General features: G+C 64.3%; 108 protein-coding genes, 1 tRNA gene, 5 pseudogenes and 1 riboswitch (2 of these 115 cut by a window edge). Of the genes and pseudogenes, 58 read left to right on the top strand and 56 right to left on the bottom strand.

Annotation, left to right across the window (positions count from 1 at the left end; genetic code table 11):
* Nucleotides 1-39 carry the 3' end of a PE family protein gene (locus ACZY1I_RS08750; RefSeq protein WP_463753958.1) on the top strand. 1,278 nt of this gene lie to the left of the window's left edge, so 39 of the gene's 1,317 nt are visible here — the last part of the coding sequence; the start codon falls outside the window, past its left edge; the stop codon is at nt 37-39.
* An 81-nt stretch (nt 40-120) separates the two neighbouring features.
* Here the strand turns inward: ACZY1I_RS08750 and sucD are convergent, their stop codons facing one another.
* Nucleotides 121-1,023 (bottom strand): succinate--CoA ligase subunit alpha, encoded by a 903-nt coding sequence (sucD, locus tag ACZY1I_RS08745; RefSeq protein WP_463753957.1) that lies wholly within the window; start codon nt 1,021-1,023, stop codon nt 121-123.
* Nucleotides 1,024-1,036: 13 nt separating this feature from the next.
* Nucleotides 1,037-2,200, bottom strand: a complete 1,164-nt coding sequence (gene sucC / locus ACZY1I_RS08740; protein WP_463753956.1) for an ADP-forming succinate--CoA ligase subunit beta — start codon at nt 2,198-2,200, stop codon at nt 1,037-1,039.
* Nucleotides 2,201-2,453: 253 nt separating this feature from the next.
* On the opposite strand from sucC, the gene ACZY1I_RS08735 reads away from it, so the two are divergent.
* Nucleotides 2,454-3,578 (top strand): M23 family metallopeptidase, encoded by a 1,125-nt coding sequence (locus ACZY1I_RS08735; protein ID WP_463753955.1) that lies wholly within the window; start codon nt 2,454-2,456, stop codon nt 3,576-3,578.
* A gap of 3 nt (nt 3,579-3,581) precedes the next feature.
* Nucleotides 3,582-4,160, top strand: a complete 579-nt coding sequence (locus ACZY1I_RS08730; protein WP_463753954.1) for a hypothetical protein — start codon at nt 3,582-3,584, stop codon at nt 4,158-4,160.
* 171 nt (nt 4,161-4,331) lie between these two features.
* Here ACZY1I_RS08730 and pcrA read toward each other — a convergent pair whose 3' ends face one another.
* On the bottom strand, nt 4,332-6,671 hold the full coding sequence (pcrA, locus tag ACZY1I_RS08725; protein WP_463753953.1) for a DNA helicase PcrA: 2,340 nt from the start codon (nt 6,669-6,671) through the stop codon (nt 4,332-4,334).
* A gap of 131 nt (nt 6,672-6,802) precedes the next feature.
* Here pcrA and ACZY1I_RS08720 point away from each other — a divergent pair, with 131 nt between their 5' ends.
* The 4 genes from ACZY1I_RS08720 to pgi all read left to right on the top strand — a co-directional run bounded on the left by ACZY1I_RS08720 (nt 6,803) and on the right by pgi (nt 10,498).
* Nucleotides 6,803-7,180, top strand: coding sequence for an ATPase (locus ACZY1I_RS08720; RefSeq protein ID WP_463753952.1), 378 nt, complete (start codon nt 6,803-6,805; stop codon nt 7,178-7,180).
* Between the two features lie 187 nt (nt 7,181-7,367).
* Nucleotides 7,368-7,682: a chorismate mutase gene (locus tag ACZY1I_RS08715; RefSeq protein WP_463753951.1), complete on the top strand. Its 315-nt coding sequence runs from the start codon at nt 7,368-7,370 to the stop codon at nt 7,680-7,682.
* A gap of 62 nt (nt 7,683-7,744) precedes the next feature.
* Nucleotides 7,745-8,710, top strand: coding sequence for an esterase family protein (locus ACZY1I_RS08710; protein ID WP_463753950.1), 966 nt, complete (start codon nt 7,745-7,747; stop codon nt 8,708-8,710).
* Between the two features lie 129 nt (nt 8,711-8,839).
* Nucleotides 8,840-10,498, top strand: coding sequence for a glucose-6-phosphate isomerase (gene pgi / locus ACZY1I_RS08705; RefSeq protein ID WP_463753949.1), 1,659 nt, complete (start codon nt 8,840-8,842; stop codon nt 10,496-10,498).
* Between the two features lie 86 nt (nt 10,499-10,584).
* Here the strand turns inward: pgi and ACZY1I_RS08700 are convergent, their stop codons facing one another.
* From ACZY1I_RS08700 to cobF, 5 genes and pseudogenes are all read right to left on the bottom strand, one after another.
* Entirely contained in the window at nt 10,585-11,334 is a 750-nt protein-coding gene (locus ACZY1I_RS08700; RefSeq protein WP_463753948.1) for an SDR family oxidoreductase, read from the bottom strand.
* A 16-nt stretch (nt 11,335-11,350) separates the two neighbouring features.
* Nucleotides 11,351-11,839 carry a zinc finger domain-containing protein gene (locus tag ACZY1I_RS08695; RefSeq protein ID WP_463754349.1) on the bottom strand — a complete coding sequence of 163 codons (489 nt, stop codon included), beginning with the start codon at nt 11,837-11,839 and terminating at the stop codon, nt 11,351-11,353.
* A 129-nt stretch (nt 11,840-11,968) separates the two neighbouring features.
* Nucleotides 11,969-12,214, bottom strand: a pseudogene (locus ACZY1I_RS08690) (DNA-formamidopyrimidine glycosylase family protein); the annotation flags it as partial.
* Between the two features lie 32 nt (nt 12,215-12,246).
* A complete protein-coding gene (locus tag ACZY1I_RS08685; protein WP_463753947.1) occupies nt 12,247-13,227 on the bottom strand; it encodes a PE family protein in 981 nt (326 codons plus the stop codon).
* 506 nt (nt 13,228-13,733) lie between these two features.
* Entirely contained in the window at nt 13,734-14,477 is a 744-nt protein-coding gene (gene cobF, locus ACZY1I_RS08680) for a precorrin-6A synthase (deacetylating) (protein WP_463753946.1), read from the bottom strand.
* Nucleotides 14,478-14,624: 147 nt separating this feature from the next.
* On the opposite strand from cobF, the gene ACZY1I_RS08675 reads away from it, so the two are divergent.
* From ACZY1I_RS08675 to ACZY1I_RS08660, 4 genes are all read left to right on the top strand, one after another.
* The gene (locus ACZY1I_RS08675) at nt 14,625-15,530 is read left to right on the top strand and encodes an AurF N-oxygenase family protein (RefSeq protein ID WP_463753945.1); all 906 of its coding nucleotides are present in this window, start codon (nt 14,625-14,627) and stop codon (nt 15,528-15,530) included.
* Nucleotides 15,527-16,744, top strand: coding sequence for a DUF4873 domain-containing protein (locus ACZY1I_RS08670; RefSeq protein WP_463753944.1), 1,218 nt, complete (start codon nt 15,527-15,529; stop codon nt 16,742-16,744). Before ACZY1I_RS08675 ends, ACZY1I_RS08670 begins: the two co-directional genes overlap by 4 nt.
* Before the next feature lie 243 nt (nt 16,745-16,987).
* Nucleotides 16,988-17,761, top strand: a complete 774-nt coding sequence (locus ACZY1I_RS08665) for an STAS domain-containing protein (RefSeq protein ID WP_463754348.1) — start codon at nt 16,988-16,990, stop codon at nt 17,759-17,761.
* Between the two features lie 89 nt (nt 17,762-17,850).
* On the top strand, nt 17,851-18,732 hold the full coding sequence (locus ACZY1I_RS08660) for a TIGR03619 family F420-dependent LLM class oxidoreductase (RefSeq protein WP_463754347.1): 882 nt from the start codon (nt 17,851-17,853) through the stop codon (nt 18,730-18,732).
* Here the strand turns inward: ACZY1I_RS08660 and ACZY1I_RS08655 are convergent.
* From ACZY1I_RS08655 to ACZY1I_RS08645, 3 genes are read right to left on the bottom strand one after another with little or no spacing between them, the layout of a single operon-like run.
* Complete coding sequence (locus ACZY1I_RS08655; RefSeq protein WP_463753942.1) at nt 18,724-19,539, bottom strand: enoyl-CoA hydratase/isomerase family protein; 816 nt, start codon at nt 19,537-19,539, stop codon at nt 18,724-18,726. The two genes, ACZY1I_RS08660 and ACZY1I_RS08655, sit on opposite strands and share 9 nt — an antisense overlap.
* Nucleotides 19,540-19,572: 33 nt before the next feature.
* Nucleotides 19,573-21,513, bottom strand: coding sequence for a fumarylacetoacetate hydrolase family protein (locus ACZY1I_RS08650; protein WP_463753941.1), 1,941 nt, complete (start codon nt 21,511-21,513; stop codon nt 19,573-19,575).
* Nucleotides 21,510-23,786, bottom strand: coding sequence for an ATP-dependent DNA ligase (locus ACZY1I_RS08645; protein WP_463753940.1), 2,277 nt, complete (start codon nt 23,784-23,786; stop codon nt 21,510-21,512). Before ACZY1I_RS08645 ends, ACZY1I_RS08650 begins: the two co-directional genes overlap by 4 nt.
* Nucleotides 23,787-23,809: 23 nt before the next feature.
* On the opposite strand from ACZY1I_RS08645, the gene ACZY1I_RS08640 reads away from it, so the two are divergent.
* The 4 genes from ACZY1I_RS08640 to ACZY1I_RS08625 all read left to right on the top strand — a co-directional run bounded on the left by ACZY1I_RS08640 (nt 23,810) and on the right by ACZY1I_RS08625 (nt 29,515).
* A complete protein-coding gene (locus ACZY1I_RS08640) occupies nt 23,810-24,736 on the top strand; it encodes a carbohydrate kinase family protein (protein ID WP_463753939.1) in 927 nt (308 codons plus the stop codon).
* Between the two features lie 94 nt (nt 24,737-24,830).
* Entirely contained in the window at nt 24,831-25,751 is a 921-nt protein-coding gene (gene ku, locus ACZY1I_RS08635) for a non-homologous end joining protein Ku (RefSeq protein ID WP_463753938.1), read from the top strand.
* Between the two features lie 87 nt (nt 25,752-25,838).
* Complete coding sequence (pstS, locus tag ACZY1I_RS08630) at nt 25,839-26,969, top strand: phosphate ABC transporter substrate-binding protein PstS (RefSeq protein ID WP_463753937.1); 1,131 nt, start codon at nt 25,839-25,841, stop codon at nt 26,967-26,969.
* A 365-nt stretch (nt 26,970-27,334) separates the two neighbouring features.
* Nucleotides 27,335-29,515 carry a serine/threonine-protein kinase PknD gene (locus ACZY1I_RS08625; RefSeq protein ID WP_463753936.1) on the top strand — a complete coding sequence of 727 codons (2,181 nt, stop codon included), beginning with the start codon at nt 27,335-27,337 and terminating at the stop codon, nt 29,513-29,515.
* On the opposite strand, the gene pstA is transcribed toward ACZY1I_RS08625, so the two are convergent.
* From pstA to pstS (ACZY1I_RS08610), 3 genes are read right to left on the bottom strand one after another with little or no spacing between them, the layout of a single operon-like run.
* Nucleotides 29,510-30,481 carry a phosphate ABC transporter permease PstA gene (pstA, locus tag ACZY1I_RS08620; protein ID WP_463753935.1) on the bottom strand — a complete coding sequence of 324 codons (972 nt, stop codon included), beginning with the start codon at nt 30,479-30,481 and terminating at the stop codon, nt 29,510-29,512. The genes ACZY1I_RS08625 and pstA overlap by 6 nt on opposite strands.
* A 7-nt stretch (nt 30,482-30,488) precedes the next feature.
* Nucleotides 30,489-31,463 carry a phosphate ABC transporter permease subunit PstC gene (pstC, locus tag ACZY1I_RS08615; RefSeq protein ID WP_463753933.1) on the bottom strand — a complete coding sequence of 325 codons (975 nt, stop codon included), beginning with the start codon at nt 31,461-31,463 and terminating at the stop codon, nt 30,489-30,491.
* 36 nt (nt 31,464-31,499) lie between these two features.
* Nucleotides 31,500-32,618 carry a phosphate ABC transporter substrate-binding protein PstS gene (gene pstS, locus ACZY1I_RS08610; RefSeq protein ID WP_463753932.1) on the bottom strand — a complete coding sequence of 373 codons (1,119 nt, stop codon included), beginning with the start codon at nt 32,616-32,618 and terminating at the stop codon, nt 31,500-31,502.
* A 1,047-nt stretch (nt 32,619-33,665) separates the two neighbouring features.
* Between pstS (ACZY1I_RS08610) and ACZY1I_RS08605 the strand changes: the two genes are divergently transcribed.
* The 6 genes from ACZY1I_RS08605 to ACZY1I_RS08580 all read left to right on the top strand — a co-directional run bounded on the left by ACZY1I_RS08605 (nt 33,666) and on the right by ACZY1I_RS08580 (nt 39,482).
* Nucleotides 33,666-34,457: an SDR family oxidoreductase gene (locus tag ACZY1I_RS08605; RefSeq protein ID WP_463754346.1), complete on the top strand. Its 792-nt coding sequence runs from the start codon at nt 33,666-33,668 to the stop codon at nt 34,455-34,457.
* Nucleotides 34,458-34,547: 90 nt separating this feature from the next.
* Nucleotides 34,548-35,258: an SDR family oxidoreductase gene (locus tag ACZY1I_RS08600; RefSeq protein WP_463753931.1), complete on the top strand. Its 711-nt coding sequence runs from the start codon at nt 34,548-34,550 to the stop codon at nt 35,256-35,258.
* 86 nt (nt 35,259-35,344) lie between these two features.
* The gene (locus ACZY1I_RS08595) at nt 35,345-36,601 is read left to right on the top strand and encodes an Nramp family divalent metal transporter (RefSeq protein ID WP_463753929.1); all 1,257 of its coding nucleotides are present in this window, start codon (nt 35,345-35,347) and stop codon (nt 36,599-36,601) included.
* Nucleotides 36,602-36,820: 219 nt separating this feature from the next.
* The gene (locus ACZY1I_RS08590) at nt 36,821-37,429 is read left to right on the top strand and encodes a PE family protein (RefSeq protein WP_463753928.1); all 609 of its coding nucleotides are present in this window, start codon (nt 36,821-36,823) and stop codon (nt 37,427-37,429) included.
* 147 nt (nt 37,430-37,576) lie between these two features.
* A complete protein-coding gene (locus ACZY1I_RS08585) occupies nt 37,577-38,650 on the top strand; it encodes a poly-gamma-glutamate hydrolase family protein (RefSeq protein ID WP_463753927.1) in 1,074 nt (357 codons plus the stop codon).
* A 7-nt stretch (nt 38,651-38,657) separates the two neighbouring features.
* The gene (locus tag ACZY1I_RS08580; protein WP_463753926.1) at nt 38,658-39,482 is read left to right on the top strand and encodes an LLM class F420-dependent oxidoreductase; all 825 of its coding nucleotides are present in this window, start codon (nt 38,658-38,660) and stop codon (nt 39,480-39,482) included.
* Between the two features lie 6 nt (nt 39,483-39,488).
* Here ACZY1I_RS08580 and ACZY1I_RS08575 read toward each other — a convergent pair whose 3' ends face one another.
* Nucleotides 39,489-41,015 (bottom strand): carotenoid oxygenase family protein, encoded by a 1,527-nt coding sequence (locus ACZY1I_RS08575; protein ID WP_463753925.1) that lies wholly within the window; start codon nt 41,013-41,015, stop codon nt 39,489-39,491.
* Between the two features lie 121 nt (nt 41,016-41,136).
* On the opposite strand from ACZY1I_RS08575, the gene ACZY1I_RS08570 reads away from it, so the two are divergent.
* Both ACZY1I_RS08570 and ACZY1I_RS08565 read left to right on the top strand, forming a co-directional pair.
* The gene (locus ACZY1I_RS08570; protein WP_463753924.1) at nt 41,137-41,700 is read left to right on the top strand and encodes a TetR/AcrR family transcriptional regulator; all 564 of its coding nucleotides are present in this window, start codon (nt 41,137-41,139) and stop codon (nt 41,698-41,700) included.
* Between the two features lie 208 nt (nt 41,701-41,908).
* Nucleotides 41,909-41,981: transfer RNA gene (locus tag ACZY1I_RS08565), tRNA-Arg, on the top strand.
* A gap of 83 nt (nt 41,982-42,064) precedes the next feature.
* On the opposite strand, the gene ACZY1I_RS08560 is transcribed toward ACZY1I_RS08565, so the two are convergent.
* From ACZY1I_RS08560 to ACZY1I_RS08550, 3 genes are all read right to left on the bottom strand, one after another.
* On the bottom strand, nt 42,065-42,328 hold the full coding sequence (locus ACZY1I_RS08560; RefSeq protein WP_463753923.1) for a hypothetical protein: 264 nt from the start codon (nt 42,326-42,328) through the stop codon (nt 42,065-42,067).
* Nucleotides 42,329-42,452: 124 nt separating this feature from the next.
* A complete protein-coding gene (locus ACZY1I_RS08555; RefSeq protein WP_463753922.1) occupies nt 42,453-42,845 on the bottom strand; it encodes a hypothetical protein in 393 nt (130 codons plus the stop codon).
* A gap of 314 nt (nt 42,846-43,159) precedes the next feature.
* Nucleotides 43,160-43,780, bottom strand: a complete 621-nt coding sequence (locus tag ACZY1I_RS08550; protein WP_463753921.1) for a TetR/AcrR family transcriptional regulator — start codon at nt 43,778-43,780, stop codon at nt 43,160-43,162.
* A gap of 63 nt (nt 43,781-43,843) precedes the next feature.
* Between ACZY1I_RS08550 and ACZY1I_RS08545 the strand changes: the two genes are divergently transcribed.
* The 5 genes from ACZY1I_RS08545 to ACZY1I_RS08525 all read left to right on the top strand — a co-directional run bounded on the left by ACZY1I_RS08545 (nt 43,844) and on the right by ACZY1I_RS08525 (nt 48,058).
* On the top strand, nt 43,844-44,935 hold the full coding sequence (locus ACZY1I_RS08545) for a phosphotransferase (RefSeq protein WP_463753920.1): 1,092 nt from the start codon (nt 43,844-43,846) through the stop codon (nt 44,933-44,935).
* A complete protein-coding gene (locus tag ACZY1I_RS08540; protein ID WP_463753919.1) occupies nt 44,932-45,315 on the top strand; it encodes a nuclear transport factor 2 family protein in 384 nt (127 codons plus the stop codon). The genes ACZY1I_RS08545 and ACZY1I_RS08540 overlap by 4 nt, the downstream gene beginning before the upstream one ends.
* The gene (locus tag ACZY1I_RS08535; protein WP_463753918.1) at nt 45,312-46,358 is read left to right on the top strand and encodes a TIGR03857 family LLM class F420-dependent oxidoreductase; all 1,047 of its coding nucleotides are present in this window, start codon (nt 45,312-45,314) and stop codon (nt 46,356-46,358) included. Before ACZY1I_RS08540 ends, ACZY1I_RS08535 begins: the two co-directional genes overlap by 4 nt.
* A 210-nt stretch (nt 46,359-46,568) precedes the next feature.
* On the top strand, nt 46,569-46,907 hold the full coding sequence (locus ACZY1I_RS08530) for a hypothetical protein (RefSeq protein ID WP_463753917.1): 339 nt from the start codon (nt 46,569-46,571) through the stop codon (nt 46,905-46,907).
* A gap of 143 nt (nt 46,908-47,050) precedes the next feature.
* Nucleotides 47,051-48,058, top strand: coding sequence for a Rieske 2Fe-2S domain-containing protein (locus ACZY1I_RS08525; RefSeq protein WP_463753916.1), 1,008 nt, complete (start codon nt 47,051-47,053; stop codon nt 48,056-48,058).
* Here ACZY1I_RS08525 and ACZY1I_RS08520 read toward each other — a convergent pair.
* The 3 genes from ACZY1I_RS08520 to ACZY1I_RS08510 form a co-directional block, all read right to left on the bottom strand.
* The gene (locus ACZY1I_RS08520; RefSeq protein WP_463753915.1) at nt 48,007-48,807 is read right to left on the bottom strand and encodes a YoaK family protein; all 801 of its coding nucleotides are present in this window, start codon (nt 48,805-48,807) and stop codon (nt 48,007-48,009) included. The two genes, ACZY1I_RS08525 and ACZY1I_RS08520, sit on opposite strands and share 52 nt — an antisense overlap.
* Nucleotides 48,808-48,988: 181 nt before the next feature.
* Nucleotides 48,989-50,170 (bottom strand): fatty acid desaturase family protein, encoded by a 1,182-nt coding sequence (locus ACZY1I_RS08515; RefSeq protein WP_463753914.1) that lies wholly within the window; start codon nt 50,168-50,170, stop codon nt 48,989-48,991.
* A 9-nt stretch (nt 50,171-50,179) separates the two neighbouring features.
* Complete coding sequence (locus ACZY1I_RS08510) at nt 50,180-51,304, bottom strand: ferredoxin reductase (protein ID WP_463753913.1); 1,125 nt, start codon at nt 51,302-51,304, stop codon at nt 50,180-50,182.
* Nucleotides 51,305-51,388: 84 nt separating this feature from the next.
* On the opposite strand from ACZY1I_RS08510, the gene ACZY1I_RS08505 reads away from it, so the two are divergent.
* The 5 genes from ACZY1I_RS08505 to ACZY1I_RS08485 all read left to right on the top strand — a co-directional run bounded on the left by ACZY1I_RS08505 (nt 51,389) and on the right by ACZY1I_RS08485 (nt 57,563).
* Entirely contained in the window at nt 51,389-52,609 is a 1,221-nt protein-coding gene (locus ACZY1I_RS08505) for a PucR family transcriptional regulator (protein WP_463753912.1), read from the top strand.
* A 177-nt stretch (nt 52,610-52,786) separates the two neighbouring features.
* Entirely contained in the window at nt 52,787-54,001 is a 1,215-nt protein-coding gene (locus tag ACZY1I_RS08500; protein ID WP_463753911.1) for a PPE family protein, read from the top strand.
* Between the two features lie 306 nt (nt 54,002-54,307).
* Nucleotides 54,308-55,537, top strand: a complete 1,230-nt coding sequence (locus ACZY1I_RS08495; protein WP_463753910.1) for an acetyl-CoA acetyltransferase — start codon at nt 54,308-54,310, stop codon at nt 55,535-55,537.
* Nucleotide 55,538: 1 nt separating this feature from the next.
* The gene (locus tag ACZY1I_RS08490) at nt 55,539-57,062 is read left to right on the top strand and encodes a carotenoid oxygenase family protein (protein ID WP_463753909.1); all 1,524 of its coding nucleotides are present in this window, start codon (nt 55,539-55,541) and stop codon (nt 57,060-57,062) included.
* Nucleotides 57,063-57,083: 21 nt separating this feature from the next.
* On the top strand, nt 57,084-57,563 hold the full coding sequence (locus tag ACZY1I_RS08485; RefSeq protein WP_463753908.1) for a VOC family protein: 480 nt from the start codon (nt 57,084-57,086) through the stop codon (nt 57,561-57,563).
* A gap of 44 nt (nt 57,564-57,607) precedes the next feature.
* On the opposite strand, the gene ACZY1I_RS08480 is transcribed toward ACZY1I_RS08485, so the two are convergent.
* The 11 genes and pseudogenes from ACZY1I_RS08480 to ACZY1I_RS08430 all read right to left on the bottom strand — a co-directional run bounded on the left by ACZY1I_RS08480 (nt 57,608) and on the right by ACZY1I_RS08430 (nt 70,519).
* Nucleotides 57,608-59,074: a PE-PPE domain-containing protein gene (locus ACZY1I_RS08480; RefSeq protein WP_463753907.1), complete on the bottom strand. Its 1,467-nt coding sequence runs from the start codon at nt 59,072-59,074 to the stop codon at nt 57,608-57,610.
* A 140-nt stretch (nt 59,075-59,214) separates the two neighbouring features.
* Nucleotides 59,215-59,643: a hypothetical protein gene (locus ACZY1I_RS08475; RefSeq protein ID WP_463753906.1), complete on the bottom strand. Its 429-nt coding sequence runs from the start codon at nt 59,641-59,643 to the stop codon at nt 59,215-59,217.
* Between the two features lie 88 nt (nt 59,644-59,731).
* Nucleotides 59,732-60,505: a VOC family protein gene (locus ACZY1I_RS08470; RefSeq protein ID WP_463753905.1), complete on the bottom strand. Its 774-nt coding sequence runs from the start codon at nt 60,503-60,505 to the stop codon at nt 59,732-59,734.
* A 56-nt stretch (nt 60,506-60,561) separates the two neighbouring features.
* The gene (locus tag ACZY1I_RS08465) at nt 60,562-61,794 is read right to left on the bottom strand and encodes a class I SAM-dependent methyltransferase (protein WP_463753904.1); all 1,233 of its coding nucleotides are present in this window, start codon (nt 61,792-61,794) and stop codon (nt 60,562-60,564) included.
* Nucleotides 61,778-62,251: a type II toxin-antitoxin system Rv0910 family toxin gene (locus tag ACZY1I_RS08460; protein WP_463753903.1), complete on the bottom strand. Its 474-nt coding sequence runs from the start codon at nt 62,249-62,251 to the stop codon at nt 61,778-61,780. Before ACZY1I_RS08460 ends, ACZY1I_RS08465 begins: the two co-directional genes overlap by 17 nt.
* 6 nt (nt 62,252-62,257) lie before the next feature.
* Nucleotides 62,258-62,446: an antitoxin gene (locus tag ACZY1I_RS08455; RefSeq protein ID WP_463753902.1), complete on the bottom strand. Its 189-nt coding sequence runs from the start codon at nt 62,444-62,446 to the stop codon at nt 62,258-62,260.
* Nucleotides 62,447-62,550: 104 nt separating this feature from the next.
* Nucleotides 62,551-64,007 (bottom strand): annotated as a pseudogene (locus tag ACZY1I_RS08450) (PPE family protein); the annotation flags it as partial.
* Between the two features lie 401 nt (nt 64,008-64,408).
* A complete protein-coding gene (locus tag ACZY1I_RS08445) occupies nt 64,409-66,799 on the bottom strand; it encodes an HAD-IC family P-type ATPase (protein ID WP_463753901.1) in 2,391 nt (796 codons plus the stop codon).
* Nucleotides 66,796-68,379 (bottom strand): serine hydrolase, encoded by a 1,584-nt coding sequence (locus ACZY1I_RS08440; protein ID WP_463753900.1) that lies wholly within the window; start codon nt 68,377-68,379, stop codon nt 66,796-66,798. Before ACZY1I_RS08440 ends, ACZY1I_RS08445 begins: the two co-directional genes overlap by 4 nt.
* Nucleotides 68,380-68,663: 284 nt before the next feature.
* Nucleotides 68,664-69,782: an MBL fold metallo-hydrolase gene (locus ACZY1I_RS08435; protein ID WP_463753899.1), complete on the bottom strand. Its 1,119-nt coding sequence runs from the start codon at nt 69,780-69,782 to the stop codon at nt 68,664-68,666.
* Nucleotides 69,783-69,787: 5 nt separating this feature from the next.
* The gene (locus tag ACZY1I_RS08430; RefSeq protein WP_463753898.1) at nt 69,788-70,519 is read right to left on the bottom strand and encodes an enoyl-CoA hydratase; all 732 of its coding nucleotides are present in this window, start codon (nt 70,517-70,519) and stop codon (nt 69,788-69,790) included.
* Between the two features lie 28 nt (nt 70,520-70,547).
* On the opposite strand from ACZY1I_RS08430, the gene ACZY1I_RS08425 reads away from it, so the two are divergent.
* A complete protein-coding gene (locus tag ACZY1I_RS08425; RefSeq protein WP_463753897.1) occupies nt 70,548-72,038 on the top strand; it encodes a carboxyl transferase domain-containing protein in 1,491 nt (496 codons plus the stop codon).
* Nucleotides 72,039-72,045: 7 nt separating this feature from the next.
* Here the strand turns inward: ACZY1I_RS08425 and ACZY1I_RS08420 are convergent, their stop codons facing one another.
* Nucleotides 72,046-72,588: a TetR/AcrR family transcriptional regulator gene (locus ACZY1I_RS08420; protein ID WP_463753896.1), complete on the bottom strand. Its 543-nt coding sequence runs from the start codon at nt 72,586-72,588 to the stop codon at nt 72,046-72,048.
* Nucleotides 72,589-72,688: 100 nt separating this feature from the next.
* Here ACZY1I_RS08420 and ACZY1I_RS08415 point away from each other — a divergent pair, with 100 nt between their 5' ends.
* The 5 genes from ACZY1I_RS08415 to ACZY1I_RS08395 all read left to right on the top strand — a co-directional run bounded on the left by ACZY1I_RS08415 (nt 72,689) and on the right by ACZY1I_RS08395 (nt 78,465).
* Nucleotides 72,689-73,828: an FAD-dependent oxidoreductase gene (locus tag ACZY1I_RS08415; protein ID WP_463753895.1), complete on the top strand. Its 1,140-nt coding sequence runs from the start codon at nt 72,689-72,691 to the stop codon at nt 73,826-73,828.
* A gap of 140 nt (nt 73,829-73,968) precedes the next feature.
* Nucleotides 73,969-74,583: a TetR/AcrR family transcriptional regulator gene (locus ACZY1I_RS08410; protein ID WP_463753894.1), complete on the top strand. Its 615-nt coding sequence runs from the start codon at nt 73,969-73,971 to the stop codon at nt 74,581-74,583.
* A gap of 70 nt (nt 74,584-74,653) precedes the next feature.
* Entirely contained in the window at nt 74,654-76,324 is a 1,671-nt protein-coding gene (locus ACZY1I_RS08405; RefSeq protein ID WP_463753893.1) for an FAD-binding dehydrogenase, read from the top strand.
* Between the two features lie 73 nt (nt 76,325-76,397).
* The gene (gene prrA, locus ACZY1I_RS08400; RefSeq protein ID WP_463753892.1) at nt 76,398-77,099 is read left to right on the top strand and encodes a two-component system response regulator PrrA; all 702 of its coding nucleotides are present in this window, start codon (nt 76,398-76,400) and stop codon (nt 77,097-77,099) included.
* A 25-nt stretch (nt 77,100-77,124) separates the two neighbouring features.
* Nucleotides 77,125-78,465, top strand: coding sequence for a HAMP domain-containing sensor histidine kinase (locus ACZY1I_RS08395; RefSeq protein WP_463753891.1), 1,341 nt, complete (start codon nt 77,125-77,127; stop codon nt 78,463-78,465).
* Nucleotides 78,466-78,488: 23 nt separating this feature from the next.
* On the opposite strand, the gene arfC (ACZY1I_RS08390) is transcribed toward ACZY1I_RS08395, so the two are convergent.
* The 4 genes and pseudogenes from arfC (ACZY1I_RS08390) to arfA all read right to left on the bottom strand — a co-directional run bounded on the left by arfC (ACZY1I_RS08390) (nt 78,489) and on the right by arfA (nt 81,001).
* A complete protein-coding gene (arfC, locus tag ACZY1I_RS08390) occupies nt 78,489-79,157 on the bottom strand; it encodes a channel accessory protein ArfC, sunset domain variant (protein WP_463754345.1) in 669 nt (222 codons plus the stop codon).
* A 45-nt stretch (nt 79,158-79,202) separates the two neighbouring features.
* A pseudogene (gene arfC, locus ACZY1I_RS08385) lies at nt 79,203-79,277 on the bottom strand (channel accessory protein ArfC); the annotation flags it as partial.
* 8 nt (nt 79,278-79,285) lie between these two features.
* Nucleotides 79,286-79,987, bottom strand: coding sequence for a channel accessory protein ArfB (gene arfB / locus ACZY1I_RS08380; protein WP_463753890.1), 702 nt, complete (start codon nt 79,985-79,987; stop codon nt 79,286-79,288).
* 12 nt (nt 79,988-79,999) lie between these two features.
* A complete protein-coding gene (gene arfA, locus ACZY1I_RS08375; RefSeq protein ID WP_463753889.1) occupies nt 80,000-81,001 on the bottom strand; it encodes a channel-forming protein ArfA/OmpATb in 1,002 nt (333 codons plus the stop codon).
* Nucleotides 81,002-81,113: 112 nt separating this feature from the next.
* On the opposite strand from arfA, the gene ACZY1I_RS08370 reads away from it, so the two are divergent.
* Together ACZY1I_RS08370 and ACZY1I_RS08365 are read left to right on the top strand one after the other, a co-directional pair.
* A complete protein-coding gene (locus ACZY1I_RS08370; protein ID WP_463753888.1) occupies nt 81,114-81,377 on the top strand; it encodes a DUF2630 family protein in 264 nt (87 codons plus the stop codon).
* Nucleotides 81,378-81,423: 46 nt separating this feature from the next.
* The gene (locus ACZY1I_RS08365) at nt 81,424-82,968 is read left to right on the top strand and encodes a phytoene desaturase family protein (protein ID WP_463754344.1); all 1,545 of its coding nucleotides are present in this window, start codon (nt 81,424-81,426) and stop codon (nt 82,966-82,968) included.
* A 78-nt stretch (nt 82,969-83,046) separates the two neighbouring features.
* On the opposite strand, the gene ACZY1I_RS08360 is transcribed toward ACZY1I_RS08365, so the two are convergent.
* Nucleotides 83,047-84,339, bottom strand: a complete 1,293-nt coding sequence (locus tag ACZY1I_RS08360; RefSeq protein WP_463753887.1) for a citrate synthase — start codon at nt 84,337-84,339, stop codon at nt 83,047-83,049.
* A 235-nt stretch (nt 84,340-84,574) separates the two neighbouring features.
* Between ACZY1I_RS08360 and ACZY1I_RS08355 the strand changes: the two are divergent.
* Nucleotides 84,575-85,376 (top strand): annotated as a pseudogene (locus tag ACZY1I_RS08355) (AfsR/SARP family transcriptional regulator); the annotation flags it as partial.
* A gap of 64 nt (nt 85,377-85,440) precedes the next feature.
* On the opposite strand, the gene ACZY1I_RS08350 reads toward ACZY1I_RS08355, so the two are convergent.
* The gene (locus tag ACZY1I_RS08350; protein ID WP_463754383.1) at nt 85,441-85,632 is read right to left on the bottom strand and encodes a hypothetical protein; all 192 of its coding nucleotides are present in this window, start codon (nt 85,630-85,632) and stop codon (nt 85,441-85,443) included.
* A gap of 104 nt (nt 85,633-85,736) precedes the next feature.
* Between ACZY1I_RS08350 and ACZY1I_RS08345 the strand changes: the two genes are divergently transcribed.
* The gene (locus ACZY1I_RS08345) at nt 85,737-86,033 is read left to right on the top strand and encodes a hypothetical protein (protein WP_463753886.1); all 297 of its coding nucleotides are present in this window, start codon (nt 85,737-85,739) and stop codon (nt 86,031-86,033) included.
* Here the strand turns inward: ACZY1I_RS08345 and ACZY1I_RS08340 are convergent.
* On the bottom strand, nt 85,999-87,294 hold the full coding sequence (locus ACZY1I_RS08340) for an MFS transporter (RefSeq protein ID WP_463753885.1): 1,296 nt from the start codon (nt 87,292-87,294) through the stop codon (nt 85,999-86,001). The two genes, ACZY1I_RS08345 and ACZY1I_RS08340, sit on opposite strands and share 35 nt — an antisense overlap.
* A 41-nt stretch (nt 87,295-87,335) precedes the next feature.
* Nucleotides 87,336-87,995 (bottom strand): pyridoxamine 5'-phosphate oxidase, encoded by a 660-nt coding sequence (pdxH, locus tag ACZY1I_RS08335; protein WP_463753884.1) that lies wholly within the window; start codon nt 87,993-87,995, stop codon nt 87,336-87,338.
* Between the two features lie 73 nt (nt 87,996-88,068).
* Here pdxH and ACZY1I_RS08330 point away from each other — a divergent pair, with 73 nt between their 5' ends.
* Nucleotides 88,069-89,190: a citrate synthase 2 gene (locus tag ACZY1I_RS08330; protein WP_463753883.1), complete on the top strand. Its 1,122-nt coding sequence runs from the start codon at nt 88,069-88,071 to the stop codon at nt 89,188-89,190.
* 19 nt (nt 89,191-89,209) lie between these two features.
* On the opposite strand, the gene ACZY1I_RS08325 is transcribed toward ACZY1I_RS08330, so the two are convergent.
* Nucleotides 89,210-89,974, bottom strand: a complete 765-nt coding sequence (locus ACZY1I_RS08325; protein WP_463753882.1) for a sterol desaturase family protein — start codon at nt 89,972-89,974, stop codon at nt 89,210-89,212.
* A gap of 8 nt (nt 89,975-89,982) precedes the next feature.
* Entirely contained in the window at nt 89,983-90,591 is a 609-nt protein-coding gene (locus ACZY1I_RS08320; protein ID WP_463753881.1) for a TetR/AcrR family transcriptional regulator, read from the bottom strand.
* Nucleotides 90,592-90,881: 290 nt separating this feature from the next.
* Here ACZY1I_RS08320 and ACZY1I_RS08315 point away from each other — a divergent pair, with 290 nt between their 5' ends.
* Nucleotides 90,882-91,340 (top strand): VOC family protein, encoded by a 459-nt coding sequence (locus ACZY1I_RS08315; RefSeq protein WP_463753880.1) that lies wholly within the window; start codon nt 90,882-90,884, stop codon nt 91,338-91,340.
* Nucleotides 91,341-91,399: 59 nt separating this feature from the next.
* Here ACZY1I_RS08315 and ACZY1I_RS08310 read toward each other — a convergent pair whose 3' ends face one another.
* Together ACZY1I_RS08310 and ACZY1I_RS08305 are read right to left on the bottom strand one after the other, a co-directional pair.
* The gene (locus ACZY1I_RS08310) at nt 91,400-93,094 is read right to left on the bottom strand and encodes an FAD-dependent oxidoreductase (RefSeq protein WP_463753879.1); all 1,695 of its coding nucleotides are present in this window, start codon (nt 93,092-93,094) and stop codon (nt 91,400-91,402) included.
* Between the two features lie 48 nt (nt 93,095-93,142).
* The gene (locus tag ACZY1I_RS08305) at nt 93,143-94,192 is read right to left on the bottom strand and encodes an AurF N-oxygenase family protein (protein WP_463753878.1); all 1,050 of its coding nucleotides are present in this window, start codon (nt 94,190-94,192) and stop codon (nt 93,143-93,145) included.
* Between the two features lie 205 nt (nt 94,193-94,397).
* Here ACZY1I_RS08305 and serC point away from each other — a divergent pair, with 205 nt between their 5' ends.
* Nucleotides 94,398-95,528, top strand: a complete 1,131-nt coding sequence (serC, locus tag ACZY1I_RS08300; protein ID WP_463753877.1) for a phosphoserine transaminase — start codon at nt 94,398-94,400, stop codon at nt 95,526-95,528.
* A 119-nt stretch (nt 95,529-95,647) separates the two neighbouring features.
* On the top strand, nt 95,648-96,418 hold the full coding sequence (gene sepH, locus ACZY1I_RS08295) for a septation protein SepH (protein ID WP_463753876.1): 771 nt from the start codon (nt 95,648-95,650) through the stop codon (nt 96,416-96,418).
* A 7-nt stretch (nt 96,419-96,425) separates the two neighbouring features.
* Here sepH and ACZY1I_RS08290 read toward each other — a convergent pair whose 3' ends face one another.
* The 3 genes from ACZY1I_RS08290 to ACZY1I_RS08280 are packed head-to-tail and all read right to left on the bottom strand — an operon-like array spanning nt 96,426 to nt 97,968.
* Nucleotides 96,426-96,707 (bottom strand): DUF2537 domain-containing protein, encoded by a 282-nt coding sequence (locus ACZY1I_RS08290; RefSeq protein WP_463753875.1) that lies wholly within the window; start codon nt 96,705-96,707, stop codon nt 96,426-96,428.
* Nucleotides 96,704-97,540: a TrmH family RNA methyltransferase gene (locus ACZY1I_RS08285; protein WP_463753873.1), complete on the bottom strand. Its 837-nt coding sequence runs from the start codon at nt 97,538-97,540 to the stop codon at nt 96,704-96,706. The genes ACZY1I_RS08290 and ACZY1I_RS08285 overlap by 4 nt, the downstream gene beginning before the upstream one ends.
* Nucleotides 97,537-97,968 carry an Rv0880 family HTH-type transcriptional regulator gene (locus tag ACZY1I_RS08280; protein ID WP_463753870.1) on the bottom strand — a complete coding sequence of 144 codons (432 nt, stop codon included), beginning with the start codon at nt 97,966-97,968 and terminating at the stop codon, nt 97,537-97,539. Before ACZY1I_RS08280 ends, ACZY1I_RS08285 begins: the two co-directional genes overlap by 4 nt.
* 248 nt (nt 97,969-98,216) lie before the next feature.
* Here ACZY1I_RS08280 and ACZY1I_RS08275 point away from each other — a divergent pair, with 248 nt between their 5' ends.
* Both ACZY1I_RS08275 and ACZY1I_RS08270 read left to right on the top strand, forming a co-directional pair.
* Nucleotides 98,217-98,492, top strand: coding sequence for a DUF2530 domain-containing protein (locus ACZY1I_RS08275; RefSeq protein ID WP_463753868.1), 276 nt, complete (start codon nt 98,217-98,219; stop codon nt 98,490-98,492).
* Between the two features lie 24 nt (nt 98,493-98,516).
* Nucleotides 98,517-98,972: an SRPBCC family protein gene (locus ACZY1I_RS08270; RefSeq protein WP_463753867.1), complete on the top strand. Its 456-nt coding sequence runs from the start codon at nt 98,517-98,519 to the stop codon at nt 98,970-98,972.
* A 245-nt stretch (nt 98,973-99,217) separates the two neighbouring features.
* Here the strand turns inward: ACZY1I_RS08270 and ACZY1I_RS08265 are convergent.
* Nucleotides 99,218-100,009, bottom strand: a pseudogene (locus ACZY1I_RS08265) (DUF3027 domain-containing protein); the annotation flags it as partial.
* A gap of 157 nt (nt 100,010-100,166) precedes the next feature.
* On the opposite strand from ACZY1I_RS08265, the gene ACZY1I_RS08260 reads away from it, so the two are divergent.
* From ACZY1I_RS08260 to ACZY1I_RS08250, 3 genes are all read left to right on the top strand, one after another.
* Nucleotides 100,167-101,840 (top strand): MFS transporter, encoded by a 1,674-nt coding sequence (locus ACZY1I_RS08260; protein WP_463753866.1) that lies wholly within the window; start codon nt 100,167-100,169, stop codon nt 101,838-101,840.
* Between the two features lie 8 nt (nt 101,841-101,848).
* Nucleotides 101,849-102,334 carry a DUF2771 domain-containing protein gene (locus ACZY1I_RS08255; RefSeq protein WP_463753865.1) on the top strand — a complete coding sequence of 162 codons (486 nt, stop codon included), beginning with the start codon at nt 101,849-101,851 and terminating at the stop codon, nt 102,332-102,334.
* Nucleotides 102,335-102,533: 199 nt separating this feature from the next.
* Nucleotides 102,534-102,893, top strand: coding sequence for a PAS domain-containing protein (locus tag ACZY1I_RS08250; RefSeq protein WP_463753864.1), 360 nt, complete (start codon nt 102,534-102,536; stop codon nt 102,891-102,893).
* A 402-nt stretch (nt 102,894-103,295) separates the two neighbouring features.
* On the opposite strand, the gene ACZY1I_RS08245 is transcribed toward ACZY1I_RS08250, so the two are convergent.
* From ACZY1I_RS08245 to ACZY1I_RS08235, 3 genes are all read right to left on the bottom strand, one after another.
* Complete coding sequence (locus ACZY1I_RS08245) at nt 103,296-104,297, bottom strand: glutathione S-transferase family protein (RefSeq protein WP_463753863.1); 1,002 nt, start codon at nt 104,295-104,297, stop codon at nt 103,296-103,298.
* 30 nt (nt 104,298-104,327) lie between these two features.
* A complete protein-coding gene (locus ACZY1I_RS08240) occupies nt 104,328-106,271 on the bottom strand; it encodes an acyl-CoA dehydrogenase family protein (RefSeq protein ID WP_463753862.1) in 1,944 nt (647 codons plus the stop codon).
* A gap of 82 nt (nt 106,272-106,353) precedes the next feature.
* Nucleotides 106,354-106,773 carry a cold-shock protein gene (locus ACZY1I_RS08235; protein ID WP_463753861.1) on the bottom strand — a complete coding sequence of 140 codons (420 nt, stop codon included), beginning with the start codon at nt 106,771-106,773 and terminating at the stop codon, nt 106,354-106,356.
* Nucleotides 106,774-106,936: 163 nt separating this feature from the next.
* Between ACZY1I_RS08235 and ACZY1I_RS08230 the strand changes: the two genes are divergently transcribed.
* The 4 genes from ACZY1I_RS08230 to ACZY1I_RS08215 all read left to right on the top strand — a co-directional run bounded on the left by ACZY1I_RS08230 (nt 106,937) and on the right by ACZY1I_RS08215 (nt 109,954).
* Complete coding sequence (locus ACZY1I_RS08230) at nt 106,937-107,323, top strand: YccF domain-containing protein (protein ID WP_463753860.1); 387 nt, start codon at nt 106,937-106,939, stop codon at nt 107,321-107,323.
* Nucleotides 107,323-108,405 (top strand): GTP 3',8-cyclase MoaA, encoded by a 1,083-nt coding sequence (moaA, locus tag ACZY1I_RS08225; protein WP_463753859.1) that lies wholly within the window; start codon nt 107,323-107,325, stop codon nt 108,403-108,405. Before ACZY1I_RS08230 ends, moaA begins: the two co-directional genes overlap by 1 nt.
* Entirely contained in the window at nt 108,398-108,688 is a 291-nt protein-coding gene (locus tag ACZY1I_RS08220; RefSeq protein WP_463753857.1) for a MoaD/ThiS family protein, read from the top strand. Before moaA ends, ACZY1I_RS08220 begins: the two co-directional genes overlap by 8 nt.
* Nucleotides 108,689-108,930: 242 nt before the next feature.
* A riboswitch (cyclic di-AMP (ydaO/yuaA leader) is annotated at nt 108,931-109,110 on the top strand.
* A gap of 7 nt (nt 109,111-109,117) precedes the next feature.
* Nucleotides 109,118-109,954, top strand: coding sequence for a transglycosylase family protein (locus ACZY1I_RS08215; RefSeq protein ID WP_463753856.1), 837 nt, complete (start codon nt 109,118-109,120; stop codon nt 109,952-109,954).
* A 49-nt stretch (nt 109,955-110,003) separates the two neighbouring features.
* Here the strand turns inward: ACZY1I_RS08215 and ACZY1I_RS08210 are convergent, their stop codons facing one another.
* From ACZY1I_RS08210 to ACZY1I_RS08195, 4 genes are read right to left on the bottom strand one after another with little or no spacing between them, the layout of a single operon-like run.
* Nucleotides 110,004-110,429, bottom strand: coding sequence for a molybdenum cofactor biosynthesis protein MoaE (locus tag ACZY1I_RS08210; RefSeq protein WP_463753855.1), 426 nt, complete (start codon nt 110,427-110,429; stop codon nt 110,004-110,006).
* Entirely contained in the window at nt 110,426-110,905 is a 480-nt protein-coding gene (locus tag ACZY1I_RS08205; protein ID WP_463753854.1) for a MogA/MoaB family molybdenum cofactor biosynthesis protein, read from the bottom strand. The genes ACZY1I_RS08210 and ACZY1I_RS08205 overlap by 4 nt, the downstream gene beginning before the upstream one ends.
* Nucleotides 110,902-111,405: a cyclic pyranopterin monophosphate synthase MoaC gene (moaC, locus tag ACZY1I_RS08200; protein ID WP_463753853.1), complete on the bottom strand. Its 504-nt coding sequence runs from the start codon at nt 111,403-111,405 to the stop codon at nt 110,902-110,904. The genes ACZY1I_RS08205 and moaC overlap by 4 nt, the downstream gene beginning before the upstream one ends.
* A 9-nt stretch (nt 111,406-111,414) precedes the next feature.
* Nucleotides 111,415-111,609 (bottom strand): hypothetical protein, encoded by a 195-nt coding sequence (locus ACZY1I_RS08195; RefSeq protein ID WP_463753852.1) that lies wholly within the window; start codon nt 111,607-111,609, stop codon nt 111,415-111,417.
* Nucleotides 111,610-111,672: 63 nt separating this feature from the next.
* Here ACZY1I_RS08195 and ACZY1I_RS08190 point away from each other — a divergent pair, with 63 nt between their 5' ends.
* Both ACZY1I_RS08190 and ACZY1I_RS08185 read left to right on the top strand, forming a co-directional pair.
* Entirely contained in the window at nt 111,673-113,946 is a 2,274-nt protein-coding gene (locus ACZY1I_RS08190; protein ID WP_463753851.1) for a helicase-associated domain-containing protein, read from the top strand.
* Between the two features lie 8 nt (nt 113,947-113,954).
* Nucleotides 113,955-114,157, top strand: partial view of a DNA repair helicase XPB gene (locus tag ACZY1I_RS08185; RefSeq protein WP_463753850.1) — the 5' end (the start) only. It continues 1,447 nt past the right edge of the window; 203 of the gene's 1,650 nt are visible here — the first part of the coding sequence; its start codon is at nt 113,955-113,957; the stop codon falls past the right edge of the window.

The raw sequence follows: 114,157 nt of genomic DNA, 5'->3' as shown, positions 1-114,157 counted from the left end.
GGTCAACTCATTGGGGTGCCGGGCACGCCTGGCACGTAGTAGCCCACCCCGCGCGAGCAGACAGAAAATCGCCCGCTTCCGGTCGGAAACGGGCGATTTTTCGTCTGCTCGCGGTGAGACCTAGAGCGTCTTCAGGATCTCCCGGGCCAGCGCCGCCGTCTCGGACGGCGTCTTGCCAACCTTGACGCCCGCCGCCTCCAAGGCATCCTTCTTTGCCTGCGCAGTGCCCGAAGAGCCGGACACGATGGCGCCGGCGTGGCCCATCGTCTTACCCTCCGGCGCGGTGAATCCCGCGACGTAGCCAACAACCGGCTTGGTCACGTTGGCCTTGATGAAGTCCGCCGCGCGCTCTTCTGCGTCACCGCCGATCTCACCGATCATGACGATCAGCTTCGTGTCGGGGTCCTTCTCGAACGCGTCGATGGCGTCGATGTGGGTGGTCCCGATGACCGGGTCGCCGCCGATGCCGATCGAGGTGGTGAACCCGAAATCGCGCAGCTCGTACATCATCTGGTAGGTCAGCGTGCCCGACTTGGACACCAGCCCGACCGGGCCGGGGCCGGTGATGTTGGCCGGTGTGATGCCGACCAACGACTGTCCGGGGCTGATGATGCCCGGGCAGTTGGGGCCGATGATGCGGGTCTTCAGACCCTTTTCGACGTTGTAGGCCCACGCGTATGCGCTGTCCTGCACCGGAACACCCTCGGTGATCACGACCAGCAACGGGATCTCGGCATCGATAGCCTCGATGATGGCGTCCTTGGTGAACACCGGCGGGACGAACGCGATCGATACGTCGGCGCCGGTCTTCTCGATTGCTTCGACGACGCTGCCGAACACCGGCAACTCGATCGGGTTGCCGTCGACGTCCTTGTGCGCAACCGTCGTGCCCGCCTTGCGTGCATTGACACCGCCGACGATCTGGGTCCCCGCCGCCAGCATCCTGGCGGTGTGCTTGGTGGCCTCGCCGCCAGTGATGCCCTGGACGACGACCTTGCTGTCCTTGGTCAGGAAAATTGCCATATTCGTCGTCCTCTCAGGCGTTCGCGAGCTCGGCGGCTTTGTCGGCAGCCTCGTCCATGGTCGGGACCACGGTCACCAGTGGGTGGTTGGCCTCGGCCAGGATCGCCCGGCCTTCGTCGACGTTGTTGCCATCCAGGCGGACCACCAACGGCTTGTTGGCTTCGTCACCCAGGATCTCCAGGGCCTTGACGATTCCGGTAGCCACGGCGTCACACGAGGTGATCCCGCCGAAGACGTTCACGAACACGCTCTTGACCTGAGCGTCATTCAAGATCACGTCCAGCCCGGCGGCCATCACCTCGGCAGAGGCGCCACCGCCGATGTCGAGGAAGTTGGCCGGCTTCACCCCGCCGTGCTTCTCACCGGCGTAGGCGACCACGTCCAGTGTCGACATGACCAGTCCCGCGCCGTTGCCGATGATGCCGACTGCGCCGTCCAGCTTGACGTAGTTGAGGTCGTGTTCCTTCGCCTTGAGTTCCAGCGGGTCGGTGGCGGCGCGGTCTTCGAACTCCACGTGGCCCGGCTGCCGGAAGTCGGCGTTGCCGTCCAGGGTGACCTTGCCGTCCAGCGCCAGGATCTTGTCGTCCGGCGTGCGCACCAGCGGATTGACCTCGACCAAGGTGGCGTCCTCGCCGACGAAGACTCCCCAGAGCTTCTCGATGGTGACCGCGGCGGAGTCCAGCACCTCTGCCGGCAGGTGGCCCTGCTCGGCGATGGATCGCGCGAACGCGCGGTCGACACCCTTGACGGCATCTACCGCAACCTTGGCCAGCCGGTCAGGCTTCGTCGCGGCCACCTCTTCAATCTCCATACCGCCCTCCACCGAGCACATCGCCAGGTAGGTGCGATTAGCCCGGTCGAGCAGGAAGGACAGGTAGTACTCCTCTGCGATGTCGCTGGCCTCGGCGATCAGCAACTTCTTCACGATGTGGCCTTTGATGTCCAGGCCCAGAATATTCTTGGCATGCTCGTAGGCTTCCTCGGCGTTCGCGGCGTATTTCACGCCACCGGCCTTGCCACGGCCGCCCACTTTGACCTGGGCTTTCACCATCACGGGAGCACCGATCTCCTCCGCGATGGCCTTCGCGCCTTCGGCGGTATCGGTCACCCGGCCCTGGGTGCCGGGTACGCCGTGCTTGGCGAACAATTCCTTAGCTTGATACTCGAACAGATCCATGGGCGTCACTGCCTTTGCTCGGCTTGCTTGCTAGGCCAACTTGGGTGGCGGTGCCGCTACGCGGCAACTCGCACGGAGGAACTGTATCTACACCCAAAACGGGTCCCGTCGCCGCATCCCACCGCGGTCGCAGACGTCATGCGATGTTCAGAAATTCGAAACGTGACCCAAGTCACAAAAGCATCCGGGTTTTTGCCTTGAGGTTGCCAGTCCCATACCTTTGCGGATACCTTCTCAAAGTCCAGATAACGTTATGGTCACGATCCGAGGACATTTCAGCTTGTCCCAGCACCTACATGCCCGCCCTGCCGCTGCAGGCTCGGTTCGCGCAGCCCGGGATCGCTGGCTGCTCCAGCACCGCAATGAAGTCACCGAAATCATCCCGCTGGATGGATTCGACGAACTCGACGACCTCGAGTTGGCCGATCTTGACGATCTGGACTTCGGCGAGTCCGAGTTCGGCGTCGACGATCAGCTGCTGCAGGCACCCGAGCTCGACGACTTGGATGACACGGACAATCTGACTCCCGCGTGGCTGGCCGCCCCCAACACCGTCGTGATCGCGCCTGAAGCTGCAGTCACCGACGTGCTGGCACGGGTGACCGTCAAGTACGACGACGACCCGCTTCCAGGCCGCAGACTGGCGATAAACACCACACCCGTAGCTCGTCGCGGTGGAAGCCACCGCAAACAGCCCACCAGCGCGGCCAAGGGGCGCCTGCTGATCGGGGCGATGGCGGCAGGTGCAACGGCAGCGGCAGCGCACGGGGCGATCGACCACTCCGACACCGCCAAGGTCGAGACCGTACTCACCGCCAACGCGTCCACTCTGTCCGGAGGATCCGGCGGTAACGCGGCGCGGGGCGTGCAGGTGGTAGCCGCACAGCCGACCAACGTCGCAGTGCACAACGAAGAACTCGCCCGCGGCATGGCCTTCGCCCAGGAGCGCGCACAGCGCGAGGCACGACTCCAGCAGCCGCTGTACGTCATGCCCACCAAGGGCATCTACACATCTGAGTTCGGCTACCGCTGGGGTGTACTGCACGCCGGTATCGACCTCGCCAATGCGATCGGGACCCCGATCTACGCAGTGTCGGACGGTGTCGTGATCGACGTCGGTCCCACCGCCGGGTACGGGATGTGGGTCAAGCTGCGCCACGCCGACGGCACCGTAACGCTGTACGGCCACGTGAACAGCACCTTGGTCAATCTCGGCGAGCGTGTGATGGCAGGCGACCAGATAGCGACCATGGGCAACCGGGGCAATTCCACCGGCCCGCACCTGCACTTCGAGGTACAGCTGGGCGGCACCGAGCGCATTGATCCCGTGCCGTGGCTGGCCAAGCGAGGACTGTACGTCGGCAACTACGCCGGCTGACCGGTGACCGCGCCGAACGATCCCGCCGCGAACCAGGACCCCGACAAGCCCGCCGACTCCGACAGCGAGCCGCGCCCCCGAATCATCCGGCGCGCGCCGACCGGGCCGCTGCCAACCATCGCAGTCGAACTGAAGACCACCCAATTTTCGCGTTCCGCAGCGTTACATGACGCGACAGTCCGGGCCGATCACTTGTCATCCGGTGCTGGACACGCTGAGCCGGGCGCCCGCTCGGCCGTGGCCGTCAGTGCGGTCAGCATCGTCAGCGGATGGGCGACGTCAGTGGTAACCACCGAACTGATCGCCGGCTGGTGGGGCAGCGACCGGTTGTTCTGCGTGGCGGTGGGATTCTTGGCCCTGGTGTTCGCCGCGACGACCATCGCCGGCGTCATCATGCTGCTGCTGCGTCGGCACCTGGGGCGCTACCTGGTCATGACCGGGTCGGTGGTCGCGCTCCTGACCTATCTGGGCGTGTTCATCGCGGGCGCACGTGTGTCGTGGCTGGTGCACGTGCTGCCGTTGCTGCCGATCACCAGCCTGGGGCTGGCCATTCTTCCGGAGACCAAGCGCTGGGCCGACTAGGCGGGTCGGATGGTCGCGACCCGCTGCACCCGGCTACGCCGCGCTTGCGATCGCTCCGGTCCAATGGTCGCGACCCGCTGCACCCGGCTACGCCGCGCTTGCGATCGCTCCGGTCCAATGGTCGCGACCCGCTGCGCCCGGCTACGCCGCGCTTGCGATCGCGACGAGTCCTCAGAGCTTGCTGATCGGAGCGTGGTTATGCATCAGCTTGACTCGACCCGCGCTGCCGAAGTCGATCAGCGACATCGCCGATTCGCCGACGCCGGAGACTTCCTCGACCTTGCCCAGGCCGTACTTGTCATGCGTCACCCGGTCGCCAGCCTCCAACACCACCAGCGGACGCTTACTCGCACCGGGACGCATGGGCGATGAACGCGGGGTGCCGAACCGGCCTGCGCCGCTCACCGGCGCACTGAACGACGGCTTGGGAGCCGTGCGCCGCCAGTCGATGAGCTGCTGCGGAATCTCGCGTAGGAAGCGCGATTCCGGGTTCAGCATCGGCTGCCCCCAGGACGACCGCACGATCGCCCTGCTCAAGTAGAGGCGTTGCCGGGCCCGGGTGATGCCCACATAGGCCAGTCGCCGTTCCTCGGAAAGCTCGGTCGGGTCGTCCAGCGCCCGCATGTGCGGGAACATGCCGTCCTCCCAGCCGGTCACGAACACCACCGGGAACTCCAGACCCTTGGCGGTGTGCAGGGTCATCAGCGTCACCAGGCCGGCATTGTTCTCCGGGATTTCATCGGTGTCGGCGACCAGCGAGACGCGTTCCAGGAAGGCCGCCAATGCGCCGGTGTCGGGCACGTCTTCATCGTCGGGATTGCTCTCGGCAGCCAAGGCCGCGGCATTCGCCTGGTCGATGGTGAATTCGTGTGCGACGCTGACGAGTTCGTTGAGGTTATCCAGCCGCGCCAATTCCTGTGGGTCAGTTGACGATTCCAGCTCCCGCCGATAACCGGTGCGCTCGAGCACCGCCTCGACCAACTCGCCGAGGTCCCCGTCGAGGTGCCCGCGCAACTCATCGAGCAACTCGACGAAGCCGGCGATGCACTTCTCCGCCCTGGTGTTGAGCATTGACACCTTGCCCGCAGCGGCGGCCTGCAATGCGTCGGCGAAGCTCGCGCCGGTGTTCTCTGCGTACACCGCCACACACGCCTCGGCACGGTCGCCGATGCCGCGGCGGGGGGTGTTGAGGATGCGCCGCATGCTGACCGCGTCGCCGGGGTTGTCCAGCACCCGCAGATAAGCGACGATGTCGCGGATCTCCTTGCGCTCGTAAAAGCGCACTCCCCCAACGACTTTGTACGGAATCCCGGCACGGATGAAGACTTCTTCCAGCGACCGCGACGAATTGTTGGTGCGGTAGAAGACGGCCACGTCGTTGTAGGTGATGTCGCCCCGGTCGGCGAGTGCGTCGACCTCATCGGCGACGAATCTGGCTTCGTCGTGTTCGTTGTCGGCGACGTAACCGACGATCAGTTCGCCTTCGCCGGCATCGGTCCACAACCGCTTCTCCCGGCGCCCGGAGTTGCGCGCGATCACCGAGTTTGCCGCCGACAGGATGTTCTGTGTCGAGCGGTAATTCTGTTCCAGCAGAATCGTTCTGGCGTCCGGGTAGTCGCGCTCGAAGTCTTCGATGTTGCGAATGGTGGCGCCGCGGAAGGCGTAGATCGACTGGTCGGCGTCCCCGACGACACACAGTTCTGCCGGCGGAACCCCATCGTCATCTGGCTCGTCGGATCCACGGCCAACGAGTTCCCGCACCAGCATGTACTGGGCGTGGTTGGTGTCCTGGTATTCGTCGACCAGCACATGCCGGAACCGCCGCCGGTAGTACTGCGCGATGTCGGGGAAGGTTTGCAGCACTGCAACGGTCTCGCCGATCAGGTCGTCGAAGTCCATTGCGTTCGCCGCGCGCAAACGGCGCTGGTATTCGCCGAACACCGAGGCGACAGTGCGCGCCAGATCGTCGGATTCATCCGTCAGGTTCGACACCGCCTGATGCGGGTCGATCAGTTCGTTCTTCAGATTGGAGATCGCATTGGACAGCAATCGTGGCGAATACCGTTTGATGTCCAGGCCCATATCGCGGCCGATCATCTGCAGCAGCCGACGCGAATCGTCGGCGTCGTAAATCGAGAAGTTGGAATTGAGCCCCTCGATCAGCGACGCCTGATTGCGCAAAATCCGCACGCACGACGAGTGAAATGTCGACACCCACATGTAGCGGGCGCGGGGCCCGACCAGATTCACCACCCGTTCCCGCATTTCAGCGGCGGCCTTATTGGTGAAGGTGATGGCCAGGATCTGTCCGACCCCCGCCCCGCGGGCAGCGATCAGGTAGGCGATGCGCCGGGTCAGCACCGCCGTCTTCCCCGAACCCGCACCGGCGACGATCAGCAGCGGCGAACCCTCATGCACCACCGCTTGGCGCTGTTGCGGGTTGAGACCATCCAGCAGTTCGTCTACCTGCTCGGAACGGGGGGCTTTGGCTTCAGTTGCGTGCACACTCATGTCGCCCCAAACTTACCGCCGACCGGCGACAGTCGGGCCGCGGTCCGCCGTGATCGTCAAGAAAAGCTCGGCAGGCCCGGCCCCGGGCCAAGCCGCCGACGCCCGCTGGCGGTAGTCGCATACTGAGCAGCGTGACTGACAACTCTGCGGGGCCTATGCGCCCCCGCACCGGACGGGAACGCATCAAGACGCTCACCCAGGCTGCACTCAACGTCGACGTTCGGGTCGAGCAGGTGGAAACGCTGCTCGAGGGTCTCAACGCGACTCTCGGGGACATGAACAGTTCGATGGCGACCCTTGACGACACCATGGTTCGGTTCAACGACACCATCACCAAGATCGACGCGCTGGCACCGCGAATGGACGTTGTCGTCGATCGGATGGAGGCGATTGTGCACCGCGTGGAACGCCTCGTCGGCTTGGCCGAGTCCGTGCTTGCCCCATTGACCGCCACCGAGGACGCGGTTCGGGACGCTGTGAACATCGTGAAGAAGATCGCCAGGTTCTAACGCCTGGCAACTTCGCCGTTTTTTGCACGCGCGCGCCATCTGGTGGCAGACTCCAGACGTGCTCAAAAAGCAGCCTCGATTTTTTTACGGGTATCGACAAGCGGTGCCCGTGGTTTAGCTGCATTCGCAGAGCCCCGTGGTCCGCTTCCGGATTCGGGGCTCGTCTGTTTTGTGAGGCCGAACCCGGATGAGACCAGAACCACCACCTCACGAGAACGCGGAGTTAGCAGAGATGAACATCGAAACCGTCGACCCCGAACAGCTCGGTATCGACGAATTGCGCGGAGAGATAGACCGACTGGACGCTGAGATCCTTGCCGCGGTCAAAAGGCGCGCCGAAGTGTCCCAGGCGATCGGAAAAGTTCGGATGGCCTCCGGTGGCACCCGGCTGGTCCACAGCCGTGAGATGAAAGTGATCGAACGCTACAGCGAGCTGGGTCCGGAGGGTAAGGACCTGGCGATGCTTTTGCTGCGTTTGGGCCGGGGACGACTCGGCCACTAAACGGTTACTACCGCCGTTATATTTGTCGAATTCGAGTTTTGCTGCGGTAAATTTCGCCGGAAATGGTTACGGCAACAACAGCTGCAGTTTCGCCGTTGCGCTGGCTGATATCGCTGTCAGCGGCAACATTGTTTGCGTTGCTGGGTGCGTCGTTCAGCAGTCCAGCGACCTCGTCCGCCTGGTCGCGCCAGGGTCAGCCGATCGAGTACCTGATGGTCCCCTCGCCGTCGATGAACCGCCAGATCAAAGTGGAGTACCAAGGTGGCGGCTCGCATGTGGTTTATCTGCTCGACGGCATGCTCGCCCGTGACGACTTCAACGGCTGGGATATTCACCTGCCGGTCTTCGAATGGTTCGGCCAATCGGGCCTGTCGCTGGTAATGCCGACGGGCGGAATGGCGAGTTTCTATTCCGATTGGTACCGGCCGGCCGTCAGCAACAACGGAACGTCGACCTACAAATGGGAGATATTCCTGACCCAGGAGTTGCCCTCCTGGTTGGCGACGAACAAAGGCGTCAGCGCGACCGGCAACGCCGTGGTGGGCGCGTCGATGAGTGGTTCGGCGGCCCTGATCCTGGCGGCCAACTACCCGCAGAACTTCGTCTACGCCGCGTCGATGTCGGGTTTCCTCAACCTGTCCGCCGGAAACTGGCCCACTCTGCTCGGCGCGGTACAACTGGGCGCCGGCGGCTTCCGCCCTGACGCCATGTGGGGCCCACCCGGCGACCCGGCGTGGGCGGACCATGACCCCACGGTTAACGCCGCGAAACTGGTCGCCAACAACACCCGCGTCTGGGTCTACACCGGCAACGGCGGTGATTCCGATCTGGGCACCAAGCTGGACGCCAGCCTGCTGGAAAGCGCCACGCGCATCAGCAACAAGGTTTTCCAGGCCCGGTACAAGCTCAAGGGCGGGCACAACGGGGTGTTCAACTTTCCGGCCAACGGCACCCACACCTGGTTGTACTGGGGTCAGCAACTCCAGGCGATGCTGCCGGACCTTCAGCAGGTGCTCGGCAACCAATAACTCGCGCGCGTCGAGCCTGAAAGTCTGCAGAAGAAGTGCGAGTAACGCCCTGCCAAACTTCAGGTTCGACGGGCAGAAACCCAAACTCGGATCCTGACCAGCCCGCCCCGCGGCACTAGGGTTCAAGCCATGACTTCCGAGCCATCAGACATCACCGCCACGCCGGCGTGGGACGCCCTGCTCAAGCATCACGATCAGATCGGGGCCACCCACCTTCGCGAGTTGTTCGCCGACGATCCCGACCGCGGCCGGGAGTTGACGCTGAACGTCGGCGACCTCTACATCGACTACAGCAAACACCGCGTCACCCGCGAAACCGTGCAGTTGCTGATCGATCTCGCGCGGGCGGCCAAGCTCGAGGAGCGCCGGGACGCGATGTTCGCGGGCGAACACATCAACACCTCCGAGGACCGTGCGGTGCTGCACACCGCATTGCGTTTGCCACGCGACGCTGAACTGACCGTCGACGGCCAGAACATCGTCAAGGACGTGCACGAGGTGCTGGACGCCATGGGCGACTTCACCGATCGACTGCGTAACGGCGACTGGACCGGCGCCACCGGAGAACGAATCCGCACCGTCGTCAACATCGGCATCGGCGGTTCGGACCTGGGGCCGGTCATGGTGTACCAGGCGCTGCGCCATTACGCCGACGCGGGAATCTCGGCACGCTTCGTGTCCAACGTCGATCCTGCCGACCTGGTTGCGACGCTGGCCGATTTACAGCCCGCCACAACGCTTTTCATCATTGCATCGAAGACTTTCACCACGTTGGAGACGCTGACCAACGCCACGGCGGCACGCCGCTGGCTGACCGACGAACTCGGCGACTCAGCGGTCTCCAAGCATTTCGTCGCTGTCTCCACCAATAAGAAACTCGTCGACGAATTCGGCATCAACACCGACAACATGTTCGGGTTCTGGGACTGGGTAGGCGGGCGCTACTCGGTGGACTCGGCGATCGGCCTGTCAGTGATGGCCGTCATTGGCCGAGAAGCCTTCGCCGACTTCCTTTCTGGCTTTCACATCGTCGACGAGCATTTTCGGACCGCGCCGTTGGAATCCAATGCGCCTGCGCTGCTTGGCCTTATCGGGTTGTGGTACTCGAACTTCTTCGATGCGCAGGCGCGCGCGGTGTTGCCGTACTCTAACGACCTGGCGCGGTTTGCCGCCTACCTGCAGCAGTTGACCATGGAATCCAACGGCAAATCGACCCGCGCCGACGGCACCCCGGTTACCACCGACACCGGCGAAATCTATTGGGGCGAACCGGGAACCAACGGGCAGCACGCGTTCTATCAATTGCTGCATCAGGGCACCTGGCTGGTGCCGGCCGATTTCATCGGATTCAGCCAGCCCCTCGACGACCTGCCGACCGCCGAGGGCACCGGCAGCATGCACGACCTGTTGATGAGCAATTTCTTTGCCCAAACTCAGGTGCTGGCATTCGGCAAGACCGCCGAGGAGATTGCTGCGGAAGGCACGCCTGCCAACGTGGTGCCGCACAAGGTGATGCCCGGCAACCGACCGTCCACCTCGATCCTGGCTACCAGACTCACCCCGTCGGTGCTGGGCCAATTGGTCGCACTCTACGAGCACCAGGTGTTCACCGAGGGTGTGATCTGGGGTATCGACTCGTTCGACCAATGGGGCGTGGAACTGGGCAAGACGCAGGCCAAGGAGTTGCTGCCGGTGCTCACCAGCGATGGCTCACCTGACGAGCAGTCGGACAGTTCGACGGATGCGTTGGTGCGCCGCTATCGAAGCGAAAGAGGCCGCGCGGACTGAATCTCGTTCGCCGAATGTGAATCTCACGACGCGCCACGCCCGCGAGGCGTTGTGAGATTCACTCTCGACGGCAACGCGGAGAAATGTCAGGCGAAGCGCTTGGTCAGTGGCGGCGGCAGCACCCGAATCAGCTGCACCAGCGGCGCCCAGGGCCACCTGGGGACCACGGCGCGTCCGGGCTCACGTTCGATGGCATCGACAAGGGCCCGGACGCCAGTTTCGTTGTCCACCATCAGCATTGTGCTGCCCGACTTGGCCGTCATCTCCGACTCGATGTAGCCGGGTTCGATCGCAGTGACTTTGATGGGACCCTTGGCGTACTCGGCGCGCAGCGATTCACCGAGGGATGTCAGCCCGGCTTTGCTTGCGCAGTAAGCGGCCTTGACGCCAGGCACGCCCTTGTTACCGAGCACCGACGAAATGAGCACCAGGTGACCGGATCCACTCTTGGTGAACATCTCCAATGCGGTCTCGATCTGCACCAGCGCCGCAATCAGATTCGTCTCGATGGTCGCCTTGTTCGCCCACAACTTGCCCGAACCCAGCTTGGCCCCTTTGCCGATGCCGGCGTTGACAATGATGCGGTCGATGCCGCCCAGTTCATCGCTCAACTCGGCGAATACCTTCGGCACCTGCTCGTGGTCGTTGACGTCCAGCGCCGCCACCGCGATATTGATCGACGGATACTGCTGCAACAGTTCAGCTTTCAATTCGTCAAGGCGATCGGTCCGCCGGGCGCACAGCGCCAGGTCGCGGCCTTTGGCGGCGAAGGCGCGGGCCATGCCGGCGCCCAGGCCGGAACTGGCTCCGGTGATGAGGATTTTCTGGCGAGTCACTCAGGCAGCATATCCACTACTTGAGAAGCCGCGACATGCGCCGGTCGGCCAGCACTTTGCCACCGGTCTGGCAGGTCGGACAGTACTGAAAAGACTTGTCCGCAAACGATACTTCTCGCACAGTGTCGGCACAGATGGGACAGGGCAATCCGGTGCGCGCGTGGACGCGCAGCCCGGAACGCTTTTCGCCCTTGAGGGTGGCCGCGCCCTGGCCGACGGACCGGCTGACCGCGTCATTGAGAACGGAAATCATCGCGTCGTGCAGGGTGATGAGTTGCTCGTCGGACAGTTTCGCTGCGGTGGCGAACGGTGACATCTTGGCGACGTGCAATATCTCGTCGCTGTAGGCGTTCCCGATACCGGCGATCACCTTCTGGTCGGTGATGACGGTCTTGATCCGTCCGGTATTGCCTGCCAGCACGCGAGCCAGGTCGTCGGGCCCCAGCTCCAGCGCATCGGGCCCGAGTGTGGCGATCTGCGGAACCTGCTGCGGGTCACCGACCAGCCAGACCGCCAACCGCTTCTGGGTGCCTGCCTCGGTGAGGTCGAAGCCGGGCGCCGCACCGGGAGTGCCCAAGTGGACCCGCAACGCGATCGGCCCCTTGCCGGGCCGTAGCGGCGCCGGGGCCAATTTGTCCGACCAGCGCAGCCATCCCGCCCGGGAGAGGTGCGTGATCAGCCACAATTCCCCAGCCTGCAGGCCCAGGTACTTGCCCCACCGGCCGGCACCCACGACGGTCTGCCCGTGCAGAGCGTTGATGGGCGGATTGAAAGTCTTGAGCACCGACAGGGCGGCGACGTCGACGCGCCCGATCGTCAAGCCGACGGCATGCCGGCGCAGATGGTCGGCCAGCGCTTCGATCTCAGGGAGTTCGGGCACCTATCCAGTCTGCCGCGCACCGCGGCAAGCGGCTAGGCGGACCGTCCGGGCATGGGGTGCTGTAGCTGCTCGCCACTAGCTGCGGGTGCGGCATAGAAACCGTTACCGCCGCCGTAGAGCGGCCCGCCGGGGCCACGGAGGCCGCCTGTGACGTCGAGTGTGGGCGCGGCCTCTTCGACGAGTTCACTATCAACACCATGCGCGACGTGACTGGTGACCGTTTCAGCGTGGCCCTCGTCGCCGCCTCGGCTAGCGGGGGCCGTGGCAATTGCGCGATCCGCGGCGAGGCTTGCGCCAGCCGGGGATTGGCCGCTCAGAACGCCGCCCATCCCCGGGGCGCCGCTGCCGAATGAGGACATCCCGCTGCCGCCCGCAGATCCATCGATAGCAGCACCATTCGCGGCTGCGGCAGCACTTGTGCCGATAAGTGGCGCTGCGCTGCCTAGTAACGCACCGCTTGCGCCGCCACCCGAGAGCCGTGCGAGTGGAGCGGCGGAGCCGGGTAGGACCCCGTTCGAGCCGCCCGCGGCGTTGCCGCCTGCTGCGACTGCACCGGAGTGGCCGCCGCCCCCGATCTGGACGTAGCTGCCGTTTTGGCCGGTGTGCAGCACACGCTCATCTTGGTGGCCGCCAGACGCTGCGGCGGCGGCCGTGCTTCCGCCCGACGATATTCCGGCCAGCGCCTGCAACGGCCCACTGATGGCGGTCGCGGCGTCCTGCATTGGCATTTCGTTGAAAGCCTCAGCGGCGATGTACTGGTTAGCGCCGGCGTTCATCAACTGAACGAACTGCTGATGGAACAACGACGCCTGCTGGCTCAGCGATTGATAGGCCTGGGCGTGCGCGCTGAACAAGGCAGCGATCAGCGCCGAGACGTCGTCAGCACCCGCCGCAACCACGCTGCCGGTCGGCGCGGCCGCAGCCACACTGGCCTCATTGATCGAGGAACCAATGCTCGCCAGGTCCGTCGCCGCAGCAGTTACCCACTCCGGATTAGCGAACACGTAGGACATTCATCACCCTCTTCCCAGCCCTGGTATACCCGCAATTCGAGCCTAACCGAGCATTCAGGGTGCGGAGCACACGTTCTTCTCGATGCCGCAACCAACGATTCACCGGAGTTTTTTGGCCGATCGGTAGATGAAATAGCAGCTCAGACCCCATGCGGGCGGCCGGAACCCGGTTCGCCGAATGTCTGGTCATCGGTACCGCCGGTATCACCTACACCACCCCGGTACGCGCCCGCCTCGGGTTCGCCAATGGCTTGGTTTCAAGTTCGCGGGGTCCGGCGATGATCGGATGCCCACCGAGTGCTGCGCTGCGGTCGCCGCGCATTCGGGGTGGGCATCGACTAACGACATCAGTTACCTCCCGACCTTGGCGACAGCCCGATCGCACCAGTGACCCAGCTCACGATTTTCGCGCTCGGAAACACACGTTATCCCGAGACCGAGTGGCCGCTACGTGTTTTTTTCAATTCCTTAGACAAGCTTCAGAGGAGAGTCAGACTTGACGGCTACTAGTCGATTGCCCGCAGCAGATAGGTGTCCATGATCCACCCGTGCCGATCCCGGGCCTGGGCTCGCAGAGCTGCGATCAGCGCCCCCACCTCGCCGACGGTGCCCGCAACCAGGAGTTCATCCGGCGTCCCGAGATAGGCGCCCCACCAGATCCTGGTGTCGGGTGCACATCGCTGAAATGAGCAGTCGGCGTCAAGCATGATCACCGCCGTTCCGGAAAGTTCGCTCTCGCGCAGTCGCCGGCCCGTGGTGATCAAGACCGGTGCACCAATGTCATTGAGCGGAATGCGGTGCCGAGCGGTCAACGCTTGTATCGCGGTGATCCCGGGGACGACGTCATAGCTGATATCAACCTCGGCGGCCACCGCGTCCAAAATGCGCAGCGTGCTGTCGTACAGCGACGGGTCACCCCAGGCCAGAAAGGCACCCACGCCATCGGGGGCCAGCTCGTCGGCGATGGCTGCCGCCCACACCCGGGCGCGGGCGGCATGCCAGTCCGACACCGCTTGCCGGTAATCGGTGTCGGCGCAGCGCTGCGGGTCAGGCAGTTCGACGAACCGATACGCCGGCTCCCGGATGAATCGCGCGCAGATCTGCTGGCGTAGCGCCACCAGGTCGCTCTTGGTCTCGCCCTTGTCCATCGCGAAGAACACCTGGGTGTCGTTGAGCGCATCGATCGCCTGAACGGTCACATAGTTCGGGTCACCGGCACCGATACCTATGACATGAATATGGCGACTCAAATTCTGTCCTTCCGGCGTCGCTGCAGCTCAACCTAGCCGAGGCAGCACGCATCTAACTGAGACCGCCGGTACCCGGTACCAAGGGTATTGACTATTGGCTGTGACCTCCCTAACAATTGAGGCAACCCGATTGAAGGGACGTCAACGATGACTACCGCGATGCGACCAAGTGGGCCGAGTCGTGAAGACTTCTCCGACCGGCTACTCAAAGGCTCGGTCAAGAAGTCCTACGAACCCGTCGTCGATATCGACTGGGACGCACCACTTGACCCGGAAAAGTTCTTCCTGCCCCCCAAGCTGGTGTCGCTGTACGGCACACCGCTTTGGGACGAGATGACCCGCGAGCAGCAGATCGAACTGTCCCGCCAGGAACTGGTCAACACGTTGTCAGCCGGAATCTGGTTCGAGAACATGCTCAATCAGGCGTTGCTGCGGACCATCCTGCACGAGGACCCGACGAGCCGGTCGACACATTACAAATTGACCGAACTGGGTGACGAAACCCGGCACATGGTCATGTTCGGCAAGGCCATCGAGCGAATCGGCGCCAAGCCGGTACAGCCAAAGCGGTTGCACCGCTTCATCATCAACTTGCTTCCGCTGGCCTTCCAGCGCGGTTCCATGCTGTGGGTGGCCGCCCTGATCGGGGAAGAAATCTTCGACTCGCTACAGCGACAGATGATGGATGACCCGGAGTTGCAACCGATCATTCAGCGGCTCATGCGGATTCACGTCACCGAGGAAGCACGTCACATCCAGTTCGCGAGGGACGGCGCCCGCAAGCGCGTGGCCGAGATGCCCCGGACGAATCGCTGGTTCATGGCCAACATCAACGGGGTCGGCGGGTACTTCTTCAACTACCTGTTCAGCAATCCCGTCCCGTACGCACGAACCGGTCTGGACACCAAGCAAGCCCGACGCGCCGCACGCACCAGCTCGCACCGGCGGGAAGTACAGGTCGCCGGATTCGCGCCGCTGGCAGCATTTCTCACCGAGGTGGGACTGCTGGGCCCGATCGCGCGCCGGGCCTGGAAGCGCAGCAGGTTTCTGTGAGCCCCGGGGTGTCAACCCCGCCGATCGTTGTCGTCGGCGCGGGCGCTCGCGGCCAGCGCGCACTGAACGCGATACGCGCAGCGGGCGTCACCAAGGTCGGACTACTTGACGTGCCCGAGCGGGAATGTGGTTGCCTGCGTTCGGTTTTCAACGAAGACACCGGCTCTTGGAAACTACACACGGCCGCCGGAGACATCGTCCGAGCGAACGTCGTCATCAACACCCACCCACCGATGTGGCGCCCGTGGGTCCCGAATCTGCCGGGATGCAACGATTTTCGCGGCTTTTCCTTTCACGCTGCGGCGTGGGACCCCAACTTCCACGCGGCCGGCAAGCGCATCGCCGTCATCGGCGGTGACTCCTGGGCAGGCCATCATCTCGGCCGGTTGGTCGGACCGGCACGGTCGGTAACCGTTTTCGCGCACGCACCCCGACGGGTGGTCACCGAGTTACCGATGTGGACGACCCGCACCAAGCGTTGGCTGCGCCGCCCGGACCGCCGACCGCAGCCGCAAGTGGGGGCGGCTGTCGAATCGATTACCGCGACGGGCCTGCGTACCTGCGACGGTGTCGAGCATCCGGCCGACGCCATCATCTTCGGCACCGGATTCACCATCCCCGAGCAAGCCTCGGAAGAGTCGCTGGTGGGTGCCGCCGGTATCACCCTGCGGCAGGCGTGGGAGGACGGCATGGAGCCGTTCTTCGGAGTGGCCCTGCATGGATTTCCGAACTACTTTTTCGTCCCCGGCCCGGACGCCGGCGCCCAGGAACGCTACATCGCCCAGTGCGTCGCGCTGATGAAACGCACCGACAGCGGTCGCGTCGAGGTCCGCCACAGCAGCCAGCAGGTGTTCAACGAACGCTCTCAGCTCAGCGCGGCCCCGGCTCCCCCGGTCACCTCAGCGTTCGAGCTGTCATCCAGTGCCCCGGACTACGAGGACACCTATGACGGGGCGGCAACGCTCGAGATCGGTGGTGTCCGCCATCCGGTGCGAGTTCGGCTGATCGGACACCTCGACCCCCTCGACGGCAATTACCACTGGCAAGGGACCGTCTTCGATGCCCTACCGGAGGAATCGCTCAAGGGGGCGCGGTCGGCCACTCTCTCGGTGGGTCAGCACACGGCGCCCGCCCGCATTGTCGAGAAGACGCCGTGGGGCACCCACTCGGTTGCCGGCGTGGGCGCACCACCGTATTCCCGCTGCGCGAACTGACTCCCGCGCCGCTCCAGCGCGGCAGCGGAATTTCTGCGTCTGAACCCCCTGTTGTGCCATTAGGCTGGATGCGGGGCGGGGCGGAAGATCGATTTGGGCCGGCGAAGCGGGCGGATCCAGGCCGATCGACGACGGGCAGACGTTCGAGGAGCTGGACATGGGGGCGGGCGAAACGTTGGCATTGATGTGCCGGTTCAGGCAACCCCGATATCTGATGGCCGGCATCGGCCGCATTACCTGGACTTGTTTCGGATGAGCGCCGTCGCGGAGCCGCACAACTCGCTTGCGATCGCGACCCGAACCGAGGAATCGGTGGTGGTGCTGACCGCCGAAGGAGTGCTTGACGCCAGCAACTGCGCCGAGGTACGCGAGGCGATCACCAACGTCACGATCGACGCGCCCGACGCTGTCATCGTCGACGTCAGCGCACTTGAAGTCCCGGACGAAGCGACCTGGTCGGTATTCATCAGCGTGCGCTGGCAGCCGGAGACCCGGCCGGACGTCCCGATCTTGCTGGTTTCCAGCAGTCGATCAGCCCGCGACGCGCTCAACCGCAGCGGAGTCGCCCGGTTTATGCCGGTCTATCCGAACGAGAAGGGGGCGGTGCGGGGCGTTGCGAAACTGGGCCGTCGAAAAGTCCAGCACTCAGAGCTGAAGCTGCCCGCCAACCTGGCCAGCCTGCGTGAGTCACGCCAGGCGGTGCGCGAGTGGTTGACCAACTGGTCGAAAGCCGGGCTCATTCCGGTCGCGCTGGTAGTGGTCAACGTGTTCATCGAGAACGTACTGGAGCACACCGGCAGCGACCCGGTGATCAGGATCGAATGCGAAGGCCAGACAGCCACTATCGCGGTTTACGACGACAGCAGAGCGCCCGCCATTCGCCTTTCGTCGCCGTCCAAGGGCATCGACGTGTCCGGGCTGGCGATCGTCGAGGCACTGTCGCGCGCCTGGGGCAGCACCCCTTCATCCTCGGGCAAGACCGTCTGGGCTGTGATCGGCCCGGAGAACCAGCTTTAATCTGCCCCTGCCGGGTGGACCCGATGCGGGCCGAATTGGAACACGTTCTAGTGTCGGTTGACGGCCCCTTCGAGGAAAGCAGGGATCACGTGCGGTTCAGCTACGCGGAGTCGATGACCGATCCGGCCTATTACATTCCGTTGGCCAAGGCGGCCGAGGCCGCCGGGTATCACAGCATGACGATCGCGGACAGCATCGCCTACCCTTTCGAGTCCGACTCCAAGTATCCGTACACACCTGACGGCAACCGCGAGTTCCTCGATGGCAAAGAAATGGTCGAAACATTCGTCCTGACAGCCGCTTTGGGCGCAGTGACGACCACATTGCGGTTCAATTTCTTCGTCCTCAAGTTGCCCGTCCGCCATCCGGCGCTGACCGCCAAGCAGGTCGGGTCACTCGCGTCGCTGATCGGCAACCGCGTGGGCTTCGGCGTGGGCACCAGTCCGTGGCCGGAGGACTACGAACTGATGGGTCTGCCCTTCGCCAAGCGCGGCAAGCGGATGGATGAATGTATTGAAATCGTGCAAGGGCTTACCAGCGGGGATTACTTCGAATTCCACGGCGAGTTCTACGACATCCCCAAAACCAAGATGAGCCCCGCGCCCACTCAGCCGATCCCCATCCTGGTGGGCGGCCATGCAGATGTTGCACTGCGGCGGGCGGCGCGACTCGACGGCTGGATGCACGGCGGCGGAAGCGACCCCGAAGAACTTGACCGACTCATTGCCCGCGTCAAGCAATTTCGCGAGGAGGCGGGCAAAACCAGCCCGTTCGAGGTGCACGTCATCTCGGCGGATGCCTACACCGTGGACGGCATCAAACGACTCGAGGACAAGGGCGTTACCGACGTCATCGTCGGCTTCCGCTGGCCCTACATCAAGGGGTCTGATCCCGAACCGTTGGAGACCAAGCTCCGGAACCTGGAAAAGTACGCCGACAAAATCATGTCGAAAGTTCCAGCGTCACAGTGAATCCCAGTTGGGCGCCCGCTTCTCGCGGTGCGCTATGGCGGCCTCGGCCGGGTTGTTGGTGAAGCCGGTCAGGATCTGAGTGCGATTCTCGATCTCGATGGCATGCCGCAAACTCGGCGCGTCCAAGGCTGCATTGAGGCCAATCTTGGTTTGCCACACACCGAATGCGTTGTTGGCCGCGATCTCGTGGGCTTTGTTCAGTGCGGCTGTCATCAGGTCGTCGGCGGCCACCACCTCGTGTACCAGCTTGATGCGGTAGGCCTCGTCGGCGTCGATGATCCGGCCGGTCAGCATGAGTTCGCGCGCGACGCCGGCCCCGACCAGTTTGGGAAGCAAGTAGCTCGTGCCCATGTCCATGGACGAAAATCCGGCCTTGATGAACACCGAACCGAACCGGGCGTTTTCGGAGGCGATCCGAATGTCGGAGTGCAGCGCGAACGCCAACCCGCCCCCGACGGCGACGCCGTTGACCGCCGCGATCACCGGGATGGGTAGTTCGTAGAGTCGGATGAATTGTTCGGCGAGGCGCACCTGCGCGTCATAGGTGACCTTGAATCCCGGAGTTGCCGGGTTGACGTCGGTCCAGGCTTCGCCGGTGCCACTCAAGTCCGCGCCGGCACAGAATCCGCGCCCGGCACCCGTCAGGATCGCCGCCCGGAACTCGCCTCCGCTCAGCGCATTCAATGCCTCATCCACGCCCCTGATCAGTGAGCCGTCAATAGCGTTCAACAACCTGGGCCGGTTGAGGGTGATGCAGGCGATGTTCTCCTCGAGGGTTTCCAGTTTGACTGCGGGTTCGGATGCCATATCCGAACGGTAGGCGAGTCAGTGGATTCCCGGCTAGCGGGTCCCGTTCTGCCGCTTGGTCAACCATTCGGCCTGCATCACAAAGAGACTCAGTAACTCCGGTTGCGGCGTGTTCGGATCGAGTTCGCAGTATCGCCGGAACATGTTGACGACGACCCGTTCGGAGTCCAGCCAGGACGCGTACTCACCCAGGTCGACGGCATCGACCGCCTCCGCCAGTGACAAGCCTTTTCGGTGCGCCTCGTCAGCCTGCGCGGTGATGTGCACGAAATAGCTACGGACGGCGCGGATTCCGTCGGGGTCGGTGATGGGACCATGGCCCGGCACCACCACCGGCGCATCCAGAGCGATCATCGCGTCACACGCGGCAATCCAGTTGGCGATCGGCCCGGACCACACGATCGGCGTGCAGCCGATGAACAACAAGTCCCCGCCGAACAGCACACCGGCATCGGGCACATGCACGACCGAGTCTGCCGCGGTGTGGGCCGGCCCCAGGTTCAGCAGGTCCACTCGCCTGCCGCCGACCTCGATGGTCAGCTCACGGTCGAACGTCCGGTCGGCATTACGCAGTGTGATTCCGCTGAAATCGAAGTGCCCGAAGCGGTCTCGCGCGAAGGTCGTCGCAACCGGACCGAGATCGGCCATCTGGATGCCGATCAGCCGGTCCGTACCGGCCTCGTGGGCGATCTCCTCGGCGGTGCCGGCGGCAGCGATGATCCGGACTTTGGCCTCCAGCAGTTGGCTACCGTGCGTGTGGTCGCCGTTGGAGTGGGTGATCAGCGCATCGGTGATAGGCGCCGCATCGGTGATCGGCCGCATGGCGGTCAACATTTCCCGGGTGAGGGCCAGATCGAACAGCGTGTCCACCAACAGCGATCCGCCGTCACCGGCGACCAGACCGGCGTTGCTCCAGCCGTATCCGCCGTCGGGCAGGGTCCATGCCCACACCCGGTCGGCGACCTTGTGCAGCCCACGCGTGTACGGCACCTTCGCCGGCGCCGGGTTGACTCTGGGTAAGGCAGGCGCAGCCGTCGGATTGGGCCGCGAGGCAAGTGGATACGGCGCGGGAGTGGCCCGCACCGTCTGCCGGATCTGGCCCAGGCCTTCGACCTGCAAGGTCACGACATCGCCGTCGTACAACCAGCCGGGGAACGAGTCGGAATTCAGATGCTCGACCAGCGTGCAGGTAGGCACGGTGCCGGAACCGATCACATCACCGGGCCGCAACGTCACGCCGCGTGAGGCATAGGAGATGACTTCGCCGAAACTCCAGTCCATCGACGCGGTTGACCCCGAGCCGACGACGCTGCCGTTGACCAGCGCGGTCACCTGCAGGTTGAGCTTGCCATCGCGACGGTAGGGCGCCAGTTCGTCCGCGGTCACCAGGTACGGGCCCAGGGTGACGCCGCTGTCCTTGCCCTTGGCCTGCCCGATCCGCAGCTGGCCCTCCAGCATCTGCAAGTCCCGTGCCGACCAATCGTTGAAGATCGTGTAGCCGATGATGGCCTGTTCGGCCTGTTCCACCGTCAGATCCTTGCCGGCAACGCCGATGACCGCGGCGATCTCCAACTCGAAGTCCTGCCAAGCGCTTCCGGGTGCGCTCGGGGCATCATCAAAAGGACCCAACACCGTTGCCGGACAAGCGAAGTAGAAAGCCGGGATGCGGTACCAGGTGTCCGTCAGCACCCGACCGCCGCCCATCGCCTCCTGACAGTTGCGCATGTGGTCGAGAAAGCACAACGAGTCTCGGATCGATGGAGGCCGCGGGATCGGGGCCGCCAGCGACACCTCGTGCAGGCCGACCACAGTTGCCGGAGACGCCAATGCCTCCTCCCCCGCCGCGCGCAGCGCGTCGGGACCATCACCGATCAGGTCGAGCAGCGTTCTGCCCGGCGGCATCGCGAAGATCTGGTCACCGGAGAGCACCCCGGGTCGTTCGCCGTCAGCACTCCGGTAGGTAACCCATTTCATTCGCGCACCACCTCATTCGGTTCCTTGTCGGGCCGCAGCCCACGCCAGCTCGATTGCCGCAGCCGGTTGTCTGGGGTCCACTCGCTGTAGCGCACCTCGCCGACCAGGGTCGGTTCGACGAACGTGACGCCCTTGGCGTCGCGCGCCGGAAGCGAAGCGTCGAAGGGAGATTCGTCGGTGTGCAAGGGCGCCAGAGTCTTCTTCAGATTAGCCAGCTCACGGTCGCTGAAGCCGGTACCGACCCGACCGGCAAACTGCAACCCATCGGGCCCGGGGATACCCATCAGCAACGCTCCGATGCCGCTGCTGCGCCCACCTTCTCCGGCTCGCCAGCCGCCGATGATGACTTCCTGAGTGTTCCAGTGTTTGTCTTTGAGCCAGGACGCCGAACGCCGGCCGGGCTGGTAACTCGAGTCCCGCTTCTTGGCGACGACGCCTTCCCAACCCTGGGTGCGCGAATATTCCAACGCCTCGGCACCGTCGCCGGGCAGCAGGTCGGGAACGATCAGATTGCCCACGCCGGCAAGGGTTTCCAGCAACTTACGCCGGTCGGCATACTTGGCCCGCAGCAACGACCGGCCGTCCAGATACACCAGGTCGAACGCCCAGTACTGGATCCGGGTAGCGCGAACCCGGTTCTGCATCTCGTTGAAGCTCGGTACACCGGACTCGTTGAGCGCGACTACTTCGCCATCGAGCACCACGTGGTGCTCCACGAGATCATCTGCCAATGAGCGCAATTGGGGAAATTCCTTGGTGACGTCGCGGCCGCTGCGGGAACGCAGCCGGATAACACCGTGGTCCGCTTCCACCAGTAGGCGGTAGCCGTCCCATTTGCCTTCGAAGGCCCACCGACCCTTCTTCAGGCCACTTACCGAACCGTGGGTGGCGAACATCGGTGCCAATTCGCCGAATTCGAAGACCTTCTGTTCCTTCATCCGATGCGCAAGCCACTGATCGCCGTTGGTTTGGATCAGCGCGTACCGCCCGGAGATCCTGCTGCCGTGCAGGGTGACGATGACTTCGCCTTTTTCGGAGTCATCGCGGAACTTCTCGGTCTCATAGGTGCCTGCGTCCCAGATGACGACCTTGCCGCCGCCGTATTCGCCTTTGGGGATGTTGCCCTCGAAGGTGCCGTATTCCAGCGGATGGTCTTCGGTGTGTACCGCAAGGTGGTTGACGGAGGTCGTTTCGGGCAGGTTCTTCGGAATAGCCCAGGACACCAACACACCGTCTCGTTCCAGCCGGAAGTCGTAGTGTAATCGCCGGGCATGATGTTCCTGGATGACGAATGTATTGTCTTGTCCGGTCGCGGGTTTCGCCCTCGGCACCGGCTCGGGAGTTTTCGACGCGTCACGCATGCTGCGGTATTTGCTCAGTCGGTCCGGCGCGGCCATTGCGGCATCCAGGTCGGCGATCAGGTCGCCGTCGCGGGCCACCCGGTCCAGTACCTCGTCGTAGCGCAGTTGGCGTAACTCGGGGTCGTCGAGTTCGTCCCACGTGCGGGGGGCTGCCACTGTCGGATGGTCCCGGCCGCGTAGCGAGTACGGCGCAATCGTGGTCTTCGACCCGCTGTTCTGGCTCCAGTCCAGGAACACCTTGCCCGCCCGCACACTCTTGGTCATGGTGGACGTGACCAGCTTGGGCATCGACTGTTCAAGTTGCTGCGCAACGCGTTTGGCCAGCACGGTGGCACCGCGACTGCTCACCGGCTCATCCAGCGGCGCATAGATGTGCAACCCCTTGCTGCCACTGGTGAGCGGGTAGGTGGCCAGTCCGATATCCCCGATCAGATCACGCACGGCCCTGGCAACCTCGGTCAGTTGGGCCATCGTCACGCCGTTACCCGGGTCGAGGTCGAAGACGATGCGGGTCGCCGGGCCGGGCTTGAGGCTTTCGCCGTTGCGGGTCCACTCCGCAACGAACCGCCATTGCGGCACGTGCACTTCCAGCGCCGCCTGCTGCGCGATCCAGGCCAGGGCCGTCGTGTTGTCGACGATCGGGTAGGTCGTGGTCCCCGACCGGTGGGTGACGCTGGCGCGCGACAGCCAGTCCGGCGCCGAGGACGCCAATTGCTTTTCGAAGAACGCCGACTCCTCGACACCATTGGGCCAGCGTTTGCGGGTGGCGGGACGTCCGGCGACGTGCGGCACCATCACTGCGGCGATGTCGGTGTAGTAGTCGAAGATGTCCTGCTTGGTGGTTCCCGTTGCCGGATACAGGACCTTGTCGGCGTTGGTCAGCTTCACCCGCTGCTCCTGTGCCGAACCCATGTTGTCAACGTAACCTGTCGAACATGGAGCGTGGCCTCGTTATCGGCGAAGCCCTCATCGATATCGTGCGGGGTCCAGACCACAGCGAGCACGTCGGCGGAAGTCCACTGAACGTCGCCGTCGGGCTGGCGAAGCTGGGCCGTGCGGTCGATTTCCTGACGTACGTCGGCGACGACGCCGCCGGACGCCGCATCATCGACTACGTCAAAGAAGCTGGTGCACGGCTTGTTCCGGGCAGCGTTGCCGCCGCGCGAACATCCACAGCGGTCGCGACCATTGGCCCGGACGGGTCGGCTACGTACGCCTTCGACCTGGATTGGCGGCTCGAAGGCACACCGCCGGTGCCGCCCCCCTTGTTCGTGCACACCGGATCGATCGCCGCCGTACGCGAGCCGGGCTGCCTGGCGGTCGCCGCCTTGCTCGACGCGTACCGGGTGTCAGCGACGGTCACCTTCGATCCCAACGTCCGGCCGGCACTGATCGTGGATCGCGACCAGGCGCGCGAACGCATCGACAAGGTGTTGGAACGCAGCGACATCGTCAAGGTCAGCGACGAGGATCTGCATTGGCTCACGCCCGACCGGCCCCCGCAGGACACCGCCCGCAGTTGGCTCGCATCCGGGCCTGCTCTGGTGGTCTTGACCATGGGTGATCAGGGCTCGCTGGCGTTCTGCGCGGCCGGCGAGGCCCGAGTGCCCGCCGAGTCGGTCGAGGTGGCAGACACCGTAGGCGCCGGCGACGCGTTCATGGTCGGTCTGCTCGATGCCCTGTGGGAACGGGGCTTGCTGGGCGGCGGCCACCGACAGCAATTACGCCGGATCGGGCTCGACCCGCTGACGTCGGCGCTTGAGATCGCGACCGCTGCGTCGGCACTGACCGTCAGCCGGGCAGGAGCCCAACTCCCCGACCGCGCGGAGCTCAATGCCGCTGAATCTGGGCGGCGCACTTAGCTTTTGATCGCCGCGAGCGTGACGGCAATGCGCATCGCCCGGCCGAATTTCGCAGCAACGTTACGCTCGGGGGCGCCTAGGGCATACTGACAAAATGCGCTCCATTTGGAAGGGCTCTATCGCATTCGGGCTGGTAAACGTGCCAGTCAAGGTGTACAGCGCCACCCAGGACCACGACATCAAGTTCCACCAGGTGCATGCCAAGGACAACGGGCGCATTCGGTACAAGCGGGTGTGCGAGGAGTGTGGCGAGGTCGTGGAATATGGCGACATCGCGCGGGCCTTCGAATCCGACGACGGCAAGTCGGTGGTGATCACCGACGACGATATCTCCACCTTGCCCGAGGAGCGCAGTCGCGAGATCGAGGTGCTGGAGTTCGTTCCGGCCAGCGAGGTCGATCCGATGTTGTTCGACCGGAGCTACTTTCTCGAGCCTGACTCGAAATCGTCCAAATCGTATGTGCTGCTGGCCAAAACGCTTGCCGACACAGACCGGATGGCGATCGTCCATTTCACACTGCGCAACAAGACCCGACTGGCCGCCTTGCGCGTGAAGGATTTCGGCAAGCGCGATGTCATGGTCATCCATACATTGTTGTGGCCCGACGAGATCCGCGACCCGGACTTTCCGGTGCTGGACAAAGAAGTAGAGATCAAACCGGCCGAGCTGAAGATGGCCGGCCAGGTGGTGGAATCCATGGCCGACGACTTCGACCCGGACCGCTACCACGACACCTATCAGGAACAGTTGCAAGAACTGGTCGACGCCAAACTCGAAGGTGGAGAAGCCTTCACCGTCGAAGAAAAGCCGACCGAATTGGACGAGGCCGAAGATGTCTCCGACCTACTGGCCAAGCTGGAAGCGAGTGTGAAAGCGCGCTCCGGCGACAGCAAGACACCAGAGAAGAAGTCCGCCGCAAAGAAGGCACCCGCGAAGAAGGCTGTAGCGAAAAAGGCACCGGCCAAGAAAGCGCCGGCCAAAAAGTCGACCTCCAAAGCCGCGTCGAAATCCTGACCCCGCAAAATTGACAACGCGAGTTCATCTTCCGGTTGTCGCCTGTTCACGTATGCTCATCGTGCTGCCGACCCGCGAGGAGTTGACGTGAAGTTCACTCGATCTGGCTCCGCACTCAGTCTGGTCATGGCCGCCGCCCTGGTGTTGTCGGGATGTGGTGGCAACTCGGGCAACAATGCGTCATCGTCGGGATCCAGTAGCGCCACTCCGGTGGTCCCGGTGAACTGCGGCGGCAAGAAGAAGATCTTGGCCGCCGGATCGACCGCCCAGAAGAATGCAATGGAGCAGTTCGTTTACGCGTTTATCCACGCCTGCCCAGGTCACACGCTGGACTACAACGCCAATGGCTCGGGTGCCGGAATGAAATCGTTCCTGGGTAGCCAGACCGACTTGGCGGGCTCTGACTCACCCATGAACGCCGACAAGGGCGAGCCCGACCGGGCAAGAGAGCGGTGCGGTTCACCGGCCTGGGACGTACCCGTGGTGTTCGGCCCGATCGCGGTCACCTACAACATCAACGGGGTCAACTCGCTCAGTCTGGACGGCCCCACCATTGGCAAGATCTTCAACGGCGCCATCACCAAGTGGGACGACCCGGCGATCAAGTCGCTCAACCCGAACACTAATTTGCCCGCGACTCCTATTCACGTCGTCTTCCGCTCCGACCAATCCGGCACTACCGACAATTTCCAGAAATATCTGGACGCGGCCTCAAACGGGACCTGGGGTAAAGGTGCTGGGCAGGCATTCAACGGGGGTGTCGGCGAAGGCGCCGCGGGAAACGACGGCACGTCGCAGGCGATGAAGCGGGTCGACGGTTCGATCACCTACAACGAATGGTCCTTCGCCGTCGGCCACCAATTGAACATGGCCCAGATCATCACTTCGGCAGGGCCGGATGCGGTGTCCATCAGCGCCGAGACTGTCGGTAAGACCATCGCCGGCGCGACATTCAAGGGCGGCGGCGACGAGCACGACCTGATTGTGGACACCTCGTCGTTCTATCGACCGACTCAATCCGGGGCCTATCCGATTGTGCTGGTGACCTACGAGATCGTCTGCTCGAAGTACCCGGATGCCCCCACCGGCCAGGCGGTTAAGGCGTTTATGCAAACCACAATTGGCGACGGCCAGATTGGTTTGGACGAGTACGGATACATTCCGCTGCCGAACTCGTTCCAATCGAAATTGATTCCGATCGTGAATGCCATCGGGTAGCCGAGAGTCACCGGCGCGGGCAGCCCGGACACGTTGCGGCAAGGCCGATTTCCGCCAGATCGGCACCTCGCCGGTCTCCTGACGCCGTCTCCGCACCGATTGCCGCCAACCCGACCGACTTTGGCCGGCAACGAATTTCGCGAAAGCCGCGCGACACCGCCAAGGAGCGGACTACCACGGCCTCGTTACTCACTCGTGATTGAAAATTCATGCCGAGTAGCCGAATTTTGTTGTGTGCCCACTCTCCGAGGATTTACCGTGTGTTAACCATCAGTTTCGACGGGCTGCAGGTCTGACGCGTCGGGATTCGCGGCGGCCGGTTGCGGTTCGCGGTATGGGGTGGCCGGGCGAAGGGAGCATCGACGGTGACCAACACCGGGTCGGAATCGCGGGTCGGGTCGCACTTCGGGCCTTATCAATTGGTGCGTCTGATCGGCCGCGGCGGGATGGGCGAGGTCTACGAGGCCGAGGACACCCGCAAGCACCGCGTGGTAGCACTCAAGTTGATCTCGATGCAGTACTCCGGCAACCCGGTTTTCACCGCGCGGATGCAGCGCGAAGCCGATACTGCGGGGCGATTGACTGAACCGCACATCGTGCCGATCCATGACTACGGCGAGATCGATGGCACGTTCTTCGTGGAGATGCGCCTAATCGACGGCGTATCGCTGCGCTCGATGTTGACGCAATTCGGCCCGCTCACCCCGGCCCGGACGGTCGCCATCGTGCGGCAGATCGCCGCGGCACTGGACTCCGCCCACGCCACCGGGATCACCCACCGCGACGTCAAACCGGAAAACATCCTGATTGCCCACAATGACTTCGCTTACCTGGTGGACTTCGGTATCGCACGCGCCGCCCACGACCCGGGTTTGACGCAAAGCGGAATGGCCGTCGGAACCTATAACTACATGGCCCCGGAACGGTTCACCGGGGACGACGTCACCTACCGTGCCGATATCTACGCACTGGCATGCGTCCTGGGCGAATGCTTGACCGGGGCGCCGCCGTACCGGGCTGACAGCGTCGAACGATTGATCGCCTCGCACCTGATGGAACCGATCCCGCGGCCAAGCGTGCTTCGCCCCGGCCGGGTGCCGGAGGCACTGGATCACGTGATCGCGAAAGGCATGGCGAAGAACCCCAACCAGCGCTACATGACCGCCGGCGACCTGGCCGTTGCCGCGCACGGCGCGCTGAGCACGCCCGACCAGCGGCAAGAGGCCACGATCCTGCGACGAGGCGACAACGAGACGCTGATGCTGCCTGCGGTCGACCCGGGCGCCAACGGCGGTTGGTCGAGCCAGGGCGCCTCCGGCTCGCACCCGAGCGGCAACGTCGGCACCGGTTCGCACCCCGGCGCCTACACCGGGTCAGGTTCGCAACCGAGCGGGCCGGCGACCATGCGCGCACCAGCTCCGCAGTTCCGCACCGGCGACGAGACCGTGGCCCAGCCCATCCCGTCCAACCCCGCCGGCTGGCGCCAGCAGTCCAACAGCTCCGAACAATTCACCCAAGCCGCCCCCATCGCCCCCGCCGGTTGGGCCAGCCAACCCGGGGTCGCCACGGGATCCGGCCAAGGCGGTCCGCCGTCCTACAACCAACCCTCCCAGCCGCACGCGACTACGCCTCAGCCCTCAACCTCCGGCAAGTCACGCAAGCCAGTCATCATCGGCGCCGCCGCAGCCGCCGCCCTGCTCGTCGTGATCCTGGTGGCCGTGTTCATATTCACCCGCCCCTCGGGCGGCGGGAATGGTGGTGGGGGCGCGCAGACCGCGACCGGGCAACAGGTGATGCCGTTCAACGGCCTCAACTTCCGGTTCGCGCCCGGCGGAGTCGCCGTCGACGGCACCGGAACCGTCTACGCCACCAACCAGACCATGTACGGGCGGGTGGTGGCGTTACCGAACGGTTCCAGCTCGCCGACGGTCAAGCCGTTCAACGGGCTGTATGAACCGCAGGGCATCGCGGTGGACGGCTCCGGGAAGATCTACGTCAGCGACTTCAACAACCGGGTGGTGGCTTTGTCGGCTGGTTCGAACAACCAGGTTGTGCTGCCGTTCAACGGCCTCAACTACCCCGAAGGTGTCGCGGTAGACGCTCAGGGCAACGTGTACGTCGCCGACCGCGGCAACAACCGGGTGCTGAAGCTGGCGTCCGGCAGCACCGATCAGACTGAGCTGCCGTTGCAAGGTTTGAAAAACCCCGACGGGGTCGCCGTGGACAGCGAAGGCAACATCTACGTCACCGACACCGACAACAACCGGGTGCTGAAACTGGACGCCGGGACTTCCAACCAGTCGGTGCTGCCCTTCTCCGGAATTTCAGCGCCGTGGGGCATCACGGTCGACGGCGCGGGCAACGTCTTCGTCACCGAACACGACAACAACGTGGTGGCGAAGCTGCCCGCCGGGGCTACCGCCTCGATCGAACTGCCGTTCACCGGCCTGAATACTCCGCTGTCGGTGGCGGTGGACAAAAAGGGCAATGTGTACGTCGCCGACCGCGGCAACAGCCGGGTGTTGAAGCTCGCACCGGGCTCATAGACCCGGCAGCCAGCGGAGCAGCACCAGATAGCGGATGCCGCTACCGATCCAGCGCATCACGCGGCGAGCGAACGCCGATCGGAACGCCGCCGCGGTGAGATTGATCGCGGCCACCACGAGGATCAGCGTCAGCGCCGCTCCCCAGACACGCAGGAATCCGGCATGCTCCGGGTTGGTGAGCTCGGTGTAGATCAGCAGCGGCAACGAAGCCATGTTGCCGTCGAAGATGTCGAGGTTGATCGAGCGGCTGTACCCGACCAGCACCAGTACCGGCGCCGTCTCGCCGATCACCCGCGCGACCGACAGCAGTACACCCGACACGATGCCGGGTGTCGCAATGGGGCCGACTATTCGCACGATCGTCTTCCACTTCGGAATCCCCAACGCGTAGCTTGCTTCTCGCAACTCGTCGGGAACCAGCCGCAGCATCTCCTCGGTGGAACGCACCACCACCGGCAGCATCAACAGCACCAACGCAAACGACACGGCGAGAGCACTCTGCTGGAACTTCAGGGTGGCGATCCACAGACTGAAGACGAACAACGCCGCCACGATCGAGGGCACCCCGGCGAGCACGTCAACCATGAACGTGGACACCCGCGCCATCCGGCTGGTCCCGTATTCCACCAGGTACACCGCGGTCATCAAGCCCAGCGGCACTGCGATCACCGCAGCGACACCGGCCTGCACCAGGGACCCGTACAGCGCGTGATACACCCCGCCGGCGAACTCCTCGGGCAGTACGCCGCGGAGTGAGTGCGTCCACCAGTCGACGTGAACGACGGCTTGCCATCCGCGTGCGATCACCACTGCCAGCAGCCACACCAACGGAACCAGCGCGACGAGGAAAGAGAGTCTGAAAAACAGGGTTGCGACGTTGTTCTTGATGCGGCGGCTCAGGCTGAGCGGACGAAACACCAGAGATTTGACCGGCTGCTCGAGCGCGGCGGGACTCAATTGCGTCATCCGAGACTCACCCGTTGACCTTTCCGCCGGCGATTGCGCGGGCGGCGGCGTTGACCAGGAAAGTCAGGACGAACAGCGCGAACCCCGCCGAGATGTAGGCGCCGGTAGGCAGCGGCTGGCTGAATTCCGAAGCCGCCGAGGCAATCTTGGAAGCAAAGGTGTAGCCGCCGTCGAACAGCGACCATTTTCCGGCTTTGGCGGCCGAGCGCAGGATGATCAGCACCGCGACGGTTTCGCCAAGCGCGCGACCGAGCCCCAGCATCGAGGCCGCGACGACTCCGCTGCGACCGAACGGCAGCACGGTCATCCGCACCACCTCCCACCTTGTCGCACCTAGCGCTTGTGCCGCCTCGATCTGGATCAACGGGGTCTGCTTGAACACCTCACGGGAAACCGAGGTGACGATAGGCAGGATCATCACCGCCAGCACGATGCTCGCAGTGAAGATGGTGCCGCCGCCGGCCAGCGACACATTGCCCTGCCTGAACAGGAAGAACCACCCCAGATTGCGGTTGAGGAAGCTCGCCACGGGCTCCAATTTGGGTGCCAGCACAAAGATTCCCCATAGGCCGAAAACGATCGACGGCACCGCGGCCAGCAGATCCACCATCGCCCCGAACGGACGAGACAGCCGCTGCGGCGCGTACTGCGTGATGAAGACCGCGATGCCGACGGCGATGGGCACCGCCAGCACCAGGGCACTGATCGAGCTGAGCAGCGTGACCATGAACAGGTCCCGGATTCCGAAAGCCAGCTTGTCGTTGTCGGAAGTGTCGAACTGCGTGCTGGTGAAAAAATTGGCTGTGTTCGCGCGCAACGACGGAACCGCCCGAACCAGCAGGAACACCGCGATCAGCAGGATCGCCACCACGATGGTGGATCCGGCAGCCGAAGCGACCAGCTTGAACAGGCGGTCTGCCCGCCGTGATGCGCGCGCGTCAACCTCCGCTAGCGCAGTCTTTGCTAGCGGGGGTTTGGCCACGTAAACCTCAGATCAGCAGACGGCTCAGGGACTGGGTCAAGAAATAGCGTTGACCGCGGTCGACAACCTCGACTTGAACGAGTCGGGGATGGGGACATAACCGTTGTCGCCCAAGCCATTCTGCCCGCCGCCGATTGTCGACTGCAGGAACGCCTTCACGGCCGTCCCGGTCTGCGAGTCGGGGTACTTCGAGCAGACGATCTCGTAGGTTGCCAACACGATCGGGTAGGAACCGGGCTGCGTCGGCCGATAGAACGAGAGCGTGTCGAGCACCAGGTCGTTGCCCTGGCCGGCGATCGTGGCCCCGGCGATGGTCTTGCCGACGGAGTCGGTGCCGATGGCGACGGGCTCCGGACCGGCAGAGGTGATGACCTTGGCCATGTTGAGATGCTGGCCCTGCGCGAACGACCACTCGTTGTAGGTGATCGAGCCTTCGGTGCTCTTGATGGCCGCGGACGTGCCGTCGTTGCCTTTGGCGCCCTCACCGACGCCGCCCTTGAAGGCCTTGCCGGCGCCCTTGCCCCATCCGCCATTGGACGCGGCGTCGAGGTAGCGCTGGAAGTTGTCGGTAGTCCCCGACTCGTCGCTACGGAACACCACGTGGATTTCCGTAGCGGGCAGGTTGGTACCGGAGTTGAGTGCGGCGATCGCGGGGTCGTTCCAATTCTTGATACCGCCGCTGAAGATCTTGGCCAGGGTCGCCCCGTCGAGGTTCAGCGAACTCACGCCGTTGATGTTGTAGGTGACCGCGATGGGACCGAACACCACCGGCAGATTCCAGGCCGGGGCACCCCCGCAGCGTTGTTGAGCGGTGCCCGCTTCGTCCTTGCTCAACGGCGAGTCCGAACCCCCGAAATCGGTCTGGTTGCCGTTGAATTCGCTGATGCCGGCGCCCGAACCGTTGCCGGTGTAGTTCAACGTCTGCCCCGGACATGCGGATTCGTACGCCTTCACAAAGCGGGTCATCGCGTTGGCCTGCGCGGTGGAGCCACTGGCCTTCAGCGCCTTCTTGCCGCCGCAATTCACATTTGCCGCAGGCGATCCCGACGAACCTTGGCTGCCCCCGGTTGAGTTGTTGTCGCTACCACACGCCGACAAGACCAGGGCACCCGATGCCAGGACTCCCAGTGCGGCACCAAATCGGTTGAGTTTCAATTCAGTTCCTAACGGTAGTGATGAGACATACTAGCCGCCGCCCTTCGTTGCGGCCCGCCGGCCAAACCCTTTCGTCGCCGCCTTTCAGCTACATTAACAACAGGTTACGTGCGGTGAAAGGGTCTCGAGACTGGGCGTTCCCGGCCTCCCGACGGCCCCTTGGCTACGGGACGCAGTCCGGACGGCGAACGCGTCGCACCCCCGCGCTCCGGAAGTCGAACGGTGCGACCGAGTAGCGGCATCGACGACTCAATTCGACTACCCAATTCGCTACTCGATACCACGCGATGCGAAATAAATTTAACGCATTGCACGATTTAGAGTCGCGCATTCCATTGACTACGCGCACAGAGGCCCTACGCCCGCGTACCGCGCGCCGGCGCACCATGGATTTGATCAGAGCAGTCTCCCGGATCGTCTAATAGTGCTGCAATAGAACGGATTCAGTGAAAGTCGAGACCTCCGCCTGCCGATCACGAGCCTCGACCAGAAGGTCTGCTGCGACTCACATCGCACCGCGCCGGAGTCCAACCGGACGCGTTCGGCGTATCGCCCAGAGCCTGGCATGTCACTAATCGCGCGATTCATCATCGACACCAGCGCGGCCACCAAAGATGGCCGATCCTGAAGTAAAGCGGCGATTGCTAGCCCTGATTGACGCCGGTAGCCGACACGACTACGAACGGTCGCTGGCCCATCACCGCGCAACCCGCGAATATCTGCCAACCAACGACGAACACTGGCACACGGCGCTCGGTGCGCAGCGAGCCCTCGCAGAGACCAGCGAGCACGGCAAAGTCGACATCCAGGATCTACTGACGGCGTGCTGGCCTCCGTGCACAAGCGCACCCTGATTCACTACAAAGCCGGTTTCGAGGCGGCCGCAACGGTATTGACGTTCCGGCACCGCTGGGTGATGCCGCCGGGCACCCTCGAGATGCGGCCATCAGCTGCGTCAGCCCGTGTGACAAACTAGAACCTGTTACAAAAATCCCCGAGGCGGTGGACTACGTCGTCGTTTCGGCCGACATCGGAAACGAGGCCATCGTGATCCTCGACAGGTTCCGTCTCGACGACAAGGTCGCTGTCATCACCGGAGGCGGGCGCGGTCTGGGCGCCGCCATCGCGTTGGCTTTCGCCGAGGCAGGTGCCGATGTCGTCATCGCCTCGCGAACTCAATCCCAGCTCGACGAGGTCGCCGAGCAGGTCCGCGCGACGGGCCGCCGTGCTCATGTCCTGGCCGCCGACCTGGCCCATCCCGAGGACACCGCGGGTCTGGCCGCCGCCGCCGTCGAGGCGTTCGGAAAACTAGACATCGTCGTCAACAACGTCGGTGGCACGATGCCGAACACACTGCTGACCACGTCGACCAAGGACCTCCGGGACGCGTTCACGTTCAACGTCGGAACCGCGCATGCACTCACGGTCGCGGCCGTGCCGCTGATGCTCGAGCACTCCGGCGGCGGCAGCATCATCAACATCACCTCGGCGATCGGCCGGTTGGCCGGCCGCGGCTTCGCCGCCTACGGCACGGCCAAAGCCGCACTGTCCCACTACACCCGTCTGACCGCGCTCGACCTGTGCCCGCGCATCCGAGTCAACGCGATCGCACCGGGGTCAATCCTCACCTCGGCCCTCGACGTAGTGGCCGGCAACGATGAGCTACGGGAGCCGATGGAGCGGGCGACACCACTGCGCCGTCTCGGTGATCCACTCGACATCGCCGCTGCCGCAGTCTATTTGGCGTCGCCGGCCGGCGCATTTCTGACCGGCAAGACGATCGAGGTCGACGGCGGATTGACCTTCCCCAACCTCGACATTCCCGTACCCGACCTGTGAGCCGCACGCGGCGCGTGGCCGATCTGCCATAGCTCGGTTGGGACCGTCAGGCCCAGACTGGATGCATCGGTAACGGCGGAAGGCGATTTCATGTCCAGACGACGGGTCCTGATCACCGGAGCATCCAAGGGCATAGGACGGAGTGTCGCGGATCGACTCGCCGCCGATGGCTATCAACCAGTCGGCCTGGCCCGAACCGCGCCGGCCGACTTTCCCGGCGAATTCCACCAGGTTGACCTCGGGGACCGCGCTGCGACCGCGCAAGCGATGGCGGAGATCACCGCCAACGGTCAAGTCGACGCCGTGGTCAACAATGTCGGTTTCGCAAGGTTCGGCCGCATCGGCTCGATCGATCTGGACGACCTGTTCTCGACCTATGACATGAACGTGCGCACCGCGGTCCAGGTCGTGCAAGCGATCCTGCCGGGCATGGTCAGCGCCGGATGGGGCCGCATCGTCAATGTCACCAGCCTGACGACGCTCGGCACACCCGAGCGCACGCCGTACGCCGCGGCGAAGGCCGCGCTCGAAACCTGCACACGGATCTGGGCGAACGAACTGGCAGACACCGGCATCACGGTAAACGCAGTTGCGCCCGGGCCGATTGAAACCGAGATGTATCGCGAACGCAGCCCCGCGGGATCGGAGCGTGAAGCTCGTTTACTCGACGCCATTCCGATGCATCGGGTGGGGACTCCGGCGGAGATCGCCCACGTGATATGTCTCCTGTTAGGCGAGGACGCGGGCTACATCACCGGACAGATTGTCCGCGTCGACGGCGGTGGCAGCATCGGCGGCTAACCGAGTAGTTTGGCGCTGTTGCCGCCGGGCGGTAGCCGCGCCGAGGATTGGATTCGGATAACCTCACTTTTTTATTCGGGATCGCGTTGAAGATCCATCACCCGAAGGTCGGTGAGTTGGCGCAGGACACCACAACCCCGAACAAGGCTGGCTGGTATCTGCTGGGGCCGGCGTTCGTCGCTGCCATCGCCTATGTCGACCCCGGCAACGTCGCCGCCAACGTCAGTTCCGGTACCCAGTTCGGCTACCTGCTGTTGTGGGTCATCGTCGCGGCCAACATCATGGCCGGCCTCGTGCAGTACCTCTCGGCGAAACTCGGGCTGGTCACCGGGCAGTCGCTGCCCGAGGCGATCGGTAAAGGGATGGGACGCCGGGCCAGACTCGTCTACTGGGCGCAGGCCGAAATCGTGGCGATGTCCACCGATGTCGCCGAGGTGATCGGCGGAGCCATCGCGTTACGCATCCTGTTCGGCCTTCCACTTCCTCTCGGCGGAGTCATCACCGGGGCGGTCTCGCTGCTGATGCTGCTGATCAAAGACCGACGCGGCCAGCGCCTGTTCGAAGCGGTCATCACCGGGTTGCTGCTGGTGATCGCTATCGGCTTCACCGCCAGCTTCTTCGTCTCGACCCCACCGATCGGCGACGTGATTACCGGTCTGATGCCGCGTTTTCAAGGCGCCGAGAGCGTGTTGCTGGCTGCCGCGATCCTGGGCGCCACGGTGATGCCGCACGCGGTGTATCTGCATTCCGGGCTGGCCCGAGACCGGCACGGGCATCCCGAGGCCGGGCCGCCCCGACGCCGGTTGTTGCGCATCACCCGGTGGGACGTGGGCGTGGCCATGGTGATCGCCGGCGGAGTCAATGCCGCGATGCTGCTGGTCGCCGCGTTCAGCATGCGTGGTCACGGAGACGTCGGGTCTATCGATGACGCTTACGCCACGGTCCGCGACACGCTCGGGCCGTCCATCGCGGTGCTGTTCGCCGTCGGGTTGCTGGCCTCCGGTCTGGCGTCGACATCGGTGGGCGCCTATGCCGGGGCGATGATCATGCAGGGCTTGCTGAATTGGTCGGTACCGATGCTGGTGCGTCGCCTCGTCACGCTGAGCCCGGCGGTAGCGCTGTTGGCATTCAACGTCGACCCCACCCGGACCTTGGTGCTCTCTCAGGTAGTGCTGTCGTTCGGCATTCCGTTCGCCGTACTACCGCTCGTCCGACTCACCAGCAACCGCGAGGTGATGGGCGAGGACGCCAATCACCGCGCGACGACTCTGGTCGGCTGGGTGGTCGCAGTGCTGATCAGTCTGCTTAACGTGGCACTGATTTATTTGACCTTGGCCGGCTAGCCACGAATTCTCGGACGCGCGGTAAGAGCTATTCGCGAAACGTCGTTGTTCGAACTTGCCGCTGGAGATCACTTTCGCGCAATACCGCACCGCCTGATGCTGCACCGCAAAGCGAGTAGGCGGTTACTCTAGCCCGCCCCGTCAACCCGGGCGACACTCGATTGCGCAGCCGGTTCCGCCTACTAGGGCACGGCCCGACGAGCTAGAGGGTGAACGGACATGTCGCTGGTAGTCGCTGTGCCGGAGCTGATGACTGAGGCCGCCATAGACCTGAAAACTATTGCTGCAAGACTCAACGCCGCACACATCGCAGCAACCGCCCCGACCCTTGAAGTACAGCCGGCGGCCGCCGATGAGGTGTCAGAAAGTATCGCGCATCTGTTTTCTGGCTACGGCCAGGACTACCAGAAGCTGGCTGGCCAGGCCGCGGTGTTTCACGAAAAGTTTGTGCAGCACCTGAATGCGAGTGCGGACATGTATGCGAGCGCTGAAGCCGTCAACATCGGGTTGGTTCAGCCCCTGACCCCGATTGTGGAGTCGGTTATCGCGGCTAGCGGCTTGCAGAAACCGCTGGCCGACGCGTTGGTCAGTTACCTTGCGACGCTCCAACAAGTATTGCTTGGAAATCCGTTGACTTATGCTCTTGGAGCAGCACTGGCGATAGGCTTAATCTTTGCCTTTTTAGGAACAGTCCTTTTCTTTTTGCTGGCGGGCTCATTGCTATCTAGCATGGGCATTAGCGCGATTCGCCCTATTTTAATGCCCATCGTCTCTATTTTGGGTGCTGTCATTCTCCCCACTTCAGATGCCATAACCGCGATTGCATGACCGCCGGTTGCCAAGCACGGTAGGTGGCGCGGGCGTCACCAGGTACGGCAAGATCGACCTGTTGTCGTCGAAGACTCGCGGGGAGTCAGGTTGCCACCAGGGTTCATGCCGTTGAGCTTGCTGATCTATCTGACAGCGACGGGCTGAATGCCGGACCGCCGGCACCCTTACTTCGCATACGGATCCAACCTGTGCGTGCAGCAGATGGCGTCTCGCTGCCCCGATGCGGGCGATCCGCGGCCGGCCGTGCTGTGCGACCACGACTGGCTGATCAACGAGCGAGGAGTGGCCACGATCGAACCGGTTACCGGAAGTGAAGTCCATGGGGTGCTCTGGCAGCTTTCGGACCGCGACCTCACCGTCCTGGACAGCGCCGAGGGCGTGCCGGTGCGCTACCGGCGCGATTTGCTTTCTGTGCACACTGACACCGGACCGGCACCGGCATGGGTGTACATCGACCATCGGGTGACACTGGGTCCACCGCGCCCGGGATATCTGCAGCGGATCATCGACGGCGCGATGCATCACGGGCTGCCACAGCGCTGGATCGACTTTCTGCACCGCTGGGATCCGACCCGGTGGCCACGCCCGGTGCCGTCCAGCGAAGATGGGCCGCAGTCGCTTTCAGCGTTGCTGAGCGAGCCGGGAGTCGTCGAGGTCGGCCGGTTGCGGTCGCGCTTCGGGTTCCTGGCGATCCATGGCGGCGGGCTGGAGCAGGTGACCGACGTGATCGCCGAGCGCGCCGCGGCGGCCGCGGATGCCTCGGTGTACGTGCTGCGCCATCCCGACCGCTATCCGCACCATCTGCCGTCACGGGAGTTCGATCCCGCCGAGTCGCCGCGGTTGGCCGAGTTTCTCGATCATGTCGACGTCGCCGTCTCTCTGCACGGGTACGGGCGCCTGGGCCGCGGCACACAGCTATTGGCCGGTGGCCGCAACCGAAGTCTGGCCGCGCACGTAGCACGCCACCTCCGGTTGCCCGGGTACGAAGTGATCACCGACATCGAGGACATCCCGGCCGAGTTGCGTGGTCTGCACCCGGGCAACCCGGTCAACAGGGTGCGTGACGGTGGTACGCAGCTGGAATTACCGATTCGGGTGAGGGGTTTGAGCCCGCGGAGTCCTCTCCCCGGAGCGGACGGCCTGTCCCCGATCACGGGCAGTTTGATCGACGGGCTGGCCGCAGCCGCGCGTTCCTGGCAAGTATCGTCAGATTGTTGAACGGAGGTTGTTGGTGGCCAAGGATTTTCGCTTCAGTTTGAGTATCCGGTACTACAAGTCCAGGGACGCGTTGGTGGAAACCGCGCGGCGGGCCGAGGATCTCGGCTTCGACATACTCTGTGTCCCGGATCATCTGGGCGCGGCGGCGCCGTTCCCGACGTTGACCGCCGCCGCGATGGTCACCACGAGACTGCAGCTGAGCATGTATGTCCTCAACGCCGCCTTCTACAAGCCGGCCTTGCTGAGCCGCGACATCGGCGCGCTGGACCTGCTCAGCGACGGGCGTCTCGAGGTCGGTCTCGGCACCGGGTACGTCCGTGAGGAATTCGAAGCCGCCGAGTTGCCCTACCCCAGCGCCGGAGCCCGGGTAGACCACCTCGAACACATGACCAAGTACCTGAGCGACCATCACCCACGAGTGCCGCTGATGATCGCCGGCAGCGGAAATCGGGTGATGACCCTGGCCGCCCGGCACGCCGACATGATCGGGCTGACCGGCGCCAAGGTTCGCGACGTCGACGACCCGCTCGCCGAACGCATCGACTTCGTCCGCAATGCTGCCCCGGACAGGTTCGACTCGCTGGAGCTCAACCTGGTGATCACCGCGGTCCCGCGCGAGGGTGAGAGCATCCCCAATCTGTCGCTGACCCGTCGCAATGCCCCCGATTTGTCCGACGAGCAGTTACTGGCCATGCATTCGGTGCTGCGCGGATCGCCCCGAGAGATGGCCGACAAGCTGCTGGGGCACCGCGAAAAGTACGGCGTGACCTGCTTCACCGTGCAGGACAACCACCTCGAGACCTTCGCAAAGGTAATCGCAGAGTTGCGGTGAGCGGGCTCAGCGCGGCCGGTGAACGAAATTACCGTGGAAACCCTGTGGAATGTGATGACTGAGTTGAGCAGTAGCCAACGGCCCGCGGCTGGGGTCCTTCGCGTCCAGGATGACCAGTCGCGACATATGTTGCGCAGCTTGGTATTCGACGGTCAATAGCCAGCCGTCGTCCTCGGCCTTCGCATATCGGTTGGGGTGATCTGGGTTTGGGACGAAGACAGGTTCGCAGAAGCTGTTGCCCGCATCTGCGGCCAGGTAAGTCGTCTCGGTGTCGTCGTCGAGGTTCAGCTTGGTGATCGAGTCGTAGAGCGATGACAGCCGCTGACGGGTGTTGTAGTAGGCGTAGCGATATCGACGCCCCTCTTGATCAGGATGGTGCCGGGGGAACTCACATACACTGTCGCTCAATGGCTCTCGGATGACGCGGTCTGAACCAGTGATACGGAAGCGAGTGAATTCCGACGGCGAGTCATGCAGCGAGCGCGTCTGGAATCGTGCGATCGAACTGAGCAGTTGGCTGTTTTCGTAGGTGACCGCATCGACGACAACATCGCTGCCGTCGTCGTAGGCGTTACTCAGGTGGAACTGCAACACCGCGGGAGAGTCGACTCGGCGGACCTTTCCGCCGTCACGGGGAATAAGGATGAAGACACTCCCACGCTCCGGACGGTAACGCAGCGCGTCTCCAATCGGCTTGCGGCCCAGGGCCACCGACATCAAGTCAGCAACGATCGGCGACACCAGGAACACCAGGTAGCGCGCAGTGATGGCGAAATCGTGCACCATGGCCAGGTACGGCAATGCAACCGAACGCAGGTACCGCAGATCGCCGCGTGGGTCGGTGCGGTAGATGCTGAGGTGCGGTCGCGGGATGAACTCGACGCCGAAGTTGAACATGTCGCCGGTGCGCGGGCACCGACTGGGATGCGCCGAATAGGCACCCGCCCTTCGCAACTCACCACCGAAACGACGGGCACCGACGGTTTCCAGCGTGTCCGGGTCGATCTCGTACGGTGACCCGCCCTCCCAGAGCGCGTAGAGCCGTCCGGCATGTTCAACGACGTTAGTGTTAGCCAGGTTTGGCGGCGTGCGGCCGATGTTCGCGCGCCAGCCGCCCGGGGCCCGGGTGCCCAGGTGTGTGGTGCCTGACTTGCCCCGGTAGTGGCGAGTTCGGACGTAGCGATTTCGGTAGTGGACTTTGCCGTCGCGGATGGCAAAGGCAGAAAGCATGCCGTCGCCATCGAAAAGATGGTGCAGCGGCCGGCCGGTGTGATCTTCCCAGCGTCCGGGCCCGTTGCGATACAACGTCCCGCATAGTGCGGCGGGAATTGTCCCCGCGATCTGTTCTACCGAGTAGTCGTGTTCAGTGCGCTGCGGTTCGCTCACACCGAGGCTGAGCAGGTCGTGGTCGGCCAGCGCGGCCAGTCGGTCGGTCGCTTGCACTCGTTCCGCCTGCGGCAGGGACGACAGATAGCGCTGCAGTGCGGGCAACCTCGACAAGTCCAGTTCGGCCGCCTGTGCTGTATGTGTCACTGCGCACGCTCCTCAGCGTTGAGAATCCGGCAAACTGAGACTTATCGTCAAGTTAGTCTCAGTTGAACGCGCCGTCAAGCTACCTCGCTCCCCTCAGCTAACTGCGGTACAAATACCGGTGATGGCCGCAACACGTTCGTCGGAAGCCTTGGCGCAGGCGACTTTGCAGCTGATTGCCGAAAGTGGTGTCGATGGCTTGACCCTGAGTCGGGTCGCTTCTCGGGCAGGCGTCTCCCGCGCGACGGCCTACCGGGAGTTCGGAGACAAGGACGGGCTGATTTCCGCGGTGGCCCAACGCGAGATCCACCAGATGGCCGCTCACACCATGTCCAACCTCGACATGCAGGCCGACCCGACGACCTTGCTGCCCTCGATCGTGCTGGCCGCCCTCCGCTATCTGCGAAACCACGCCGCCTTCACCTACGTGCGCGACCATGAGCCGCAATGGCTGTTGCAGGCCGTCTTGCTCGTCGGCGACAACCGGATGAACGTCGTCCAGACTGTGGCCGCCACCGTCGCGCCGGCCATTGCCGCCGCGCCGAATTCGCAACTGCTGTTACCGCCCGAGCAGGCGGCCGAGATCGTCGTCCGGACAGTGCTTTCGCACACCCTCATCGAGCGGAGCACGCTCACCGACGAGGAAGTCGCTGCCGCGGTAATGCGGGCCATCACTGCCACAGAGTGAAGCCGGCACGACTGACAGTGCCCCGCCAACGACTCACCGATCGCCGCAACCTACCGACCGGGCAGCAACTGTTGCCCAAGTGGCGGTAGGCTGTGTCCGCACGCCCGGCACCCAGAGCCCAGGTGTGTTGCAGCGCATCCGGACCGTACGAAATCGCCCAGCCGACAGCTAGAGGCAGGCCTTCCGCCACGATTCCAAGCGATTGTCAGCCCCCGTAGCTCAGGGGATAGAGCACGGCTCTCCTAAAGCCGGTGTCGCAGGTTCGAATCCTGCCGGGGGCACAAATATTGGCTGCTCGCCGTAGTTTTTGGGCATTTCGTCAGAAGCTTGTTGCGGCCGATTCGGCCCCTTTTACGACAGTGCATCAGGAGTACCGCGCTATCCAGTCGCGTATCTCTTGCTGGACCCGTTCGACTTCGCTCGCGTCGATCATGCCGTATTCACCGGTCTGCGTGACCTCACCCTGCGCGATCCGGAAGGGCTCCCAACCGGCCGCCGCCGTCCACTTGAAACCCGGTGCGCTATACCAGGTATCCCAGTCTCCGTCCTCGGGGGCGTCGATGCGGACCAGCCGGGTAGCCGGACCCGGTCCGCCGTTGGAGTAGTAGAGGGTTATGTACAACGCCACAAACTCATTGGGCTACCAGCCAGGAGAGAAGAGAGCAGCTAGAGGAATAACTTTGATACTTGTGGCAATGCCAGAATTTTTCTGCCCGGCCTGTGCTAATCCTGCCGAGTGCACTTTCGCGGTGTCAGCCGTCAGCGGCTATCGCCGACGCGCTCTCTCGTAACTGAGCTGCCACGGTGTGATCGCGGCGTGCGGCCGCGCGATGCCGTTCGGCCGCGTGCGAATGCCCGACCCTATCGACGTAACCGGGGGCATAAGCTGCCGCTTGGTCGTGGGCCTCAGCCGCCAACTGATGGATGGCGGCCGATCGGTCAAGCTGCTCGAGCAGGTGCTGATTGGCCTCCGCCGCGTTGCATTTGGCCGCGATTGCGGCCCGGCGGGCGTGTTGGAGCTCCTGGTGATTGGCTTCGGGTTGCCCGGTCAGCTCGCGATAGCGCGCTTGCAACTCCTCAGCTCGCTGCCGCGCCTCTTCGGCGCGCAGCTCGGCGCGGCGGTTCACCGATTCCAAGTCGCTCATACGGCGCATGTCCCCGGCAGCGCCCGATGCGGTTAGCTGCATTTGCTGGTCCGCTCCCCCTCGATCAACCACGGCAAAACGCGTCAGCACCGATGACGGCTGGACTGCCGCCTGACCAATACTTGTACGTTTATGTTTCGCGGGAACGCCCCCCGGCCTCCCCTGAGCTCCCCCCAATCCACTTCGATCGCTCTACTCATCATCGACCCAAGGCGTCTACTTGCCTAGGGGATGATTCATAAATTGAACAATTGCATATTTTTCTTCTTTTCCGCTAGTAGTCCTCGACAAGTTGGGCACGAGCCATTCCGCGGTCATCGGCGCTTCGCCCCGTAGTCCCGGACGATACGAGCGCGCAGCCTCTCGAGCCCCAGGCCAAGATCGCAGCTCTCGGCGAGTACCAGCCAGTGGTAGGCGACCCCGAAAACAGCGGTACTGATGTCGTCAACGGCCGCATCGACGTCGATGTCGGGGCGCACCGAGCCATCCTCGATCCCTTTGCGCAGCCCGATCTCGACCTTCTGCCTGCCGGAGACCAACTGGCCGACCGACCGAGCCCGCAACGCCGAGGTCGTCTTGACCGCCTCGAACGCGGCCACGAACATCGCCCGCAGGAATTCAGGATCTTGCGCTGCGAGTTGGCCGATCCGGTCGAAATGTGCGAGCGCGTGCTGCAACCCACTCGCTCCCGGGTCAAGATCGGGGCTCAGCTGCGCCATGTACTCCCGCATGAACACCGCGTCGAGCACCGCATCCTTGCTGCCGTACCTGGCATGCACCATCGCACGGCTGTAGCCCGCCCGCAGCCCGATCTCGGCGGCTGTCGTTGCTTCCCAACCCTTTTCGACGATCAGCTCGGCGGCGGCACGCGCCATCCGCCGGTTGGAGATCTCGACTCTTTCCGGCTGGGAAAGCCCACGAATCGGGGAAGGCACCCTTGCATATTAGACATCGCGCAACTATGTTAGTTGCGCATCGTCAAATAACTAAGGAACTCAATGGCGAGTACCAACGCGGCGTCGGTTCCCGCGGGGATTCCTGCCGATGTCGATGGCATCAACGCGCGCTGGCTCACACAGGTTCTCCGCGCCGACGGGGCACTGCCGACCGCGACCGTCGATGATGTACGCGTAGACCGGATCGCGCAGGACAGCGGTTTCTCATCACTGCTGTACCGACTGCACCTCACTGGGGACGGCGTGCCGGACACCTTGGTCGCCAAGTTGCCCGCCCAGTCCGAGGCGCGCGGCGCCATGGAACTCCTGGGCGGCTATCGCCGGGAACTGGCCTTCTACCGCGACGTGGCCGGCCGTGCCCCGATGGCGACGCCCGAGGTATATGCCGCGCGCATCGCCGAGGATTCCGTCGACTTCGTGCTGCTCCTCGAAGACCTGCACGACTGGGTCAACGCGGACCACCTGGTCGGCCTGTCGATGGGTCAGGCGCGCACCTGCATTGCCGCCCTCGCCGGACTGCACGCCTGGTCGGTCGACCCCACGAACGCCGGCGCACTGGCGCCGTTCCCGAGCTTGGACACCCCGATCGCCCGCGATCTGCTACTACCCGCCTTCGCGCCAGGCTGGCAGATATATCTCACCCATACAACACAACCAGTGCCCGCGCCGGTCGCGGAGTTCGCTGCCGCATTCGCCGAGCGCGCTGTCGATGCGCTGCCCGCACTCACCGAGCGAGACATGCTGCTGCATGGCGATATTCGCGCCGACAACCTGTTCTTTGACGGTCAGCAGATGAAAGTAGTGGACTTTCAATTCGCCGCGCGCGGGTGTGGCGCCGCCGACATCGCGTACCTCGTCACGCAGGGCTTACCCAGCGACGCTCGCGCCGGCCATGATGAGGCGCTGGTCAGCGAATACGTGAATCATTTAGTCGCACATGGGATCGACGACTACGGGTTCGAAGAAGCATGGCGCCACTACAGATTCGCGGCGGTGTACTTGATGGTGTTGCCCGTCATCACCCTGGTCGGGTGGGAAGCGTTACCGGAGCGGTCGCGTCGGCTGTGCATTGCGCTTACCGACCGGGCCGTGGCCGCAATCGACGCGATCAATGCGCTGGAGGTATTCGCGTGAGCAATACGACCCGAACCGCGCGCGAGGTCGTCGAGTTGTACAACCTGGTGGTGTGGAATCAGCGGGATTTCGCCCTCGCCGAAGAGTTGATGGGCCACAACGTGATTCGCCACGAAGTGGGCGATTCCGTCGTACTCAGCCACGAGCAGGCGGTAAGCCGGATCATCGAGCATTGGGAGATGTTCGAGACCATCCGCTTCGATCTGAATCTGGTGGTCGCCGGAGACGACGGCGAACACGTCGCCATCGTTTATCAGTCACCGATGAAGCTGAAGGATGGCACCGAGGTGGATGTCGGGAGCATGGAGATCTTTCGCGTCGTCGACGGCCGGATCACCGAAGTATGGAATTGTGGCTACAAGCAAGGGATTTGGACGTGACTGAACGAGTACTGGACGAACTGGGTTACTACCTGCTCGCGGGAGCCGGGGGCGAAGGACCCGCAACGCTCATGGACGAAGCCCGCCGCGGTGAAGAACTGGGCTTCGGCACCGGCTTCATCTCCGAACGGTGGAACGTCAAGGAGGCGTCCTCACTGACGGGCGCCGCCCTTGCGGTAACCAGCAAAATGCAGATCGCCACGGCGGCAACCAATCACAACACACGCCACCCACTCATCACCGGATCATGGGCCACCACCATGCATCGTCTGTCCGGCGGCCGATTCACCCTGGGACTCGGACGCGGGATCGCGGCCATGTACAACGCATTCGGGGTGCCGGCCGTGACCACCGCGCAGATGGAGGACTTCGCGCAGGTGATGCGCAAGCTCTGGAATGGCGAGGTCGTCTTCAATCATGACGGGCCGATCGGCAAGTACCAGGTGCTCTTCTTGGACCCCGACTTCAAGGAGGACATCCGGCTGGCGATCGTCGCTTTCGGCCCGAAGACACTCGCACTGGGCGGCCGCGAATTCGACGACGTCATCCTGCACACCTACTTCACCCCGGAGACGTTGCAGCGCGCGGTCAAAACAGTGAAGGACGCCGCGGAACAGGCCGGCCGCGACCCGGCCAGCGTCCGGGTGTGGTCGTGCTTTGCCACCGTCGGTGATCATCTGCCCGAGGAACTGAGGCTGAAGAAAACCGTCGCGCGGCTTGCCACCTACCTGCAGGGCTACGGCGAGCTGCTGATCAACACCAATGGCTGGGATCCCGCTGTGCTGCAAAGCTTCCGCGATGACACGGTGGTGCAGTCCGTACACGGCGGCATTGACCACAAGGCCAGCGCCGAACAGATCGAGCACATCGCGACGCTGATCCCCGACGAATGGCTTGAGCCGTCGGCGACGGGGACGGCGCAGCAATGTGTCGACCGGGTCCGCAAAGAGTTCGATTACGGTGCCGACGCGGTCATCATGCACGGCGCGACGCCTGACGAACTCGAACCGATCGTCGCCGCCTACCGGGCCACCGTCGACTGAAAGCCTTTCAGGCACCGAGTGTGGGCCCTACGTAGCTCAATTCGCGAAAAATGTTCGCAGGCCCCACGTTCGGCGTCAGCTGAAGACTCTCCCTCAACCGCTCAGAAACACTCGGACGCAAGAATTTCGCAAGATTCTCGTGACCGTCGCGCATGCGTGCGCCGCCAGGCTGAATCTCATCATCCACAGCAGTATGAGAGGCGGTCAAGAATGCGGACCAACCTGAATCGAACGGTGGCCTGGGCGGTCCTGGCCGGTGGCGCCACGGTCGTCGGCCTGGGCCTGAGCGAAGCCGCCGCCGAGGCGCAGCCGGCACCCATGGTGTGTGAGGACGGCGGGACCAGGCCGAGCCCTACCAACAGTTGCACCTACCAATGGTGTCCGGGCTCACCGGAAATGCGGCACATGCCCAACTGGGACCGTAGCGTCTGCCACCCCTGGTACTTCGACCAGAACAGCCCGGTGACCAATTCGACCATCATCGAAGGCTTTCCGCCCCCGCCTCCGCCGGGGTGGTGCGCACCGATCTTCCCCAACTGCCGATCCTGAAGTTGGGATCGGTAGCGCACCCCACACGCTGAACTGGTTGCACGGCAAGACCACAACGGTGGAGGCCTTGCCAGGCGAGGCTTCGGCCCGCCACCTTTCGGGCTGGTGGCGGGTCGATCCCCTTTCTTTACTATGATAATAAAATGGAGCTCGGCCCGAAGCGTCGCACTGTGCCACGGTTCCCCTTCGCGGAATACCCGAAGGGCTGGTTCCAGGTCGCCTACAGCCACGACGTCCACGAAGGCGACGTTGTCGGGCTGCACTACTTTGGCCGGCAGCTGGTGTGCTATCGCGGCACCTCGGGGACCGCGTATGTGTTGGACGCCTACTGCCCGCACCTGGGAGCCGACATCGGGGTCGGTGGATCGGTGCGCGACGACTGCGTCGTCTGCCCATTCCACGGTTGGAGCTTCAGCGGCGAGGGCGCCAATACCGAGATTCCATATGCCAAGCGCCCCAATCCGACCGCCAAACTTCGCAGCTGGCCGACCGTGGAACGGGCAGGCATCATCTTCGTTTGGCACTCGGCAATCGGCGAGCCCCCGGAGTGGGAGCTGCCGAAGATCCCCGAAAGCGATGATGCCGCATTTCTTTTCCATGCTCCCGACCACGCTCGGTGGACATTTCGTTCACATCCGCAGGAAGTGTTCGAAAACACTGTCGACATCGCTCATTTCGCCACGGTGCACGGCGTCTCCGCGTTCGGCGCCCTCCATGTCGAGCAGGATGGGAACCTGTTTCGAGCGGTCGCGGAAGTCAATTTCGAAACTCCGCGCGGCCCCGTGTCGGGAGCAGTGGATTCTGAATTGTTCGGCCTGGGCGTCGATGTGGTCCGGCACCGCGGACTGGGCCAGTCTTGCACCATCCTCACGGTTACCCCCATCGACGGCGAGTACGTCGAGGCTCGATACACCTTCTTCGTCGCGATTGATCCGGAAACCGGCGAGATGACCCGGATGGGACAGGGATTCGCGCGCGACTTCTGTAAGCAGATCGAGCAGGACATCCCGATCTGGGAGGCCAAGATCTACCGCGACAGGCCCAAGCTCGCACAGGGCGAGTCGGCGATCATGACGTTTCGGAACTGGGCACGGCAGTCTTATGACTCCGTCGAGGAGCCCTTCGAAGAGGCTCCGGTGCCGCAGAATTGAGCACCTTTCGGTTCGGCGGTCGCCTCGTCTGCCTCGGACTCGTCGGCCTCAGACTCACCCGGCTCTTGGTCGTCATCCGGCTCGCCGTGCTCTCCACTGTGCACGACGCTGGCGGCCGCCAACATCACGCAGGTCATGGCGGGGACAAGAAGCGCGTACCCGCCGAAGCGCGCACCAGCGACCAACCCGACTACACCACCCACCAGGAACAGCACGAACGTCGCAGTGAGGATGGCGGCTTTCCACTTCTCGATCCCGTGCAAACGGCTTCGACCGAGCATCAGCCCCAGGTCGGTGACGGTGCCGGTGAAGTGTGTGGTACGGACGGCCATTCCGCGGAAGTTGGACGTCAGCGCATTCTGCATGCCCAGGGCAGTCGCAGCGAACATCGCCTGAACTGTTGTCTGCTCGATACCGAGTGCGGCAATCTCCAATTTGAATGTCGACACTTCGATACCGGTAGCGACCAGCACCAGCAGCAGCGCTTCGAGAACCAACACGGCGGCCTGGCGCACGCCCACCAACGCCCGGGTGGGGGCCAGAATCGCGCCCGCGGCCGCCGCCCCGATGAGAAACCCGAGCACGATTCCCGCGAGCAGATGCCCCTCGTAGAGCCACGGGTTGGCAGTGTTCATGCCCAGCTGCGTAGTGACTGCGGTCACGTTGCCGACCGGGAACGCCAAGATCAAGATGGCGACCGCGTTGACGAATCCGGCAGTGAACGCCAGCACTCCGCTGTAGCCGAGCATGAGCTTCCGCGGGGCTTCACCAACACGGGGAGCATCGTTGCGCAGCAGCATAAAAGCCTGTACCCACTTCCGTAATTGCTTAATTGTTTGCGTGGGCTACTTTCCCCCGCCCCTCCCGAAGTTACCAGCCGCACCTGAGCGGGCGCCCGTCAACGAAGCGGGCTCATAGACCTTGCCTAAATTAGGCCGCCTGTGCTTCGGGCCGCGACTTCGGGAAGATCGCGTGCAAGATGGTGTCCGGCTGGATCGCGTGAACGGTCTTGCGGGCCGCCTTGCGCCCGAAGTCATTCGGCAGCGACAGTCGGATGACCTTCTTCCAGGCCGAGGCGACCTGACGCGGCAGCGATCCCGTCGTGTAGGTCAACCCGTAGCGCTCGAACAACTCCTGCACCTTGGGTGCGATCTCCTGGTAGCGGTTACTGGGCAGGTCCGGGTACAGGTGGTGCTCGATCTGGAAGGACAGGTTGCCAGTCATGAAGTGCATGAAGGTATTTCCGGAGATATTGGCCGAGCCGAGCATCTGCCGCAGGTACCACTGCCCACGGGTTTCGCCCTCAATGGACGTCTTCTCGTACGTCTGAACACCTTCCGGGAAGTGCCCGCACATGATCACCGAGTGCGTCCACAGATTGCGCACCAGGTTCGCAGTCAGGTTCGCGGCCACCGTGGTCCCGGCCGAAGGCCCGGACATCAGCGGGTGCAGCACGTAGTCGCGCATCATGTGCCTGCGCACCTTGGCCAACACCTTCTTGCTCTGACGCTGGAACTCGTCCTTGTCACCGCGACCCTTGAGGTGCTTGCCGATCTCGAGATCGTATGCGGCAATACCGTATTGGAACAGGCACGCGTTGATGAAATTCCACAGCGGCTGAGCGAGGTAGAACGGCTTCCACGGTTGATCTTCGTCGACCCGCATGATGCCGTAGCCCAGATCATGGTCTTTGCCAAGAACATTGGTGTACGTGTGGTGGACCTCATTGTGCGAGTGCTTCCACATGTCGGACGGCGAGGCGTTGTCCCACTCCCACGTGGTGGAGTGGATCTTGGGGTCGCGCATCCAGTCCCACTGACCGTGCATCACGTTGTGCCCGATCTCCATGTTTTCGACGATCTTGGAGATCGACAGACCGGCCGTGCCGACAAGCCAGGCCGGCGGGAACAGCGAGAACAGCAGCACCGTCCGGCTGGCCAGCTCGAGCCTGCGCTGACCGTTGATGACGTTGCGGATGTAGGCGGCGTCGCGCTCTCCGCGGCTGGCGAGAACATGCGCGCGGATGGCGTCGAGTTCGCGGCCGAGGTTTTCGATGTCCTCGTCGGAAAGGTGAGCGGTCGGGTCAACGGCGGAATTCTGAACGGTAGTCATTTCGGATCCTTAGAGGTCGAGTTCGCAAGCACCTGCGGCAGCAGAGACGCAAGTTTGGATTTGGACCTGTGATCGGGCGTCATCGCCGTCGGTTGCAGTAGTGATTTCGCCGTTACGCAGATCACGCACGGCCCCTTGACGTAACGGCACGACGCAGCCGAAGCAGATGCCCATCCGGCATCCCGATGGCATCAGCACACCAGCGGACTCACCCGCGTCGAGCAGGGTCTGAGATCCATCAGCGTCCACGACGCTGCCAGTCTTGGCGAAGGTCACGGTGCCGCCCTCGCCGGCGGTGATGACCGCGGGGCGGAAGCGCTCGATGTGTAGCCGGTCGGCGATACCGTCGTCGGCCCAGCGCTGCTCGAGCGCGTCGAGCAATCCGGTCGGGCCACAGGCCCACGTCTCACGTTCGGCGAAATCGCCGACGAGATCGCCGAGACTCGCGACGTCGAGCATCCCGTCGGTGTCGGTGTGCTTCTCCACCAACCGGATTCGGCCTTGACGCGCCAGCATGCGCAACTCCCAGCCGAAGATGACGTCGTCGGAGGTGGGCGCGGAGTGCACGACCACGATGTCCGGGGCGGCACTATCCATGTTGGCCATGTTGCGCAGCATCCCCATCACCGGAGTGATGCCGCTGCCGGCGGTGAGGAACAGAATCTTGGCCGGCGACTGGTCGCCGAGGGTGAATTCGCCCGCGGCCTGATCGAGTTGGACGACCGTGCCGACGGTGGCCCGACGGACCAGGTGATTGCTGACCACGCCGTCCGGGATCGCCTTCACCGTGACCGCGAAGCATCCGTCGCGCCGATGAGTCTTGGAGGTCAGCGAGTAGGCCCGCCACTGCCGCACACCGTCCACGTCGATGCCGATGCGGACGTACTGGCCGGGCAGATGGGGACGCCAGCCGCGCCCGGGCTTGATCACCAACGTGGCGGCGTCGCGGGTTTCCGGGTTGATCGCGACGATGCGCCCGCGCAGGTCGACCTGCGAACGCAGCGGGTCGATGACGTCGAAGTAGTCGGCGGGAACCAGCGGCGTGGTGACCCGCTCGGCAAACCTCACCACTCGTTCGCGCAGCGCGCCGACAACGTCGGTCCGGGGAGCCAATTGAGGTGCCAGTGCGGTCATAACTCCATAATCGTTATCTGTAGATGTAAAGTCTTGACTGCACCGCGTGAAAATCCAGCATGTTTTTGTTCGGAAGGAATAAAAATGACGGGTCCATCCATCCGTCTGACCGGGCTGCAGCTGGACGAACCCGTGGTCAGGGCCTTGGAGGCGATCCTGCCGGCGATGGCAGAGCGAACCGTGACCGCGATCACCGTCGAAGTGCCGAGCTACACCGACGCATTCAGTGGCCGGATGGGCCAGATCATCGAGAATGCGGTGCAGACATCACTGGGGGTGTTCCTGCGCCTAGCCACCCGCCCCGATGACACCGATGCTGGGGCTTCGCTGTTCGCGGCCCTCGATGGCGCCTACGAGCTTGGCCGCGGGGAGGCCCGGCAGGGTCGCTCGATCGATGCGCTGCTGTCCGCTTTTCGGGTTGGCGCGCGGATCGCCTGGCGCGAGTTGTCCACGACAGCGGTCAGCGCGGGACTCCCGGCGGTCACGATCGCCGGTTTCGCCGAGTTGGTGTTCGCCTATATCGATGAACTGTCGGCATCCAGCGTGTCCGGGCACGCTGACGAACTGGCCACCACAGGCCTGGTTCGCCAGCGCTACCTCGACCGGTTGACCCAGGATCTGCTGGCCGGCGAACCAGCGGCGACCTTGCTTGCCGGCGCCGACCAGGCGGGCTGGCAGCCCCCCGAGACCCTGACGGCAGTGTTGGTTCCATTGACTCAAACACGCGGCCTGGCAGCGCAATTCGGGCAGTCGACGCTGCAACTGTCCGAAGACCTGCCCGGGGTGGACGCCGCGGAGGCGCTCGCGGCTTTGCTGGTCCCCGACATGGGGGGCACCGCACGGCGCAGATTACTGTCGGCCCTTGCCGGCCGAAAGGCGTTGGTAGGTCCGGCCCGGCCGTGGCAGCACGTTCGCTCGTCCTACCAGCGAGCGATGCGGGCACGGGACTTGTTGAGCTCCAAGGGATCCAGCGAAAACTTTGCCATCGACACCGATGACCATCTCGTCGAAATCGTGCTCGGCGCCGACCGCGAAGCCGCAAGCGACCTGCGCGCCCGCGCACTGGCGCCGTTGGCCGAACTGCCGTCGAATACCGCAGACCGGCTGACCGAGACGCTGCGATCGTGGGTGCTACATCAGGGTCGCCGCGACGCAGTGGCAGCCGACTTGTTCGTCCACGCCCAAACCGTCCGCTATCGGATGAGCCAACTGCGCGAGCTTTACGGCGACCGTCTCAGCGACCCGCGGACGGTGCTGGAACTGACGATTGCGCTCGGTCTCGACCCCACCCCAACCGCCGCGTAATCGGCAGCCGCGCGGCCCGCGGAGAAGTCTGTATTTCAACCCAACGTGAGTTTAAATCTTTGCGGCGCGGACGCTTCGGGTTCTCTGCGACTATGGCGACAAGCTGTGTCACGGTAGTGCTCGAGGAGGGTCTGATGTCGTTGGTGATCGCCCGTGCGAACGTGGCCGGATAAGGCTATGGACTACGGGCTGTTGCCGCCGGAAATCAACTCCGGACGGATGTACGCAGGCCCGGGCGCCGGGTCGATGCTGACCGCAGCCAACGCCTGGGATGGGCTGGCAGCAGTACTTCATCCGGTAGCGGATTCGTATGCATCGGTGCTCGCGAGCCTTGCCGCGGAATCCTGGCTGGGCCTGGCGTCGGCGTCAATGGTGGCCGCGGTCGCGCCTTTTGCGCGGTGGCTGGGTGCCGCCGCTGCGCTGGCCGAGCAAGCGGCCAATCACGCCAGGAGGGCCTCGGGGGCGTTCGAGGCGGCCTATGCGTCGACGGTGCCGCCGCCGCTGATCACGGCCAACCGCAGCCAGTTGACCTCACTGGCCGCCACCAACTTCCTTGGCCAGAACAGCCCCGCGATCGAGGCCCTGCAGGCCGAGTACACCGAGATGTGGGCCCAGGACGCTGCCGCCATGTTCACCTACGCCGCGGCTTCGGAGTCGGCATCGACGCTGACACCGTTCACCCCCCCATCACAGTTCGCCGACCCGTGGGGTCCGGCGAGCCAAACCCAGGCGGTCGGCGCGGGCGGGGGGCAAAGCGCCACAAGTACGCTATCGACGCTCGGATCGGCTTTCTCCGATACCCATGGCCTGTCAGCGCCGGCGGCACCACTCGATCCGCTTTTCGCGACCCTGGGTTTCCCCAGCCCCATCCAGGACCTGGACATCGCGGGCATTTACATCGCCCTGATCGGGAGTGCCAGCCTGGCGCTGGCGATCGTCAACACCAACAGACCCTGGAGTTTCCAGATCGGTCAACGCGGCGTCACCGATCCCAACGGCGCGTTGGTGCCGACTCAGAGTCTCGGCACGGTGTCGAGACCGGCGCCAGTCCTCATCGGAGGCACCGCGTCCGCGGGGGTGGGCCACGGGGCGCTGATCGGCGGGCTGAAGGTGCCGCACAGTTGGACGATCGCAGCCCCGGAGATCAGGCTTGCCGTCCAGTCGCTGCCCGGCGCCGGTGTCAGTCCGGTCCAGCCGGATCTGGCCGGGGTTCCGGCCGGCCTGCTGAGCGGGATGGCCCTGGCCGGGTTGGCCGGACGCGGGGGTTCCGGTGCAGGCAGTAGAACGCCTCATAACGACGCGACCGAGGAACAACCCCAGCGCAAACCCACGGTGGTCGTCATCCAGCAGCCCGCTGCCGGGCCGGGCCCGGAAGCCAACAATCCGGTCTGAGGCCGGCGCACCTTTTCCATACCGAAAGGTATGTCAACAGACGACACGCGCCAAACTCATTGTGTTTGACCAAGTTAAGAGCCGAAACGGCGATACAGGAAGCGCAAGTGTCAGATTCGGATGTTTGTCTTGCCCCAATGATGGCAATGATCCAAGAGAGGTGGGGGTGTCGGCCGGCCAATACGCCCACCCAGGTCCCGTCGGTTCAGCCCGAGAGCCGACGGGACCGCTTTAATTTGGGGCCAGTTCGGTTCGCGGCAGCACATGCCGCAAAGTGGGCGCCCACCTGGGAGTACCGTGCCGAATATGGATGGCTCGTCTGCTGGCGTATGGATTCTGGGCGGCTACCAGAGCGACTTCGCTCGCAACCTCAGCCGGGAGCAGCGTGACTTCGCCGCCCTGACTGCGGAGGTAGTGGAGTACACGCTCACCAAAGCCCGGACGGGCGCCGAGGAGATCGGCGTCGTCCATGTCGGCAATGCGTTCGGTGAGATGTTCGCCACACAGGGCCACCTCGGCGCCATGCCGGCAACGGTGTGCGACGCACTCTGGGACACGCCAGCCTCGCGGCACGAGGCGGCGTGCGCCTCGGGCAGCGTGGCGGCCCTGGCTGCGATGGCGGACCTGCGCTCCGGTGCCTACAACTCCGCATTGGTCATCGGCCTCGAATTGGAAAAGACGGTTCCCGGCGATACGGCAGCCCAATATCTCGGCGCGGCAGCCTGGACGGGCCACGAGGGGGCCGAGGCTCGTTACCTGTGGCCGTCGATGTTCGCCCAGGTCGCCGACGAATACGACCGGCGCTACGGCTTGGATGACGTCCATCTGCGGGCGATCTCGCAGGTCAACTACACCAACGCGCGGCGCAACCCGAACGCGCAGACCCGGGCCTGGACTGTGCCGGACCCGATCACCGATGACGATGCGACCAATCCGATCACCGAAGGCCGGTTGCGTCGCCTGGACTGCAGCCAGATGACAGATGGTGGCGCCGGAGTGGTGCTGGTGAACGACGCGTACCTGAGGGAGCATCCTGAGGCACGGCCGATCGGCCGCATCGACGGCTGGGGACATCGCACCGTTGGGCTGGGCCTGCGGCAGAAACTGGACCGGGCGGCCGACGATCCTTACGTTTTGCCGCACGTGCGGTCCGCGGTGCTCGACGCCCTGCGCCGCGCCGAAGTGACCCTCGACGATGTTGACGGGTTCGAGGTGCACGACTGCTTCACGCCCAGCGAGTACCTGGCGATCGACCACATCGGACTGACCGGCCCCGGCGAATCGTGGAAGGCCATCGAGAACGGCGAGATCGAGATCGGCGGGCGGCTCCCGATCAATCCCAGTGGGGGTTTGATCGGCGGCGGACATCCGGTCGGAGCCACCGGCGTACGGATGCTGCTCGACGCGGCCAAACAGGTCAGTGGCGCCGCGGGCGACTACCAAGTCGAGGGCGCACGCAAGTTCGGCACCTTGAACTTCGGCGGCAGCACCGCCACCACCGTCAGTTTTGTTGTCAGCGCGAGCCAAGAGGTGTGACATGGATGTTGAGGTTGTCGGCAAGTACCTCTCGACACTGCCCGAAGACGACGATCACCCGTATCGAACCGGACCGTGGCGGCCGCAGACCACGGAGTGGGACGCCGACAACCTGACCGCGGTGGAAGGCGAAATTCCTAGCGATCTGGATGGCATCTACCTGCGCAACACAGAGAACCCGCTGCATCCGGCGTTCAAGACGTATCACCCGTTCGATGGCGATGGCATGCTGCACGTGGTGGGCTTCCGCGACGGAAAAGCCTTCTACCGCAACCGTTTCATTCAAACCGATGGTTTTCACGCGGAAAACGACGCGGGCGAACCGCTGTGGCCTGGCCTGGCCGAGCCCGTGCAGTTCGCCAAGAAGGAAAAAGGCTGGGGCGCCAGGGAATTGATGAAAGACGCCTCGAGCACCGACGTCGTCGTGCACCGTGGCATAGCGTTGACCAGCTTCTACCAGTGCGGCGATCTGTACCGGGTGGACCCGTACTCGGCCAATACGCTGGGCAAGGAGAGTTGGAACGGGCACTTTCCGGCGGATTGGGGTGTATCGGCACATCCCAAGGTAGACAACAAGACCGGTGAACTGCTGTTCTTCAACTACAGCAAGCAGGACCCGTACATGCGGTACGGCGTGGTCGACAAGAATAACGATCTGGCCCACTATGTCGACATCCCACTGCCCGGGCCACGACTCCCCCACGACATGGCGTTCACCGAGAACTACGCCATCCTCAATGACTTCCCGCTGTTCTGGGATCCCCAACTGCTCGACCAACGAGTACACCTGCCGCGCTTCTTCCCGGAAATCCCGTCCCGCTTCGCGGTGATTCCGCGCCGGGGCGACACTGCCGACATCCGCTGGTTCGAGGCCGACCCGACTTACGTGCTGCACTTCACCAACGCCTACGAGGACGGCGACGAGATTGTCCTGGACGGCTTCTTCGAGGGCTCACCCCAACCGTTGGAAAGCGGGGCCGGCCCAGCCGGCAAGTGGGAGAAGCTGTTTCGATTCCTGGCGCTTGATCGGATGGATGCCCGACTGCACCGGTGGCGGCTGAATATGGTTACCGGTGAGGTGAAGGAAGGTCCGCTGTCGGACTCCGTCACCGAATTCGGCACCATCAACGCCGACTACGCCTCCAGCAAGTACCGCTACGCCTACGCCGCCACCGGCAAACCGGGTTGGTTCTTGTTCGACGGCCTGGTCAAGCACGACCTGCTGACCGGCACCGAGGAGCGTTATTCGCTCGGTGACGGCGTCTACGGCAGCGAGTCAGCGATGGCGCCCCGAGTGGGCAGCACAGCTGAGGACGACGGCTACCTCGTCACCTTGACCACCGACATGAACGCCGACGCGTCCTACTGCCTGGTGTTCGACGCGGCGCGGGTCGGCGATGGGCCCGTCTGCAAACTGGCGCTGCCAGAACGTATTAGCAGCGGCACGCACTCGACATGGGTGGCCGGTTCGGAACTGCGGCGCTGGGACCAAACAGAATCCGCGGCCGAAGCCGTCGGCTTGTAACCCGGCTGCGTATCTCCAACAATGAGCGCCCCGAAACCGCGTCGGACAACGCGTTGGCCTACCCAATTGGCGTCTATCGGATCTATCCGATTCGCCCGTCGCTCGGCGAATTTCGATGAGACGGTGCGGTTCTACCGTGAGCTCGTAGGGCTACCGCTGTATGAGACATTCGGCGAAAGTTACGGCAGCAACGGCGCCATCTTCGGCCTGCCGAGTTCGAATCTGACGATGGAGGTGGTGGAGGCGGTCGATCCGGTATCGCTGGACCATCACGACCAGTTGTGTCTGTACTTCCCGGACCGCCAGGCGCAGCAGGCCGCGATCGCCGGCCTGCAGGCCGCTGGGGTGCAACCGGTGCAGCAGCACCCGTACTGGGAGGCGACGGGCGCGGTCACCTATCGCGATCCTGATGGCCGCGAGGTGGTGTTCGCGCCGTTCGTTTACGGAGCCAACGAGCCCGCCGGCAGTTCCGCTTCCGGGAAACACGAGTTCCCGGACTAACCGCAGCGATCGTCACGATTCCGCTGATCGCCTAGGTAAGTGCGTCACGCGGATTCAGGGGGTGTGGTTACCCATGAGGCGAATAAGTCCCACAGGGAAGTCGGGTGTGGGTTGTTAATGATGCCGCCTCGGTAGGCGGCGGAGACGAGCGGCGCTAACACCGGATTTTGCACCAGAGGCGTGATCCGGTACGTGTCGGGATTCAGCAGATCATTGAAAAAGTTGGTGACACCCTGCTGCGCGCCGTTTGCCAGTGCGGGAGGGACGGCAGACCAGTCGAGTTCGGTGGGGAACAGGTCGATAGAAGTTTCTACATTGGCCGGACCTTGGTTCCACCCGTGATAAACGTCGCCGTAGCCCAAGTTCACCAGTATCCGCATATCTGGCTCCAGCAGATCGTAGATCGGCTGTCCGATGATCGGAATCAGCCGCAGTGGGTCCAGTATTGGCAGGCCTTCCGACGGGATCATGTAGTAATTCACCATGGTATCGCCTGATGTCGGCAACGGAATTGCGTTGGTGATCTGACTAGGTTCAAGGCCCAGGTAGACAAGGTGTTTCGTTATGCCACCCGCAATTGCGTTGAGATCTGAAAATATGTTGATCGGGTAGCGCGGGAAGTCGGCATAACCATCGTATTCGAGCGTGTAGACGTCAGTGGGGTAGAGATTGTTCGGCGTCGGATTACCCCAAGTGAGATCCCATGCGGGGATGTTCAGCCTGGTGCCTGGCGGAATGTCGAAGGCGGACATAATGCCCCCGTTGGGGTTGGCGGAATTGCCGACCAACATAAAGTGCACCAAGTCGCTTGGCACACCTAGGGCGTGGAGTTGCTGCATCGTAAATGTCGACATTGCGGAACTCTGCGAGTAACCGAAGACTACGACCGGATTCGCCGCGTCTACGTTCCCCGCTTGAATCTGGCTGACGATCGCGTTAGTCAGAATCCGTGAGCCCTCCGCCATGGTGGTGTCGGTGTGGCCGATCAGCTCAGGTGTGGTGAGAACCTTTGCGATGCCGGTGAAGCCGTGCGGCTGAAGGTAAAGCATGGCCGCACTCTCGGCATAGCGCAGGTATGGCGTCGGAATTCCGCTGCCGCCCATGATCAGCGCGATGCCATTCCCCAACGGAGTATTAGCGCCTGCGGCCACGGGTGCGGTAACAGTGACGCCGCTAGCCGCGTTGACCGCGCTCAACGTCTGCTGCCCCGCGGCGGCCAGCGCGTTAGCGCTCGCCGCCTCGACGCTGGCGTAGGCACCCGCTGCGGCACTCAACGTCTGTACGAATTGCCGATGAAACTTCGCCACCTCGGCGCTGACCTGCTGGTAGCCAAGGCCATACGCGGAGAATAGCGACGCGACGGCGGTCGACACCTCGTCGGCGGCCGCGGCCGCCAATGTCGTGGTACGCGCCGCGGCCGCCGCACCAGCCTCGTCGATCGCCGATCCGAAACCAGCCACGGCATCTGCCGCCTCGGCCATTACCTCGGGATGTGCTGCCACATAGGGCATGTCTTCGGCCCCCCGGCCCAATCACGCGCCAACGATGTTGTATAAGTGGCGCTCGCCGCCAATGCGCCGAACGGTACACCGTTCGGGACTAGCGGACAGCGGCTTTGGCGCAGCGGGGCGCAGGGCATCGCGAGCGCGAATTAGCGCCGGCCGCCCAGCGCCGCCGAAGCCACCGCCCACAGCGCGCACGCCACGGCGCACACCGCCGCGGCCGCACCGACATAGAGCCCGTACTCGGCCGCCACCGGCGCATTGACATTGCGCTGGTAGTACAGCGCCATCAGCCCCAGCACGAGCAGCGAAATGCTCAGCGCGGCAATCGAAGCCGCCCGTACTGACAGCCCGCGGCCGGCCATGGCGCCGGCCACCAACAACGTCGACGACAGCAGCACGATGAGCTGTCCCGCGCTGAATCCCCTCGGCAGTTCCAGACTGCCGTGAGTGCCTCCGATCGCATTGGCCCACCCGCCGCCGTCGACCTTCGTCGTCAACCACGGCATCCAGGTGCTGGCCAAAATGACCACGGCAGAAAGCGCCACGAGCCAACCAGGACGTAGGCGGCGGGGCATGACAGCGAGGTTAGCCGACGCGCCGCCCCGAGCGTCACAGCAGCGTGGCGCTCGGCGGCCAGCGTCACACCAGCGTGGTGTTCGGCGCCTAACCCTCCAACGAAGACAGGTTGAACGGAACTCCGGTCGGGTCAGTCGCCGCCGCGAGGCGCCCGTAGGGAGTGTCCTCAGCATCGCGAAGGATGGCGCCACCATTCTCGGTGATCAGTTGCAGTGTCTTGTCGACATCCGCTGAACCGAAGAAGGTGCTCCATTGCGATGGCACGTCGTCGGCAAGAAACCCGGTGCCGTCCATCACGCCTAACAATTGTTGGTCACCAAACCAGGCTGTGGTGTAACGGAATTCGTCGGTGTCGCTGACCTGCTCGGTGCGCCACCCGAACACCTCGCGGTAGAAATCGACGGCGGCGCGGAAGTCGCGCGTGGTCAACTGATGCCAGACCGGCGCGCCGGCCTCACCGATCACTTCGAAGCCGGAGTGATCCAATGGCTCCCAAGTGCCGAAAGTCGCACCCGACGGATCGGTGGCCAGCGCCATGAAGCCCTTAGCTGGTACCTCCATGGGCTCGATGCAGCCCGTCCCGCCGGCCGCGGAAACCGCTGCGGCGGTGGCGTTGATGTCGGCGGTGTGGAAGTAGGTGGCCCAATTGTCCGGCGTCTGCCATTCGGGGTTGTTGGCCATCAGGCCGGCGACCGGACGGCCGTCCTTGGCCGCGTTGATGTAGCCGCCGTAGTCCGGCCCGGCGGACTCGAACGTCCACCCGAAGACGGTGCCGTAGAAGTCTTGGGCGCGATCGACATCGGATGTGGTCAAGTCGATCCAGCAGGGCGCGCCCAGTGGGGCGCCGTCACGTGTGGGCACGAGTTACTCCTTGGTTCGGTCGGTTCACGGATATCGACTCAGCCCGAACCAGAAATTCATCGCGGCTTGCGAGCCAGGATCTGATCCACGCCCATCCGGCCCTCCTCGAAGGCGAGCATCCCGCCGGCCAGGTAGAGCCGCCACACCCTGGCGGTCTCTTCGCCGAGTAAGGTCACGAACTCCCCGAAGCGCCCTTCCAGCGTGTCGATCCAGTGCTCAGCGGTGCGCGCGTACTGCTCGCGCATCGCCTCGACCGATCGGATCTCGAAATCGCCACTCTGTAAGTGCCGCAACGTCTGCCACAGCGGGCGCATATGCATGTCGGGCGCGATGTAGGCCTCGATGAAGGCGCCGCCGCCCGGCGCGGCATCGTGGTGTCGGGACATCTGCTGCAACAGCAGGGCCGCGCCGGGTTTGAGGGCGCGGTGCAGAATGCCGACGTAGGTCGGATAGAGCTCTTCGCCGACGTGCTCGCCCATCTCGATGGAGGCGGCCGCATCGAATGCATCCTGGGATGTCGTGAGTTCGCCGAAGTCGCGGTAGTCCTGTAGCCGGACCTCGACGCTGTCGGTGAGGCCGCGCTCGGCGGCGCGGGCGGCGACAAAGTCGCGCTGCTGGGCGGACAACGTGATGCCGGTGGCGTGCACGCCGTAGTGCTGCGCAGCATGCAGGACCAGCGATCCCCAGCCGCAGCCGACGTCGAGTAGGCGCATCCCCGGTTTGAGCTCGAGCTTGTCGCAGATCAGATTCAACTTGGCCGTCTGCGCATCGTGCAGCGATTGCCCCTCATGGGTGAAATACGCTGCCGAGTAAGCCATGTGGTCGTCGAGGAGCAATCGGTAGAAGTCGTTCGACAAGTCGTAGTGGTGCGCGATCACGGCCCGATCCCGCCCCCGCGTGTGCAGTCGACCGGACAGCCGTGCCTCGCTGGCCGGCGCCTTTGGCGGCAGGCCCACCGCACCAAGCCGCGTCGCCTGCAGCGCCGCCGCTGCCCGACTGCGCGCCGAAATGGCGGCAACCGGATGGCTCCGGGCCAGGCGCCACGCCCGTCGCAACCCATCGGTCAGGTCGCCGTCGACATCGATATCGCCGGTCACATAGGCCCGCGCCAGGCCCAGTTCGCCTGGACGCCAGAACAATCGACGAAGCGCTCGACGCGAACGAATCACCAGCACTGGTCCGGGGCTCGGGCCGGCCTCACTACCGTCCCAGGCCCGGATGCGCACCGGCACATCGATGCCTGCGGCGGTTCGGAGCAGCTTTACTAAGCGATCAGCGGTGGACGACACTGTCGCCGTTCGTACCCGGATCGGGCCGGGTGAAAACTCTGACGAAGTTCTGCAGAGATTCGCGGATGTCAGTCCGGAGCGCAGCGGCGACGACCATGCCGACCGGCCCGAACAACGCTGGGCCGCCGAGGTGCACGTCGAAGCTGACGACGGAACCTTCACCCTTGGGCGCGACCTTGCCGATCAGCTTCACCTTGACTCCGCCAACGCCGATGCCGTCGAGTGTCATGCCCTCGGGAGGCTTGTACCGTACGATGGTCCACCGGATCCGGTTAGCCATGCCCTTGACCTCGACATACGACTCGATGACAGTGCCCTTTTCCAGCACTTCGGGCAGCTTGCTGCGCCACACCTTGTGGATGGTCAGCCACTCCCGGAACCGGCTCAGATCAGAGGCGTGCCGCCAGGCCTCTTCCGGCGGCAGCGGTACGTCGATGGAGCCGGAAAGCTTAGCCATCCGCCGTTAACCCGGCTGACCGCCGCCGGCCCCGGAGCCGGCGGCTTTCTTGGCTTCCTCCTGCACCTTGTGGATGGTGTCGGTGTACTTGCCTTGGGTCTTCTCGTCGACGAACTCGCCGGCCTTGTCGATCGCGGTTTCTACCTTGTCGGCGTTCTGCGCCAGCAAGTCCTTGGCTTTGTCCAGCAGTCCCATGCGCGCTGCTCCTTCCCGGGAGGGTCCCTCCCCCGGGAACCCTGATTCGCTGGTGAAACCCTACTTGTTGGAGCTCGCCGGCTGAGAAGGTCCCCGTCTGGCGCCTACGGCACCATGCCTTCGAGGAAGAGCCCGGAAAGCCGGCGGCCGATGTTCCCGACGCCGGAGATGAAGCTGGATACCGCGATGTCAAGGTCGCTGGTGTTCCCGATGCCCGATATCGCGCTGCCCAGGTTCGTGAAGCCGGAGAGCAGGTTGCCACCGTAATTCTGGAAACCCGAGACCATCGAGCCGACGTTGGACATGCCGGAGATGATCTCGCCGTAGTTGCCGAATCCCGACAGACCGCCGTCACCGGAGTTGAAGAAGCCCGACGACGGAAAGTCGGTGGAGTTGCCGAAGCCGGGCATCGATGGCGCATGGATGATCGGGGCCAGGATCGGGCCGACCAATCCGTCGACTGTCAGGTTGAGGGATGTGGTGTCGCTGCCGAGGGTGAGATTGAGCGGGATGGTGCCGATTCTGATCGTGGGAACTCGGATGGGATCGAGTTCGGACCGCAGCGGTATGTCCAGACTGATCGGTAGTCCGTCAACGAAAACACTGATGTTGGGGAACGGGTCCGGCAGTGGGATGGTGATTTCGAACCCGCCGGTTTCGGCGTCGGCAGTGAGTTCGAGGTCGACCTGGACTGGTTGGCCGCCGCCTCCGTTAACCGTGAACGGGTTGACGGTAAGCCCAGTGATGTCCCCGGTGATGGGTAGCTTGATGATGCCGCCGCCGCCGAGGGTGAGGGGGATTTCGGGGATGGTGAGGGTGTAGTCGGCTTCCATGAGGCCTTGGCGGTTGCCGCGCCAGTAGAAGCCGTTGTTTTCGTTGCCGGAGTTGTAGGCGCCGGTGTTGATGTTGCCGGTATTGGCCCAGCCGGTGTTGGTGTCGCCGGTGTTGTAGGACCCGGTGTTGACATCACCGGGGTTGGCGAAGCCGGAGTTGAACGAGCCGGTGTTGTAGCCGCCGGTGTTGTAGGTACCCGCGTTGGCCCAGCCGGTGTTGAACACTCCGGAGTTCAACCAGCCCGTGTTCGCCGACCCCGTGTTCGCGACACCGGTGTTGAACGACCCCGAGTTACCGATCCCGAAGTTGCCTGACCCCGAGTTGAAGAACCCGATGTTGTTACTCCCGGAGTTGAACAACCCCACATTCCCCGAACCCGAATTCCACGCCCCGAACCCGACCTGATTGTCCCCGGACAACCCGAACCCGATGTTGTTACTCCCGGTGTTACCGAACCCGAAGTTATTGACCCCGGTATTCCCGAAACCAATGTTGTAGTCCCCATGGTTACCCCACCCCTGGTTGTAGGACCCCAGGTTCCCCAACCCGAAGTTGTAGCCCCCCAGATTCCCCGAACCCACATTCGAATCCCCAGGTTCCCGGATCCAATGTTGAAATCACCGACATTGCCCGAACCGAAGTTCGAACCCCCCACATTCCCGCTACCCAGGTTGAAGTCACCCAGGTTCGCATTACCCAGATTGAACCCACCATGATTGGCCACACCCACACTGAACAAGGTCACCTTGTCCAACCCCTGCGAGAAGAACCCCGCCATCTGGGCACCCACATTGCCCACACCCGAACCCACACTCGGAATCGAGTTGTACCACCCCGACACACTGTCACCCAGGTTCAGCACACCCGAACCCAAAGCCCCCACATTCTGCCACCCCGAGAACCCGATATCCCCGGTCGAAACATTCCACCACCCCGAACCCGGACCCGCATTCCCAAACCCCGACGAACTCCCCTCACCACTATTACCCCACCCCGACGACGGACCACTCGTATTATTCCCAAACCCAGGACCCGCCGGATAATTGAACACCGGCACCACAATCGGACCCAACCCCGGACCCGACAAACTCAACCGCAACGACTCACCCGGACCACCCACCAACAAATTCAACGACGGACCCGCAATCGCCGCCACACGTGCGGCTGCACGCCAAGGACTCTGGCCCGAATCCACCACATCGCCTCGATCAGAAAGGCCCCAACAGCGCCGATGCCGAGTGCAATCGACGTCGTCCACAGGTTCGACGGATCGAGCATGAATTTATGTTGAGCCCACGGCAGGCTGAAGATCGCCACGTAAGCCAGACCGGAGGCGATAACCAGCGCCAATCGCCACCACTGGTAGGGCCGCGCCGCCACCGCAAGCACCCAGACGGCGGTCACCAGCATCGTGATCAGCGCGGCGGTGGAAGCCTGATCTTGCTCCACGACGGTGGCGTGCCGGCCATGATAGGAGAGCAGGTAGCTCACGAATGTCGCGACGCCGACGACCAGCCCGGACGGCAGCGCGGACGTCAGCACCCTCCGTACGAATCCCGGATAGGCGCGCTCGTTATTTGGCGCCAACGACAATATAAAGGACGGAATTCCAATGGTGAACCAGGCCGCGATGGTGACGTGGATCGGCTGGAATGGATACAGCAGCGGATCCGCGCCTAATGGTTTGGCAAGCAGGCACTCAACGCCAACCAACAATGCCAGCAACGCTGAATACACCGTCTTCGTCAGAAACAAACTAGCGACGCGTTCGATGTTGCCGATCACCCTTCGGCCCTCGCCGACGACATAAGGCAGAGTCGCGAACTTGTTGTCCAGCAAAACAATCTGTGCCACCGCTCGCGACGCCGGACTACCGCCCCCCATCGCGACGCCGATGTCGGCATCTTTGAGGGCTAGCACGTCGTTGACGCCGTCGCCGGTCATCGCCACGATGTGCCCGTGTGACTGCAACGCATGCACAATGGCGCGCTTCTGATCCGGCCGCACCCGACCAAAGGTGGTGTGGGCATCGAGCGCGGTTGCGAGTTCGTCCTTTTCTTCTGGCAGGCGGCGAGCATCCAAAGTGTCGCCGTGCAAGCCGAGCTTGTCAGCCACCGCTCCCACCGAAACGGCGTTGTCACCGGAGATGACCTTGACCAAAACACCTTGTGCTGCAAAGTATTCCATGGTCACACGGGCATCGGGGCGGATCTTCTGCTCCAGCACGACGAGAGCGGCCGGAGTGACTGTTCCCGGTGCATCGGGATCGTCGACCGCGATGCCGGAGGCCCCCAGCAGTAGTACACGCATTCCCTGCGCCCCGACCCGTTCCGCTTGGGCCGCCGCCGCCGAGTCCGCATCAAGCAACACGTCGGGTGCGCCGATGATCCAGTTGCCGTGGTTACGGTACGACACTCCGCTCCACTTGGTTGCCGACTTGAAAGGGGCTGTCGCAGTGGCGATCCACCCTGGTTCGTCGTGATAGGCCTCGGCGATCGCCTGCATACTGGCGTTCGGGCGGGCGTCGGCGGCCGCCAGCGAGGCCAGCACGTCGGCGACGCTCTCGGTGGCAGCATCGAGTTCGCTGACATCGGACACCCGCATACCGTTTTCGGTCAGTGTGCCGGTCTTGTCCACACAGACGACATCAACCCGCGCCAGTCCCTCGATGGCAGGCAACTCCTGCACCAGGCATTGGCGTCGACCCAGTCGGACGACGCCAACCGCGAACGCGATCGACGTCATCAGCACCAGACCTTCGGGCACCATGGGCACCAGTGCGCCCACCGTGGCAAGCACCGACTCTCGCCAGCCCACGTGGGTGGTGAACAACTGGGTGTAGATGGTCAGCAACCCGGCGGGTATCAGCAGGTAGGTGATGAACTGCAGGATTCTGTTGATGCCGTTGCGCAGTTCGGATTTCACCAGGGTGACCTTGCTGGCCTCGGCAGCGAGTTTGGCCGCATAGGCGTTCCCACCAACGTTGGTGGCCCGGTAGGCGCCGGAACCGGAGACGACGAAACTGCCCGACATCACCGTGCCTCCTGCGCCTTTGGCGATCGGGTCGGCCTCGCCGGTCAGCAGCGACTCGTCGACCTCGAGGTTCTGTTCTTCGACGACTTGCCCGTCGACGACGATCTGATCGCCTGGACCAAGTTCGATGATGTCGTCGATCACCACCTGGTCGGGCGGTAGCGCAAGCGTGCCAGATTGCCTGCGCACCATGGGTTTTGCTTGTCCCACGATGGCCAGCTTGTCCAGCGTGTGCTTGGCGCGGATTTCCTGGACCGTGCCGATGACGCTGTTGGCGACAATGAGCAGGCCGAATAGCCCATTTATCAACGAGCCAGTCACCAGCACGATGAGCAGTAGCACGCCGAGGATCGCGTTGATCCTGGTGAAAAAGTTGGCCCGGAGGATACTGGCGATGCTGCGGGTAGCCCGTTCGGGAAGTTCGTTGGCCCTGCCGTCGGCAACCCGTTGGGCCACCTCGGCATCGGTCAGGCCGCCAACGTTCATCGCGTGAAAGTACCCTGCTTGTCGGAGTCGTAGTACTCGAGGTTCAGCGCATTGCCCGTGAATACTGCTTTGGAAATCGAACCGGGCAAGGCGTTTTCGGTGGACAACCCGAAGGTAAAGGTGTCACCGTCCCAGTGGTTGAGGTCGAACACCTGATACTTCGGTCCCAGCGACAGCCGGAGTTGACCGTCGCGCTCGGTCACGGTGGCCGGGCCCCAGTAGTCGTTCGCGTACACCCCGACATAATCGCTCAATGGCCTGGCCGGTGCCGGGCTGACCGGGGGCTGCTTACCGACGAGCGAGCCGTCCGGATTGTTCATCGGTGCAAGTTGTTGCCGATAGAGGTTCGGCCAGTCCTCGCGTACCTCGCCGTACTGCACCAGATCCATGAACTCCGCGTTCAGCGCCTCCGGCACGCCGTAGGGCGCGGCGTTGGTCAGGGCGATGATGGCGATATCTTCAGAAGGCAGTGCCGCGAAATTCGTTGCGGCGCCTAGGCCGAACCCTCCCGAGTGGCTGTACTGCGTTCGCCCCGAAGACGTTACCGACACGTTGAACCCGTGGCCGTAGAACCCGGCGCGGGCCTTTGGGTTCTTCGCGGGACTGGAGAGCATTTGCGGGGTGTAGGCCGGCAGCAGCGCTTCCGGCGATGCGACTCGCTGTCCGTTGTATGTTCCGTTGGCCAGCAGCATGGTCAGCCAATGAGCCATGTCGTTGACGGACGAGCTGACCCCACCGGCGGGTGTTTGCGGGTCCGGGTCGCGCTGGAATCGTGCCTCCCACTTATCTCCAACCTTGATGTGGTTGACCGCGTGATTCGGCCGAGCCAAAAAGTCAGCGAATTTTGAACTGGTTGCGGTCATCCCCAGCGGTCGGTAGAGCACCTCGTCGGATAGGTCCTCCCAGGGTTTGCCAGCCGCAGCCGCTACGGCTTCAGCCGCGGCGGTGACTCCGAAGTTGGTGTATGCGTAGCTGATTCGGAACGGTGCCAACGGGAGGTACTTCAACCGCTCCAGTACCTGCTGACGATCGAAGCCGAGATCCTCGAGAGCGTCACCGGCATGGTCGGGCAGGCCGGAGCGATGTGAGTAGAGGTCAGCGACACTGAGGTTATTGGTGACGTAGGGCTCCATGAGCGCGAACCACGGGAGCTTCGACGCCACGGGCGTATCCCAGCTGATGGCACCCTCGGTGACTTCGTGCGCCACCACCGTCGCGCCGACTGACTTTGAGATCGACGCCAACTGGAACACGGTGTCGGCGTTCACTTTATTGTCCGGACCGTCACCCTTGCTCGCGTCCTTGATCCCGAAACCTTTGGCATACAGAGTTTTTCCACCATGGACAATGGCGATCGCCATGCCCGGGATGCCGCTGTTCTTCATCAGGTCGGTTACCAAGCCGTCGACTTTCGCGACGGCGTCGTCGATGCGGCCCGCGGGAATCTGCAATCCCGAGACTTCGTTGGGGGGCAACTGCGCCGGCGATGACGACGGTTTGGAGACCGGTTGCGCCGGCCCGCACGCGACCAGAGTCGATAACATCACCGCGACTGCGGCTGACGCCGCGCGTTTCACCATTGCCGCACCTTAGCTTGGTGGCGATGCGCGCCTGGTGAAGGCGCGGGGCGAGCGGGCCCAAGCCGAACGAACCCCGCGTAACTAGAAAGCGAACAAACCAGAGACATCGCTGCTCAGCCGGAGTTACTATCCTCGACGTAAATTAACTGCCAGGGCGCAGCGCCGCGCCTTTGTAGGAGGCATCCAATGTCCTATGTGCTCGTGTCACCCGAAAACCGGGCAACGGCGGGGACGGCGGCAGCGGGCGGCATCGGCGCCATGGGCAGTCCTGGTGGGTCCGCTGTTCAGAACCGCCACCACGGGCTAAAGCGCACCGGCCCGGCCGTATCGAATCGCTGGCCCGGCGTCGGCACGGCCACCTGAACCTGATGCGGCTCGGCAGCCTTGAGCACCCGCTCGATCGGCTCCGCCCATGGGTGCGGCGCCAGCCGGAAGGTGCCCCAGTGAATCGGCACCAACAATCCCGAGCCCGAATCGGTGACGTCCAGATGCGCCCGGACAGCCTCCTCGGGATTCATGTGAATGTCGGGCCACGCAGTGTTGTACGCGCCCACCGGCATCAACGTGAGGTCAAACGGTCCGTGGTCGGCGCCGATCTCGGCGAAGCTCTTGGTGTAGCCGGTATCCCCGCCGAAGTACGCGCGATGGCTGGGACCGATGAAGGCCCAGGACGCCCACAGCGTGTTGTTCCGACTGAGAAAGCGTCCGGAGAAGTGTCGCGCCGGCATGCAGACCACGGTCAATTCTTCGACCTGTCCGCTCTGATGCCAGTCGAGTTCGATGATGCGGTGCTCGGGTACCCCCCACGACCGCAAGTGGGCACCCACTCCGAGCGGGACGAAGAACGGTGCCCGCTGCATGCGCGCCAACGCCAACACCGTGTCGATGTCGAGATGGTCGTAGTGGTCATGGCTGATGACCACTGCATCCACCGCCGGCAACCCTTCCAACTGCACCGGCGGCGGGTGCAGGCGTTGCGGACCAACAAGATCCGAGGGCGAGCACCGGTCACTCCACACCGGGTCGGTGAGCACGCGGTACCCGTCGATCTCGACCAGTGCCGTTGAGTGACCGAACCAACTAACCGCCAGTTGGGCCGGCTCGCCCTGGTAGATCGCCGGCGCGGCCAGCGGGATCGGCTTGCGGGGCAAACTATCGCCGCGGCCACCGACCAATTCCCACGCGACCTGCCGCACCTGCTCGCGGTCCACGGAGAACCACCCCGCCGGATCGACATTGACGAACACGCCGTCCTGATAGTTCGGCGAACCCTCCGAAACGGCCTGTATCGCCGCGGGGTCGGCACCCAGCGCGGCGGGCGCGCCGTGCAGCGCCCGCAACACCCAGCCACCCGCCGCCAGCGAAGCGGTACCAGCAGCTAGTCGCAGCGCCCCGCGCATCATGACCGTTACGCCCCCTGGAAATTCGGCGGTCGCTTCTCGATTCGAGCGACCTGCGCCTCAATCACATCCTGGCTGCCCCAGGCCTTGTCGAACAACTCCTTGTGTTCCGGCAACTGCTGCTCGATCGAACCGTCGTCATTGAGTACCCGCTTGGCGTGCTGAATAGCCAAGGGCGCCAGGCCGGAGATCTCGGCGGCCCACTCCTGCGCATCGGCCAGGGTCCCGATCCGGTTGGCCATCCCCGCGTGCAGTGCCGTCTCAGCGGTCATCTTCTCAGCGGTCAGCAGCATCGCGCGGGCTCGGCCGTGACCGACCAGCGACGACAGTCGGCGGATGCTCCAGTTGTCCAATGCCAGACCGTATTTCGAGGTCGGGAACTGGAAGAAGGCACCCGGAGCCACCACTCGCAGGTCACATTGCATCGCCAGCTGCAGGCCGGCACCGATGGCGGGCCCGTTGATTGCACCGATGATCGGGATCAACGTCAGATCCATGATCCGGTGCAGTTCGATGAGCCGGTCGGGGTAGTCCGCGGCGAAGGCGTCGCCGGACAAGTCGGCGCCGGCGCAGAACGCCGAGCCTTGGCCAGTCAGCACGATGGCGCGAGTTTGCCCGTCTCCTGCCTTCAGCAGGGCTTCGCGCAGCTCCTCGACGAGCTGGGAGTTCAACGCGTTGCGTCGCTCGGGCCGCTGCAGCTCGATTGTCATTACGGCTTCGGTCTGGGTGATACCGATCATGGAGGCAAGGATATATAGCCTCATCGCTGTGAGCCGTGTCACGACCGACCAACTGCGAGAAGCGGTCCTCGACCAGGACTCTTTCGCCAGCTGGGACAACGAACCGCTAGAAGTGCCGGTCTCCGATTCGTACGCACGCGAATTGGCCGACGCCCGGGCCGCCAGCGGACGCGACGAATCGGTATCTACCGGCGAAGGGCGCGTTTTCGGGCGCCGGGTGGCCGTGGTGGTCTGCGACTTCAGTTTTCTCGGCGGCTCGATCGGCGTGGCGGCGGCCGAACGGATAACGACTGCCGTGGAACGGGCTACCGCCGAGCGGCTTCCACTGCTGGCGTCGCCGAGTTCCGGTGGCACGCGCATGCAGGAGGGCACGGTTGCGTTCCTGCAGATGGTGAAGATCGCCGCAGCCGTCAAACTGCACCGGCAGGCGCATCTCCCCTACCTCGTCTACCTACGCAATCCGACCACCGGCGGGGTCTTCGCGTCGTGGGGCTCGCTGGGTCACGTCACCGTCGCCGAACCGGGCGCTTTGATCGGCTTCCTCGGCCCACGGGTGTACGAGTTGCTCTACGGCGAGCCATTCCCGTCTGGCGTTCAGACCGCGGAGAACCTGCAGCGCTACGGGGTGATCGACGGCGTCGTCGCGCTCTCGAAGCTGCGCGCGACGCTCAATCGGGCCCTGACGGTGTTAGCGGACTCCCCCGATCCGGCACCGGCACCTCTGCTCTCCGAAACTATCCCGGACGTGCCCGCCTGGGAATCGGTGCTGGCGTCTCGGCGTCCGGACCGGCCGGACGTGCGGCACCTGCTACGTCACGGCGCGACGGATCGGGTGCTGCTTTCGGGTACCGGCCACGGCGAGGCCGCGACCACGTTGCTCGCGCTGGCCCGGTTCGCGGGGCAGCCCGCGGTGGTGCTGGGCCAGCAGCACATTGAGGGCGGAATCGTCGGACCTGGCTCGCTGCGGGAGGTCCGCCGTGGCATGGCGCTGGCGGCCGAACTCCGGCTGCCGCTGGTGCTGGTGATCGACATCGCTGGTCCCGCGCTGTCGGCCGAAGCCGAGCAGGGTGGACTCGCGGGACAAATCGCCCAATGTCTGGCTGAGCTGGTGACCTTGGACACCCCTACGGTCTCGGTGTTGCTGGGCCAGGGCAGCGGAGGACCGGCGCTGGCCATGGTCCCCGCTGATCGGGTGCTGGCGGCGCTGCACGGCTGGCTGGCGCCGTTGCCACCGGAAGGCGCCAGCGCGATCGTCTTCCGCGATATCGCACACGCGGCCGAACTTGCTGCGGCGCAGGGCATCCGGTCGGCGGATCTGCTGGCGTCCGGCATCGTCGACGCGATCGTGCCCGAGCATCCCGATGCCGCTGACGAGCCAGTCGAGTTCTCGCGCCGGCTTTCCCAGGCGATTGCCGCCGAAGTCCACGCGTTGCGTTCGATTCCCGATACGCAGCGTCTGACCGCGCGGCTACGACGCTACCGGCGCATCGGCCTGCCGGCGACGGGCCCAGACGCGTAACTGCTGCTCAGCCCTCCAGGTACCGCTGGATCGTCGGGCCTAGCCACTCAACGATCTCGTCGTGAGTCATGCCGACGACGGGCGGCAACCGCAACACGAAGCGACACAATGCCAGCCCGAGGACCTGAGTGGCGATCAACCCAGCCCGCGTCGTGGCTTCACCCGCGGGCACCCGGGACGCCACCAAAGGCTGCAGCTGGGTGCCGAAGATTTCCCGCATCCGTTGCGCGGCTTCGTCATTGGTAGCACTTGAACGAAGCAGAATCACCAGTGCGTCGTCGTCTTCCCAGCGCTTGAGGAAGTGTCGGATCAATGAGGCTCCAAGTTGGCCACGTTCCGCCGCGGAGAAATCGGGGAACTTCAGATCGAACTCGGCGGCAGCGGCGAACAGTTGGTCTTTGTTGCCGAAGTACCGCATGACCATGGAAGGATCGATCCCAGCGTCGGCGGCAACCGCCCTGATGGTCGTGGCCTGAAACCCGGTCGCGCCGAAGCGCTCACGAGCAGCGGCCAGGATCACGGCCTTGGTGTCTGCAGAAGATCGCCTCATGCCAACAAGTGTAGGCCAACAAGTGTTGACATACGAACATCGACACGCCACTATGGAGCTATGCCAACAAGCGTTGACTAGGCACCTAGGAGGAACTGACATGAACAACACCGACGTCCTGGTCGTGGGCGCAGGCCCCACCGGGCTCACACTGGCCGCATCTCTGATCGCCCGAGGAGTCGATGTGATGGTGGTCGATCGACTCGAGTCCGGCGCCAACACATCGCGGGCCGCGGCGGTCAACGCGCGCAGCCTCGAGGTCCTCGAAGACCTTGACGTATCCCGGCGGTTGATCGAGGACGGGCTGGTTGTCCCGCTCTTCACCATGCGGGAAGGGTCACGGACCCTGATCCCGGTCGACTTCAGCACGCTGCCAACGAAATACCCCTACACTCTGATGATCTCCCAGGCCGACACCGAGCGGATTCTGGAAGAGCGTCTCAACGAATTGGGCGGCAAAGTGATTCGCCCCAAGACACTGAGCCACATCAGCGAAAACGCTGCCGGCGTGATCGCGACATTCGAAGACGGGGAAAGCATCCGGGCAAAGTATGTCGTCGGAGCCGATGGCATGCACAGCACCGTTCGACAGCAGGCCGGAATCGGTTTTGCAGGAAGCGAATTCGCCGAATCGTTTGTGCTTGCGGACGTCCGAGTGACCGGTGAAGCGCCGCGCGATGAAGTGATGCTGTTCTACAGCCAGGACGGCCTGACCGTACTTGCACCGTTGCCCGGCAACATCTTTCGAATCGTCGCTCCGGTATCCGACGCGCCACGCATACCCACTGCGGAGTTCGCGCAGGGACTGCTGGACGCCCGCGGTTTCGGGCCGGGACGCACGACCGTCACCGAGCTGCTGTGGGGATCGCGTTTCAAGATTCAGCACCGAGTCGCCGACCGCTACCGGGCAGGTCGGTTACTGCTGGCCGGCGACGCCGCTCACGTGCACAGCCCTGCCGGTGGCCAAGGAATGAACCTCGGGATCATCGACGCCATCGCCCTGGCCGGTTCGCTTCAGGAGGTCCTGAACGGTGGTTCCGATGCGGCATTGGACTCCTACAGCGAGGCGCAGCGCGCCCGCGCCCGACAGGTGCTGACCCTCACCGGACGACTGACGAAGGTTTCAACGCTGCCGCGCCCGTTGCGTCCGGTTCGCAACTCGATAATGCGTTTGGCAGCAACAATTCCCGCGGTACAACGGAAATTGGCCTGGCGGCTGAGCGGCCTGGTCTACCGGTAGGCGTCGCAAAGGCCCACCCCGTTTGCCGTTTGCGGAAACGTGCCGTTGGTAACAAAAGAACTATTGATGCGCGCCTGCATTTCAAGTCACGTATCAGATGTGGCAATGTATCTGTTAGACAGCGAACGGAGGCGCTATCAATGCCAACAGCAGCAACCACCGCCGCCAAGGTGCCGAGGGTCACAAAGCGCCGCGCTGAAACGCGAGCGCGGCTCATCGATGCTGCATTCCGGGTTTTCGCGGAAAAGGGATACGGCCACGTAACCATCGAGGACGTTTGCGAAGCAGCGGGCTACACACGGGGGGCCTTTTACTCTCAGTTCGAAAGCCTCGAGGAGTTGTTCTTCCTCCTCTACGACGAATGGGCGGCCCGAACCGCCCAGCAGGTGATCTCCGCGATGGACGGGGCCGACCCCGTCACCGACCTGCCCGGCGTCGTCGAACGCATCGTGGACACTCTGCTGCTCGAACGCGACTGGCTGCTGATCAAGTTCGACTTCCTGCTCTACGCCGCCCGCAAACCCGAACTCGCACACCGATGGGAACTTCACCGCGCACAGTTGCGCAAGATCATCGAGGAACGACTGGCCGCCAGCGGCATCGGATATCACAAGGCGATCGACACCGTCACCGACACCGCCCGCGCCATCATCGCCTCATATGACGGTGTGAGCGTTCAGCTTTTGCTCGACAGCGACCAAGCCGCGGCGCGTGCCTGGCTGACCCAGCTCATGAATGTCGTACTGACTCGTTGACCCGCAGGTGAGTAAGGCGCACGTGTCTCAGCACCAATCGTGAGTGGGAACCCATCGGAGAAGGGCTGTTATGGACGCTGATGTCATCGTGGTCGGTGCGGGACTGGCCGGCCTGGTCGCCACTCACGAACTGACCCGGCGGGGCAAGAAGGTCGCCGTCATCGACCAAGAGAACGCGGCCAACCTGGGTGGACAGGCTTTCTGGTCGTTCGGCGGACTGTTTCTGGTCGACTCCCCCGAACAGCGCGCCCTACGGATCAAAGACTCCGTGGAGTTGGCCTGGGGCGACTGGTCGGGCAGCGCCGCATTCGATCGACTCGACGACGAGGACGTGTGGGCCGCAAGGTGGGCCCGCGCCTATGTCGAGTTCGCCGCCGGCGATAAGCGCTCGTACCTGACCGACCTCGGCATCAAATTCATGCCCAACGTGGGTTGGGCCGAGCGAGGAGACCTGCGGGCCGACGGGCACGGCAACTCGGTTCCCCGCTTCCACGTCGCGTGGGGCACCGGCACCGGAGTCGTTGAGCCATTTGTGAATTCGGCTTTGCAGGCCGAGAGGGACAAGCTGGTCACCTTCTATCACCGGCACCGGGTGGACGAGTTGGTCTTCACCGGCGGTGCCGTCACCGGCGTCAAAGGCGTGGTCCTGGCGCCCGACGACGCCGTGCGCGGCGCGCCGTCCAACCGCGACGAAATCGGCGAGTTTGAATTGTCAGCACAAGCGGTGATCATCACCACCGGCGGCATCGGCGGCAACCACGAGATAGTTCGGCGATATTGGCCGGAACGGATGGGCACCCCGCCGTCGTCGATGATCACCGGCGTACCCGCCTATGTCGACGGACGCATGCTCGACATCGCGCACAACAGTGGAGTCCGCCTGGTCAACCGTGATCGGATGTGGCACTACACCGAGGGCGTCAACAACTGGGATCCGATTTGGCCCAAACACGCGATCCGAATCCTTCCTGGCCCCTCGTCAATGTGGTTCGACGCGATCGGCCGCCGACTTCCTGCGCCATTCCTGCCCGGCTACGACACCCTGGGCACCCTGCGGTACCTGCGCACCAACCCCGAAATCGCCGGGTACGACCACTCCTGGTTCATCCTGACCCAGAAAATCATCAAGAAAGAGTTCGCTCTCTCCGGCTCGGAGCAGAACCCCGACATCACCTCCAAGAGCCGCAAAGCCGTTCTGCAGCAACGGGTTATCAATAAGAACGCCACCGACCCGGTGGAAGCATTCAAGACCCATGGTGTCGACTTCCTCGTCGCCGACAACCTCGAGGATCTCGTCGCGAAGATGAACGCACTGACCGACGAACCCCTGCTTGATCCGGCCCAGATCCGGGCGCAGGTCGAATCCCGGGATCTACAGGTGGAAAATCCGTACTGCAAGGACGCTCAGGTCCAGGGCATCCGCAATGCGCGGCGGGTGCTGAGTGATCGGCTGGGCCGGGTCGCTGCCCCGCACCGCATCCTGGACCCGAAGGCGGGACCGCTGATCGCGGTCAAGCTGAATATCTTGACCCGGAAGACCCTGGGCGGCATTCAAACCGATCTGGCTTCCCGGGCAATCGGCAACAACGGCCAACCCATCCCGGGCTTGTACTCGGCCGGCGAAGTCGCCGGATTCGGCGGCGGCGGTGTGCACGGATACAACGCTCTGGAGGGAACGTTCCTGGGCAACTGCATCTTTTCCGGACGCGCCGCGGGCCGGGGCGCCGCCGACGATATCTAGAGACGCCTGGCGGGCAGCCGCTCAACCCGCACGCCTCCCACCGCCGTAGCGCTCCATCAGGCAAGATGGGCGCATGGACACTGGTTCCAGCTCACCTCGGGTCTTGGTCGTCGACGATGACGCCGACGTGCTCGCGTCGTTGGAACGCGGCCTGCGGCTCTCCGGATTCGAGGTGTCGACTGCGGTCGATGGTGCCGAGGCCTTGCGCAGCGCCACCGAAACCCGGCCCGACGCGATCGTGCTCGACATCAACATGCCCGTGCTGGACGGCGTCAGCGTTGTCACAGCCCTGCGCGCAATGGACAACGATGTGCCGGTCTGCGTCCTCAGCGCGCGCAGTTCGGTCGACGACCGGGTGGCCGGCTTGGAGGCCGGCGCCGACGACTATCTGGTCAAGCCGTTCGTCCTGGCCGAGCTGGTAGCGCGGGTGCGGGCGCTGCTGCGCCGCCGCGGCGCGACCGCCTCGACCTCCTCGGAAACCATTACGGTGGGTCCGCTGGAAGTGGACATCCCCGGTCGCCGGGCAAGGGTCAACGGCGTCGATGTCGACCTGACCAAGCGGGAGTTCGACCTGCTCGCCGTGCTGGCCGAGCACAAGACGGCGGTGTTGTCCCGCGCGCAACTGCTTGAACTGGTCTGGGGTTACGACTTCGCCGCCGATACCAACGTCGTCGACGTCTTCATCGGGTACCTGCGACGCAAGCTGGAGGCCAACGGCGGGCCACGGCTGCTGCACACAGTCCGGGGAGTCGGGTTCGTCCTCAGGATGCAATGAGCGCGGTAGGTAAGTCGTGGTCGCGATGAACGTCGTGTCGCGGATCTTCGCCAGGACACCATCACTACGCACTCGAGTCGTGGTCGCGACCGCAATCGGCGCCGCGATCCCGGTGCTGATCGTCGGCGTCGTGGTCTGGGTGGGCATCACCAAGGACCGCAAGGAGCGGCTGGACCGTCGGCTCGACGAGGCCGCGGGTTTCGCGATCCCCTTCGTGCCGCGCGGCCTGGACGAGATCCCACGCTCCCCCAACGACCAGGACGCTCTCATCACGCTCCGCCGCGGCACCGTGGTCAAGTCGAACTCCGACATCAACCTGCCCAAATTGGGGGTCGACTACGCCGACACCTTCATCCGTGGGGTGCGCTACCGGGTGCGCACGGTCGAGATCCCAGGACCGGAGCCAACTTCGGTGGCCGTCGGCGCGACCTATGACGCGACATACGCCGAGACCAACAACCTCCATCGTCGGGTGATGTTGATCTGTATTTTCGCGATCGGCGCGGCGGCAGTGTTCGCCTGGCTGTTGGCCGCGTTCGCGGTGCGACCCTTCAAACGGCTCGCCGAGCAAACCCGATCGATCGATGCCGGCGACGAGGCACCCCGGGTCGAAGTGCACGGTGCCAGCGAAGCCGTCGAGATCGCCGAGGCAATGCGGGGGATGCTGCAGCGCATCTGGAACGAGCAGAACCGCACGCAGGAGGCGCTGGCCTCAGCGCGTGATTTCGCGGCCGTCTCCTCGCACGAGTTGCGCACTCCCCTGACCGCCATGCGGACCAACCTCGAGGTGCTGTCCACCCTCGACCTACCCGAGGATCAGCGCGAGGAAGTGGTCAACGACGTCATCCGCACCCAGTCGCGGATCGAAGCCACGCTGAGCGCGCTGGAGCGGTTGGCTCAGGGCGAGCTGTCCACGTCGGACGATCATGTGCCCGTCGACATCACTGAACTGCTCGACCGCGCCGCCCATGACGCCAACCGCATCTACCCCGAGCTCGAAGTCTCGCTGGTCCCATCGCCCACTTGCATCATCGTCGGCATGCCGGCCGGATTGCGGCTCGCGGTCGACAACGCCATCGCCAACGCCGTCAAGCACGGCGGCGCCGGCAATGTTCAGCTGTCCGCAGTCAGTTCGCGGGCCGGGGTGGAGATCGCCATCGACGACGACGGCAGCGGAGTCCCCGAGGGAGAGCGCGAGGTCGTGTTCGAGCGGTTCTCCCGAGGCTCGACGGCGTCGCACTCGGGCTCGGGTCTAGGGCTGGCGTTGGTAGCCCAGCAGGCCCATTTGCACGGCGGGACAGCTGCGCTGGAAACCAGCCCGCTGGGCGGCGCCCGCCTGGTGCTGCGTCTTCCCGGACCGAGCTAAACCGGCTCTCCGGCCACGTCGGGCTAGGCCTTTCGAGAGCTCTTGCGCCAAGCTGTGAAGAACGCCTTCGCGGCGAAATCCTCGTCTTGAAACCAGACCTGGGCAACGATGTCGTCGTAGTCCGGGTCATCCGGGCCGTAGAACAACCGCGAGTCCATGCGTCCTTTGACAGGCCATCCCTCCGGCCCGCTGCCATCATGATCGGCCCGCATCGAGCCCGTCCCGTAGGGCGCGTATGGAATGAGTGGTATCAGCGTTGTCGGTGTATCGCTGCCCGAAATCCTGCCTGTTGCACTGTCTTTGGTGAGCGGAATGCGCCTGGTCCCGGGACCCTTCGGCCTTGCCTTCCGCACCATGCCAGGCTGTTGCCCGGTACGAGGGGCCAGCTTCTTGCCCGGCACCTTCTTGCCCGGCACTTTCTTGACGGCGCCCTTCTTGGCGACGGTCTTCTTGACCGCCTTTTTGGCTACTGTCTTCTTCACAGCCGGAATTCGTTGTGTTGGAGCATCTCCGGCGACGGGAATGCGTTCGGTCGCCGTATCTCCGGCAACCGGAATCCGTTCCGTCACAGCATCTCCGGTGACGGGCCGGCGCTTTGTCGGTGGCCGATCAGAGGCGGCCTTCTTCTTGGCCGGCCCCGTTGTGGAGACGGGCAGCTTCTTCGTAGGCGCCTCGGCGGCAGTCGCTTTCATCGTCGGCTTGGCTTTTAACGCCGGCGCCGGGGTCACGACCGCCCAGGCCGGCCGGACCATCAATGTGTACGTCAGAACCAGACCGAGCCCGAACGACAGGGTGGCCAACCACCAGTGCACTTGGTCGGTCAACGTCGTGCTCCGATCTCAGGAGACTGAGACGGAGGCCCAGGCCATTGCGACGCAGGCCCCGGCCACTGCGATGAAGACTCGGACTCCGGCTCGAGCTCATCCTCGGGCTCGAGCTCACCCTCGAGCTCGTCTTCGTCTTCAAGCTCGTCTTCGTCCTCGAGCTCGTCTTCGTCTTCAAGCTCGTCTTCCGGCTCAAGGTCGGACTCGTCCTCAAGCTCGTCTTCCGGCTCAAGGTCGGACTCGTCCTCAAGCTCCACTTCGTCCTCGAGGTCGGACTCGAGCTCAAGCCCTTCTTCCGACTCAAGTTCGTCCTCAGCCTCGACCTCGGACTCATCCTCGACCGGCTCAGGCTCAGGCTCAACCAACTCAAGCTCGTCACCGCCAAACTCCGGCGCCGGGTCCGGCTCTGCCAAACCGGTCTCCGCCAAGCTAGCCGTTGGCAACTCAGGCTCCTCAGCGACAAACTCCGCCTCAGTCAAGGCAACCTCAGGCTCGACACCCACCGGCTCGGGCTCCGCCGGCGACGGCTCGAACTCTCCCTCAACCGGCTCTCGCGTGGGCAATGCCGACTCAGGCACCCCTGCCGATTGCGGCTGCCCGCCTCCGGCCTTGCTCCGCAATGCAACGATTCCGTACGCGACGGCAGACCCTGCCGCGAACGCAGCCAGGTAGACCAGCCACTGGATCACGAAACCCATGCTCGATTCCCCCTAGCTGACCACGAGTTCGGCGCGACGGTTCTTCGCGCGGCCTTCAGCGGTGTCATTGCTGGCGACTGGATTGGTCGAGCCGAGGCCCTTGGCGGTAACCCGATCACGGGCGACGCCATGGGCGATGAGGAAGTCGGCGACCGTCGTGGCCCGCTGGGTGCTCAGCGGCACGTTGACGGCTTCGCTGCCGCTGTTGTCGGCGTAGCCGTTGACAGTCACCTTTGCATTTGGACATGGCTTGAGCTTGTCGGCCACTCGAAGCAGTATCTGGTTGGTTTCCGGGGTCAGAGTGATTCCGTCACTGCCGAACGCGATTGGACCCCCGGTCAGCGTATTGACGGCGGCCTGCAAGCCGTCACAAGCGGCGGGCCCCGAATTGGGCGGGGCGGCCGGCGCTTTGGCCGCAATCTTGTTGGTGATGTTCACCTGGGGCCAGGCGGCGGCGGCCGCGCGCTCCACGGCGTCCTTCTGGTCAGGCACTGCTGCGGTGCCGCCCACCGTCACGCTGTCCTTATTGACCGTCAGATTGAAATCGGGGATGGGCACGCTCGCCGCGAAAACCGGGTCGGCATTCGCGAAATCGAGCGAATGTACCAACGGGTCGACATTGATCTGATCGATGACGTTGACGCCTGGCGTCAGCAGTGGTTTCAGCGACGTCATCAGCGCCGCTTTGGCGGCGTCATCGGGGAAATCACCGATCAGTGTGAGGTTGTTACCGCTGCGGCTGATCGATAGCAGAGACAACGACAAGGTGGGAGCGTTGGACATTGCATCGATGGCGGATGTTGAAAGAGTCGGCAACGCTCCCGTTGGGCCGTTGACGCCCATCGGCCGTCCGTACGCGCCGTAACCGATGATGGCGAGCAGGAATGGAATGGCAGCCAGACCAATCAGCCAGGTGCGGCGCAGTGGCTGTCGATCGAATGCCGTGGCCGGCCGCGCCTGGTCTTTTGGACTAGCGGGCGCCGGCGGCTCGCCTACACCCACTTGTGGACCCACTATCGCTCCTCACTCAAACCGCGGTTGTTCGCGTTTCCAGGCGATATGCAGCCTACCGAGTCACCACCCATGCCAGAGTCATCCGCCGGTAATTGTCGGGCACACTGTAGTGATGGCCAACGGGAGTAAACCGACGGACAAGGACACGCTGGCGCACATCCGCGAGCTGGTCAATCAGGAAAAGGCACTGCGGAGCCAACTGCAGCACGGCGAGATCTCCACGTCCGAGGAGCACGAGCGACTGCACCGGTTGGAGGTCGAACTCGACCAGTGCTGGGACCTGCTCCGGCAGCGGCGGGCACTGCGTGAAACGGGCGCTGACCCGCGGGAAGCCGCTGTGCGGCCGGGCGATCAGGTCGAGGGTTACCTCGGATAGAACCCGCCTGCGGGTGGGGAACGACGGCGCGCCCGACTACGACGTCATCGTCGTCGGAGGCGGTCACAACGGCCTGGTCGCGGCCGCGTACCTGGCCCGCGCGGGCCTGCGGGTGCGATTGCTGGAGCGGCTCACGCACATCGGAGGCGCCACGATATCGGCGCAGCTTTTCGAGGGTGTCGACGTCCGACTCTCGCGCTACTCGTATCTGGTCAGCCTGCTGCCCTCGCCCATCCTGGAAGATCTGGGCGCCCAGGTGCGCTTGGCGACCCGTAAGTACGCGTCGTACACCCCGGATCCAGCGACCGCAGGACGCACGGGCCTGCTGGCGGAGTCTGCTGACTCCTTCGCCTCGGTCGGAGCGGCCGCCGACGCGGCAGGCTTCGCTGCGTTCTACCGGCGCTGCCAACTGATCACCCGGCCGCTGTGGCCGACCTTGCTGGAACCACTGCGCACCCGCGAGCAGGCGCGTCGGCTCGTCCTGGCCGGCGGCGGACCCGACGCGGCGCCGGCTTGGCGCGCCATTGTCGACGAGCCGATCGGCCACGCCATCGCCGACGCCGTGAGCAACGACCTGGTTCGGGGAGTGATCGCGACCGACGCACTGATCGGCACCTTCGCCCGCCTCGACGACCCGTCGCTGATGCAGAACATCTGTTTCCTCTATCACGTGCTCGGCGGCGGCACCGGCGACTGGAATGTACCGGTGGGCGGCATGGGCTCGGTGTCCGCGGCCCTGGCGGCGGCAGCCACCGGCCATGGAGTCGAAATCTTAACGGGCGCAGAAGTTTTCGCAATCAACCCGGATGGCGAGGTGCACTACCGCACCGAAGCGGACGAGCACCGGGTGCGCGGCCGCTTCGTGTTGGCCGGCGTCGGGTCGACGGTGCTGGCCGGGTTACTGGGTGAGCCGGCACCTTCGACGGCACCGGGCTCGCAGGTCAAGGTGAACATGGTGCTGCGACGCCTCCCACGACTACGGGACGACAGCGTGACGGCGGAACAGGCATTTTCCGGGACTTTTCACGTCAACGAGACCTGGACTCAACTCGAAGCCGGCTACGCGCAGGCGCTGACCGGCCAGCTGCCGGATCCGTTGCCGTGCGAGGCGTATTGCCATTCGCTGACCGATCCGAGCATCGTGTCGCCCGCCTTGCGCGACTCGGGCGTGCACACCATGACGGTGTTCGGCTTGCACACACCACACTCGATGTTCGTCTCCGCCGACTCCGGCGCAATGCGCCAACATCTCACCGACGCTGTCCTTGAGTCGCTGAATTCCGTTCTGGCCGAACCCATTCAGCGACTGTTGCTGGAGGACGCACACGGTCGCCCCTGTCTCGAGACAACGACCACCACGGATCTACAGAACACACTGCGGATGTCCGCCGGCAATATCTTCCACGGCGCGCTGTCCTGGCCGTTCGCCGACGACGACGATCAGCTGGATACGGCTGCGCGGCAGTGGGGGGTGGCCACCGGACACGAACGGATCATGCTGTGCGGATCGAGTGCGCGCCGCGGTGGAGCGGTTTCGGGCATCGGCGGCCATAACGCGGCGATGGCCGTCCTGGCCACACTTCGCGACTGAGCCCCCTCCTACCGAGCAGACGCGTAAGCCCCCATTTCGGGAAGGAAATGAGGGCTTACGCGTCTGGTCGCGAGAGAACTAGCGGCCGTCCATGGCGACGTAGTCGCGCTCGGTGTAGCCGGTGTAGATCTGGCGCGGACGGCCGATCTTGCTGTCGCCGTCGTCGTGCATTTCGCGCCAGTGCGCGATCCAGCCGGGCAGCCGGCCCAGCGCGAACAGCACGGTGAACATCCGAACCGGGAATCCGAGCGCGCGGTAGATCAACCCGGTGTAGAAGTCGACGTTCGGGTAGAGCTTGCGCTCGATGAAGTAGTCGTCGGTCAGCGCCGCCTCTTCAAGTTGCTTGGCGATGTCGAGCAACGGGTCCCCGCCGAGCTTCTCCAGAATCTTGTCGGCCTGCTCCTTGACGATGCGGGCACGCGGGTCGTAGTTCTTGTAGACCCGGTGGCCGAAGCCCATGAGTTTGACGCCGGCCTCGCGGTTCTTGACCTTGCGGACGAACTCCCCGACGTCATCGCCGCTCTCGCGGATCTGCTCGAGCATCTCGAGCACCGCTTGGTTGGCGCCGCCGTGCAGCGGACCCCACAGCGCGTTGATGCCGCCGGAGACCGACGTGAAGAGGTTGGCTTGCGAGGAGCCCACCAGTCGCACAGTCGACGTCGAACAGTTCTGCTCGTGGTCGGCGTGCAGGATCAGCAGCATGTCCAGAGCCCGCACCACCTCAGGGTCTGCCTCATAAGGCTCGGCAGGCAGGCCGAAAGTCATCCGCAGGAAGTTCTCCACCAGGCTCAACGAGTTGTCCGGGTAGAGGAACGGCTGGCCGACCGACTTCTTATACGCATACGCGGCGATGGTCGGCAGCTTGGCCAGCAACCGGATGGTGGACAGCTCGACCTGGGTGTTGTCCGTCGGGTCAAGCGAGTCCGGGTAGTACGCCGACAGGGCGTTGACAGTGCTGGACAGCACCGGCATGGGGTGTGCGTTGCGCGGGAAGCCGTCGAAGAACCGCTTGAGGTCCTCGTGCAGCATCGTGTGCAGCTGGATCTTCTGGGTGAAGTCGGCCAGCTGCTCAGTGCTGGGCAGCTCGCCGTAAATCAGCAGGTAGGAGACCTCGATAAAGGTCGACTTCTCGGCCAGCTGGTCGATCGGGATGCCGCGATAGCGCAGGATGCCGGCGTCACCGTCGATGTAGGTGATGGAGCTCTTGCACGCGGACGTGTTGACGAACCCGTTGTCGAAGGTGGTGTACCCCGTCTTGGACAGCAGCGGACCCAGCGCAATGCCATCGGCACCTTCAGTGGCTTTGACGACCTTCAGGTCGATCTCGCCACCCGGGTACTTCAGGTTTGCGGTGTCGTCGGTGTCGCCCACGAGAACCCCTTTGCGCTCAGGCTTATATGACTGCCCGCCCTACTGCCTACCGGTGCATTAGGTGCGTCATAGGTGAAGGTAGTCGTTGTCGCGTTGGCGTGCCTGCCCGGGGTCGGGTCTGCAGGTCCGACGCCTGCCCAGCGACGGCGCCGACGCTGCGGCGATTCTTTACCCGACCTTGACCACGCGTTGAATCCTCGCGCCGACGATGACAGACGTGACTACCCTTCAAGACGTGGAACTGGGGGTTTTGGGCCCTCTTCAGGTCCGGCAACATGGCGCCTCCGTCGCGATCCCGGGCGCGAAACCGCGCGCCCTGCTCGCGATGCTCGGATTGCATGGCGGTTCCGTTGTATCGGCCGACACGCTCGTCGAGTTGCTCTAGGGCAGGCAGCCACCCCGCACCGCAGCCAAGGCTCTGCAGACCCACATCTCCCTCTTGCGCCGAAACCTGGGCGATGGATTCGTCCTGACGGAGGGCGCCGGCTGGAGTTTGGCCGGCACTGAGGTCGATGCCTCGGCCTACAAGGCGGCGGCTCGCAGGGGTCGCGATGCCACTGCGGCCGGCGACATCGGTCAGGCGGTGGCCGCTTCGACGACGCCCTCGCGCTCTGGCGCGGCGTCCCCAAACTTCCCGACACCCCGCGGGGCACCTCGGAGAGAACGCGGTGGATCGAGGGCCACGCCGCATTGGTGGAAGACCGGGCCGATGCGCTGCTCGCCACCGCCGTGCCGCCGAGATCGTCGGTGAACTCGAGGCGGCCGTCGCAGACGCACCGCTGCGCGAACGGCGCTGGGGTCAACTCATGCTCGCGCTCTACCGAGCGGGCCGGCAAGGGGAAGCCCTGGGTGCTTACCAGCGGGCTCGGACCCTGCTCGTCGACGAACTGGGCGTCGACCCCGGGCCGGACCTGCGCCGTCTGGAAGCTGCGATCGTCGCACAGGATGTCAGCCTGGATATTGTTGTAGTACAACATTTCTCGACGACAACCCGGGCTGTCACGTTTCTGCTGACCGACATCGAGGGGTCGACCGCCGGCTCGCAACGACGTCGAAATCGGCGGCATGTCGTTGACCATCGTTGCGACCCGCGGAAAGCGCCTAGCGCTGAGTCGGGCGCGCTTGTCCGGCCGCGATCGTCGGCCCGAGCCGTTTCACACCGATCTGCTGCACATCATCGAACTCGACAGCGACCACCGAATTTGCGCGCTTTTCGTCTTCGATGTCGACGACATCGACGATGCCTTCGCGCAGCTTGACGCCCGGTACCTCGCCGGCGAGGCGGCCGCCCATGCACGTACGTGGTCCGTCATCTCCCGCGCATATGCGGCGCTCAATCGACGCGAAGTCCCAGCGATGCCGCCGACTGCGAAGAAACCGATCATCGGTCGCTCGCGGTGATCGGGCCGGGTCACCTGAACTCATACATTCGCGCCACCTGGGACCTGGGCATGGAAACCAGCATCTACATCGAGGCAGTGCACCGCCTGACCGACGTCGGCGCGGTCGTCAACCATGTGGGAAAAGGGACGTCCCAAGACGGCTTCGACGCGGAGTGGCGCACGACTGACCTATTCACCGTCGACGGCGACCTGATCAACCGCTGCGAGATGTTCGACGACAACGACCTCGACGCCGCGCTGGCCAGGTTCGACGAGCTCAGCGCTCCGGACTGTCCACCGGATCCTCGCTGATCGCACTCGGTGCCCGATACCGCATGAACACCGGGGCGACGAGCGCCGCGAGCAGCACCCCCACCACGACCAGTGCGCCTCCCCCGGCGGCTGCTGCCGTCGTGCCGACCACCGCGGCCGCGGCGCCGTGCAGTGTGTCGGCCAGCCGCGGGCCGCCGCCGACCACCACGGAGAAAACGCCCTGCAGCCGCCCGACCACTTCATCGGAGGCCGCCTGCTGCAGGATCGACATCCGGAAGGCCGCCGACACCATGTCCGCCGCACCGCCAATTGCCAGAAAAACCAACGCCGCCCACAGCATCGGGCCTGCCCTGCCGTGCGCCATCCCGCTGACCAACCCGAAACCGACCATCGACAGACCCCAGACGACGATGGACGTCACAATCGTCAAACCTTGGCGCTGGATTCTGGGCAACCAACCAGAGAACAGCCCGCCGGCCACCGCGCCGACCGATATCGCCGCGGCCAACAACGCCATCGCCGAACCGCCCGCAATCGGACCGCCGAAGCTCAAATGCGCCATCTGGGGAAAGAGTGCCCGCGGCATGCCCAGAATCATCGCGATCAGATCGACGACAAAGGACATCAGTACGACGGTGTTGCCGGCCAGGTAGCGAAAGCCCTCCAGCACCGCCGCTACCCCCCAGCGCGCCGTGCCCGACGGTTCGAGGGCGGGCATGGGCGCCAACCGGAATGTCGCCCAGATCGGCGCCAGACAGGTCAGCGCATCGATCAGATAGAGCGTGGACAGGTCAATCCAATTGAGCAGCAGGCCGGCCAGCAGCGGACCCGCGATCGCGCCGAACTGGCCGACCGTCATGTTCAGCGCATTGGCGGCGGGCAACTGCTCCCCGGGCAGCATGCGCGGGATCGCCGCCGAGCGCGCGGGTGAGTTGACGGCGAAAAATCCCTGCTGAAGCGCCAGCAGGCACAGCACCACCCACACGTCGTTCACCGCCAAAACAGCCTGCAGCCACAACAGCAGTGCCGCCGCCGCCAGCCCGAGTGACGTGACGACCAACAGCAGTCGCCGATCCATGGCATCCGACCAAGCGCCGCCCAGCAGGCCGAACACCACCAGCGGAACCAACGCGAACAGTCCGGCAAGTCCGACGTACGCGGAGTTTTGGGTCAGGGCATAAATCTGTACCGGAACGGCGAACACCGTCAGGTTGGCACCGATCACCGTGGGAATGCCCGAGACCCAGAGCCGGCGAAAGTCGGGCGTTCGCAACGGCGTGGTGTCTGCGAAGAGACGCATCGCGACGAGCGTAGCCGACAGCCGTTCGCGAGGCTAACGACTTACGGCTGCAGCCGTTCGACCCGACCGCCGGTCACTCGAATGCGGTTGTGCACCCGGTCCTCGCGGCCCTGCCAGAACTCCACCACCTCGGGCGCCAGGAGGTAACCGCCCCAGTTCGGCGGCACCGGCAGATGCTCGGTGTCGGCGAACCGCGCGGTCACCTCAGCGAGTTGGTCGAGCAGCGTCGCGCGGGACGCGATCGGCTGCGACTGATGCGAGGCCCAGGCCCCCAACTGCGAACCGCGCGGACGCTTGGACCAGTACTCCTCGGTCACCTGGGGCTCGACTTGTGTGACCGGTCCCCGGACGTGAATCTGGCGACCCAGCAGATACCAGGGGAAGGTCGCCGAGGCATACGGCGTCGCCGCCAACTCCAGCCCCTTGGCCGAATCGTAGTTGGTGTAGAAGGTGATCCCGGCCTCGTCGGCGCTCTTGCACAACACCGTGCGGCTGACCGGTCTGCCCTCCGACACGGTGGCCACCACCATGGCGTTCGGTTCGGGGATTCCGGCAGTTTGCGCGTCGTCAAACCACTTGCGGAACAGGGCAAGCCAACCGTCAGCCAACCAGTCCGCATCGAGGTCTGGACTGCCGTCCTTCTCGACGGACCCGTACTCCACCCGCATCGATGCCAGGTGCTGTTCGTGAGGCCCTACCACCGGCCCAACGGTACCCCTGTGGTTGTTACCGGCCGGTAGCGGACACACAGGACTGGGGTGCGACAATCGGCGCATGACTGTGGTCCCCGAGGATTTTGTCCCAGGTCTGGAAGGTGTCGTGGCGTTCACCACCAAGATCGCCGAACCCGACAAGGACGGTGGCGCGCTGCGCTATCGCGGTGTCGACATCGAGGATCTGGTGGGCCAGGGAGTCCACTTCGGCGACGTCTGGGCGCTACTGGTCGACGGTGACTTCGGCCGGGGTCTTCCGCCGGCCGAACCGTTCCCACTGCCGATCCATACCGGCGACGTGCGAGTCGACGTACAGGCGGGTTTGGCCATGCTGGCGCCCATCTGGGGTTACAAGCCATTGCTGGACACCAACGAGCCCACGGCGCGCGACCAGCTCGCCCGCGCATCGGTGATGGCGCTTTCCTACGTCGCGCAATCCGGTCGCGGCATCTACCAGCCTGCCGTCCCGCAGCGGATTATCGACGAATGCCCAACCGTCACAGCACGTTTCATGACGCGCTGGCAGGGCGAGCCAGACCCCAGGCACATCGAGGCGATCGACGCCTACTGGGTGTCGGCGGCCGAACACGGGATGAACGCTTCCACCTTCACCGCGCGGGTTATCGCGTCAACCGGTGCGGACGTGGCCGCTGCGCTGTCCGGGGCCATCGGGGCGATGAGCGGACCTCTGCACGGCGGGGCGCCGGCCCGGGTACTGCCGATGATCGAGGAAGTGGAACGCACCGGCGACGCACGGGCGCTGGTCAAGGGCATCCTCGACCGCGGCGAAAAGCTGATGGGTTTCGGACACCGCGTCTACCGCGCCGAGGACCCGCGGGCACGGGTGCTGCGTGCCACCGCCAAGCGGTTGGGCGCCCCACGACACGAGGTCGCCGCCGCCCTGGAACAGGCTGCCCTGGCTGAATTGCGGGAGCGCCGGCCGGACCGGGCGATCGAGACCAACGTCGAGTTCTGGGCCGCGGTCATTCTGGACTTCGCCCAGGTGCCGGCCAACATGATGCCTGCGATGTTCACCTGCGGACGCACCGCGGGATGGTGCGCCCACATCCTCGAGCAGAAGCGGCTCGGCAAGCTGGTTCGCCCGTCAGCCATTTACGTTGGCCCGGGCCCGCGCAGCCCGGAATCGATCGAAGGCTGGGACCGGGTTCTCACTACCGTCTAGTCATGGCCAGTCGCGACAATCAGGTCGCGGCGGCCGCCGGAACGCGGTTGGCCGCGACATCGGGTCTCTTGTGCGTTCCAAAGAGCTTGTCGCCGTAGGTCATCACCACAGACAAGTTGGTGGGACGCTTTTCGGAGTGGTGCAATTCGTGGCCGGATGCCGCGGGTAGCAGCCAGCGTGGGTAGAACTTCATGTCGTAGCCGCTGTGCGTGATCACCATGGCGGTGGTGTTCGCCACCGCATACGCGACCACCACCATCGGATGGGCCCCGAGGGCTAGTGGCGGAACGTAGAGACACAGCATGACCATCAAGCCTTCGACGGGATGCACCACGAAGTTGGTCCAGATGGTAAGAGGCGACTGGACGCGGTGGTGCATGTAGTGCACCTTCTGGAACACGAATCGGCTGCCGTGCTCCAGCCGGTGCCACCAGTAGGTGAGAAACTCACCGATCACCATGAAGCAGCACAACTGCACGACGAATGTCACCAATGTTGGTGCGGCGGTCGGCACTTCGGCCACCCAAGGCCGGAACATGCGATGCAGCACGAAGAACACCACGGATGCACCGACGTATGTCGACGCGATGCGCAGACCGAGCTTTGTCGCCGCTCTGGCTGAGATCCGTTGGTAGACAGCGACGTCGAATATTGAATAGATGATGCCGGTCACCAGCACCACCACAACGACAACGGGCAGAAAGTACAGCGGGAACTCGAAGAACCCAACACTCAGATGGTTCACCATCCAGTCCCAAATCGGTTGTAATGCTTTCTGATTCATGGCTCCTCCTAATTCTCGGGACTGGTTTCGGGCAGCAGGCGCCAGGCAGCCAGCCGCAGTTCGGTGATGCACTGCTCGACGGTGATGTCGCCGACGCCGAGCAGCGCCAAATCGGCAAAGAAGACCCGTCCCAGCACCGTCATCGCCGGGTCAAGGGACAGCGATGTTGGGACGTCGTCGACCGCGCCCCCCAACAGATCCAGGAACATCTGGCGTACGCCCAGCCGAAACTCGTCGGCAACCGGCCCTTGCGCCAGCACCGATGCCATCGTGGCGCGCACCATGGGCAGATCCGACGAGGCTTCCTGCACCACTTGCTCGATAGCAACGTCAATCGCGTTCACTGGCTCGGCGGCGGCAGCGATGGCCTGCGGTATGCGCTGCGCGACCTCATGGCCCCAGGCAAGAGCGGCCTCACACACCACGTGTTCCTTCGACGCAAAATAGCGATACGTCGTGGCCCGCGAGACGCCGGCCGTGGTGGCGATCTGCTCCATCCCCACAGCCTCATGGCCGTGCTCGCGGATGAGCTGGCGAGCGGCGGTGAGAAGGCGCTCCCGCACCGCACGTTGGCGCGCATCCAGCGTGCGGTGAATCGTCAGGGTCGTTGCATTCACGCACGCATCCTTCACAATCGGGTACAGCGCAACAGCAGGTGAGGCATCTGTCTCATCTCAAGTTGAGACAACTGTATCAGCAGTAGTGTCATGCCAGCAATCGCGCATTTCCGGCGTCCCGATCTGGGCTTATGCCAGTTGGCCGGCTGACGGCGGACGGATGTCAGTGGTGCGCGCTACTGTCCGGGTTGTGCTGCTCGAGGGATGCCCGATGAGTTTCGGCGCCAAGCTCGGTCAGTACATGCGAGCCCCCGGGTGGGCGATACAACCAACTAGAGGAGTGACCACCAATGGCCATCAACGTCGAACCCGCAGTGATTCCCCACCTCGTCGTCGACAACGCCGCCGCAGCAATCGATTTCTACGTCAAGGCCTTCGGGGCCGAAGAACTCGGTCGCGTCCCTGGCCCAGACGGCCGACTCATCCACGCTGCAGTGACAATCAACGGCTCCACTGTGATGCTCAACGACGACTTCCCCGAGATGTGCAGCGGTAAGTCGATGACCCCGAAGTCGCTGGGCGGCACTCCCGTCACCATTCATCTCACGGTCACCGACGTCGACGACAAATTCCAGCGCGCGGTGGATGCCGGTGCGACCGTGGTGATGCCGGTGGAGGACCAGTTCTGGGGCGACCGCTACGGGGTGCTTGCCGACCCGTTCGGCCACAACTGGTCCCTCGGGCAGCCGGTACGTGAAGTCAGCATGGAAGAAATTTCCGAAGCGATGGCGGCCCAGTCGAGCAGCTAGCGGCTACGCGGCGATTGCAAGCGCGGCATCGCCGGGCGCAGCGGGTCGCCGTCAACCGGCTAGACCAGGTCGCGGAGTCGCGATAGCAGGCGTCGTCCCCTCGGCGGCGCCTGCACCGCGGCGGCCGCGGTAGAGAGCATGGCCGTGACATCGGTGAACTTGTTGCGCGGCCTGCTTTCTTCGCTGCCGCGCGCGATTTCGGCCGCGTCGATCGCCTGCCATCCCGCGGAGTCGATGACGTCCGGCTGCCGGGCGGCGACCAACTCCGACAGCGCCGCCGGCCTGGCCACCGGATCCGTCAACTTCCCCGTGTTGAAGTCGTCGACCAGCGCCTGAACCGTCTGGAAGGAGCACGACTTGTTGGTACCGATGAAACCGGTCGGACCGCGCTTGATCCAACCCGCGACGTAGGAGCCGGTGACGGGCTGACCGGTGCCGGGGTCCACGACACGACCCCCGTCGTTGGGCACGACAGCGGCTGTTTCGTCGAATGGCAGATCACGAATAAGCTTGCCGCGGTAGCCGATTGACGTCAGCACCAGGCCAGCGTCAAGCGTGCGCCGCTCATCGGTGCCCGTTACGGAGAATTCGACCCCGCTGGCCCGCTGGTCACCGAACACGCGTTGGGGCGTCAACTCATAAGCCAACCGTATGCGCGGCCGCGAGGCCGGCGCCGAGCCATCGCCGAGGGAACTCAGGATCTCCAGCTTGTTTCTGGTCAGTGGATCGGTGACCCCGGCGAGATCTTCGACGACCCGACGATGATCGGCAGGATCGAGCACCACGTCGGCGGCGCCCGTCAGCCCGACCAGTTCGGGCAGGGTGAAGGCGGAATGCGCGGGTCCGCGACGGGCCGCGACCACCACCTCGCGAACCGCCGATTTGCGAAACGCTTTCAGCGCATGGTCGGCAATGTCGGTGTGGGCCAAGCCATCCGGGTCAGCCGTGAGCATACGTGCCACATCGAGAGCAACATTGCCGTTGCCGATGATCACCACTCGCTCATGGCTGAGGTCTACCGGCAGATTGGCGTAGTCGGGATGTCCGTTGATCCACGCGACCAACTCGGTGGCGGTGCCGGTGCCGGGCAGGTCCATCCCTTTGACGTCAAGCCGACGGTCATCCGGTGCTCCGACCGCGTACAGCACGGCGTGATGGTGGGCCAGTAGGTCGGCGTGACTCAGGTGCCGGCCGACCTCGACATTGAGAAAGAACCGGAAGCGCCGGTGCCCGGCCACCCGGTCGAACAGCTCGGTGACCTTCTTGGTGTGCTGGTGATCCGGCGCTACCCCGGCCCGAACCAACCCGTACGGCGTGGGCAGTTTCTCGAAGACGTTGACCTGCACACCAGGTTGAGTCAGCAGCTCATCCGCGGCGTACATCGCCGCCGGTCCCGAGCCCACGATCGCCACGGACAGCGGCTGGCGGCTGGGACGAACCTCGGCGGCCGGGATCACCGGAGCCAGCTTCGAGGTCGGCGGCAGCTTCACATCGGCGGGCCGCTCCGGATAGAACGACGCATTGATCTCCACGAACGGCAGTTGCCCGATGTCCAGCTTGCTGTCCGGGACGATCGCGCCAACCGGGCATGCGCTCACGCAGGCACCGCAGTCAACGCATGCCACCGGGTCGATATAGAGCATCTCCGATGTCGCGTAACCCGGCTCGTCCGGTGACGGGTGGATGCAATTGACCGGACACGCGAAGACGCAGGACCCGTCATTGCAGCACGACTGAGTAATAACGTGCGGCATAAGAAATATCCCCTAACGGCCCGCTCGGGCCGGGTGCATATTACGGCGTTACGCCGCCGGAGCGGAGGCCAGGTGGCGTCGCTGCGGCTCACTGCGGTAGCGCGACGGCTTGCCGTTGATCTTCAAGATCCGCCACATCAATCGGGCAGAGCGGTTCTCCATCAGCCCGGTGTCGTAAGCCAACATCCGGACGTCGGCGAACATGTCGCGCAACCACTTTCGCGACTCCGGCGACTTGAAGAACAGCTCCTTCTTCACCGAACGCGGAATGTCGAACTCATCCCAGAAGGCCTTGGGCGGAATCAGAATCGCGTTGCACAACGTTCGCATCGTCAGCGGGAAGAACAGCGAGACCCAGAACTTCTGCCAACGGGTCAGCTCCGGCAGCCGCCGGCGCAGGAATTCGTGCGCGAACGAGATATGCCGGGCCTCTTCGGCCACGTGAATGGCCATCACCCGTTCCATGATCGGGTGCAGCGCCTTGCCTTCCCGCAACACCTGCTTCTGGGTGTGGTCGATCGGCTCCTCGCCGGCGAGCACACCGATGAAGAACGCGACTGGCAGCGGGCCGGCCGCCAACGGGATGATCGGCGAGATCCATTTCAGCCGCCGCGGCATCCCCGGCACGTCCGCCCCGACGCGGTTCACCATCTCCTGGAACATCATGGTGTGGTTGCACTCTTCGACCGATTCGTGCAGGCAGTACCGGTATTCCGGTGACCCGTTCGGCACCCAGAAGGTGTAGTTCATCAGCCCGCGGATCAGAATGGACTCGAAGTGCAAGCCCACCTTGGCCACATTGGCCTGGCGCCACATCCCGATCTGGATTTTGCGCTCGTGCGACTGCGCTTGATACCAGGGGTGCCGGCCGAGAGGATCGGTCGACGGGAGGATCCAGCGGGGATCGTTGTCGATGACAGCGAAATCGGGTGAGTCCCAATCGATGTCGGTATACGGGTTGAAGTTTCGCCGCACTGACCCCTCAGACAGTGTGGCAAGCATCTCTACGTACTCGGCGTCGTGCCGCACTTCCATGTTGCGGCGCCAACGTCGAACCATTCGCGTCTTAGCCTTCGCAGTCCCAGCCTCTACAGCCATGAAAAGCCTCCCCAATGAGGTCGTATATAGACCGATGAGAAATACGGTACCGCCGGTACTGGGAATTGACCAGACCTCCCAGCAGCACTGTGGCTCAGCACGCAAGCCTCGCAATTTCGTGACCTAGCTCACATCTCCCGGCGTGATCAGGCGTTATTCAGCCCGCTTGACCAGTAGGCCGATACCGCTTACTACCCTGGTCACCATGGCTGACCAGCTCACAACTTCCCTCGAGATCCCCGCCGACCTCAAACCACGCGATGGCCGCTTCGGCTGTGGCCCATCGAAGGTCCGGCCCGAGCAATTGGAGGCGCTGAGCACGTCCGCGGCGGCGTTGTTCGGCACCTCGCACCGCCAGGCGCCGGTCAAGAACCTGGTGGGACGCGTGCGCTCTGGGTTGTCGGAACTGTTCTCGATTCCCGACGGGTACGAGGTCATCCTCGGCAACGGCGGCACGACCGCGTTCTGGGATGCTGCCGCGTTCGGACTGGTTGACAAGCGATCGCTGCACCTGACCTACGGCGAGTTCAGCTCGAAGTTCGCGTCTTGCGTCGCCAAGAATCCGTTCGTCGGCGACCCGATCATCATCAAGGCGGAAGCCGGTTCCGCGCCCGAACCGCAGTCCGACCCGTCGGCCGATGTCATCGGCTGGGCACACAACGAGACGTCGACGGGCGTGGCGGTACCGGTGCAGCGCCCGGCCGACTCCGGTGACGCGCTCGTGCTCATCGACGCCACCTCAGGTGCCGGCGGTCTGCCCGTCGATATCAACGATGTCGACGCCTACTACTTCGCGCCGCAGAAGAACTTCGCCAGCGACGGCGGTCTGTGGCTGTCCATCATGAGCCCGGCGGCGTTGGCCCGGGTCGAATCCATCGCCGCCTCGGGACGTTGGGTTCCGGACTTCCTCTCGCTGCCTATCGCAATCGAGAACAGCGTGAAGAACCAGACCTACAACACCCCCGCGATCGCCACGCTGGTGCTACTGGCCGAACAACTCGACTGGTTGCTGGGCAATGGTGGCCTGGACTGGGCGGTCAAGCGCACGGCCGATTCGTCGCAGCGGTTGTACTCGTGGGCCGAGGAGCGGGCGTACACCACTCCCTTCGTCGCCGACCCGGCGCTGCGGTCGCAGGTAGTGGGCACCATCGACTTCGCCGACGACGTCGATGCCGCGGCGGTGGCCAAGACGCTGCGGGCGAACGGCATCGTCGACACCGAGCCCTACCGCAAACTCGGCCGCAACCAGCTGCGGATCGCAATGTTCCCGGCGGTGGATCCCGACGACGTCAGCGCCCTCGTCTCCTGCATCGACTGGGTGGTCGAGCGGCTTTAACCCTGCCGTTATCAGCCCGCAACCATCCCGCGTGTCAGCCCGGTTGCGGGCGTCCGCTGCATTACAGTGCGCACGTAAGAGGTCCGGTGCTGACATGCACTGACCTGCGAGGAGAAGCCATGCGGGAACTCAAAGTCGTTGGGCTAGATCCCGACGGCAAATACGTCCTCTGCGAGGGTGCCAGCTCAGCCGAGAAGTTCAAATTGCTCGCCGACGATCGGCTCCGCGCCGTGTTAGCCGGCGAAACCATCCCACCCGAACAACCTGCACTTGACATCGTGGTGACGAACATGTTGAGCCCCAAGGAAATTCAGGCTCGGATCCGAGCCGGTGCCTCCGTCGAGCAGGTAGCCACCGCGTCGGGATCCGAAATCTCGCGCATCCAGCGGTTCGCCAACCCGGTCTTGCTGGAGCGCTACCGCGCGGCCGAGCTGGCAACGGCCGCGCATCCGGTTTTGCCCGATGGGCCGTCGGTGCTGAATTTGCTGGAAACCGTCACCGCGGTATTGATGGCGCGGGGTTTGAGTACCGACAAGCTCACCTGGGACGCCTGGCGCAATGAGGACAGCCGGTGGACGGTACAGCTCGGCTGGCAGGCCGGTCGCTCGGACAACATCGCCCACTTCCGCTTCACCCCCGGCGCCCACGGTGGCATGGTGACCGCGCTCGACGACGCGGCCAGCGAATTGATCGATCCTGAATTCAAGCCCCGCCAGTTGGCGCCTGTCGCACACCTTGCCTTCGACGCTGCTCAGGCACCTGTGCCGGCCGCGCCGGTTGCGTCGTCAGCCTCGTCCGCTGAGCCACCCGCCAGCGGCCGACGGGGCAAGCCGACCATCCCGGCCTGGGAAGATGTGCTGCTCGGAGTGCGGTCGAGCGGCCAGCGCTAACTGGTCGCTAAGCCGAGCCGCCCGACAGGGTCATCGCGATTAGTCCCAACCAAGCACAAACGACGCCGATTGCCGCGCCGAGCACAAACCACCGCAGCACCAGCGTGCGTCGCCATCCCCACACGGTGGGCGCCAATCCTCCGACCGCGACGATATTCAGACCGATCGCCAACAGCGGATGCACCCGGATGAGCCCGAGACTGAGCACCACGATTGCGGCACCGGTGATCGCGGCAACAAATGCGGCCACCGCCAAACCGGTTCCCCACGGGACCGACTCATCGCTCACGGTCGGAGCCTAGCGGCCCGCTCGTAGAACGCCATCGCGGCCGCCGTGGCTACGTTGAGCGAGTCGGTGCCACGTGACATGGGGATGCGCACCCGGATGTCGCTGATCTTCAATGCCGCTCTCGTCAGCCCTGGGCCCTCGGCCCCAACCAGGAGCGCGATCGGTGCGTCGTCGACCTCGTCCATCGCCTCGCGGAGAGTGCAAGCATCACCCTGGGGCGTCATCGCCAGCAGCCGGAAACCGCTTTCCTTCAATCGCACCAGTTCGGCGGGCCACTCGGTGGCTCGCGCGTACGGCACCAACAGCGCGTGGCCCATGGAAACCCGGACGGCACGGCGGTAGAGCGGGTCGGCGCAGCCACTACCGAACACCACCGCGTCCACGCCGAGGCCTGCCGCATTGCGAAAGATCGAACCCAGGTTCTCGTGGTCGTTGACGCCTTCCAGCACCGCGACTGTGTCGGCGCCGGCGGTCACTTGGGCGACGCTGGGCTCGGGAACCCGGCTCGCGGCGGCCAACACGCCACGATTGAGATGAAATCCCACCGCCTGGGCCATCACCTCTGCGGAGGCCCGGTAGTAGGGCGCTCCGCTACCGGCGAGGTCGTCCGCGAGCTCGATAAGTCTGCGGTCGGTACCCAGCAATGCCCGCGGGGTGAAACGGGAGGCCAGCATCCGCTGCACGACCAGCACACCCTCCGCGATCACCAGACCTTTGCCGGTGGGCAGATCGGGTCGGCGGTCGACGCTGTTCAGGTCCCGGAAATCGTCGAGGCGCGGATCGTCGGGGTCGGTGATGTCCTGAACATCTAGATCCGGAGCAGGCGCCGTCACGGGCTTTCGTCGACCAGCACAGAGATCAGGTCAGCCGCACTGCGCAGGACGTCGCGCTGTCCGTTGTCCAGGGTCGCGAGCCGCTCGGCCAGCCATTCCTGCCTGGCCCGCCTGGCCACTTTGACAAGTTCAGCGCCGGATTCGGAGACCGAGACCAGCACCTGGCGACCGTCGACCGGGTGCGGTGCGCGGTCCACCAAACCCTCGTCGGCCAGCGACGCGATCACTCGGGTCATCGACGGCGGCCGGACCCGCTCTCGGATCGCCAACGCGCCCGGAGTCATCGCGCCCTCGTTAGCCAACGTCGTCAGCGCCGACAACTGGGATAGCGACACTGGCGACGATGGATTACGGAATCGAAGTTGGCGCGCAAGCCGCATGACCGCCAACGACAAGTCGGCAGCCAGCCGCGCATCGCTGTCAGGCACAGCGCGAGGTTACAACGGAACCCGAGAAACGTGAATGCGAAACGGCGGAACCGCACGCGTCAGCTGAAACAGATCAGCGTGCCGGCCGGGGCGCGCCGCGCAATGTTGCCGCTCCTGGACCATCGACAAGCGATCTAACCTGAGTTGATTTGTGACTGTTGGGGCCCATATGGCTGGTGTGGCGGAGTAGGCGGCCGGACCGGGTTGCGCGGCGGTGGTGCGTCGTCAGCGGGCTATGTTGAGACGCGATGAATGCCGAACCCGATGAGGGGCCCCAGCCACCTCCGTTACCTCCGTCGTTGCTCGCGGTGTGGCCGATCATTCTGGTCGGCGCGTTGGGTTGGCTGATCGCCGTGATCGTCGCGTTCCTGGTCCCCAGCCTGGAGACGTTGCGCCCGATCGCCATCGCCGGACTCGGGGTGGGAGTGCTCGGCACCAGCGTGTTCGGCTGGCAACTCGCCGCCGCCCGACGAGGCGCCCGCGGCGCCCAGTCCGGGCTCGAAATCTTCCTCAACCAGAAGTGACGTCCACGAACTCCAGGAGGACCGATGGCAAGCCCGCTGCTGCAAGCTTCGATCGATATCGATGCGCCACCCACGAAGGTATGGGAGCTGATATCTGACTTTCGGCAGATGCCGCAGTGGAGCCCGCAATGCCGTTGGATGCGGCAATTCGGTCCGCTGCGCACCGGGACCCGCACTTTGAACCTCAATCGCCGCAACAAGCTCTTCTGGCCCACCACGTCCACGGTCGTCGAAGTCATCCCCCAGAAGAAGTTGTCCTTCCGGGTCGACACCAACCGCACTGTGTGGGCCTACGAGCTGGAAGCCCATGGCGATGGCACTCGTCTGACCGAAAGTCGGCATGCCGAAAACGGGGTCAGCGCGTTTTCCAGTCTGTCAGTCAAAGCGTTCCTCGGCGGAAACACGCGTTTCGAGAGCGAATTGGTCGACGGCATGAACACCTCGCTGGCGAAAATCAAGGCGGCCGCCGAGAAGGGCTAGGGCGACTGCTCGTCCTCCGAAGAATCCGAAGCCGTCGGGGCCGCCGCTGACTCGGTGGGCGACGTCTCCGCGGCCTCAGCAACCGGTTCCTCGGCAGCTGGTTCTTCGACGGTGGGTTCCGCGGCAACTGATTCTTCGACAGCTGGTTCTTCGACGGTTATTTCCTCGGCAATCGGTTGCTCGGCAGCCGGCGCCTCTACCTCGGCCACCTCGGCCACAGGCTCGTCCGCCGCAGGCTCCTCCACAGCCGGCCGCTCCACGACTTCGATCACGCCATCGTCATAAGGCTCATATGCCGGAGAGCCGATCGTCGCGGGTGCTGGCGTGTCGGAGTGGGCGCCGCAGCCGTACAGCTTGTCGACGACATGGCCGTCCGCTGACAGTTCGTTCCCGCAGATCCCGAACATCGAACCCAGCGACCCGGCCAGCGGCAGAAAGAAGCCGCAATCGCGGCACACGCGTTTGGTCGATCGTGACATCGCGGAGTTCGGCCCGTAGTCGCCCTCTTGCCACCGCTCCGCCGCTTCGGCCCGGCCCCAGGCACTCATCACCCAACGCCGCCCCAGGCCGATCTCCGAGGCCGTCTCGTCCACCTCCGCGTCGCCGCTGGAGCTGTAACCCGGCACCAGGCGCGGATCGTCCTTGACAGGCGCCAGCAGATCACCAGGGCCTAGATCTCCCGGTTGCACCCGTTGGTCCCACGGGATCCATTCAGGCGCCAACAGCGCGGTCGGCCCGGGAATCAGCACAACCTCGCTGATCGTTGCGTGGTCCGCGCCCGGGTAGGTGGCGACCACTACCGCCCACTGCCAGCCCTGGTAGCCAGGCTCGTGCGCCCGGAACCGGTGCGTGGCGGTGTTGGGATCTTCGTAACTAACGCCCAGGTAGTCGCCCACGGCGTCGGCCCCGCCGAACTCCACAACAGCGGCTTTGGCCTGCTCAGCCGCACCCGTCAGCACTCCGGCGAGATCATCGGGCCATGCCGTCATGGTCACGGCTCCCGTCGCCAGGGAGGACTCCTCGATGGGTCCGGTCACAGTTTCACCCTCAGTCAACTTGCTCGTGCTCTCAGCGCTGCGTTTCCAATACTGCCGGAAGACACGGTAGGCCAGCCACACCTGGTTTACTCCGCGGGGAGTCGGCATAGGACAGAATTAAAACGTGTCTGGACGGCGAGGTGATCATTCGGGCCGCATGGCCCCACCCCCGGGCCAGCGGTCGCGAGGCGAAACGGGCCGATCCTCGCAGCAGCATCCCGGGATGGCCAACTACCCGACCGGCGACGGCGACTACCGACGAACGCGTCGTCCCCCACCCATGGCGAGCGCCAACCGCTATCTGCCGCCGCTGAGCCAGGAGTCGCCCCCTGACCACGACGGCGACCCCACCCCGCCGCGGGGTTTCAACAACGGCGAACGGATCACCGTCACCCGCGCCGCGGCGATGCGCAGCCGGGAAATGGGCTCCCGGATGTACTGGATGGTGCAACGGGCGGCCACCGCCGACGGCGCCGACAAATCCGGGCTCACCGCGCTGACCTGGCCGGTGATGGCGAACTTCGCCGTCGACTCCGCAATGGCGGTTGCGCTGGCTAACACGCTGTTCTTCGCGGCAGCCAGCGGTGAAAGCAAGTCCAAAGTCGCCCTGTATCTGCTGATCACCATCGCCCCGTTCGCCGTGATCGCGCCGCTCATCGGTCCAGCGCTCGACAAGCTGCAGCACGGCAGGCGGGTAGCGCTGGCCATGTCGTTCGCGCTGCGCACCGCCTTGGCATTGATCCTCGTGATGAACTACGACAGCGTCAGCCGAAGTTTTCCGCCGTGGGTGCTGTACCCGTGCGCGCTGGCCATGATGGTGTTCTCGAAGTCTTTCAGCGTGCTGCGCAGCGCCGTCACGCCGAGAGTCATGCCGCCGAGCATCGATCTGGTCCGCGTCAATGCCCGACTGACGATGTTCGGCCTGCTGGGCGGCACTATCGCCGGCGGCGCCATCGCGGCCGGCGCCGAATTCGCCGGCGCGCACCTACTCAAACTGCCGGGCGCGCTGTTCGTCGTCGTCGCTGTAACGATCGTCGGGGCCCTGCTGTCGATGCGGATTCCGAGTTGGGTCGAGGTGACCGCAGGTGAGGTCCCGGCCACCTTGAGCTATCACCGCCACAGCGACTACCCGACGCACCACAACTGGCCCGAAGAACCCAAGAAGTCCGGCGACAAGCTTCGACAACCGTTGGGCCGCAACATCATCACCTCGCTGTGGGGCAACTGCACCATCAAGGTGATGGTCGGTTTCCTGTTCCTGTATCCGGCGTTCTTCGCAAAGGCGCATGACGCCAGCGGATGGGTCCAGCTGGCGATGTTGGGGACGATCGGCGCCGCCGCCGGAATCGGCAACTTCGCCGGAAACTTCACCAGTGCACGACTGAAGCTGGGCCGACCGGCTGTGCTGGTGGTGCGATGCACCGTGCTCGTCACCACGTCCGCGCTCGCCGCCGCGATCGCCGGGAATCTGGTCGTCACCGCCGTCGCGACCCTGATCACCTCGGGAGCCAGCGCCATCGCGAAGGCATCGCTGGATGCGTCGCTGCAGGACGACCTGCCTGAGGAGTCGCGAGCATCGGGTTTCGGGCGTTCGGAGTCGACGCTGCAGCTGGCCTGGGTACTCGGCGGCGCGCTCGGAGTATTGGTGTACACGGAATTGTGGATAGGGTTCACGGCGGTCAGCGCCCTGCTGATCCTTGGCCTGGCTCAAACGATCGTCAGCTTCCGGGGTAATTCGTTGATCCCCGGCCTTGGCGGTAATCGGCCGGTGATGGTCGAGCAGGAAGGCCGGCGCCTGGGTGCTCCGGCAGGCGGAGCGATGCCACAGTGAAACCAAAGATGAAGCGCGGCGTAGCCGCGCTGCTGGCGGTTGCGTTCGTATTGGTGGCCGGCGGCGCGGGGGTAGGAACGTGGCTGCTGGTGCACAGTCCGGGTCCGCACTACCCGACGATCAGCGCCTACACGCACGGCCATGACACCCGGGTCGGTCCGTACACGTACTGCAACGTCCTCAACCTCGACGACTGTCAGACGCCGCAGACGCAGGGCGAACTGAAGGTGAGCGAGCACGATCCGGTGCAGCTGTCGGTGCCTGAGGCCATCGGTCGGGCACCATGGCGCTTGCTGCAGATCTACGACGACCCGACAAACACCGCCACACGCTTCTTTCGGCCGAACGCCAAGCTGGCTGTAACCATCCCGACCGTCGACCCGCACCGCGGACGGCTGCGGGGGATCGTCGTTCAGCTACTGACGCTGGTGGTCGACAACGGTGAACTTCGGGAAGCCCCGCACGCGGAATGGTCTGTGCAACTCACCTACTGACGGGTGGCAGCACCCAAGCCTGGTGGCGGTGACGGGCTGCACTATTCCGGCACCGTCCCATCCGCGGGCGGCACGGCTCCGAACCACAGTTGTATTTATCGGTAACAGGGGGCTTGTCTTGATGACTGCTGCAATGGATTCACGTGACCCGGCCATCGATCAGCGACGTCGACAGCAACCAAGACCGTCACCGAAGGACATGCTTGCTGAGCTGCCGGCGTTTGTGGTGTTGGAAGAGATGGCCGCGCCGATCTTGGCAGTCGAGCACGACGGGACTGCGGTGTTCGCCAACGCAGCCTTTGCCGCCATGGTCGGCCGTAGCCGCGAAGCGGTGACGTCACTCGATATCCACCAGATCATGCGCACCAATACCACCGGGGATTCTGCAATTGCCGTGCTGAAGGCGCATGCTAACCAGATCGTTGAGCTGTATCACCGAGACGGTTCGAGCGTGCGCGCCCAAATGAGCAAGTCTGCGCTGCTGAGGAACGACGATCCCGTCGCCGTCGTGGTCTTCCATGACCTGACCGAGCAACTCTGGGTCACCGGCAAACGCTGATATTCACCTCGGCCAAACGCGCGCACTACGGTCCTCATTCGACGTTTCCGCCGGAAAATCGGCCCCAAGGGGATATTGACGCTGACGACACTATGTTGGACACTCGTACAACATTTAAAATTTAGCAATTTTAAGTGAACGCCTGATTAATTCGGGTAGCGGCGTAATCTTCGCTGCGTCAAACCCCCCTTCGGCGGCCATTCGGGCTGGCTTCCGCGAACAGGCAGCGAGGTACGCCGTGTCGTTGGTGATCGTTTCTCCCAGAATGCTGGCCTGTCCGGTGCGGCTGGCCTGATTGGCACTGAGGGCACGCATGGATCGAAGGGCAAACTCCTCTGAGGCGACTCTGAGCGCAGCAAAGGGCCCGCTCAACGCAGGCCCCGAGGACACGTGGCTGCGGAACTACGCCCCGTGGCCCTCCGGCACCCGCTCCCCCTCAACCGTCGGCCCGGGTGGCGTGCCGTCGCCGAACGGCCTGCCGCCCAACGCTTCCCGGCCATGTGGCGTCAGCCACCCGGACAGGATCGGCCCAACCGGCACGATCCTCGTCGGGTTGATGTCGGTGTGCACCATGTAGTAGTGCTGTTTGATCTGGACGAAGTCGGTGGTGTCGCCGAAACCCGGCGTCTGGAACAAGTCCCGCGCGTAGGCCCACAGCACCGGCATCTCCGACAACTTCGAACGGTTGCACTTGAAATGACCGTGATACACCGGGTCGAACCGGGCCAGCGTGGTGAATAGCCGCACGTCGGCCTCAGTAATGGTGTCCCCCACCAGATATCGCTGATCGGCCAGGCGCTTGCTGACCCAGTCCACCGCCGTGAACAGTCGGTCGTAGGCCGCGTCGTACGCCTCCTGCGACCCCGCGAAGCCGCAGCGGTACACGCCGTTGTTGATCTCGGTATAGACCCTCTTGTTCACCTCGTCGATCTCGTCCCGCAACTCCTCGGGGTACAACTGCGGGGCGCCCTCGCGATGAAACTCGGTCCACTCGGTGGAAAAGTCCAACGTGATTTGCGCGAAGTCGTTCGTGACGACCGCACCGGTCGGGACGTCGACGATCGCCGGCACGGTGATGCCCTTGGGGTACTCCGGGTCCCGCTTGAAGTAGGCGTCCTGTAACCGCGGAATCTTGAGCACCGGATCCACACCGTCGGGATCCAGGTCGAACGTCCAGCTCCGCTGGTCATGGGTCGGACCGCAAAAACCAATGGAGAGAACGGATTCGAGACCCAGCAGCCGTCGCACAATGATGGTGCGGTTGGCCCACGGGCAGGCCCGGGCCACCACCAGTCGGTATCGGCCCGGTTCGACCGGGTAGCCGTCGCGCCCGTCGGCGGTGATGCGAGTGGTGATGTAGTTGGCATCGCGGTTGTAGTCGCCTTTGCCGACGTAAGAGCCCATGGCGATATCCTGCCCCAGTCCCGGCTCGGCCTAGACTGCGGCTTCGGACTCCGCTACAAACCGCCGAGCCAGATTGGTCTCGGTGGACTCGCGCGGTTGCCAGTCCGCGATCCACGGCCCGGTGCCCTCAGACTGATCGATAATCCCGTTCTCCAGCCAGGTGTATCGACCATCCAGCACATCGTTCGTCACGGCAACATCGCTGCTGTCAGTATTGGTCCACAATTCGTGGAACAATGCATCGACCCGCAAAGTGGCTTGCTGACAGAACAATTCGGCCAATTCGTAGGCTTGCTGACCGACAACCGGGTCGGCTGCTCGTTGCGCTTCCGCCCTTACACATGCCGCCGACATGGCGAACAACTCGGCACCGATGTCGACGATGCGCCCGAGGAAGCCCTGCTTCTGCTCCAGCTTCGCCTGCCAACGAGCCATTCCGTAGAAGGTATTGCGAGCCAGCTTGCGACTGGAGCGCTCAATGAAGCGCAGGTGCGATGCCAGTGGGCCGAACTCGCCGTACGCAGTGGGTCGCTGCCCTTCTCCAAACACCAACTTGGGCAACCACTTTGCATAGAAACCACTGGCACCGACGGCGGCGGCAGCCTTCTGCCGCAAGTCCGCGTCGGCTTTGGCGAGGTCACCGGCGGCAGCCAGGTGCGAGTCGACAGCCTCGCGGGCGATGAGCAGTCGCATGATCTCGCTGGCGCCTTCGAAGATGCGGTTGATTCTCAGGTCGCGCAGGGACTGCTCCACCGGCGCCGCGCGCTCACCCCGCGCCGCGAGCGACTCCGCGGTCTCATAGCCGCGCCCGCCACGAATCTGCATCAGATCGTCGGCGATCACGCAAGCCATTTCGCTGCACCATAGTTTGGCCAGCGCCGCCTCGATCCGGATGTCGTTACGTCCTTCGTCGGCCATCTGGCCCGACAGTTCGACGACCGCGTCTAGCGCATAGGTGGTTGCGGCCATGAACCCGATCTTGCGCGCGACCGCTTCGTGCTTTCCGATCGGTTTGCCCCATTGGACGCGCTCCCGAGACCACTCGCGCGCAATCTTCAGCGACCACTTGGACGATCCCGTCACCATGGCCGGCAGAGCAAGTCGCCCAACGTTCAACGTCGTCAATGCAATTCGCAGGCCGTCACCCTCGCGGCCGATCAGATTCTCGGCAGGCACCCGAACCTGATGCATTCTCGTGACACCGTTCTCGATGCCGCGCAGACCCATGAACGTGTTGCGTCGCTCCACGGTGATCCCTGGTGAATCAGCTTCCACGACAAAGGCACTGATGCCGCCCCGATGCCCATCGCTCTTGGGCACTCGGGCCATCACCACGAGCAGTTCGGCCACCACTCCATTGGTGGTCCACAGCTTCACGCCCTCGAGTTCGTAGGCCGCCCCATCCTCGACCGGTGTCGCCGTGGACCCCAGGCGTGCCGGGTCTGAACCCACGTCGGGTTCGGTCAGCAGGAACGCCGAAATGGCACCGGCTGCGCAGCGCGGCAGAAACTTCCGCTTCTGCTCCTCGGATCCGGCCAGCTTGAGCGGCTCGGGCACCCCGATCGACTGATGAGCAGACAGCAATGCGCCCAGGCTGGGATGCACGGTGGACACCAGCATCAGCGCGCGGTTGTAGGCGACCTGCGACATGTCCAACCCGCCGTACTCCGACGAAATCTTCATCCCGAAGCAGCCCAATTCGGCTAAGCCCCTGACGCATTCGTCAGGTATCTGCGCGTCGCGCTCGATGACGCTGCCATCCACGGTCCCCAGGAACTCCCGCAGCTTCTCCAGGAACTCCGCCGTACGCGCCTCGTCGGCATCAGACGGCGTGGGGAAAGGATTGATCAGGTCCAGCGGGAAGCGGCCGAGAAACAACTCTTTGGCGAATGATGGCTTATCCCAGCCGCTTTCGCGAGATTCCTCAGCAACCGCCCTCGCCTGCTCCTCGGTGACCTGCGCCTGCTGTGCCATTGCTGCCTCCTCGTTGAAACATCACAACGAGGAGGGAGTACCCGCTTTGCTTCCGATAATCGTCGCGGCACGACGAAATCGGTCAGGCCTCGAACTCCCGGGCAACCGCCTTGACCACCTCGGAAATCTGCCGAGCGGTCTTGCGGTCCGGGTAGCGACCCTTGCGAAGTTCGGGCTGCACTGTGCTCTCCAGCAGCGTGATCATGTCCTCGACCATGCCGTGCAACTCGTCCGGGGTGTGCTTGTGTTCGGCCGGCGCCTCACGGCGCGTCCGAGCAGCCGTTTTGGCAAGGCTGGGTGGCGGATCGATCAACTTCAGGCTCAACGCCTGCGGCCCGCGGCGCCCCGACGCGATGCCGAACTCGACCTTCTGGCCCGCTTTGAGCCCTTCGACACCCGCGGGCAGCGCCGAGGAGCGGACGTAGACGTCCTCGCCATCCTCTTGCGACAGGAAGCCAAACCCCTTGTCGGAGTCATACCACTTCACTTTGCCGGTCGGCACTGCTCTCACCTGCTTGTCTGACGGGTCACTGGGTACACAACATAAAAATGCGTCCCGCATTCGCAGGACGCGATGACGCAGTCAGATCCTACTCGGACGCTTACCCGTCAAGCACCCCGGTTTCCCCGGCACTCGGTACGCTGGCGTTACCGCTGGAGGAGATATGCGCCTAATCCTGAATGTCATCTGGCTGGTATTCGGTGGTCTTTGGCTGGCCCTCGGGTACCTGCTGGCCGCACTCGTGTGTTTCCTATTGATAGTCACCATCCCGTTTGGTTTCGCGGCGCTGCGCATCGCTTCCTATGCGCTGTGGCCTTTCGGCCGGACGATCATCGAGAAGCCGGGAGCGGGGTCCGGGGCGTTGATCGGCAACGTCATCTGGGTGCTGCTGTTCGGGTTGTGGCTGGCCATCGCGCATGTGACGACCGCGATCGCGATGGCCGCGACCATCGTCGGGATTCCGCTCGCGCTTGCAAACCTGAAACTGATCCCGGTGTCCCTCCTGCCGTTAGGGAAAGAAATCGTTCCAGCCGACGCGCGGGCGGCCTGATGACGCTCACCGCACTGGGTGTCCCGTCGATGCCCGGTTCCGCCACGCAGGGTCGCCCAGCCGCACCGGCGCCTTCCGACGGGCCACTGATCGATACCTTCGGGCGCGTCGCCACCGATCTGCGGATATCGCTGACCGACCGTTGCAACCTGCGCTGCAACTACTGCATGCCGGCAGAGGGCCTGAACTGGCTGCCGGGCGATCAACTTCTCACAGCCGACGAGTTGGTCAGGTTGATGCACATCGCGGTGACCAGGCTCGGAGTCACGGGTGTGCGGTTCACCGGTGGTGAGCCGTTACTGGCCCGCCACCTCGACGAGGTGATTGCCGCGGCCGCCGGCCTGAAGCCCCACCCCGAGATCTCGCTCACCACCAATGGGGTCGCACTGGCGCGGCGCGCAGCCGCACTGGCCGCCGCGGGCCTGGACCGCGTCAATGTCTCGCTGGACAGCGTCAACCCCGCGCACTTCGCTGCCATCACCCGACGCGACCGCGTACACGACGTGCTGGCCGGTTTGGCCGCAGCCAAGGCCGCCGGCCTCGCGCCGGTCAAGGTCAACGCGGTGCTCGATCCCGTCACCGGCCGCTCCGACGTCGTCGAACTGTTGCGCTACTGCCTCGAGCACGGATACCAGTTGCGCGTAATCGAACAGATGCCCTTGGACGCCGGCCACCAGTGGCGCCGCGGCGTCGCACTCAGCGGCGACGACGTCCTTGCCGCGTTGCGTCCGCACTTCCGCCTCGAACCCGACCCGGCGCCACGTGGATCGGCGCCGGCGCAGCTCTGGCTGGTCGATACAGGCCCGAATACGCCGTCCGGCAAGTTCGGAGTCATCGCCTCGGTATCGCACGCATTCTGCGGCACGTGTGACCGCACCCGGCTGACCGCCGACGGTCAGATCCGCAGTTGCCTGTTCGCCACGGTAGAAACCGACCTTCGTGGCCTACTGCGGGGCGGCGCCACCGATGACGCCATCGAAGCGGCGTGGCGCGCGGCGATGTGGACCAAGCCCGCCGGCCACGGCATCAACGACCCGGGCTTCATCCAGCCGGACCGCCCGATGAGCGCGATCGGTGGCTGAGACGCCCGCTGGGACGTCCGAAACAGCCGTCCAGATCCAGGTGACGGTTCGGTATTTCGCCGCCGCCCGCGCGGCCGCGGGTGTCGAGTCGGAAACGGTCTCGCTACGAAGCGGCGCCACTGTCGCGCAATTGGTTGAGAACCTGGCGAATCGGGGTAATCCCCTGGCGACGGTTCTGCGCCGTTGTTCTTATCTCCGCGACGGAATTGCTGTCCGAGATGAGGCCACAGTGTTATCCGCCGGCGACATGGTTGACGTACTCCCTCCCTTCGCGGGCGGTTAATCGCTGTGATTTATATCACATAACGGAACGATAACAACGCGGCCACGCTCTGATGTCGGCTGCTATGACCAGCGCAAACACACACGTGTCCAGGCGTTTTACCCGCCGGATGTGACGAAAACATCCGCTCCTTCTACACGTGACGAGCGGACGTTTACCCGCTACCGTCTCGGGAGGCTCGTCAACGTAACCCGATAGATGGGCCCTCCTCTTACCTGTTGCGCGCCTAGCTCCATCCAGTAGGCAAGGGGATTCCGACCGCTGGATGGAGGCGGGGGACCCACCGGTCCACCGAGATCGGATTGGGGCCGTATGCGGCCCCTGGGGTGAAGCCGAAGTAGTCAACGACGACCACTTGGCCGGGTGACCTCTCCCACCCGAACCCGACAGCTGACCTCGCAGGCGTGTACACGAGAGGATTCAAAGCGTATGAGTGGACGGCACCGTAAACCCACTACCTCGAGCGTCAGCGTCGCCAAGATCGCCTTTACCGGCACGGTTCTCGGTGGCGGCGCCATCGCGATGGCCGGCCAAGCGGCGGCTGCGACAGACGCCGAGTGGGACCAGGTAGCTCGTTGCGAGTCCGGTGGAAACTGGGCGATCAACACCGGTAATGGGTTCTATGGCGGCGTTCAGTTCGCAGCAGGCACCTGGGCATCACACGGCGGTAGCGAATACGCCCCCTCTGCCCAGATGGCCACCAAAGACCAGCAGATCGCGATCGCCGAGCGCGTGCTGGCCAGTCAGGGCCGTGGTGCGTGGCCTGTCTGCGGCACCGGCCTGTCGGGCCCCTCGGCCCGCCAAGCGCCCGAGCCTGCAGGCTTCTCGTCCGACCAGCCGTTCCAGCTTCCGTGGCTCGGCGGCGAACAGCTCCCAGACCTGCCGCCGCCCGCTGAGGCGCCGGCGCCCGAGGCGCCTGCACCCGAGGTGCAGATGGCCGGCAACGACCTCACTGCTCCCCCGGCTGACCTACCGCCGGCTCCGGCCGATCTCGCGCCCGCCGACCCGGCACCGGCTGACCTGCCGCCCGCTCCCGCTGACCTGCCGCCTGCTCCGGCCCCGGCGGTTGTCGACACCGGCTTCCAGCCGGCCGACGTACCGCCCCCGGCGGACCTGCCGCCGGCGCCTGGTGACGTCGCCGAGCCGGTGGAGATCCACCAGGTTGCTTCCGTCGGCTACACCCAGCAGCTGTGGCAGTCGATCGTGGGCCAGGACATCTCCGGTAACGACGCGCTCGACGCGCTCGTCGCGGCTCCCGTCAACTGACAACGTTCATCGGCTTTCAAGGCTGAGCCCCGCAACCCTTTTGCGGGGCTCAGGCCGAGCCCACCCACTCTTCGGATCCGTCCTCGAAGAATTGGTGCTTCCACACCGGAAGTCGCTCCTTGATGGCGTCTACCAGCTGTGCGCAGGTGGCAAACGCCTGCTGCCGGTGATCTGCGGCCACAGCGGCAACCAGAGCCGCCTCTCCGATCTGCAACACCCCGACGCGGTGGCTGGCCGCGACCGCCCGGACGCCGCTGGCCTGTCCGGCGACCTGAGCGACCACCTCGGCAAAAACCTCCTGGGCCGACGGGTGCGCGGAATACTCCAGTCGCACGACATGACGTCCGCCGTCGTGATCGCGGATCATGCCGACGAAACCCACGATGGCTCCGGCAGATTGATGGCTGACGAGGGCTTCGTGCTCGGCGAGAAGGATTGGCTGTTCGGTCACTGCGGCGCGCAGGACCAGAGTCATCGCTGGTGGTCTTTACCGGCGAGCTGGTCCAGCGCGTGGACCAATACGTCGCCGAGCACCTCTAGTCCATCCCTGACGCCGCCGGGTGAACCCGGGAGATTGATGATCAGGGTCTTGCCCGCCACCCCGCACACCCCCCGCGACAGCATCGACGTCGGCACCTTCGACTCGCCGGCGCGACGAATCGCGTCGGCCAGTCCGGGAATGACGTAGTCCAGGACCGCTACAGTCTGCTCAGGCGTGGTGTCGGTGGGTGCAATACCGGTTCCACCCGAGGTGATGATGGCGTCGACGCCGTTGTCGAGGGCGTCATAGAGCGCTTCGCCTACCGGGTTCCCGTCGGCGACGACTTGCGGCGTTACAGGCAGAAACCCGTGCTCCTCCAGCCACTGCGCGATGATCGGTCCGCTTTCATCGGTATAGGTACCGGTGGAGGCGCGGGTGGAGGCGATGATGACTCGCGCTGTTCGGCTCATCGTCTCACCCAACTTCCGCTCCGGCCGCCTTCTTTGCGAAGCACCCGGATGTCGTCGATGCGCGCGGCCGGGTCGACCGCCTTGATCATGTCGTACAGGGTAAGCGCAGCAACACTGACGGCAGTCAACGCCTCCATCTCGACCCCGGTCCGGTCCGCGCTGCGCACGGTCGCGGTGATCTCGATCTGCGTTTCGCCAACGGTGAAGTCGACGTCGACGCCGGTGAGCGCGAGCTGATGGCACAGCGGTATCAGGTCGCTGGTGCGTTTGGCGGCCAGGATGCCGGCCACTCGCGCTGTAGCCAGCGCATCTCCTTTGGGTAGCCCACCAGTGGAGATCAGCGCAATTACATCCGCAGCGGTGCGCAAGACGCCGGCAGCGGCGGCGGTGCGCTTGGTGACGCCCTTCTCGGTGACGTCGACCATGTGCGCTGCCCCCCGGTCATCGAGGTGGGACAGCGCGGTCACTTGAGCATCATCTGCCTCTGCCGCCCCGGACATGCCGGCGATCTACCAGGTGGCGACCGTCACGGGATGAACGTATGGCAGTTCCTCGGCCGGGAGCGGAAACACCACTTCTCCGAACGGCGAGAGCGCGCCCGTGCGATCGGTCACGAGTTCGCTCACCGCGTGGTCATCGGGGTCGGTGGTCGGCCAGCCGTTATCCACGTACTTTGCTTTGCCCTTGTCAGCCACGCGCTCCATTCTGACAGGTCCAACCCCCGCCCGCGGCAGAAGGTGGTAGGTCGGGCATACCCTTGTTCAGCAATGACCGAACACACCCCGGATATCCCGCTGGGGTCTTGGTTGGCCGACCTGCCCGACGAGCAACTGATCGTGCTGTTGGAGCTGCGGCCCGACCTTGCCCAGCCGCCACCCGGCAGCATTGCGGCGCTGGCCGCGCGCGCCCAGGCGCGCCAGTCGGTCAAGGCTGCGACCGACGATCTCGACTTCCTGCAATTGGCGGTGCTGGACGCACTGCTGGTGCTGCAGGCCGATACGGAGTCGGTGCCGGTAACCAAGTTGCTGGCACTGATCGGCCAAGATGCTCCTCAGCCGGATGTGTTGACTGCGCTCGCCGACCTCAAGCGCCGCGCGCTGGTCTGGGGCGAGACCGCGGTGCGGGTGGCGGCCGATGCCAGCTCCTCGTTGCCCTGGCATCCCGGGCAGGTCACGCTCGAGGACCGCGCCCACACCGGGGACCAGATTGCAGCGTTGATCGCCGACCTCGACGCGCCCCGGCGCGATGTCCTGGACAAGTTGCTCGAAGGGTCTCCGATGGGCCGCACCCGGGATGCGGCACCCGGCGCGCCCTCGGACCGGCCGGTGCCCCAGTTGCTGACGGCGGGTCTGCTGCGGCGTATCGACGCCGAGACGGTGATCTTGCCCCGCCACGTGGGGCAGGTGCTGCGTGGCGAGAACCCCGGTCCGACGCAACTGAGCCAACCCGATCCGGTGGTTTCGACCACCAAGCCCGGCGACGTCGACGCCGCGGCCGCCGGAGCCGTCATCGACTTGCTCCGTCAGGTTGACGTGCTCATCGAAAACCTCAGCGCAACACCAGTTGCCGAGCTCCGCAGCGGCGGACTCGGGGTACGTGAAATCAAGCGACTGGCCAAGGCGACCGGAATCGAGGAGCCACGGCTGGGCTTGATTCTCGAGATCACCGCCGCCGCCGGTTTGATCGCCAGTGGCACACCAGATCCGGAGCCGGCCGGCGGTGATGGCCCGTATTGGGCGCCGACGACGACGGCTGACCGGTTCACCACGTTGAGCGCGGCCGACCGTTGGTACCTGCTGGCCGACACCTGGCTGGATCTGCCGGGCCGTCCAGCGCTCATCGGGACGCGCGGCCCTGATGCCAAACCCTATGGCGCCCTTTCGGATTTACTGTTCTCTACGGCGGCCCCACTGGACCGACGGCTGCTGCTGGACATGCTCGCCGACCTGCCTCCAGGTGGCGGAGTCGACGCGACGACGGCGTCTGCGGCGCTGATCTGGCGACGGCCACGTTGGGCCCGCCGCCTGCAGCCAGGCCCGGTCGCCGACCTGCTGGACGAGGGCCAGGCATTCGGCCTGGTCGGGCGCGGTGCGATCAGCACACCCGGCCGAGCACTGCTCAACGAAAAGAATGCCGGCGCCGGTGCCGAATCTGCGGCCACCGTTGACGCGATGACGCGAGCGCTGCCCAAACCGATCGACCACTTCCTGGTCCAGGCCGATCTCACGGTGGTGGTTCCGGGGCCCTTGGACCGAAACCTCGCCGAGGAGTTGGCTACCGTCGCGACCGTCGAGTCGGCCGGCGCAGCGATGGTCTACCGGGTCAGCGAGTCGTCGTTACGGCACGCACTCGACATCGGCAAGACCCGAGACTGGATGCACGAATTTTTCGCCGGCCACTCGAAAACCGCAGTGCCGCAGGGGCTTACTTACCTCATCGACGACGTTGCGCGCCGCCACGGCCAGCTGCGCATCGGCATGGCCGCCTCGTTCGTGCGCTGCGAGGACCCCGCGCTGCTGGCCCAGGCGGTAGCGGCACCGGCCACCGAAGGGCTGCAACTGCGCGCGCTGGCTCCCACGGTGGCGGTGTCACAGGCGTCGATCGCCGAAGTACTCGTCGCATTGCGGTCGGCGGGGTTTGCCCCGGCCGCCGAGGATTCCACCGGCGCGATCGTCGACGTGCGCAGCCGCGGCGCCCGGTTGCCCCCACCTCAGAACCGTCGGCCTTACCGGCCCTCGCCACGACCCAGCAGTGACACCCTCAACGCCGTCGTCGGGGTGCTACGCAAGTTGACGGCAGCGCCGTTCGGCAACACCCGCGTCGACCCCGCCGTCGCCATGTCGCTGCTGCAACGCGCCGCCAAGGAACAGGAAACCGTGCTGATCGGTTACCTAGATGCGGCAGGAGTTGCTACCCAGCGGGTGGTGTCGCCGATCGTCGTCAAGGGCGGCCAGCTGATGGCCTTCGATTCGGCGTCCAGTCGGCTGCGCGACTTTGCCATCCACCGCATCACCTCAGTGATGTCGGCCGACAACGGATAATGAGTCCCATGACCGACGGACCCCTGATCGTGCAGTCCGACAAGACCGTGCTGCTCGAGGTGGATCATGAGCTCGCCGGAGCGGCACGCGCCGCCATCGCGCCGTTCGCCGAGTTGGAGCGCGCGCCGGAGCACATACACACCTATCGCATCACGCCACTGGCGCTGTGGAACGCCCGAGCCGCAGGCCACGACGCCGAGCAGGTGGTCGA

The organism is Mycobacterium sp. IDUB_37 (assembly GCF_055419245.1).
This window is presented reverse-complemented; position numbering and strand designations above follow the sequence as displayed.

Bases quoted from the DNA above. Each gene is read 5' to 3' on its own strand.
- sucD (WP_463753957.1), bottom strand. From the start codon at position 1,023: ATGGCAATTTTCCTGACCAAGGACAGCAAGGTCGTCGTCCAGGGCATC.
- sucC (WP_463753956.1), bottom strand. From the start codon at position 2,200: ATGGATCTGTTCGAGTATCAAGCTAAGGAATTGTTCGCCAAGCACGGC.
- ACZY1I_RS08735 (WP_463753955.1), top strand. From the start codon at position 2,454: ATGGTCACGATCCGAGGACATTTCAGCTTGTCCCAGCACCTACATGCC.
- pcrA (WP_463753953.1), bottom strand. From the start codon at position 6,671: ATGAGTGTGCACGCAACTGAAGCCAAAGCCCCCCGTTCCGAGCAGGTA.
- ACZY1I_RS08715 (WP_463753951.1), top strand. From the start codon at position 7,368: ATGAGACCAGAACCACCACCTCACGAGAACGCGGAGTTAGCAGAGATG.
- ACZY1I_RS08710 (WP_463753950.1), top strand. From the start codon at position 7,745: ATGGTTACGGCAACAACAGCTGCAGTTTCGCCGTTGCGCTGGCTGATA.
- pgi (WP_463753949.1), top strand. From the start codon at position 8,840: ATGACTTCCGAGCCATCAGACATCACCGCCACGCCGGCGTGGGACGCC.
- ACZY1I_RS08685 (WP_463753947.1), bottom strand. From the start codon at position 13,227: ATGTCCTACGTGTTCGCTAATCCGGAGTGGGTAACTGCTGCGGCGACG.
- ACZY1I_RS08675 (WP_463753945.1), top strand. From the start codon at position 14,625: ATGACTACCGCGATGCGACCAAGTGGGCCGAGTCGTGAAGACTTCTCC.
- ACZY1I_RS08655 (WP_463753942.1), bottom strand. From the start codon at position 19,539: ATGGCATCCGAACCCGCAGTCAAACTGGAAACCCTCGAGGAGAACATC.
- ACZY1I_RS08650 (WP_463753941.1), bottom strand. From the start codon at position 21,513: ATGAAATGGGTTACCTACCGGAGTGCTGACGGCGAACGACCCGGGGTG.
- ACZY1I_RS08645 (WP_463753940.1), bottom strand. From the start codon at position 23,786: ATGGGTTCGGCACAGGAGCAGCGGGTGAAGCTGACCAACGCCGACAAG.
- ACZY1I_RS08640 (WP_463753939.1), top strand. From the start codon at position 23,810: ATGGAGCGTGGCCTCGTTATCGGCGAAGCCCTCATCGATATCGTGCGG.
- ku (WP_463753938.1), top strand. From the start codon at position 24,831: ATGCGCTCCATTTGGAAGGGCTCTATCGCATTCGGGCTGGTAAACGTG.
- pstA (WP_463753935.1), bottom strand. From the start codon at position 30,481: ATGACGCAATTGAGTCCCGCCGCGCTCGAGCAGCCGGTCAAATCTCTG.
- ACZY1I_RS08600 (WP_463753931.1), top strand. From the start codon at position 34,548: ATGTCCAGACGACGGGTCCTGATCACCGGAGCATCCAAGGGCATAGGA.
- ACZY1I_RS08590 (WP_463753928.1), top strand. From the start codon at position 36,821: ATGTCGCTGGTAGTCGCTGTGCCGGAGCTGATGACTGAGGCCGCCATA.
- ACZY1I_RS08585 (WP_463753927.1), top strand. From the start codon at position 37,577: ATGCCGGACCGCCGGCACCCTTACTTCGCATACGGATCCAACCTGTGC.
- ACZY1I_RS08570 (WP_463753924.1), top strand. From the start codon at position 41,137: ATGGCCGCAACACGTTCGTCGGAAGCCTTGGCGCAGGCGACTTTGCAG.
- ACZY1I_RS08555 (WP_463753922.1), bottom strand. From the start codon at position 42,845: ATGAGCGACTTGGAATCGGTGAACCGCCGCGCCGAGCTGCGCGCCGAA.
- ACZY1I_RS08545 (WP_463753920.1), top strand. From the start codon at position 43,844: ATGGCGAGTACCAACGCGGCGTCGGTTCCCGCGGGGATTCCTGCCGAT.
- ACZY1I_RS08530 (WP_463753917.1), top strand. From the start codon at position 46,569: ATGCGGACCAACCTGAATCGAACGGTGGCCTGGGCGGTCCTGGCCGGT.
- ACZY1I_RS08525 (WP_463753916.1), top strand. From the start codon at position 47,051: ATGGAGCTCGGCCCGAAGCGTCGCACTGTGCCACGGTTCCCCTTCGCG.
- ACZY1I_RS08520 (WP_463753915.1), bottom strand. From the start codon at position 48,807: ATGCTCGGCTACAGCGGAGTGCTGGCGTTCACTGCCGGATTCGTCAAC.
- ACZY1I_RS08515 (WP_463753914.1), bottom strand. From the start codon at position 50,170: ATGACTACCGTTCAGAATTCCGCCGTTGACCCGACCGCTCACCTTTCC.
- ACZY1I_RS08510 (WP_463753913.1), bottom strand. From the start codon at position 51,304: ATGACCGCACTGGCACCTCAATTGGCTCCCCGGACCGACGTTGTCGGC.
- ACZY1I_RS08505 (WP_463753912.1), top strand. From the start codon at position 51,389: ATGACGGGTCCATCCATCCGTCTGACCGGGCTGCAGCTGGACGAACCC.
- ACZY1I_RS08500 (WP_463753911.1), top strand. From the start codon at position 52,787: ATGGACTACGGGCTGTTGCCGCCGGAAATCAACTCCGGACGGATGTAC.
- ACZY1I_RS08495 (WP_463753910.1), top strand. From the start codon at position 54,308: ATGGATGGCTCGTCTGCTGGCGTATGGATTCTGGGCGGCTACCAGAGC.
- ACZY1I_RS08490 (WP_463753909.1), top strand. From the start codon at position 55,539: ATGGATGTTGAGGTTGTCGGCAAGTACCTCTCGACACTGCCCGAAGAC.
- ACZY1I_RS08485 (WP_463753908.1), top strand. From the start codon at position 57,084: ATGAGCGCCCCGAAACCGCGTCGGACAACGCGTTGGCCTACCCAATTG.
- ACZY1I_RS08480 (WP_463753907.1), bottom strand. From the start codon at position 59,074: ATGCCCTATGTGGCAGCACATCCCGAGGTAATGGCCGAGGCGGCAGAT.
- ACZY1I_RS08475 (WP_463753906.1), bottom strand. From the start codon at position 59,643: ATGCCCCGCCGCCTACGTCCTGGTTGGCTCGTGGCGCTTTCTGCCGTG.
- ACZY1I_RS08460 (WP_463753903.1), bottom strand. From the start codon at position 62,251: ATGGCTAAGCTTTCCGGCTCCATCGACGTACCGCTGCCGCCGGAAGAG.
- ACZY1I_RS08455 (WP_463753902.1), bottom strand. From the start codon at position 62,446: ATGGGACTGCTGGACAAAGCCAAGGACTTGCTGGCGCAGAACGCCGAC.
- ACZY1I_RS08445 (WP_463753901.1), bottom strand. From the start codon at position 66,799: ATGAACGTTGGCGGCCTGACCGATGCCGAGGTGGCCCAACGGGTTGCC.
- ACZY1I_RS08440 (WP_463753900.1), bottom strand. From the start codon at position 68,379: ATGGTGAAACGCGCGGCGTCAGCCGCAGTCGCGGTGATGTTATCGACT.
- ACZY1I_RS08435 (WP_463753899.1), bottom strand. From the start codon at position 69,782: ATGATGCGCGGGGCGCTGCGACTAGCTGCTGGTACCGCTTCGCTGGCG.
- ACZY1I_RS08430 (WP_463753898.1), bottom strand. From the start codon at position 70,519: ATGATCGGTATCACCCAGACCGAAGCCGTAATGACAATCGAGCTGCAG.
- ACZY1I_RS08420 (WP_463753896.1), bottom strand. From the start codon at position 72,588: ATGAGGCGATCTTCTGCAGACACCAAGGCCGTGATCCTGGCCGCTGCT.
- ACZY1I_RS08415 (WP_463753895.1), top strand. From the start codon at position 72,689: ATGAACAACACCGACGTCCTGGTCGTGGGCGCAGGCCCCACCGGGCTC.
- ACZY1I_RS08410 (WP_463753894.1), top strand. From the start codon at position 73,969: ATGCCAACAGCAGCAACCACCGCCGCCAAGGTGCCGAGGGTCACAAAG.
- ACZY1I_RS08405 (WP_463753893.1), top strand. From the start codon at position 74,654: ATGGACGCTGATGTCATCGTGGTCGGTGCGGGACTGGCCGGCCTGGTC.
- prrA (WP_463753892.1), top strand. From the start codon at position 76,398: ATGGACACTGGTTCCAGCTCACCTCGGGTCTTGGTCGTCGACGATGAC.
- ACZY1I_RS08395 (WP_463753891.1), top strand. From the start codon at position 77,125: ATGAACGTCGTGTCGCGGATCTTCGCCAGGACACCATCACTACGCACT.
- arfC (WP_463754345.1), bottom strand. From the start codon at position 79,157: ATGAAAGCGACTGCCGCCGAGGCGCCTACGAAGAAGCTGCCCGTCTCC.
- arfB (WP_463753890.1), bottom strand. From the start codon at position 79,987: ATGGGTTTCGTGATCCAGTGGCTGGTCTACCTGGCTGCGTTCGCGGCA.
- ACZY1I_RS08370 (WP_463753888.1), top strand. From the start codon at position 81,114: ATGGCCAACGGGAGTAAACCGACGGACAAGGACACGCTGGCGCACATC.
- ACZY1I_RS08350 (WP_463754383.1), bottom strand. From the start codon at position 85,632: ATGGGCGGCCGCCTCGCCGGCGAGGTACCGGGCGTCAAGCTGCGCGAA.
- ACZY1I_RS08340 (WP_463753885.1), bottom strand. From the start codon at position 87,294: ATGCGTCTCTTCGCAGACACCACGCCGTTGCGAACGCCCGACTTTCGC.
- ACZY1I_RS08330 (WP_463753883.1), top strand. From the start codon at position 88,069: ATGACTGTGGTCCCCGAGGATTTTGTCCCAGGTCTGGAAGGTGTCGTG.
- ACZY1I_RS08325 (WP_463753882.1), bottom strand. From the start codon at position 89,974: ATGAATCAGAAAGCATTACAACCGATTTGGGACTGGATGGTGAACCAT.
- ACZY1I_RS08315 (WP_463753880.1), top strand. From the start codon at position 90,882: ATGGCCATCAACGTCGAACCCGCAGTGATTCCCCACCTCGTCGTCGAC.
- ACZY1I_RS08310 (WP_463753879.1), bottom strand. From the start codon at position 93,094: ATGCCGCACGTTATTACTCAGTCGTGCTGCAATGACGGGTCCTGCGTC.
- ACZY1I_RS08305 (WP_463753878.1), bottom strand. From the start codon at position 94,192: ATGGCTGTAGAGGCTGGGACTGCGAAGGCTAAGACGCGAATGGTTCGA.
- serC (WP_463753877.1), top strand. From the start codon at position 94,398: ATGGCTGACCAGCTCACAACTTCCCTCGAGATCCCCGCCGACCTCAAA.
- sepH (WP_463753876.1), top strand. From the start codon at position 95,648: ATGCGGGAACTCAAAGTCGTTGGGCTAGATCCCGACGGCAAATACGTC.
- ACZY1I_RS08275 (WP_463753868.1), top strand. From the start codon at position 98,217: ATGAATGCCGAACCCGATGAGGGGCCCCAGCCACCTCCGTTACCTCCG.
- ACZY1I_RS08270 (WP_463753867.1), top strand. From the start codon at position 98,517: ATGGCAAGCCCGCTGCTGCAAGCTTCGATCGATATCGATGCGCCACCC.
- ACZY1I_RS08260 (WP_463753866.1), top strand. From the start codon at position 100,167: ATGGCCCCACCCCCGGGCCAGCGGTCGCGAGGCGAAACGGGCCGATCC.
- ACZY1I_RS08255 (WP_463753865.1), top strand. From the start codon at position 101,849: ATGAAGCGCGGCGTAGCCGCGCTGCTGGCGGTTGCGTTCGTATTGGTG.
- ACZY1I_RS08250 (WP_463753864.1), top strand. From the start codon at position 102,534: ATGCTTGCTGAGCTGCCGGCGTTTGTGGTGTTGGAAGAGATGGCCGCG.
- ACZY1I_RS08245 (WP_463753863.1), bottom strand. From the start codon at position 104,297: ATGGGCTCTTACGTCGGCAAAGGCGACTACAACCGCGATGCCAACTAC.
- ACZY1I_RS08240 (WP_463753862.1), bottom strand. From the start codon at position 106,271: ATGGCACAGCAGGCGCAGGTCACCGAGGAGCAGGCGAGGGCGGTTGCT.
- ACZY1I_RS08230 (WP_463753860.1), top strand. From the start codon at position 106,937: ATGCGCCTAATCCTGAATGTCATCTGGCTGGTATTCGGTGGTCTTTGG.
- moaA (WP_463753859.1), top strand. From the start codon at position 107,323: ATGACGCTCACCGCACTGGGTGTCCCGTCGATGCCCGGTTCCGCCACG.
- ACZY1I_RS08215 (WP_463753856.1), top strand. From the start codon at position 109,118: ATGAGTGGACGGCACCGTAAACCCACTACCTCGAGCGTCAGCGTCGCC.
- ACZY1I_RS08210 (WP_463753855.1), bottom strand. From the start codon at position 110,429: ATGACTCTGGTCCTGCGCGCCGCAGTGACCGAACAGCCAATCCTTCTC.
- ACZY1I_RS08205 (WP_463753854.1), bottom strand. From the start codon at position 110,905: ATGAGCCGAACAGCGCGAGTCATCATCGCCTCCACCCGCGCCTCCACC.
- moaC (WP_463753853.1), bottom strand. From the start codon at position 111,405: ATGTCCGGGGCGGCAGAGGCAGATGATGCTCAAGTGACCGCGCTGTCC.
- ACZY1I_RS08195 (WP_463753852.1), bottom strand. From the start codon at position 111,609: ATGGAGCGCGTGGCTGACAAGGGCAAAGCAAAGTACGTGGATAACGGC.
- ACZY1I_RS08190 (WP_463753851.1), top strand. From the start codon at position 111,673: ATGACCGAACACACCCCGGATATCCCGCTGGGGTCTTGGTTGGCCGAC.